The sequence below is a fragment of the Pseudovibrio ascidiaceicola genome (assembly GCF_900114245.1).
Lineage (GTDB): Bacteria > Pseudomonadota > Alphaproteobacteria > Rhizobiales > Stappiaceae > Pseudovibrio > Pseudovibrio ascidiaceicola.
The window spans coordinates 114,499-229,841 of the sequence record NZ_FOSK01000002.1; the positions used below are offsets into that span (position 1 = coordinate 114,499).

Annotated in this window: 107 protein-coding genes and 2 pseudogenes (2 of these 109 only partly in view); 51 read left to right on the top strand and 58 right to left on the bottom strand. The window is 52.0% G+C overall.

Translation table 11 applies throughout. From position 1 onward, the window contains the following. Positions 1-154, top strand: the 3' portion of a protein-coding gene (locus BM231_RS04765; protein ID WP_063295637.1) for a DUF6460 domain-containing protein. 119 nt of this gene lie to the left of the window's left edge; only the last 154 of its 273 coding nucleotides appear in the window; its start codon lies beyond the left edge, outside the window; the stop codon is at positions 152-154. A gap of 26 nt (positions 155-180) precedes the next feature. Here BM231_RS04765 and BM231_RS04770 read toward each other — a convergent pair whose 3' ends face one another. Together BM231_RS04770 and BM231_RS04775 are read right to left on the bottom strand one after the other, a co-directional pair. After that, positions 181-744 carry a TetR/AcrR family transcriptional regulator gene (locus tag BM231_RS04770; protein ID WP_063295636.1) on the bottom strand — a complete coding sequence of 188 codons (564 nt, stop codon included), beginning with the start codon at positions 742-744 and terminating at the stop codon, positions 181-183. A 157-nt stretch (positions 745-901) separates the two neighbouring features. Next, positions 902-1,741, bottom strand: coding sequence for a histone deacetylase family protein (locus BM231_RS04775; protein WP_093517840.1), 840 nt, complete (start codon positions 1,739-1,741; stop codon positions 902-904). A gap of 282 nt (positions 1,742-2,023) precedes the next feature. On the opposite strand from BM231_RS04775, the gene BM231_RS04780 reads away from it, so the two are divergent. Then, positions 2,024-3,355: an MATE family efflux transporter gene (locus BM231_RS04780; RefSeq protein WP_093517196.1), complete on the top strand. Its 1,332-nt coding sequence runs from the start codon at positions 2,024-2,026 to the stop codon at positions 3,353-3,355. Between the two features lie 73 nt (positions 3,356-3,428). Here the strand turns inward: BM231_RS04780 and BM231_RS04785 are convergent, their stop codons facing one another. The 4 genes from BM231_RS04785 to BM231_RS04800 form a co-directional block, all read right to left on the bottom strand. Continuing rightward, a complete protein-coding gene (locus BM231_RS04785) occupies positions 3,429-4,466 on the bottom strand; it encodes a zinc-dependent alcohol dehydrogenase family protein (protein ID WP_093517197.1) in 1,038 nt (345 codons plus the stop codon). Between the two features lie 136 nt (positions 4,467-4,602). Beyond that, positions 4,603-5,202 (bottom strand): NAD(P)H:quinone oxidoreductase, encoded by a 600-nt coding sequence (gene wrbA / locus BM231_RS04790; RefSeq protein WP_093517198.1) that lies wholly within the window; start codon positions 5,200-5,202, stop codon positions 4,603-4,605. Positions 5,203-5,416: 214 nt separating this feature from the next. Continuing rightward, the gene (locus tag BM231_RS04795) at positions 5,417-6,523 is read right to left on the bottom strand and encodes a quinone-dependent dihydroorotate dehydrogenase (protein WP_093517199.1); all 1,107 of its coding nucleotides are present in this window, start codon (positions 6,521-6,523) and stop codon (positions 5,417-5,419) included. Continuing rightward, a complete protein-coding gene (locus BM231_RS04800) occupies positions 6,524-6,865 on the bottom strand; it encodes a DUF952 domain-containing protein (protein ID WP_093517201.1) in 342 nt (113 codons plus the stop codon). A 212-nt stretch (positions 6,866-7,077) separates the two neighbouring features. Here BM231_RS04800 and BM231_RS04805 point away from each other — a divergent pair, with 212 nt between their 5' ends. Genes BM231_RS04805 through BM231_RS04815 form a run of 3 tightly spaced genes read left to right on the top strand, consistent with a single transcriptional unit; the run spans position 7,078 to position 9,843 of the window. Next, the gene (locus tag BM231_RS04805; protein WP_093517203.1) at positions 7,078-7,722 is read left to right on the top strand and encodes a S24 family peptidase; all 645 of its coding nucleotides are present in this window, start codon (positions 7,078-7,080) and stop codon (positions 7,720-7,722) included. A gap of 15 nt (positions 7,723-7,737) precedes the next feature. After that, the gene (locus tag BM231_RS04810; RefSeq protein ID WP_093517205.1) at positions 7,738-8,634 is read left to right on the top strand and encodes a thermonuclease family protein; all 897 of its coding nucleotides are present in this window, start codon (positions 7,738-7,740) and stop codon (positions 8,632-8,634) included. A 36-nt stretch (positions 8,635-8,670) separates the two neighbouring features. Further along, positions 8,671-9,843, top strand: coding sequence for a calcium:cation antiporter (locus BM231_RS04815; protein WP_093517207.1), 1,173 nt, complete (start codon positions 8,671-8,673; stop codon positions 9,841-9,843). On the opposite strand, the gene BM231_RS04820 is transcribed toward BM231_RS04815, so the two are convergent. Both BM231_RS04820 and BM231_RS04825 read right to left on the bottom strand, forming a co-directional pair. Beyond that, positions 9,781-10,557, bottom strand: coding sequence for an SGNH/GDSL hydrolase family protein (locus tag BM231_RS04820; protein WP_093517209.1), 777 nt, complete (start codon positions 10,555-10,557; stop codon positions 9,781-9,783). The genes BM231_RS04815 and BM231_RS04820 overlap by 63 nt on opposite strands. Positions 10,558-10,592: 35 nt before the next feature. Then, the gene (locus BM231_RS04825) at positions 10,593-12,254 is read right to left on the bottom strand and encodes a lysine--tRNA ligase (protein WP_093517211.1); all 1,662 of its coding nucleotides are present in this window, start codon (positions 12,252-12,254) and stop codon (positions 10,593-10,595) included. A 266-nt stretch (positions 12,255-12,520) separates the two neighbouring features. Here BM231_RS04825 and BM231_RS04830 point away from each other — a divergent pair, with 266 nt between their 5' ends. Then, positions 12,521-12,934, top strand: coding sequence for a tellurite resistance TerB family protein (locus BM231_RS04830; protein ID WP_063310090.1), 414 nt, complete (start codon positions 12,521-12,523; stop codon positions 12,932-12,934). 78 nt (positions 12,935-13,012) lie between these two features. Here the strand turns inward: BM231_RS04830 and apaG are convergent, their stop codons facing one another. From apaG to BM231_RS04850, 4 genes are all read right to left on the bottom strand, one after another. Further along, the gene (gene apaG, locus BM231_RS04835; RefSeq protein WP_057465027.1) at positions 13,013-13,405 is read right to left on the bottom strand and encodes a Co2+/Mg2+ efflux protein ApaG; all 393 of its coding nucleotides are present in this window, start codon (positions 13,403-13,405) and stop codon (positions 13,013-13,015) included. Between the two features lie 108 nt (positions 13,406-13,513). Next, positions 13,514-14,140: a CDP-alcohol phosphatidyltransferase family protein gene (locus tag BM231_RS04840; RefSeq protein WP_093517213.1), complete on the bottom strand. Its 627-nt coding sequence runs from the start codon at positions 14,138-14,140 to the stop codon at positions 13,514-13,516. Between the two features lie 172 nt (positions 14,141-14,312). Continuing rightward, positions 14,313-15,113 carry an ion transporter gene (locus BM231_RS04845; protein WP_093517215.1) on the bottom strand — a complete coding sequence of 267 codons (801 nt, stop codon included), beginning with the start codon at positions 15,111-15,113 and terminating at the stop codon, positions 14,313-14,315. A 532-nt stretch (positions 15,114-15,645) separates the two neighbouring features. Beyond that, positions 15,646-16,464, bottom strand: a complete 819-nt coding sequence (locus BM231_RS04850) for an ion transporter (RefSeq protein WP_093517217.1) — start codon at positions 16,462-16,464, stop codon at positions 15,646-15,648. Positions 16,465-16,729: 265 nt separating this feature from the next. Between BM231_RS04850 and BM231_RS04855 the strand changes: the two genes are divergently transcribed. Further along, positions 16,730-17,173, top strand: a complete 444-nt coding sequence (locus BM231_RS04855; RefSeq protein ID WP_093517219.1) for a DUF1810 domain-containing protein — start codon at positions 16,730-16,732, stop codon at positions 17,171-17,173. 13 nt (positions 17,174-17,186) lie between these two features. Here BM231_RS04855 and BM231_RS04860 read toward each other — a convergent pair whose 3' ends face one another. Then, positions 17,187-19,121: a glycosyltransferase gene (locus tag BM231_RS04860; RefSeq protein WP_208860092.1), complete on the bottom strand. Its 1,935-nt coding sequence runs from the start codon at positions 19,119-19,121 to the stop codon at positions 17,187-17,189. Between the two features lie 361 nt (positions 19,122-19,482). Between BM231_RS04860 and BM231_RS04865 the strand changes: the two genes are divergently transcribed. Then, the gene (locus tag BM231_RS04865) at positions 19,483-20,355 is read left to right on the top strand and encodes a transporter substrate-binding domain-containing protein (RefSeq protein ID WP_093517221.1); all 873 of its coding nucleotides are present in this window, start codon (positions 19,483-19,485) and stop codon (positions 20,353-20,355) included. 3 nt (positions 20,356-20,358) lie between these two features. Here BM231_RS04865 and BM231_RS04870 read toward each other — a convergent pair whose 3' ends face one another. Then, positions 20,359-21,201, bottom strand: a complete 843-nt coding sequence (locus BM231_RS04870; RefSeq protein WP_093517223.1) for a sterol desaturase family protein — start codon at positions 21,199-21,201, stop codon at positions 20,359-20,361. 132 nt (positions 21,202-21,333) lie between these two features. Between BM231_RS04870 and BM231_RS04875 the strand changes: the two genes are divergently transcribed. Both BM231_RS04875 and BM231_RS04880 read left to right on the top strand, forming a co-directional pair. Next, positions 21,334-21,984: an alpha/beta family hydrolase gene (locus BM231_RS04875; protein WP_093517225.1), complete on the top strand. Its 651-nt coding sequence runs from the start codon at positions 21,334-21,336 to the stop codon at positions 21,982-21,984. A 66-nt stretch (positions 21,985-22,050) separates the two neighbouring features. Next, the gene (locus tag BM231_RS04880) at positions 22,051-23,400 is read left to right on the top strand and encodes an anti-phage deoxyguanosine triphosphatase (protein WP_093517227.1); all 1,350 of its coding nucleotides are present in this window, start codon (positions 22,051-22,053) and stop codon (positions 23,398-23,400) included. Between the two features lie 208 nt (positions 23,401-23,608). On the opposite strand, the gene BM231_RS04885 is transcribed toward BM231_RS04880, so the two are convergent. Genes BM231_RS04885 through BM231_RS04895 form a run of 3 tightly spaced genes read right to left on the bottom strand, consistent with a single transcriptional unit; the run spans position 23,609 to position 26,742 of the window. Then, positions 23,609-24,595 carry an Hsp33 family molecular chaperone gene (locus tag BM231_RS04885; protein ID WP_093517229.1) on the bottom strand — a complete coding sequence of 329 codons (987 nt, stop codon included), beginning with the start codon at positions 24,593-24,595 and terminating at the stop codon, positions 23,609-23,611. 9 nt (positions 24,596-24,604) lie between these two features. After that, positions 24,605-25,543, bottom strand: coding sequence for an ornithine carbamoyltransferase (argF, locus tag BM231_RS04890; RefSeq protein ID WP_093517231.1), 939 nt, complete (start codon positions 25,541-25,543; stop codon positions 24,605-24,607). Further along, entirely contained in the window at positions 25,540-26,742 is a 1,203-nt protein-coding gene (locus tag BM231_RS04895) for an aspartate aminotransferase family protein (protein ID WP_093517233.1), read from the bottom strand. Before BM231_RS04895 ends, argF begins: the two co-directional genes overlap by 4 nt. Positions 26,743-27,544: 802 nt before the next feature. Between BM231_RS04895 and BM231_RS04900 the strand changes: the two genes are divergently transcribed. After that, positions 27,545-28,105, top strand: coding sequence for a GcrA family cell cycle regulator (locus BM231_RS04900; protein ID WP_093517235.1), 561 nt, complete (start codon positions 27,545-27,547; stop codon positions 28,103-28,105). A gap of 147 nt (positions 28,106-28,252) precedes the next feature. On the opposite strand, the gene phoB is transcribed toward BM231_RS04900, so the two are convergent. From phoB to BM231_RS04935, 8 genes and pseudogenes are all read right to left on the bottom strand, one after another. Beyond that, positions 28,253-28,948 (bottom strand): phosphate regulon transcriptional regulator PhoB, encoded by a 696-nt coding sequence (gene phoB / locus BM231_RS04905; protein WP_093517246.1) that lies wholly within the window; start codon positions 28,946-28,948, stop codon positions 28,253-28,255. A 73-nt stretch (positions 28,949-29,021) separates the two neighbouring features. Then, positions 29,022-29,726 carry a phosphate signaling complex protein PhoU gene (gene phoU, locus BM231_RS04910; RefSeq protein WP_093517248.1) on the bottom strand — a complete coding sequence of 235 codons (705 nt, stop codon included), beginning with the start codon at positions 29,724-29,726 and terminating at the stop codon, positions 29,022-29,024. A gap of 36 nt (positions 29,727-29,762) precedes the next feature. Continuing rightward, entirely contained in the window at positions 29,763-30,557 is a 795-nt protein-coding gene (pstB, locus tag BM231_RS04915; protein ID WP_425287810.1) for a phosphate ABC transporter ATP-binding protein PstB, read from the bottom strand. 61 nt (positions 30,558-30,618) lie between these two features. Then, positions 30,619-31,329, bottom strand: a pseudogene (pstA, locus tag BM231_RS27525) (phosphate ABC transporter permease PstA); the annotation flags it as partial. Between the two features lie 630 nt (positions 31,330-31,959). Then, positions 31,960-32,466 (bottom strand): annotated as a pseudogene (locus BM231_RS27530) (DUF3333 domain-containing protein); the annotation flags it as partial. Further along, positions 32,459-33,847 carry a phosphate ABC transporter permease subunit PstC gene (gene pstC, locus BM231_RS04925; protein ID WP_063309971.1) on the bottom strand — a complete coding sequence of 463 codons (1,389 nt, stop codon included), beginning with the start codon at positions 33,845-33,847 and terminating at the stop codon, positions 32,459-32,461. The pseudogene BM231_RS27530 and the gene pstC, both read right to left, overlap by 8 nt. An 89-nt stretch (positions 33,848-33,936) precedes the next feature. Continuing rightward, positions 33,937-34,956 (bottom strand): PstS family phosphate ABC transporter substrate-binding protein, encoded by a 1,020-nt coding sequence (locus BM231_RS04930; RefSeq protein WP_063295610.1) that lies wholly within the window; start codon positions 34,954-34,956, stop codon positions 33,937-33,939. A gap of 165 nt (positions 34,957-35,121) precedes the next feature. After that, entirely contained in the window at positions 35,122-36,489 is a 1,368-nt protein-coding gene (locus tag BM231_RS04935) for an ATP-binding protein (protein ID WP_093517252.1), read from the bottom strand. 488 nt (positions 36,490-36,977) lie between these two features. Here BM231_RS04935 and BM231_RS04940 point away from each other — a divergent pair, with 488 nt between their 5' ends. Beyond that, a complete protein-coding gene (locus BM231_RS04940) occupies positions 36,978-37,559 on the top strand; it encodes a tetratricopeptide repeat protein (protein ID WP_093517254.1) in 582 nt (193 codons plus the stop codon). A 24-nt stretch (positions 37,560-37,583) separates the two neighbouring features. On the opposite strand, the gene BM231_RS04945 is transcribed toward BM231_RS04940, so the two are convergent. From BM231_RS04945 to BM231_RS04990, 10 genes are all read right to left on the bottom strand, one after another. Further along, positions 37,584-38,300 carry a hypothetical protein gene (locus BM231_RS04945; RefSeq protein ID WP_093517256.1) on the bottom strand — a complete coding sequence of 239 codons (717 nt, stop codon included), beginning with the start codon at positions 38,298-38,300 and terminating at the stop codon, positions 37,584-37,586. Between the two features lie 59 nt (positions 38,301-38,359). Continuing rightward, positions 38,360-38,848 (bottom strand): SRPBCC family protein, encoded by a 489-nt coding sequence (locus tag BM231_RS04950; RefSeq protein WP_063302364.1) that lies wholly within the window; start codon positions 38,846-38,848, stop codon positions 38,360-38,362. A gap of 18 nt (positions 38,849-38,866) precedes the next feature. Beyond that, complete coding sequence (locus BM231_RS04955; protein ID WP_093517258.1) at positions 38,867-39,706, bottom strand: ABC transporter permease; 840 nt, start codon at positions 39,704-39,706, stop codon at positions 38,867-38,869. After that, positions 39,703-40,989: an ABC transporter permease gene (locus BM231_RS04960; protein ID WP_208860093.1), complete on the bottom strand. Its 1,287-nt coding sequence runs from the start codon at positions 40,987-40,989 to the stop codon at positions 39,703-39,705. Before BM231_RS04960 ends, BM231_RS04955 begins: the two co-directional genes overlap by 4 nt. Beyond that, the gene (locus tag BM231_RS04965) at positions 40,982-42,067 is read right to left on the bottom strand and encodes an ABC transporter ATP-binding protein (RefSeq protein WP_093517260.1); all 1,086 of its coding nucleotides are present in this window, start codon (positions 42,065-42,067) and stop codon (positions 40,982-40,984) included. The genes BM231_RS04960 and BM231_RS04965 overlap by 8 nt, the downstream gene beginning before the upstream one ends. A 175-nt stretch (positions 42,068-42,242) precedes the next feature. After that, positions 42,243-43,370, bottom strand: coding sequence for an extracellular solute-binding protein (locus BM231_RS04970; RefSeq protein ID WP_093517262.1), 1,128 nt, complete (start codon positions 43,368-43,370; stop codon positions 42,243-42,245). A 303-nt stretch (positions 43,371-43,673) separates the two neighbouring features. Then, entirely contained in the window at positions 43,674-44,615 is a 942-nt protein-coding gene (locus BM231_RS04975; protein WP_093517264.1) for a metal ABC transporter permease, read from the bottom strand. Further along, positions 44,615-45,850, bottom strand: a complete 1,236-nt coding sequence (locus BM231_RS04980; protein ID WP_093517266.1) for a metal ABC transporter permease — start codon at positions 45,848-45,850, stop codon at positions 44,615-44,617. The genes BM231_RS04975 and BM231_RS04980 overlap by 1 nt, the downstream gene beginning before the upstream one ends. A 9-nt stretch (positions 45,851-45,859) precedes the next feature. Then, the gene (locus BM231_RS04985) at positions 45,860-46,684 is read right to left on the bottom strand and encodes a metal ABC transporter ATP-binding protein (protein WP_093517268.1); all 825 of its coding nucleotides are present in this window, start codon (positions 46,682-46,684) and stop codon (positions 45,860-45,862) included. Position 46,685: 1 nt separating this feature from the next. Beyond that, complete coding sequence (locus BM231_RS04990) at positions 46,686-47,654, bottom strand: metal ABC transporter solute-binding protein, Zn/Mn family (RefSeq protein ID WP_093517270.1); 969 nt, start codon at positions 47,652-47,654, stop codon at positions 46,686-46,688. A 340-nt stretch (positions 47,655-47,994) separates the two neighbouring features. Here BM231_RS04990 and BM231_RS04995 point away from each other — a divergent pair, with 340 nt between their 5' ends. Both BM231_RS04995 and BM231_RS05000 read left to right on the top strand, forming a co-directional pair. Further along, positions 47,995-48,912, top strand: coding sequence for an MBL fold metallo-hydrolase (locus BM231_RS04995; protein WP_093517272.1), 918 nt, complete (start codon positions 47,995-47,997; stop codon positions 48,910-48,912). A 62-nt stretch (positions 48,913-48,974) separates the two neighbouring features. After that, positions 48,975-50,168, top strand: coding sequence for a MalY/PatB family protein (locus BM231_RS05000; protein WP_093517274.1), 1,194 nt, complete (start codon positions 48,975-48,977; stop codon positions 50,166-50,168). Between the two features lie 306 nt (positions 50,169-50,474). On the opposite strand, the gene BM231_RS05010 is transcribed toward BM231_RS05000, so the two are convergent. Further along, positions 50,475-51,410 (bottom strand): DUF1499 domain-containing protein, encoded by a 936-nt coding sequence (locus tag BM231_RS05010; protein ID WP_093517278.1) that lies wholly within the window; start codon positions 51,408-51,410, stop codon positions 50,475-50,477. A 193-nt stretch (positions 51,411-51,603) separates the two neighbouring features. Further along, positions 51,604-52,329 (bottom strand): HAD family hydrolase, encoded by a 726-nt coding sequence (locus tag BM231_RS05015; RefSeq protein ID WP_208860094.1) that lies wholly within the window; start codon positions 52,327-52,329, stop codon positions 51,604-51,606. Positions 52,330-52,897: 568 nt separating this feature from the next. On the opposite strand from BM231_RS05015, the gene BM231_RS27035 reads away from it, so the two are divergent. Beyond that, positions 52,898-53,068 (top strand): hypothetical protein, encoded by a 171-nt coding sequence (locus tag BM231_RS27035; protein WP_167550269.1) that lies wholly within the window; start codon positions 52,898-52,900, stop codon positions 53,066-53,068. A 370-nt stretch (positions 53,069-53,438) separates the two neighbouring features. Here BM231_RS27035 and pdxH read toward each other — a convergent pair whose 3' ends face one another. Continuing rightward, positions 53,439-54,065, bottom strand: a complete 627-nt coding sequence (gene pdxH / locus BM231_RS05025; RefSeq protein WP_370446587.1) for a pyridoxamine 5'-phosphate oxidase — start codon at positions 54,063-54,065, stop codon at positions 53,439-53,441. 99 nt (positions 54,066-54,164) lie between these two features. On the opposite strand from pdxH, the gene BM231_RS05030 reads away from it, so the two are divergent. Next, complete coding sequence (locus BM231_RS05030) at positions 54,165-54,653, top strand: RT0821/Lpp0805 family surface protein (RefSeq protein ID WP_093517295.1); 489 nt, start codon at positions 54,165-54,167, stop codon at positions 54,651-54,653. A 170-nt stretch (positions 54,654-54,823) separates the two neighbouring features. Then, entirely contained in the window at positions 54,824-55,813 is a 990-nt protein-coding gene (locus BM231_RS05035) for a DnaJ C-terminal domain-containing protein (RefSeq protein WP_093517297.1), read from the top strand. A gap of 188 nt (positions 55,814-56,001) precedes the next feature. Here the strand turns inward: BM231_RS05035 and BM231_RS05040 are convergent, their stop codons facing one another. The 3 genes from BM231_RS05040 to BM231_RS05050 form a co-directional block, all read right to left on the bottom strand. Next, the gene (locus BM231_RS05040) at positions 56,002-56,868 is read right to left on the bottom strand and encodes an SDR family oxidoreductase (protein WP_093517299.1); all 867 of its coding nucleotides are present in this window, start codon (positions 56,866-56,868) and stop codon (positions 56,002-56,004) included. A gap of 55 nt (positions 56,869-56,923) precedes the next feature. After that, the gene (locus BM231_RS05045; protein WP_093517301.1) at positions 56,924-57,661 is read right to left on the bottom strand and encodes a crotonase/enoyl-CoA hydratase family protein; all 738 of its coding nucleotides are present in this window, start codon (positions 57,659-57,661) and stop codon (positions 56,924-56,926) included. Between the two features lie 71 nt (positions 57,662-57,732). Further along, positions 57,733-59,511 carry an acyl-CoA dehydrogenase gene (locus BM231_RS05050; RefSeq protein ID WP_093517303.1) on the bottom strand — a complete coding sequence of 593 codons (1,779 nt, stop codon included), beginning with the start codon at positions 59,509-59,511 and terminating at the stop codon, positions 57,733-57,735. 321 nt (positions 59,512-59,832) lie between these two features. Between BM231_RS05050 and BM231_RS05055 the strand changes: the two genes are divergently transcribed. The 10 genes from BM231_RS05055 to BM231_RS05095 all read left to right on the top strand — a co-directional run bounded on the left by BM231_RS05055 (position 59,833) and on the right by BM231_RS05095 (position 69,479). Further along, positions 59,833-60,834, top strand: coding sequence for an L-threonylcarbamoyladenylate synthase (locus BM231_RS05055; protein WP_093517304.1), 1,002 nt, complete (start codon positions 59,833-59,835; stop codon positions 60,832-60,834). A 629-nt stretch (positions 60,835-61,463) separates the two neighbouring features. After that, on the top strand, positions 61,464-62,384 hold the full coding sequence (locus BM231_RS05060; protein WP_093517306.1) for a histone deacetylase family protein: 921 nt from the start codon (positions 61,464-61,466) through the stop codon (positions 62,382-62,384). A gap of 37 nt (positions 62,385-62,421) precedes the next feature. Then, positions 62,422-62,676 (top strand): exodeoxyribonuclease VII small subunit, encoded by a 255-nt coding sequence (locus BM231_RS05065; RefSeq protein ID WP_208860096.1) that lies wholly within the window; start codon positions 62,422-62,424, stop codon positions 62,674-62,676. A 777-nt stretch (positions 62,677-63,453) separates the two neighbouring features. Further along, complete coding sequence (gene dxs / locus BM231_RS05070; protein WP_093517308.1) at positions 63,454-65,355, top strand: 1-deoxy-D-xylulose-5-phosphate synthase; 1,902 nt, start codon at positions 63,454-63,456, stop codon at positions 65,353-65,355. A 128-nt stretch (positions 65,356-65,483) separates the two neighbouring features. Continuing rightward, positions 65,484-66,869, top strand: coding sequence for an MFS transporter (locus BM231_RS05075; RefSeq protein ID WP_093517310.1), 1,386 nt, complete (start codon positions 65,484-65,486; stop codon positions 66,867-66,869). A 38-nt stretch (positions 66,870-66,907) separates the two neighbouring features. Continuing rightward, the gene (locus tag BM231_RS26830) at positions 66,908-67,321 is read left to right on the top strand and encodes a hypothetical protein (protein ID WP_139226332.1); all 414 of its coding nucleotides are present in this window, start codon (positions 66,908-66,910) and stop codon (positions 67,319-67,321) included. Positions 67,322-67,408: 87 nt separating this feature from the next. Continuing rightward, positions 67,409-67,882, top strand: coding sequence for a copper chaperone PCu(A)C (locus tag BM231_RS05085; RefSeq protein WP_244527141.1), 474 nt, complete (start codon positions 67,409-67,411; stop codon positions 67,880-67,882). A 29-nt stretch (positions 67,883-67,911) separates the two neighbouring features. Beyond that, complete coding sequence (locus tag BM231_RS05090; protein ID WP_063293796.1) at positions 67,912-68,517, top strand: SCO family protein; 606 nt, start codon at positions 67,912-67,914, stop codon at positions 68,515-68,517. 47 nt (positions 68,518-68,564) lie between these two features. After that, a complete protein-coding gene (locus BM231_RS27040) occupies positions 68,565-68,711 on the top strand; it encodes a hypothetical protein (protein ID WP_167550264.1) in 147 nt (48 codons plus the stop codon). Positions 68,712-68,744: 33 nt separating this feature from the next. Beyond that, positions 68,745-69,479, top strand: a complete 735-nt coding sequence (locus tag BM231_RS05095; protein WP_093517316.1) for a TlyA family RNA methyltransferase — start codon at positions 68,745-68,747, stop codon at positions 69,477-69,479. Positions 69,480-69,555: 76 nt separating this feature from the next. Here the strand turns inward: BM231_RS05095 and BM231_RS05100 are convergent, their stop codons facing one another. After that, positions 69,556-71,622 carry a methyl-accepting chemotaxis protein gene (locus BM231_RS05100; protein WP_093517318.1) on the bottom strand — a complete coding sequence of 689 codons (2,067 nt, stop codon included), beginning with the start codon at positions 71,620-71,622 and terminating at the stop codon, positions 69,556-69,558. Between the two features lie 357 nt (positions 71,623-71,979). On the opposite strand from BM231_RS05100, the gene BM231_RS05105 reads away from it, so the two are divergent. The 3 genes from BM231_RS05105 to BM231_RS05115 all read left to right on the top strand — a co-directional run bounded on the left by BM231_RS05105 (position 71,980) and on the right by BM231_RS05115 (position 74,065). After that, positions 71,980-73,245 carry a class I SAM-dependent RNA methyltransferase gene (locus BM231_RS05105; protein WP_093517320.1) on the top strand — a complete coding sequence of 422 codons (1,266 nt, stop codon included), beginning with the start codon at positions 71,980-71,982 and terminating at the stop codon, positions 73,243-73,245. 140 nt (positions 73,246-73,385) lie between these two features. After that, positions 73,386-73,721, top strand: a complete 336-nt coding sequence (locus tag BM231_RS05110; RefSeq protein WP_208860097.1) for a hypothetical protein — start codon at positions 73,386-73,388, stop codon at positions 73,719-73,721. 53 nt (positions 73,722-73,774) lie between these two features. Then, positions 73,775-74,065: a DUF1330 domain-containing protein gene (locus BM231_RS05115; RefSeq protein WP_093517322.1), complete on the top strand. Its 291-nt coding sequence runs from the start codon at positions 73,775-73,777 to the stop codon at positions 74,063-74,065. Positions 74,066-74,086: 21 nt separating this feature from the next. Here BM231_RS05115 and BM231_RS05120 read toward each other — a convergent pair whose 3' ends face one another. The 7 genes from BM231_RS05120 to fabI form a co-directional block, all read right to left on the bottom strand. After that, positions 74,087-74,824, bottom strand: a complete 738-nt coding sequence (locus BM231_RS05120) for a class I SAM-dependent methyltransferase (protein ID WP_063295560.1) — start codon at positions 74,822-74,824, stop codon at positions 74,087-74,089. A gap of 158 nt (positions 74,825-74,982) precedes the next feature. After that, the gene (locus BM231_RS05125) at positions 74,983-75,528 is read right to left on the bottom strand and encodes a hypothetical protein (RefSeq protein WP_208860098.1); all 546 of its coding nucleotides are present in this window, start codon (positions 75,526-75,528) and stop codon (positions 74,983-74,985) included. A 39-nt stretch (positions 75,529-75,567) separates the two neighbouring features. Then, entirely contained in the window at positions 75,568-76,887 is a 1,320-nt protein-coding gene (ribB, locus tag BM231_RS05130; protein ID WP_093517324.1) for a 3,4-dihydroxy-2-butanone-4-phosphate synthase, read from the bottom strand. A gap of 1,017 nt (positions 76,888-77,904) precedes the next feature. Beyond that, on the bottom strand, positions 77,905-78,996 hold the full coding sequence (gene aroC / locus BM231_RS05135; RefSeq protein ID WP_093517326.1) for a chorismate synthase: 1,092 nt from the start codon (positions 78,994-78,996) through the stop codon (positions 77,905-77,907). A gap of 356 nt (positions 78,997-79,352) precedes the next feature. Then, positions 79,353-80,672 (bottom strand): enoyl ACP reductase FabMG family protein, encoded by a 1,320-nt coding sequence (locus BM231_RS05140; RefSeq protein ID WP_093517328.1) that lies wholly within the window; start codon positions 80,670-80,672, stop codon positions 79,353-79,355. 348 nt (positions 80,673-81,020) lie between these two features. Beyond that, complete coding sequence (locus tag BM231_RS05145; protein WP_093517330.1) at positions 81,021-81,647, bottom strand: histidine phosphatase family protein; 627 nt, start codon at positions 81,645-81,647, stop codon at positions 81,021-81,023. Between the two features lie 198 nt (positions 81,648-81,845). Then, positions 81,846-82,658 (bottom strand): enoyl-ACP reductase FabI, encoded by an 813-nt coding sequence (fabI, locus tag BM231_RS05150; RefSeq protein WP_057464882.1) that lies wholly within the window; start codon positions 82,656-82,658, stop codon positions 81,846-81,848. 174 nt (positions 82,659-82,832) lie between these two features. Here fabI and BM231_RS05155 point away from each other — a divergent pair, with 174 nt between their 5' ends. Beyond that, the gene (locus tag BM231_RS05155; RefSeq protein ID WP_093517332.1) at positions 82,833-84,245 is read left to right on the top strand and encodes an FAD-binding oxidoreductase; all 1,413 of its coding nucleotides are present in this window, start codon (positions 82,833-82,835) and stop codon (positions 84,243-84,245) included. 6 nt (positions 84,246-84,251) lie between these two features. On the opposite strand, the gene fabG is transcribed toward BM231_RS05155, so the two are convergent. Both fabG and BM231_RS05165 read right to left on the bottom strand, forming a co-directional pair. Then, positions 84,252-85,022 (bottom strand): 3-oxoacyl-ACP reductase FabG, encoded by a 771-nt coding sequence (gene fabG, locus BM231_RS05160; protein WP_093517334.1) that lies wholly within the window; start codon positions 85,020-85,022, stop codon positions 84,252-84,254. 51 nt (positions 85,023-85,073) lie between these two features. Continuing rightward, a complete protein-coding gene (locus BM231_RS05165) occupies positions 85,074-85,841 on the bottom strand; it encodes an SOS response-associated peptidase (protein WP_093517336.1) in 768 nt (255 codons plus the stop codon). 86 nt (positions 85,842-85,927) lie between these two features. Between BM231_RS05165 and BM231_RS05170 the strand changes: the two genes are divergently transcribed. The 4 genes from BM231_RS05170 to BM231_RS05185 all read left to right on the top strand — a co-directional run bounded on the left by BM231_RS05170 (position 85,928) and on the right by BM231_RS05185 (position 88,098). After that, the gene (locus BM231_RS05170) at positions 85,928-86,437 is read left to right on the top strand and encodes a hypothetical protein (protein WP_093517338.1); all 510 of its coding nucleotides are present in this window, start codon (positions 85,928-85,930) and stop codon (positions 86,435-86,437) included. Further along, a complete protein-coding gene (locus tag BM231_RS05175) occupies positions 86,434-86,847 on the top strand; it encodes an NUDIX hydrolase (protein ID WP_093517340.1) in 414 nt (137 codons plus the stop codon). The genes BM231_RS05170 and BM231_RS05175 overlap by 4 nt, the downstream gene beginning before the upstream one ends. A gap of 232 nt (positions 86,848-87,079) precedes the next feature. Further along, positions 87,080-87,559, top strand: coding sequence for a TIGR02301 family protein (locus BM231_RS05180; protein WP_063298855.1), 480 nt, complete (start codon positions 87,080-87,082; stop codon positions 87,557-87,559). A 263-nt stretch (positions 87,560-87,822) separates the two neighbouring features. Then, positions 87,823-88,098 carry a hypothetical protein gene (locus BM231_RS05185; RefSeq protein ID WP_014284380.1) on the top strand — a complete coding sequence of 92 codons (276 nt, stop codon included), beginning with the start codon at positions 87,823-87,825 and terminating at the stop codon, positions 88,096-88,098. A 107-nt stretch (positions 88,099-88,205) separates the two neighbouring features. Here the strand turns inward: BM231_RS05185 and BM231_RS05190 are convergent, their stop codons facing one another. Next, positions 88,206-88,838: a LysE family translocator gene (locus BM231_RS05190; protein WP_208860099.1), complete on the bottom strand. Its 633-nt coding sequence runs from the start codon at positions 88,836-88,838 to the stop codon at positions 88,206-88,208. 170 nt (positions 88,839-89,008) lie between these two features. On the opposite strand from BM231_RS05190, the gene BM231_RS05195 reads away from it, so the two are divergent. Then, positions 89,009-89,674: a hypothetical protein gene (locus BM231_RS05195; RefSeq protein WP_208860100.1), complete on the top strand. Its 666-nt coding sequence runs from the start codon at positions 89,009-89,011 to the stop codon at positions 89,672-89,674. 65 nt (positions 89,675-89,739) lie between these two features. Here the strand turns inward: BM231_RS05195 and BM231_RS05200 are convergent, their stop codons facing one another. Continuing rightward, complete coding sequence (locus BM231_RS05200; protein ID WP_093517342.1) at positions 89,740-90,480, bottom strand: class I SAM-dependent methyltransferase; 741 nt, start codon at positions 90,478-90,480, stop codon at positions 89,740-89,742. Between the two features lie 28 nt (positions 90,481-90,508). Beyond that, the gene (locus BM231_RS05205) at positions 90,509-91,771 is read right to left on the bottom strand and encodes a BtaA family protein (protein WP_093517344.1); all 1,263 of its coding nucleotides are present in this window, start codon (positions 91,769-91,771) and stop codon (positions 90,509-90,511) included. A 322-nt stretch (positions 91,772-92,093) separates the two neighbouring features. Between BM231_RS05205 and ygfZ the strand changes: the two genes are divergently transcribed. From ygfZ to BM231_RS05230, 5 genes are all read left to right on the top strand, one after another. Further along, complete coding sequence (ygfZ, locus tag BM231_RS05210; RefSeq protein WP_093517346.1) at positions 92,094-92,936, top strand: CAF17-like 4Fe-4S cluster assembly/insertion protein YgfZ; 843 nt, start codon at positions 92,094-92,096, stop codon at positions 92,934-92,936. Positions 92,937-93,087: 151 nt separating this feature from the next. Then, positions 93,088-93,729: a YfbR-like 5'-deoxynucleotidase gene (locus tag BM231_RS05215; protein WP_093517348.1), complete on the top strand. Its 642-nt coding sequence runs from the start codon at positions 93,088-93,090 to the stop codon at positions 93,727-93,729. Further along, complete coding sequence (locus BM231_RS05220; RefSeq protein WP_093517349.1) at positions 93,729-94,253, top strand: tyrosine phosphatase family protein; 525 nt, start codon at positions 93,729-93,731, stop codon at positions 94,251-94,253. Before BM231_RS05215 ends, BM231_RS05220 begins: the two co-directional genes overlap by 1 nt. Positions 94,254-94,273: 20 nt before the next feature. Next, positions 94,274-95,299, top strand: a complete 1,026-nt coding sequence (locus BM231_RS05225; protein ID WP_093517845.1) for an NUDIX hydrolase — start codon at positions 94,274-94,276, stop codon at positions 95,297-95,299. Positions 95,300-95,807: 508 nt separating this feature from the next. Then, positions 95,808-96,965 carry a cell wall hydrolase gene (locus BM231_RS05230; protein ID WP_093517350.1) on the top strand — a complete coding sequence of 386 codons (1,158 nt, stop codon included), beginning with the start codon at positions 95,808-95,810 and terminating at the stop codon, positions 96,963-96,965. Between the two features lie 115 nt (positions 96,966-97,080). Here the strand turns inward: BM231_RS05230 and acuI are convergent, their stop codons facing one another. Together acuI and BM231_RS05240 are read right to left on the bottom strand one after the other, a co-directional pair. Further along, the gene (gene acuI / locus BM231_RS05235) at positions 97,081-98,100 is read right to left on the bottom strand and encodes an acrylyl-CoA reductase (NADPH) (protein WP_093517351.1); all 1,020 of its coding nucleotides are present in this window, start codon (positions 98,098-98,100) and stop codon (positions 97,081-97,083) included. Positions 98,101-98,207: 107 nt separating this feature from the next. After that, positions 98,208-99,470 carry an MFS transporter gene (locus BM231_RS05240; RefSeq protein WP_093517353.1) on the bottom strand — a complete coding sequence of 421 codons (1,263 nt, stop codon included), beginning with the start codon at positions 99,468-99,470 and terminating at the stop codon, positions 98,208-98,210. 319 nt (positions 99,471-99,789) lie between these two features. Here BM231_RS05240 and BM231_RS05245 point away from each other — a divergent pair, with 319 nt between their 5' ends. The 4 genes from BM231_RS05245 (at position 99,790) to nadC (ending at position 104,503) form a co-directional block, all read left to right on the top strand. Next, on the top strand, positions 99,790-100,482 hold the full coding sequence (locus BM231_RS05245; protein ID WP_093517355.1) for a hypothetical protein: 693 nt from the start codon (positions 99,790-99,792) through the stop codon (positions 100,480-100,482). Positions 100,483-100,794: 312 nt separating this feature from the next. Beyond that, positions 100,795-101,898 carry a quinolinate synthase NadA gene (gene nadA / locus BM231_RS05250; RefSeq protein ID WP_093517357.1) on the top strand — a complete coding sequence of 368 codons (1,104 nt, stop codon included), beginning with the start codon at positions 100,795-100,797 and terminating at the stop codon, positions 101,896-101,898. Positions 101,899-102,005: 107 nt separating this feature from the next. Further along, positions 102,006-103,640, top strand: a complete 1,635-nt coding sequence (locus tag BM231_RS05255) for an L-aspartate oxidase (RefSeq protein WP_093517359.1) — start codon at positions 102,006-102,008, stop codon at positions 103,638-103,640. Next, a complete protein-coding gene (gene nadC, locus BM231_RS05260) occupies positions 103,637-104,503 on the top strand; it encodes a carboxylating nicotinate-nucleotide diphosphorylase (protein ID WP_093517361.1) in 867 nt (288 codons plus the stop codon). The genes BM231_RS05255 and nadC overlap by 4 nt, the downstream gene beginning before the upstream one ends. An 85-nt stretch (positions 104,504-104,588) precedes the next feature. Here nadC and BM231_RS05265 read toward each other — a convergent pair whose 3' ends face one another. Continuing rightward, entirely contained in the window at positions 104,589-106,268 is a 1,680-nt protein-coding gene (locus BM231_RS05265) for an electron transfer flavoprotein-ubiquinone oxidoreductase (protein ID WP_093517363.1), read from the bottom strand. 390 nt (positions 106,269-106,658) lie between these two features. On the opposite strand from BM231_RS05265, the gene BM231_RS05270 reads away from it, so the two are divergent. The 3 genes from BM231_RS05270 (at position 106,659) to BM231_RS05280 (ending at position 108,989) form a co-directional block, all read left to right on the top strand. After that, positions 106,659-107,660 (top strand): uracil-DNA glycosylase, encoded by a 1,002-nt coding sequence (locus BM231_RS05270; protein ID WP_208860102.1) that lies wholly within the window; start codon positions 106,659-106,661, stop codon positions 107,658-107,660. 195 nt (positions 107,661-107,855) lie between these two features. Then, a complete protein-coding gene (locus BM231_RS05275) occupies positions 107,856-108,716 on the top strand; it encodes a S49 family peptidase (RefSeq protein ID WP_093517846.1) in 861 nt (286 codons plus the stop codon). 72 nt (positions 108,717-108,788) lie between these two features. Beyond that, positions 108,789-108,989 carry a hypothetical protein gene (locus BM231_RS05280; protein WP_208860103.1) on the top strand — a complete coding sequence of 67 codons (201 nt, stop codon included), beginning with the start codon at positions 108,789-108,791 and terminating at the stop codon, positions 108,987-108,989. Between the two features lie 86 nt (positions 108,990-109,075). Here the strand turns inward: BM231_RS05280 and BM231_RS05285 are convergent, their stop codons facing one another. Then, positions 109,076-110,701, bottom strand: coding sequence for an FAD-binding protein (locus tag BM231_RS05285; RefSeq protein ID WP_093517367.1), 1,626 nt, complete (start codon positions 110,699-110,701; stop codon positions 109,076-109,078). Positions 110,702-110,992: 291 nt separating this feature from the next. Between BM231_RS05285 and BM231_RS05290 the strand changes: the two genes are divergently transcribed. The 3 genes from BM231_RS05290 to glyS form a co-directional block, all read left to right on the top strand. Next, positions 110,993-111,949, top strand: coding sequence for a glycine--tRNA ligase subunit alpha (locus tag BM231_RS05290; RefSeq protein WP_063309923.1), 957 nt, complete (start codon positions 110,993-110,995; stop codon positions 111,947-111,949). A 249-nt stretch (positions 111,950-112,198) separates the two neighbouring features. Beyond that, positions 112,199-114,475, top strand: coding sequence for a beta-glucosidase (locus tag BM231_RS05295; protein WP_093517368.1), 2,277 nt, complete (start codon positions 112,199-112,201; stop codon positions 114,473-114,475). A 205-nt stretch (positions 114,476-114,680) separates the two neighbouring features. Further along, positions 114,681-115,343 carry the beginning of a glycine--tRNA ligase subunit beta gene (gene glyS / locus BM231_RS05300; protein ID WP_093517369.1) on the top strand. The gene runs 1,575 nt beyond the window's last position, so 663 of the gene's 2,238 nt are visible here — the first part of the coding sequence; the start codon lies at positions 114,681-114,683; its stop codon lies beyond the right edge, outside the window.

The window sequence follows — 115,343 nt, forward strand, 5'->3', positions numbered from 1 at the left end:
GAGCCTGATCTATTCCGTGCAGGACTTCTTTGTCAGAATCTGGAATATGGGCTTCTCAGCGATTGAACGCTTTGGCTCCTACTTCTTCCTTGGAGCCATCGTCGTCGTGCCGTTGTGGTTCATTACTCGCCTTATGAACTGGCGCGGGCGTTAACCGCGCCTGCTCCGGCAGGGAAACCATTACTGCATACAGATGTTGTGTATGTTGGTTGACAAGTTGTCGAAGATCTCCGGATCTTCGCTTGTGTTGCCAATCAAAACGGCGACTTCCAGTGCTGCTAGCACGAAATCGGATTTCACCAGCGCTTCTTCAGAGGACCAGCTGCCACTGTATTCCAGCAGGTCTGCCAACCAGACACGGTTGCGGCGAGCGAAAGTCGCAGCAAGTTCCTGAAGTTCATCCGGCAGTTCTTCGTCCTTATCGCCCAGCACCGCTGAGAGGAACAGTTCGCCACCATCTGCCATACCTGCCTGGAAGGCGGCAATGTATGTATCCAGCGCTCTGCGGAAGTGAAGGGTTTGCGTGGAAGGGTCACCCAGGATCTGCAGGAAGCGGTCGATGTACCTTTGCAGCACGGCATGCTCTACCCCCTTATTGGAAGAGAACATTTTCGAGATATCCTGCTCGCTTGTTCCAGTACTGCTGGCAAGCTGATCGACATCCAAGCCCAACAGCCCGCTTTCCCGGATCATGTAATCCGCAGTATCCAGTACAACGCTTCTATTGGTGACCACAACACCCATACGTGTCTCCTAGCCTTCCGAGGCATTTTATTTGCACTTTACGGAGGGGATACTGCGCATTTTTCATAAAATGGCAAGACACATTTACTTATTCAGTTCTTAAAGGTGGAATATTATATTTTACTAAAATTTTATATAAATAGGACTTGTTTTTGAATCATAAGTACTTCGCTGCCACTTGATACAGATTAGAATGCCGGTTAACCAATAGTCTAAGATTATACGAATAACCACCTCCCAGCACACCTGCAAGTGGAAGTCCCTCATTTCTTACCAGTTTAAAGACCAGTTCTTCTCGTTTTCTCAGTCCCTCATCAGAGAGAGCAAGGCGCCCTAAGCGGTCATCATGATGAGGGTCAACACCCGCATTGAAGAACACCAGATCGGCTTTGAAGGTGTTGAGAACCTGCTTGAGCGTGTCCTCCAGGATCTCAAGATATTCGTCATCCTCCATGCCATCAATCAGAGGCACATCCAGTGTGGAGGCTTTCTTTCGGACGGGATAGTTCTTTTCTGAATGGAGGGAGAGTGTGAAGACACTGGTGTCATGTGCGAAGATATCAGCCGTCCCATCTCCCTGATGGACATCCAGATCAATAATGAGCACGCGGCGTGCCATGCGCATGGCCTGTACCGCCCTCACCGCGACGGCTACATCGTTGAACACGCAAAACCCCGCTCCTTGCGCGATACGGGCGTGATGCGACCCACCGGCAGTGTTGCAAGCGACACCATGTTCCAGAGCCAACATTGCCGTGAGCAAAGACCCTCCTGTTGCGCATTGCGCTCGGAAGGAAACGCTTTGGGTCATGGGAAAGCCGATTTCACGAGCGATGGCGTGGGGAACGTTGCAGCTGAGGACCTGATCTACATAGTCTTTTGCGTGCACCCGCAGCAGGTCTTTTCTGGAGATTGGCTCTGGCTCATGGAAATCATAAAGAGCACCGTCTGGATCGGTTTGTTTCAACCACTGAGCCAGTTCAGCATACTTGCGCATTGGGAACCGATGATTTTCGGGAATGTCTGCCGTGTAGGCTGGATGGTGCACGATTGGGAGCTTCACAAGGGCAGTACCTTCTCTGAAATCACTTTGGCTTTGTCGTTTCCTGATCCGAAAACTGGTTCCCATGTTTGGGAGGTACACTCTTATCTATAGCAGGTCTGCGCAATATGGTATGGACAAACGAAGAACAAACCAATATGCCAATGATACTTTGATTATCCAATCCATTTTGAGCTGCTTGCTGGTGCTGCACTCGTTCGTTTGAAGGTCTCCTGCGTGTCTACAAGTTTCAAGGTGACGAACCGCTCTTTCCTTGCGCTCGCCGTTCCTATGACACTGGCGTATATCTCTACTCCATTGCTGGGGTTAGTTGATACTGCTGTGATTGGACAGCTGCATGATGCGGCCCTTTTGGGTGGGTTGGCTGTTGGCACGATCCTTTTTGATGTGATTGGCGCTTTCTTCTATTTCTTACGCGCAGGAACGACAGGCCTTGCTGCTCAGGCTCTTGGTGCCAACAATGGCAATGAACTGCGTGCAGTGCTCGCCCGTGCCCTTCTGCTGGGTATCATTGGCGGCATTGTCGTCATCTTTTTACAGTGGCCGCTTCTAAGGTTTGGCTTACCTATTATTGGCGGGACGGATGCGGTACAGGAAGCCGCGGCCACATACTTTGCGATCCGTGCGTTCTCAGCACCGTTTGTACTCGCCAACTATTCCATTCTTGGCTGGTACCTGGGCCTCAGCAAAGCTGGTATCGGACTGCTCATTCAAACCTTCCTGAATGTCATCAATATGGTGCTTTCTGTTGTGTTTGTGCTCGTGTTTGACTGGGGTATTCCCGGTGTCGCCGTGGCAACCTTTATTGCCGAGATGCTTACATTTGGCCTCGGCCTTTTTCTAATCAAGCGCGAACTCCGCGGTGCACGCCTGCCTTCATTTTCTCAGATCATCATTTGGGAGAAACTGAAGCCGATGCTGGCACTGAACCGGGACATCATGATCCGGTCCATGGTGATGCTATTTGCTTTCGGCTTCTTTACCTCTCGCAGTGCTGCTCAGGGAGAAGTGGTGCTTGCCGCCAATGCTGTGCTTGAGAAGTTCATTCTGATCGCAGCCTTCTTTCTGGATGGCACGGCATCAGCTGCAGAACAGGTGATTGGGCAAGCAATCGGAGCCAAACAGCGGACTGCCTTCCGCAAAGCACTGCGGCTGTCCATCGGCTGGGGCTTTGGGCTTTCCTTTGGTGCGGCAGTCGTGTTGTGGGTGGCTGGCGGACCAGTTATTGACCTGCTGACAACGCATACAGAGGTGCGAGAAACAGCGCGTACCTATATGATCTGGGCTGTACTGACGCCGATCATTGGCACGTTGGCCTTCCAGATGGATGGCGTATTTATTGGCGCGACATGGTCTCAGGACATGCGGAACTCTGTTGTGGTCTCCACCATTCTATTTCTTGCCAGCTATTACCTGCTTTATCCGCTCTACGGAAACCACGGCCTGTGGTTCTCATTGCTGGTGTTTTTCGGGGCGCGTGGTTTGACCCTTAGTTATCTCTGTGTGGTTCGCGAACGTCAGTATTTTGGTGCTCTCCAAAAAGCATAATTTCAGGACTTCCTCTGCTGAAGAAAGCTTGTCTTGCCCGATATGCATACCCGGGCAAGACGCAAGTCACATGCTAAGCAATGTCGATGGTGACTTTGCCCATGTGCTGTGCCTGATCCATGTAAGCATAGGCCTCATTGATCTGGGACATGGAGAAGGATTTGTCTATGAGCGGTTTGATCTGGTGCTTGGAGACAAACGCACACAGGTTCTCAAAATAAGCGCGGGAGCCGACCAGAACACCTGACAGCGAGGAGTTGTTTAGAACCAGCTGACTGATGTTCTCAGGGGCGTGAGCCCAACCTGTCAGAACGCCTACCTGCGTGATCAAGCCATGAGCGGCTACGGCACGTATGGATCGCTCCAGTGTTTCCTTACCGCCAAGGTCCAGAACCACATCAGCGCCATGCCCATCTGTCAGTTTTCTCAGTTCGACATCCCAATCTGGTGTTGTTTTGTAGTTGATGGTTATGTCCGCTCCCATCTCCTTTGCTTTCTCCAGCTTTTCATCAGAGGAGCTGATGAGAGCAACACGGGCGCCAAACGCTTTGGCGAGTTGTAGAGCAAAGATTGCAACACCGCCTGTACCTTGTATCAGGACAGTGTCGTCTGGCCGCAACGTACGATGTTGCTCAAAAAGGGCGTGCCATGCTGTGACACCAGCACAAGGGAGTGTTGCCGCGTCCTGAAAACTCATATGATCTGGTACGCGTACAAGAGTGTCCTGATGAAACTTCGCTTGCTCTCTTAAGACACCCGGCTGTTCAGCTGAGCTGAGTGCAGATGAGAGGGCATGTGGCTGGAAAGGCCCCTCCAGCCAATCCTGAAAGAAAGTCGGCATGACACGGTCTCCAACAGACCACTTTGTAACCTGCTCACCCACTGCGATAACTTCCCCTGCCCCATCGGACAAAGGCACAAGATCCGCAGGCATTTCGCCGTACAGGCCCTTTCGGATCATCTGATCCCGCGCATTCAAGCTTGCTGCCTGCAGGGCGATCTTTACCTCAAACGGGCCAAGTGCTTCAGATAGGAATTTATGAGGAGTAAATGTACTGGCGTTTAAAACGATACCCTGATGATGAGTATCTGCGTGATTGAGGGTGGTCATTGAATTAACTCTTATCGGAAAATGTATGGGGCTGGCCTTATCGGCCTTGAGCACTATGAGTTACGGGTGTGCCTGCTCCCATCAAGGGATCAGCAAAATTGCATCTCGTTGACGTAAACAGGCGCACAGGTAGGATTTAGCTGGCGAGCTTGCTTGCAATTGTTGCAACATGGCGCCCTTGATCACGGGCCAGCTTCAACTCCACTTCGCTTGGCTGGCGAGAGCCATCCGAGCCAGCAAGGGTGCTGGCGCCATATGGGGAGCCACCGCGCACTTCAGTGATCTTGGCCAGTTCCTGGCTTGAATATGGAAGTCCGACAATCATCATTCCATGGTGTGCCAAGGTCGACCAGAAGCTGGTGATGGTTGTCTCGTTACCACCGCCTGTTCCGGTGGATGTAAACACCGAGCCAACTTTGCCAATCAGCTTACCACCAACCCACAACCCTCCGGTTTGATCCAGAAAATTACGCATCTGCGATGCCATATTACCAAAGCGAGTGGGGGTTCCAAAGATGATGGCATCATAGTCTGCCAGCTCACCCGGCTGCGCTATTGGTGCTTTTTGATCCAGCTTGAAGTGACCGTTTACAGCAACCTCTTCAGGCACAAGTTCCGGCACGCGTTTCACGACCACAGTCGTTCCGGCGACGTCTTCAGCCCCCTCACGGATGGCCTCTGCCATTGTTTCGATGTGGCCGTAGCTTGAATAATATAAAACGAGAACTTTGGTCATGGGTCTTCCTTCGTGTTGTTCTTACAGCGAAGGTAGAGCACCATGGAGAATGAACAATATTACAATATATAGATTGTCTGTTCATTAAATATTGACAGTCAAAGGAGATTTTATACCGCTCTGAGGGAAGGCAAATGTCTTTGACTGGCGTTTTCACACAGAAAGGGCCGAACTTCGCCGAAGCCCGGCCCCCTTTACCGATATGAATGCGCCTTTAGCTCTCCAACGATTTATCTGCCCAGATGTCATTGTCGATGCCGACAAGTTCCTGCAAGTTGGCAACACCGCGTGCGGCGACCAGACGCGACAGATGATGATTGATCTTCTTCACCAGCGTTTGCCCCTCATAGACCATGCCGGAATAAAGCTGGATCTGGTTTGCACCTGCGAAGATCTTTGCAGCTGCTTTTTCTGGTGTGTCCACACCGCCTACTCCAAAGAGCGGTAGTTCGGGGCCAACTGCGCGTCGGGTTTTCGCCAAAGCGATGGTGCTGCGCTCAAACAGAGGTGCGCCTGACAGGCCACCTGCTTCCTTGGCCTGCTTCTGATCCTTCAGCGTGGATGGGCGGACGATGGTGGTGTTGGAGACAATCATGCCATCGACTTTGCTGGTCAGGACGACTTCTGCGATTTCCTTGAGCGCCTCATCGGTCACATCTGGTGCGATCTTGAGCATGACGGGCACCTTACGGCCCAGACGGTCTTCCTGCTCGTTACGCGCTTCCATGATGGCTGTGAGCAAATGTCCCAGCGCATCCTTTTCCTGCAGATCTCGCAAGCCCGGTGTGTTGGGAGAGGAAATGTTGGCCGTCAGATAGTCCGCCAGTTCTGCAAAGCGCTTTATGCCCAGAACATAATCCGCAACACGGTCTTCTGAGAGCTTGTTTGCGCCAACGTTGATACCAAGCACTCCTGGTGTGCGGCCTGCTTTGCGGATGCGCTCGTAGACGACATCGTGGCCGTCATTGTTGAAGCCATAGCGATTGATCACAGCACGGTCTGCACTCAGGCGGAAATTCCTAGGCTTTGGATTACCTTCCTGCGGCAACGGTGTAACGGTTCCCACTTCAACATGCCCGAATCCAAGTTTCATCAGTGGGGTAATTGCTTCAGCGTTCTTATCAAAGCCTGCTGCCATACCCACCGGATTTTTGAAGGTGAGAACGCCCCACTTGTATTCTAAGGCCTTGTCCTCGATCTGGCCGAATGTTGGCGCCAGACCTGAGGCCAGCATCTTGATGGTTGCGTTGTGGGAGGTCTCTGGGTCCAGACAATGCAGTGCCCGGATACCGACTTTGTTTATGAGGTTTTCAATCGACATTTACAGCTCCGGAAACTCGTGATTGCCATTTGCATCCAAGGACAGAGATTTGACCCATACAGCTTTGGAGGCAGGAAACTTACCATAGAGATGCGGAAAGAGCGTTCCGCCCCGGGAGGCTTCCCACTTCATCTGATCTTCAGGGAAATCTTCGCTTTCGACGGCAATCAGCAGTAAGTCAGTTTGTCCCGCAAAATACAGAGCTGCTGTTTCTTTCACGGTCTCGGCGCTGGAAAAGTGGATGTAACCATCGGCCAGATCGATCGGTGCACCCGCAAAGAAACCGGCTGCTTCAGCTTCTTGCCAAAGCGCCTTGGGGGCGATCTTGAATATGAGGGACATGGGACTTGCCTTTCAGGAGAGACGTCTACTCAACTGAAGTCATGCTCTTACATCCACAAATCAGTGACTGGCAACCCCTCTCTTTCGTCTAGAGCTTGCAATAGGATTTTATTCACCACATACAAGATTTCTTTGAGATGTGGGTGCAGTTAGCTTTTTTAGTCATATCTGCGTTCGTTTCAGGTAACGCCGTTGCTGCTGCTGGAGGACATATGCTGGATCACGAACACCTTTGGGCTGCGCTTGATAAGCTGGCCGAGCTGCACCAATTGACGCCTTCAGGACTGGCGCGCAGGGCTGGGCTAGATCCGACCTCTTTCAATCCTTCCAAACGGTTCGCTGCAGATGGCCGCCCTCGTTGGCCTTCCACGGAGTCGCTCGCCAAAGTGCTGGAAGTCACCCAGATGCCTTTCTCGGACTTTGCCGCTTTGCTGCAAGATAAAGCAGAGATCTCAAGTACACATTTCAGGTCTTTTCCAGCTTATCTGTGCACGAGTGATGAGTTACGGGAGGTTGATCCGCAGCAGCTTACCGATTTTCAGTTGGATAAATTCTGCGATAGCTTCATTTTTCCCAGTTCTCAGAGTGAGAAATTCTTCGCGCTTGAAGTTTCGAGTAATAGTTTTGAACCATACTACCGGGAAGGACAAATTCTAATCGTCTCTCCCGAGGCTTCATTGCGGCGTCATGATCATGTTTTGATAGCAACTAAATCCGGAGATCTTCATTGCGGTGCTTTGCAGCGGCAAACAAACGAGCGCATTGAATTTCGGCGGGACACCCCTGACGATAAGCCAAGGGTGGTTCAAGTTGCAGACCTGATCTGGACAGCAAGGGTTTCATGGGTGAGCCAATAAGCAAACAGGGCGCTTATGCGGATTACCAAGACCACGAGTATTCTTTTTGGAGCTTTGCTTCTTGGCGCCGGGTATTATGCGCTTACAGGATACAATGCAGCGACGGCCCTGCGTGGGAATGCGCGCACACTGTACCGCCCTTCCTCGTTTCCTGTTGAGCATAAGCCGACAGCAGAAGAGAAACAGCTGGAACTGGCCGCTCTTGAAGCTGCCCGCGTTGCTGTTGAGGCGAAGATCCCCAAAACGCCGCCCAAGCATCCTGAAACGCTCCGCAATGTTGGCGGCAACCGAACGCCGCCTCCACCCGTCACAACACCGCTCCAGCGTGTTGCACACGTCAAAGAGGCACGCAGGTCAAACCAGCCTCCGCCGAAAGAACTGGTGTTGTACCGCCCAGTTGCCGTTGATGGGGCAACGCTAAGTGATAAAAAGAAGAGAATTTCTCTTCATCACATTCAACCTGTACCGCTCAGCACAACATGCCCCAGTGAAGATGGTGAAAGATGGCCATGCGGTATCAGAGCACGGACGGCTTTGCGTGCTTTCATCCGTCAGAAACGTGTCACTTGTTCGGATATGAAATCTGTGCAAACAGATGAATATGCTGCTTCCTGCAGTGTGGGCAAACATGATCTTGCCACTTGGCTGGTTGAAAACGGTTGGGCAAAGGCAGAACGCGATGCTCCAGATTCACTAAAACAGATCGCGGCACGGGCGCGTCGCTCCGAACAGGGCATCTGGCGTTCCAAGCTGGTTCAGCTGAGCGAGGATGAAACCGCAACATTGGTGAACTCCTGGGAGGAGCTGGATGATGACAGCACCTCAACCACGCCGCTGGTGATGGAAGGTGAGCCTGCAATAATCTGGCGTCCACGCAACAGCGCGACTGCGGAGACGTCTGCCACAGAATAATTCATTTTTTACAGGGCCTTGGAGAAGAAAAACATAATGTCAGGGTTTTGGAATACACTTAAACGAGAGGCCTGCTTTCTTGCAGGTGCTGCAACCACAGCCTTCTTCTTTCTGGCTGGGGCGGATCTGTTACTGCCCACCTCCGGTCTCCTTGTGCAGATGTTCTGCTTTATCTGGCTCTTCGGTGTCATGCTGTGGTGCGCCTTTGGTGTGGTGCGCCATGCAGACTGTCTGGCCGTCATTCTGGGAGAGCCCTACGGAACGCTGATCCTAACGCTCTCAGTAATCGGCATTGAGGTCTCCCTGATCGTTTCTATTATGCTGACAGGTGGGACAAACGAGCCTCTGGCACGGGATACGATGCTGGCGGTGCTCAATATCGTGCTGAATGGCATGGTGGGCATCAGTTTGCTATTGGGAGGGCTCAAGTACGGAGAACAGCCTTTCAACACTCAGGGCGCTCGTTCATTCCTTTCAGTCCTTATTCCCCTTGCTACATTCTCTCTGATCCTTCCCCGCTATACGACTTCAACCGCTGACCCTTCCCTTTCCACGGGACAGCAGATCTCGTTTGCGGTGATGATTAGTCTGCTCTATGCGATCTTCCTGGCGACTCAAAGCATCCGGCATAAGTCCTTCTTCATTCAGCCCAAACCACACTCTGGTGTGGCTTTGTCCTTCCTGATGGCGAAGGATGAGGCGGAAGACGACAAACACGCCCACGACGATGATGACCACCATCATGATCTGGAGATCTATTCAACAGGCTATCACGCCGCATTCCTGCTCCTGACCATGCTACCGATCGTGCTGCTTTCCAAGAAGTTCGCGGTGCTGGTGGACTTTGGTATCGCAAGTTTCCATATGCCAGCTGCGTTTGGTGGTGTTCTTGTTGCGCTTCTGGTTCTGACACCTGAGGGGTTGGGCAGCTTTAGAGCAGCGTTGTCGAATAGGCTTCAGCGCTCTGTTAATATCTGCCTTGGATCAGCTCTGGCGACCATCGGTTTGACAGTCCCGGCTGTTTTGATTGCAGCCGGGATCTTTGACATTCATATTGTGCTGGGTGTGAAGGATACGGACATGATCCTCCTCCTCCTGACACTCATACTGAGTATGATCACCTTTACAGGTACCCGAACGAACGCCCTACAGGGCGCCGTCCATCTGGTCTTGTTTATCTTCTACTTCATTTTGATCTTCCAGCCCTAGCAGGTTGCCCTGCACCAGCTCGCTGACCACATGATCCACCCAGTGCTGATTACCAATCGGCTCTGCGTGGATCCCATCCTCACAAAAACCTTCTGCCGTTATTCCCGGCGTTACAGAAATGGCAATAGCGCCACGCTCATGGCACAGCTGCGTGCCAACACGATTGATCATCTGGCGGCGAGGTTCCAAAACAGCACCCAGCGCCCACGAAAGCGCAGGCACGTTCATTGGTGACATGAGGTTGGACCAGTAAATCCGTGCATGAGGGTACTTGGTACGCAAAGCATAAATCAGCTCGCCAAACCCTTTCTTCCACGCCTTGCCAGAGCGAAAGTTCTTCAGGTCGTTAAAACCGATACTGATGTAAATGTGTGTGTAGTCGGCGTGCGGCAGATTGGGTACGACCACATCGCGGATCTGGCTGGAGGTTGCAGAATTACTGCCAGCAGCCCGCCATTTAACAGGCTGTCCGGTTACCTCTGCAATTTTGTGGGCCATCTTGCAGGTTAAACCGTTTGTCGTGTGGTCCAACCCCACTCCGGCAACGGAGGAGTCGCCAATAACAAGCAGATTGATCGCCTGGCCCTGACCGGAAACCGCACCAAATTGCGGACCAGGTGCTGGTGACAGCCTTAGTGAATTTGCACGAGCACGTAGGCCTTCGAAAATGTAGACCGGTAAAAGTGCCCAAGTTAGCCAGCTAGGAAAAGACATAAAAAAAAGCCCCCTCGTTTGAGGGGGCTAATTCATCACGCTGCAAGCTCTCCTGCAAGTGCTTTTGCAATCAAACTACGAGTTTCCGGAATACCGTAGAGGGCGATGAAGGATCCGAAGCGCGGTCCCTTCTCTTGTCCCAGAAGTACCTGATAAATCGCAGAAAAGAAGATCTGCGCAACACCAGGACGCCCATCAGGACCCGGCTTTGCAGTGTTCTGATAACGTTCAATATTACGACCAATGTCGTAAATTGCGTTCTGGATATCGCCGCCGTCAGTCTCTGCAGGCAGGCCAGCAAGCACTTCATCCAGCTTGGTGAGCATTTCTGTCTCAACTTCATCCGGTGCTTTAAACTTCTTCGTTGGTTTCACAAAGTCGTCGTAATAGCGAATTGCGTAGCCGACCAGCTCATCCAGCATCTTATGCGTTGCAGCAGAAGAGCCCGGTGCGTAGCGAGAGATAAACGCCCACAGGACGTCCTTGTTCTCTGCGTTGGATGCAGACACTAGGTTGAGCAGCATCGCGAAGGAGATCGGCATTTCTTCTTTTGGCGGTGTACCGTAGTGAATGTGCCAGACCGGGTTCATCAGCTTCTGCGCTGCATCCATGTTGTCGAACTTGGACAGGAAGGTGCAGTACTCGTCAACCGCTTTCGGGATGACGTCAAAATACAGCTTCTTCGCAGTTTTCGGCTTCTGGAAGTTGAACAGGGACAGGCTTTCCTGATTGGCGTACTGGAGCCACTCTTCCATCGTCAGGCCGTTGCCTTTGGACTTGGAGATTTTCTGGCCTTTGTCGTCCAGGAAGAGCTCGTAGTTGAAGCCTTCCGGAGCAGGACCGCCCAGAGCCTTACAGATCTTGCCAGACAGGTTCACGCTGTCGATCAGATCTTTACCAGCCATTTCATAGTCGATGCCCAGCGCGTACCAACGCAGCGCCCAGTCAGCTTTCCACTGACATTTGACGTTGCCGCCTGTCACTGGCACTTCAATACGCTCTGCAGTCTCAGGGTCAATGTAGGTCACAGTGCCTTTTTCGACATTGCGGTCGACCATTGGCACCTGCAGCACGATACCTGTGCGCGGGCAGACTGGAAGAAATGGAGAGTATGTGGCCTGACGCTCTTCACCCAGAGTTGGAAGAATGATCGCCATGATCTTATCGTAGACTTCCAGCATGCGCAGGAGCGCTTTATCAAACACACCGGACTTGTAGTAGTCGGTGGAGGAGACAAAGTCGTACTCGAAGCCGAACTTATCCAGAAACGCCATGAGCTTTGCGTTGTTGGCTGCTGCAAAACTTGGGTATTCGTTGGAAAATGGATCCGGCACGCTGGTCAGTGGCTTGCCAAGAAATGACGCCATCATCTCCTGATTAGGCACGTTGGTTGGCACTTTGCGGAAGCCGTCCATATCATCTGAAAAGCAGATCAGCTTGGTCGGGATCTTGTCTTCTGTCAGCACACGAAAAGCGGTGCGCACCATGGTAGTGCGTGCAACTTCGCCAAAGGTGCCCATGTGAGGCAGACCAGATGGACCATAGCCGGTCTCGAATAAGACCGGCCCGGTCTTGGGTTTCTTCTCCAACCGTTTGACCAGTTTGCGTGCTTCTTCAAACGGCCAGGCTTTAGATGCCTGTGCCGCCTCGATAAGTTCTGGGCTGAGATCGAGTTGAGGCAAACTGTTCATAGACATGGATTTTGAGATCCGTATTTGGAGATTAAATTGTAACTGAGTTTCGCTTTCCTCAGCAGGATTTAATGCCGGAAAGCTGCGCGAACTTATGTAAAACTAGCGCCCGCGTCAATGACAGTTCTCGGGTTTTCGGCTCTACCCCCTTGTATGAGGCCGGAAGCCCCCTTACCTTTGCAATCATTAGCCGCCGCCAGATCATTTGGCAGAGCGAAAAACTAAAGCAAACCAAGAGGCAAAGCTTTTCGCTTTGGGGAGATATGGGTACAATAGACAGATTACTGAGCGTAGAAGAAGCCCTCATTCATGTGATGGTGATGGTTTCCGCCGCAGATAGCGCAATGAGCGATGCTGAGCTTCGCCAGCTTGGCGATATTGTGGGCATTCTCCCTGTCTTCAAAGATTTTGACGACAATAACCTGATCAAGATTACCCAGCAGTGCGCTGAGCGTCTTTCTGGCGAAAACGGCATGAACACAACGCTGGCGCTTGTGGCAGAGTCTTTGCCAACCAAATTGCATGACACGGCTTATGCTCTTGGTGTTGAAATTGCTGCGGCTGATTTGCGAGTTAGCCCTGAAGAAGTGCGTATGTTGCAGTTGCTGCGCGACCACCTGAAGCTGGACAAGCTGACGATCGCAGCGATTGAGCGCGGCGCACAGGCCCGTTTCCGCACGCAATAACTCAGTTCAATCTGATTGGCGGGCAGCGCGACTGCCCGCAATCCTGCTCTTTGCGCTGCAAGACATTGTCTGCAGCTGTTAATGCACAGTCTTGACCATATCCGGCAGATCCAGCGAGAAGGCTGGTATCTTCACCGCGAAGGACTCGCCCTTTTCAGTTTGCATGCGGTAGTTGCCCGTCATGATGCCTGAAGGGGTATTGAGTGGACAGCCCGACGTGTACTGAAACGACCCACCGGGTTCGATGACTGGCTCCTCACCAACCACACCTGCCCCGTTGACTTCCTGCGTGTTGCCGTTGGCGTCGATAATATGCCAGTGGCGAGAGCGCAGTTGGATGGTATCAGAACTCAGGTTCTCAATTGAGACCGTATAGGCCCAGAAGAACTGCTCATCTTCGGGAGTGGACTCCTCAGCAAGATAATACGGTTCGACAGTGATCTGTATATTTCGGGTAACGGCACGATACATAGCACAACCCATTTCTAAGGAAAATTCCACTGCAAATACAACAGCAGTACGCATCCTATTTTTAATAAGTCTAGCCTTTTCACCCCGATCTTCGCAAGAGCGGCGATCTCACACCGAAGGATCTGGGTGGTTCAAAACCATATGCCGAACCATAAAAACGCGAGAAATGGCCGAAAGTGTGCAGATCGCAGCAAAAGTCCACGCAACCCATGAGAAGTAAGTGGGGAACAAGCAAAATGCGACGAAGACACCAATGGTTTCAAAGCCTTCAGCAAGCCCTCCCAGATAATAGAAGGATTTCTTGCCACGTAGTGAGGTTTGCATGCCCAACTTCTGTGCTAGTGTTGCGAATGCAAGGAAAGTGGAACCGTTAATGTAAAAGCTGAAAAGTAGGGCTGCCGCGGCCAGAGCATTCTGCTCAGGAGCGACAAATGCAAAGGCCAGTGGAATTGCACCATAAAAGATGAAGTCGAATGTGATGTCGTAAAACCCGCCGAGATGCGTGGAACCGACCGCTCTGGCGATGGCTCCGTCCAACCCGTCTGCGAAGCGATTGAGCAAGATAAACAGCAAGGCTGTGTTAAATTGCCCAGCGGCCACCGCTGCCCCCGCCGCAAGGCCAAATCCAAGGCCGACCAAGGTCACCGCATTTGCAGTAATTCCCAGATCTGCCAGCGCTTTTCCCATTCTATTGAGAGGTGGGTCTATATAGCCGCGGAGTTTTGCATCAAACATATCGTATCCTATCAGATATGCTTTTCGTCTTAGGGCTTTTTTTCCAAGGTGCCTATAACAGCCCGCTCGCAATCCACACGCGCGGTGATCAAGATTACTTCATCAGAACTTGATCATAAGCTGAAGAGCTGGCGTATTGATCAACAACCTAAGTAATTTTGCTGAAACAGCTCTAATCGCGGGCTTTTCGTTGCCTCTCCAGTTCATCCATTAGGTCAAGTTTCAGCTCTTTTAGTTCTTTCAAGACAACCTTGGTCTCTTCATGCACGTTGATACGATCTTGCTCAATATCCTTATCGTGCTCCTGCTGCATTGCTGCAACGATTATACCGATAAACAAATTTAGAACGGTGAAGGCGGTGCACAAGATGAAGGGAATGAAGAACAACCAAGCATTTGGGAACACCTCCATGACTGGCCTCACGATCCCCATACTCCAGCTTTCCAGAGTCATGATCTGGAACAGCGAGTATGCAGATGCTCCAATTGAGCCGAACCATTCAGGAAACACCAAGCCGTACAGGCGTGTGGCCATAACGGAGAAGACGTAAAAGACGAGCGCCATCAGCAGGACGATTGAGCCCATGCCTGGAAGTGCGAGGATCAGTCCGCCAATAACGCTTCGCAACGAGGGAACGACCGAAATGAGCCTCAGAATTCTCAGGATCCTGAGGGACCGCAGAATGGTTGCCGGACCAGTTGCCGGGATGACTGCAATCGTAATGATGAAGAAATCGAAGAGATTCCACGGTCCCCGAAAGAACCCCGGACCAAACGCGATGATACGCAGTGTCAGCTCAACAACAAAAATCACCAGGATCGCTTCATCAAGAAAGCGCAGAATATGACCGTATTGGGCAATAAGCATCTGGCTTGTATCCAAGCCAAGGACAATAGCGTTCAACGCGATTATACTTATGATTGTGAATTCCCACTGACGACTTTCAATGATGGATCGCAACTTCGCCCGCATTTCGACACTTGACCTCACACTTCGAATTTGGGCCCACCCTAAGTAATTATCTGACGTTTTCAAGTTGAAAGGGGGCAACAAAATAGTGACTGGTATAGATGAAGAAATCACCAAGAACTTACGGTAGTAAAATCAAAACAATACCACCAAATTTAACTTATAGTTTTCATAGGCTTGACCATTTCCACAAGAGCTAACATAAACTTGTGCTAATTTTGTCAAAATCGCGGCTATCGCTTTCAAGTAGAGCAGGAATCTAAGATTAACACCCCTCAAATACGCCCAGCTCAGAGCTGGCATTTGCGGTGTTTCTCTTCCCTCACGCCGCTTCGGTACATGACCAACTTTACTAAAAGCACTGACAGTCGCTCAAAAAAACTCTGCCTATCTGTGTCACAATACAACCTTAGCTAATCAAGGGGCGCGCTACTCAAAGAAGATCAAAGAGGTTTCTTAAAGGTCAGCACACCAGTTTTGTGCTGGTGTGCTGTCGCGCTCGCAAGGGTCGCCATCCACACTCTGAGAATGCTGTCTAGGTCAATTCTGGTGTTTTCTTATGAGAAGCCTTACGGTTTCGTCTCAGCTTCGCAACATCTTGCCGTAAAGTCCTGAGCTCTTTCATAATCGCATTTGCTTCCATTCGCACATAATGGTGATGCTCTTCCACATCCCTCTCATGTTCTTCCTCCATTGCTGCAACAATGACACCGATGAACAAGTTCAGCACTGTTAGTGCGGTGGTCAGGATGAACGGTATGAAGAACAACCAGGCATTTGGATAGACATCCATGACGGGGCGGACAATTGCGTCGCTCCACCCCTCCAATGTCATGATTTGAAACAGAGAATAAGCGGAGGCTCCGATTGTTCCAAACCATTCAGGAAAAGTCTCACCATAGAGCTGCGTCGCCATAACGGAGAACACATAGTACACCAGAGAGAGAAGCAACATGATTGAGCCCATCCCTGGCAATGCTAGAACCAGCCCTCCGATCACGCGCCTCAGCGATGGGACAACTGAGATGAGACGTAGAACACGAAGGATTCTTAGTGACCGCAGTATGGCTGCAGGGCCGGTGGCTGGAATAAGCGCAATGCTTACGATAAAGAAATCGAAGAGATTCCAAGCTCCTTTGAAAAAGCGTAAGCCATATGCAAACACGCGAAGGGAGATCTCAATCACGTATATGCCCACTACGATGTCATCCAATGTGCGGAGTATTGGGCCGTAATGTTGTTGAACAGTCTGGCTGGTTTCCACCCCTAAAGTTATCGCATTTAGGGAGATGATAGATATGATTGTGTATTCCCAAGCCTTACTTTCGATGATCGCACGAAGTTTTTCTCGCATCGTCCATGTACCGAGACATTACGTTAGGGAATGGCAATTAAAACTCCGAAACCGGCTGTTTTTATGTTTCTGCAATAACCAACTCAGAAAAACACCAGGAAAGAGAACAGTTCATTATGCTTGGGTCTAAAAATATACTTCACTCTTAGACAACTCCAGATTTCCACCAGGATTTTTGTATCTGTCGTGCGAGTTTGAGAACCAATATGAAAGACTGGTCGGCGGAAAGTAACCGCAACGATGACGACTTGAGGGCGAGTATCAAATGGTAAAAACGACGAAGGATGACATAACCCGGTTTGTCATCGCCCAGGACCCAGTATTTTCAGAAGTGGTACAGGAGCTCTCACAAGGCCAGAAAACTTCGCACTGGATCTGGTTCATCTTTCCTCAATTACGTGAACTGGGTCGTTCTTCAACCGCACATTTCTTTGGCATTGCCGATCTTGAAGAAGCTCAGCGATACCTTGCTTATCCTCTCTTGGCCTCGCGGCTGCGTGGATGCAGTGGGTTACTGCTCAAGTACACTGACCTCACTTCCAAGCAAATCCTTGGTGAAATCGACAGTTTGAAAGTACGCAGCTGTGCAACGCTCTTTGCATATGCTGCAGATGATCCAACAGTGTTTCATCAGCTGCTTGAGCAATTCTATCAGGGGCAGCCGTGCGAACTCACCGTGGATGCTCTCAAGATGCCATGGAAGACCTAGTATCTCGGCAGTCCTATAAGCTCTGAGCACTCTTCACTTTACCCCTCTGACGCACAATACCGTGTTCCGTCTTTCGCCAGTAATGCGGTTTTATCGCGAACTCGATGAGGGCTTTGTAAGAGGCGATGCACCCAAGAACCCAATAGAGTGGGATACTTGCAATCTCCCAGGTTCGAGGGCGAAAGCCGCGCTTTGCACTGCCTTGTAAGACCGTGACAACAGAGCCGCCAAGACCAAAGAGGAAACAGAACATGGCATAGATGCTGAAAGCATCAAATGCTTGTATTCCGGTGCTGTAATAATTCAGAGCAAGCTTTCCAAACATCCAAACTGTCCATGGCGCAGCCCATAGACACAGCATGCCGCCAAAGAATGTTAGGAGCAGCAAGGCAAAGTTTTTCAGGCCGAGCTGCTTGTAAGCCAACCTTGGATTGCGCAGATGAACGGCCAGCGTTTGTATCCATCCTTTATGCCAGCGAGTACGTTGGTGTAGCCAGGCTTTGAGCGTAAGCGGCGCTTCTTCAAAAGTGGAGCTGTTTAGCGTGTGTGTCTTAAATCCTTGCCGCGCAAATCTGACTGCCAGATCTGCATCTTCTGTCACGTTGAATGGATCCCAACCGCCAACTTTCCGCAATGCGCTGACACGGAAGTGGTTGGATGTCCCTCCCAGAGGCAGCAGAAGGTTTTTGCGAGACAGAAATGGCAGGAAGACATCGAAGAGTGCCGCATATTCAAAAGCGAACTGACGAACCAACCAACTTTCCTCAGCGTGATCGATGGACAATGCAGCCTGCAAGCAAGCAACATCTTGGCCCTCGAGAGCGAACTGGCAGATGGCTTTTTTCAGTTGCTGTGGCTCAGGCCTGTCCTCTGCGTCAAAAACCGTTACGAACTCACCTTTTGTCGCCGCAAGGCCAACGGAAAGCGCACGAGGTTTGGTCTGCGGTTTTCCGGGAGGTAGGATGATCATCCGCATCGACTTCTTCAGCAGTTTGCGGAGGTTTTTCTGTGTCAGCTCATCATCTTGTTCGACCAGAAAGATCACATCGAGCGCATCTTTCGGGTAATCCAACGCATCCAGCCCATCAACCAATTGGCGGCAGATTGCTGACTCTTTGTAAAGTGGGACAAGCACGGTGTAGTGCGGCCACTTTTCCAGCTTTGGCACAGTGAATTCTTGCCGGTCAGAATAGGTGAAAAAGGATGCAAGGCGCAGCAACCCAGTGACACCGAGTGATAAAGTCAGCAGAATAAGGAGGCCCCAGAACAATGCATCAAACGCGAAGCCAAGTGCTCCCAGAAAGATGATTGGAGAGACTGTCAGCAGCTTTCGCTGTGAAGGCAAAAAGCGATACACTGCCGACATTGAAACATCGTCTTGTGCCAATGCGTTGGCGCTGGCCGTCGTTACCGTCAACGCCTTTTGGTACTCCGGTGTCACCAGTACAATCTTGCTCGTGGCTTCATCGAAATAGCCTAGAGCTCGCTCAAAAGCCTCAAGCTGGTGCCCAAGTGGTGCTGCTGCGAAGACGACCTTTTGATTGAGGTCCAGTGCCGGAACAAACAAAATCCCTTCAGTCTCGAATGGTTTTAGCTTTTTATCAATTGGCGCAATAGCTGACAGGCTGCCATCAGACGCATAGCGGACATTCATTTTGCCGGAAATACCCCAGTAGAACACTGAGGCATCGAGAAATCCTTGTTCAATCAGATAATTGCTGGTGCATCTGTCTTCCGCCGTCATTCTGGACTTTGCGAAATCAATCAAGGCCTCGGAGCAATTGCATTGCAGCAGGACTTCCTGTTCCAACGCGTTTTTCAGACGCACAAATTCTGGAACATATTGGCCTTTGAGCGAAGGCTTGGAGATATTTTTGATAAGAGGTCCAGCACGTTCATGAGGCGTAGGATCATCGATGGATTGCTCTAGGGGAGTAATCGCTGTCATGCGGCTTCGCAGGGCTTGTCCTGCTTCAACCGAGCGTGCGCTTTCAATACAACCAATCGAAAGAGATAACGAACGTAGAGTATTGGCCTGTCGTACTGAGAAAGGCAGCCCATTACCAACTGATATCTCGGAGTATTCCTGACAGCCCTTTGATACCCCGGCCCTCGTTAATCTAGGAGGCTGATCTTCAGTTACGGGCCTTCCCCTTACGCAGACATTCACTTAGTATCTCCTTGAGAATTTCCCGTTAGGCTTACGCTCTGTTGCAAACTGGATTGGATAGCTTTTGCGTTTCCCCATATTCTTCATATTGCTGATTTTATGTAGTGCCCAGCCGCTCATTTTCGCGGCGTCAAATGCTATGGCACAGAATGCAAATAGCTCAGATACCTGGGAGATTTCCCAGAGCTCTCCATTGTTGGGAGGGGGAAACAGTGGCTCTGAAATTGGAGTAAGGTCCCGATCTGGCTCCTCTTCGGTAACCATCCCTTTGTTCTCTGGCGGGCAGTCCGGTCTTGCAACAACCGGTAAAGCGCCGGAGCGGATACGCTTTATTGCAGCAGATAACTTTCCGCCCTTCATTTTTCGCGATAGTGAAGAGCGTTTGATGGGTTACAACGTGGATCTTGCCCGCGAGATCTGCCAGAGCCTTAAGGCCGCTTGTAGCCTGAAGATCATTCCATTTAACCACTTGGCCAATACGGTGTTTAATGGTGAGGCCGACGCTGTCATTGCCGGAGTGAGCATGACACCGGATACTCTTGAGAAACTGTCATTTTCTCAGATTTACATGCGTTTTCCGGGGCGCTTTGTTGTTGGCAGGAACAGTACGCTGGAACCTCTGCCAGAAACTCTGGGCGGAAAGCGCATTGCAGTTGTCGAAGGGTCGCGTCATGAAGCGTTTTTGGAACGGTTCTTTACGGACGCAATTGCTGTTCCATTTGAAAATGAAGAGCTTGCCCGAAATGCCTTGTCAAAGTCAGCTGTAGACGCCTTGTTTGGCGATGGAATGAGGCTGTCATTCTGGCTGGATACACGCACTGCAGACGGATGCTGCAAGTTTGCAGGAGGGCCGTGGCTGGATCCGAGTTACTTCAGCGGCGGATTGGCGATTGCAACAAAGGCAGGCAATACCAAGATGTTGAATGCAATCAATCTTGGTCTTACCCGCCTTCAATCCAACGGTCGTCTCGGGGAACTCTATCTCAGATATTTCCCCCGCGGTTTCTTCTGATCATCACACTTTAGGTGTGCCGTCTTTGTTGACGCGACTGGAAAGCCAACCTTGCACATGTGCTAAAGCCTTGAAGGGTAACATCAATGCCCAACCGAGCTGGCGTGGTTCTTTGCCCTGAAACTCGCTTAGACCGAAGGTGATGTTCTCCTGACCGCCTTTGGGATCATTCACATAAGTGGAGAACAACCTGTCCCACCAAGGGAAGTTGAAGCCATAGTTACTATCGGTTTCGATGGGTCGGGTGGAATGGTGGATACGGTGCATGTCCGGAGTCACGATCATCCAACGTAGGATACGGTCTGCTCTGTCAGAGAGTTTGATATTTGCGTGATTAAACATGGCGGCTGCGTTGAGGACAACTTCAAAAATCACCACAGAGAGAACGGGTGCGCCGAGCAGTGCGACGACGATCACCTTCCAAAGCATAGAGACGGCAATCTCCAGCGGATGGAAGCGCAGAGCTGTTGTCACATCAAAGCGTGGATCAGTGTGATGAACCTTATGCAAATGCCATAGAAACGGGACTTTGTGACTGGCTACATGCATGGCCCAAACCGCAAAATCGAGCGCGAAGAAGGCAATGACACCTGCTATAACTGGGTCGATCGCCAGCCAGTTGGCCAGGCCGAACCCTTCTACCTGTGCCCAGTAAGCTGTTGATACTGCAGCAAAAGGCAAGGCGAACCGTAGCATCAGAGTGTTGATTATTGACAGGAGAAGGTTGGTTGACCATCGCCTTGGTCGCTCCTGGCTCTCTGAACGCCTTGGGATGAAGATTTCCAAGAATGCGAACACTAAGAATGCGCCCGCAAATATTCCCAGGCGAATGACGCCTTCTTCCATGATGAATTCCGTTCGATTAGCGCGTATTTCCTACGCATTTATATTAGCTAATTTGAATATGGGTCTTATTGAAGACGGGGACAAGTAAATTTCCTGTCACTTTTGTCGTGAAAGAGGCGCTAAAATAGCCTCATGACTGAGATTTTATGGACACGTCCTGAAGGTGAGTGCCATGGCACTCTTGTGTTGGCTCATGGTGCGGGTGCGCCGATGGATGCCAACTTTATGAACCGGTTTGCGGAAGCTGCGGCTGCGAATGGCATTGCTGTTGCGCGGTTTGAATTTGCTTACATGGCAAAACGCCGGGAGACAGGCAAGAAGGCTCCTCCTCCGCGTGCAGACAAACTCATTGGCGAATTTCAGAGCGCTGTGCAGGATATTCTTGAACAAACTCAAGGCTCTGCCCTGATTGGCGGCAAGTCCATGGGTGGGCGTGTTGCAGCGATGCTGGCGGGTGGAGATAGCCTGCCGAAGCGCATTGCTGGTGTTGTTTGTCTTGGGTATCCGTTTCATACAGAAGCGAAGAAAGAGCTGGCGGACTGGCGGCTCGAGCCGTTGCAGAAATCCACTCGTCCTATTCTGATTACACAAGGTGACCGGGATCAGATGGGGCATCAGGCTGAGGTGGAAGCTGTTGATTTACCTGAGTTTGTTCGGCTTTTCTGGCTGGAGGATGGAAACCACGATCTTGCCCCGCGCGGTGCTTCTCCCGCGACCTGGAAAGGCAATATTGAACAATCTGCGAAAGAGACCGCAGAGTTCTTTAAGTCGCTGATTTCCTAATATTTTTTGCCCTGCACTTTATTGTGCGGGGCTTTTTTTTGCTCAATTTATTGCGGAGTTTTTGAAGTGAGTGATGTTGTTTGGACTGCGCGTCAAAGTGGATGGGTTCCCAAGTCAGATGATGCACGGACGCCCTATGACGTTGATTATGCCCGCATCGTTCATTCTCACGCATTCCGCCGCCTGCAGGGGAAAACCCAAATCCTAAATCTGGGCGACAGCGACTTTTATCGCACCCGCCTGACCCATACACTGGAAGTTGCGCAGATCGCATCGGGCATCACGCGTCAGTTTCGGGCGTTCTTCAAGGATCATCCGGCCTACGACTACATTCCCGAAGAAAGCCTCGTAAAAACAATCAGCTATTGTCATGATATCGGGCACCCGCCTTTTGGGCATGGGGGTGAAGTTGCGCTGAATTACTGTATGCGCGATACCGGCGGGTATGAGGGCAACGGCCAAACCCTGCGCATTGTTTCCCGGTTGGAGAAGATGTCGGCCAAACATGGGGCTGATCTGACGCGGCGGGCATTACTGGGTATGATGAAGTATCCGGTGGCCTTTTCCCGGGTCCATAATCCAGAGTTATCCCCGCGGCTTAACCCCAATACCTCTGCAGTGAGCCTGATTGATCGCAAGCGTTCTGCCCCGCCCAAATGCTTCATGGATGGGGAACAAGAGATTGTCGATTGGGTGCTGGAACCACTCTCTGAGCGGGACCGCTCGCTGTTCTGCAGTTTTGAATCCAAGGACGGCAAGCACGGAAAATCCCGTTTTAAATCATGGGATTGCTCCATCATGGATCTGGCTGATGACGTTGCTTATGGGGTCCATGATTTTGAAGATGCAATTGCTTTAGGGCTGGTTCGGGAAGAGCAGTTCCGGGAGGATATCTCAGCAGAGGTTTGCGCGGCATTCTTGGATGATCTGATTGAGAGCAATCCGGAGAAGTATACCGGCAATGCCTACGAGCAGATGATTGCCGGGCTGTTTGGCAATGCCAATCGGCGAAAGCAGTTCATCGGTAAGCTGGTTCACTTCTTTATCGTGGCTGCTCAGATCAAGATAAGCGAGGTCTTCAGCGAGCCGCTTTTGAAGTACAAAGCGGTGCTGCCAGAAGGTCATAATAAGGTGCTTGAAGCCCTGAAAAGCTTTGTGTTTGAACGTGTTATTCAAGCACCAAATGTGCAGCATCTTGAGTTTAAAGGACAAACCATGGTGGTGGCTGTCTTTGAAACCTTGATGAGCGAGCCCAAAGCCTTCTTGCCGGAAGAGGTTTATGCTGACTTCGAACAAACTGAAGAAGGTTCACGGATCGTCTGTGATTACGTGGCAAGCATGACGGATATGATGCTTCTTAAAACCTATGATCGGTTGTTCAGCCCGCGCATGGGGTCAATCTTTGATCGCGTCTAGCTGTAATTCTTATTCAATATCAATGAGTTAAAGAAAAACGCTGCCAGAGATTTTCTGACAGCGTTTTTTTGTGCGTTGGTTTGCGTTTTTTACGCTTTTCCTGAACTGTTGTGTCAGGCAGCATTCATGCTCATTCACACTGCCTGCCATCACTTTTGTCTGAGCGAATTCTTGTCGCTTGATTGAATCCAATCAAGCGGAACGCGCTTTAGTCCTCGAACACTTTGTTCGCGTCCAGCTCATAATCTTTGGAGCAGAAGTCGCACTTGATGTGGACGGTTCCTTCCGCCTTCATCTCAGTTTTATCTGCCTCAGAAAAGTTCTGCATCATGGCGGTGATCTTTTCTTCCGAGCAGGTGCATTTATCTGCCATCAGCTGCGGGGAGAAGACGGATGCACCACGTTCGTGGAACAAGCGGTACAGAAGACCTTCGACAGTCAGGCTTGGATCGATGAGCTCATCATCTTTTACGGTCTCGACCAGCGAGCGCGCTTCGACCCATGCGTCGTCTTCGTCAATCTCGTGCGCTTCATGTCCTTCCGGTGCATCGCCCGGATGGATGTCAGCCTGTTTGAGGCGATCCAGAGACTGAGGCAGGAACTGAACCATGATGCCGCCAGCAGCCCAGGAGTGATCAGCCCCACCCTCTTCTGCTTTGGTCAGCACTTCAGCCACACCGAGGCGGACGAAAGTCGGGATCTGCTCTGACTTCTGGAAGTATTCGTGAGCAGCCTCTTCCAAGGTGGTGCCATTCAGGACCACGATACCCTGGTAGCGGCTGGTGTGCGCGCCCTGATCAATGGTGAAAGCCAGATGTCCTTTGCCGAGCAGATGATCTGGTTTGAACCCATCTTTGGCTGCGACTTCGGCGACCTTGTCTTCGTTGAACTGCGCCATTGCACGCAGCCCGTCAGGCGCGTTGAAATCAACAACGAGCGTGGAGACTGCACCGTCGGTCTGGGCTTGCAAGGTCAGGCGACCTTCGAACTTGAGGGTACTGCCAAGCATGGCTGTCAGGACAATTGCCTCTGACAGCAGCTTGTTGACTGGCGCAGGGTACTTGTGCCGCGCCAGCATAGAGTTCAGCACCGGCCCCATATTGATAACCCGACCGCGAACGTCCAGTGCTTCAACAGCAAATGGAACGACAGCGTCAACGCCAGCGGCGGTCGGTTGAGCAGGTGTATTTGTCATTTTACTTTTTTATCCTTCAGGCAAAGCACCCATGCACCACGCCATAATGCCTTTTTGGGCGTGGAGTCGGTTTTCTGCCTCGTCGAATACCACAGAATGCGGGCCGTCGATCACCTCATTTGTCACTTCTTCCCCACGATGCGCAGGCAGGCAGTGCATAAACAAAGATGAATCGTTGGCTTCGCTCATCAAGCGTTCATTGACCTGATAAGGAGCCAGCAGGTTATGACGCGTTTGTGCTTCGTCATCGCCCATGGACACCCAGCAATCGGTGATAACACAATCACTGTTTTTCACAGCAGCAAACGGGTCGTCTGTTACTGAGAGTTCAGCACCGGATGTATAGGCCTTTTCGATCCATTCAAGAGGTACTGTCAGTTCATTTGGTGCGGCGACGTTAATTTTGAAGTCAAATTTCGCTGCCGCTTCGATCCAAGAGTAAAGAACGTTGTTGCTGTCGCCCACCCAGGAAACGGTTTTACCCTTAATGCTTCCGCGGTGTTCTTCGAATGTCATGATGTCGGCCATGATCTGACAAGGATGCGAAACCTTGGTCAGGCCGTTGATGACGGGAACACTAGCATATTCTGCCAGTTCTCTCACAGCATCATGGTCCAGCATGCGGATCATGATCATGTCCACAAAGCGAGACAGAACACGGGCGGTATCAGGAATGGACTCGCCGCGGCCAAGCTGCATCTCAGCGCCTGTCAGCATCAGGGTTTCGCCGCCAAGTTCCCGCATGCCTACATCAAAGGAGATGCGGGTTCTGGTGGATGGCTGTTCAAAGACCATGGCGAGCACTTTGCCTGCCAGAGGGCCCTGCCCGCGATGAACACCATTGCGGGTGGCTTTGATCTGATTGGAGACCTTCATAATCTGGCGAAGGTCATCGCCTGAAAAATCGCTGATATCGAGAAAGTGCTGTGGTTTTGTCATAGTGGTCATTTGGCAGTCTCGGCAGTTTTCAGCTCGGTTTCCATGTCCGCAGCAGCGGCTTCAATCTTTTCAACGAGCAGGTCAATTTCTTCAGCGGTAATGGTCATTGGCGGCATAATGCGGAGCACGTTGTCTCCGGCACCAACCGGCAGCAGGCCGTTGTTGCGCATGTGGGCCAGCACCTGTGTGTTTGGCACTTTGCATTTCAAGCCAAGCATCAGGCCTTCGCCGCGCACCAGCTCAAACACATCGCTGTGTTGATCAACAGCGCAGGCCAGCTTTTGCTTCAGCTGCAAGCCTTTTTCCTGAACAGCTTCCAGGAAGCCTGGTTCCAGAACCGTTTCCAGAACAGCATTGCCAACAGCCATTGCCAGCGGGTTACCGCCAAAAGTGGTGCCGTGAACGCCAGGAACCATGCCACTGGCCGCTTCATTGGTTGCGAGGAACGCACCCATTGGGAAGCCACCACCGATGCCTTTTGCAATTGCCATCAGATCCGGTGCAACGCCTGCCCATTCATGGGCAAAGAGTTTGCCGGTTCTGCCAACACCTGTCTGGATCTCATCGTAGATCAGCAACAAGTCATTCTCATCACAGATGTCACGCAGGCCTTTCAGGAAGGCCGGATCCATGCTGCGGATACCGCCTTCGCCCTGAACAGGCTCCAGCATGATCGCTGCAGTTTCTGGTCCAACGGTCTTTTTGACTGCATCCAGATCACCAACCGGCACCTGATCGAAACCTTCTGGCGCAGGGCCGAAGCCTTCGAGGTACTTTTGCTGACCACCAGCGGCGAGCGCTGCCATGGTTCTGCCGTGGAACGCATTTTCAAAGGTGATGATGCGGTTCTTTTCCGGGTTGCCCTTGGCAAAGTGGTAACGCCGCGCAGCCTTCATGGCCCCTTCTGTTGCTTCCGTACCAGAGTTGGTAAAGAACACAACATCAGCGAAGGTGTTGTCTGTCAGCAGCTTTGCAAGCTTCTCACCTTCAGGAATTGTATAGAGATTGGTGACGTGCCAAAGCTTTTCAGCCTGAGATTTGAGCGCCTCAACGAGTTTTGGGTGTGCATGACCCAAGCCGGAGACGGCAATACCTGAAGCACAATCCATGTATCGTCGACCATCAGCCGCAATCAGCCAGACACCTTCCCCACGCTCGAACGCGAGGTCTGAGCGTGCATAAGTCTGCATTAGCGACGAAGTCGTCATTTCTTACTCCTCATGGATTGAGCTCTTTCGATCTGCTCAAAAATCTTGGTTGCTACAAAAACAAAAAACGCCGTGTGGCGTTTTGAAACTAAGAGAAGCGACATATAAACCGCGTTCCCTCAGGGCAGTCAATAACACGTATTGCCAGCAATACCTTACTCCTGTTCAGGAATTGGCTGCCAGCCTTGTGTGTCTCCCTCTGGTGCAGCTCAAACGGGCTGCTACCGGAAGAAGCATGCATTGTGGCATTTTTAGAGGATGGAGTAGAGATTAAATCCCCTGCTCTATGACCAGTTTTTTTCCACGGTTCTTAAGGTTTATTCAATACACCTCTAGCGTGTACTACGGCATATGAGAGAGGAGTGCGCTTAGTTCTTGTCCTATGCAATTTGTAGTTTACTAGTGTTTTTTACTAGTTGTTTTTCAGTGGTAAATATATGTATTAAATATCAACGGGGTAACGCTATCAGCTCTTACTTTGTGTTGGAAAGAATGCGGTGGAACTTGGTTTAACAAACAGCTCCTATTCTTTAGATTGATAATCTTCTCCCACCACAAGAAGGCTGTTATAGGTAAGTAGTAGTACGGCAATTCTGGGGAAAACCAGAGTCTTCCCCACCTCAATTCTTTGAGGTTATTGCTCGTAGGAACGCCGATATAGTACTGTGTGATAAGAGTTATACACTATCTCGTAGTTACTGAACGCTGCAAGCACACACGCTCAGGTAAGCGGCACTTTCGGATGCGTCCGAACTGAGCGAATGCTGTTTTGCGCGCCACTGAAGGAAGACGGGGCCCTTTAATGAGCTGGACAGCAGAACGTGTAGAGTTACTAACCAAACTTTGGGCAGACGGGTTAAGCGCCAGTCAAATCGCGGGGGAACTTGGCAATGTGACCCGTAATGCGGTGATTGGTAAGGTTCATCGCCTTGGTCTTTCAGGTCGTGCTAAGTCGGGAGGCGGTGCAACCAAGACGAGAAAGGCACCTGCCCCAGCGGCAAGAGTCGTCACCTCAACCAAACCAACAGTGGCTGAAGCGATTGCAGCTGTTGCGCCTACCCCAAGTCCCCGACAAGTTCAGCCAACGATAGCAGGCGCCAACGCCCTTAAAGTTGAACCGATTGAAGCTATCCAGCCAGAAATTTCTCCAGTACCGTCCTCAGATCTCTTTATTCCGGTTTCAGAGCGCGCTTCTATCCTGACATTGAATGAGCGTACCTGTAAGTGGCCGATTGGTGATCCGAGTTCTGACGACTTCTATTTCTGTGGTCGCCAGTCAGATGCAGGCACACCTTATTGCGCGCATCACCGCAGCATTGCTTATCAGCCTGTCAGTGACCGCCGCAATCGCCGCGCGAGCTAGAACAGACTGACAGAATGAGTTTTGAGCCGGGTCCAGTACCCGGCTTTTTGCTGCGCGGTCGAGCGTCTTGCTGCTGATGCAAGGCAGACTGCAAATCCCAAAAGCCGCAGGTAGGCGGCTTTGGATTTCCTTTTTTGCCTTAAACACTTAACCTATAGCGAACTGGTCGTTGAAGGCGTATCCGGCGCCGCGGACCGTGCGGATTGGGTCTTTCATGCGGCCTTTATTGATGGCTTTGCGCAGGCGGCCTACATGGACATCCACGGTGCGCTCATCAACGTAAACATCATGGCCCCAGACACCATCCAACAGCTGCTCACGGGAGTAAACGCGGCCCGGTGCACTCATGAGGAATTCCAGCAGGCGATATTCCGTAGGACCGAGGTGGATTTCGCGGCCTGTTCTACGCACGCGGTGGGTTTCGCGGTCGAGCTCGATGTCGCCAGACTTGAGCATTGTGGAGACAACTTCTGGCAATGCACGGCGGAAGATCGCACGAACGCGGGCCATAAGTTCTGGAACGGAGAATGGTTTGACGACGTAATCGTCAGCACCGGTCGCCAGACCGCGGATGCGCTCTGACTCTTCGCCGCGCGCGGTGAGCATGATAATCGGCATGCGCTCGGTTTCAGAACGTGCCCGCAAGCGACGGCAGAGCTCGATGCCGGAGAGGCCCGGAAGCATCCAGTCCAGCAAGAGCAGGTCCGGCTGACTTTCCTGCAGCAGGACTTCCGCCTCATCTCCTCTTGCGCACACGTCAACGGTATAGCCCTCGGCTTCAAGGTTATAGCGCAGCAGCAGGCTTAGCGGTTCTTCGTCTTCTACAATCAGTATCTTAGGCATATTAAAGTGCTCTCTTTGCACCTTCTCTTATAAAGCAATTGCGTGTGTTCTGCTCGTTATAAGTGAACACGCTTTACACGGTTGTACTCTGTGCTAATTCGTCCGTCTTTGGACGGTCAGCTGGAAGCTGATTTCCAGAAATCATGTAGTAGATGTTTTCTGCAATATTGGTTGCATGATCACCGATGCGTTCAATATTCTTTGCGCAGAACAACAAGTGCGCACACATGGTGATGGAGCGCGGGTCTTCCATCATGTAGGTGAGCAGCTGGCGGAACAGGCTGGTGTAAAGCGCATCCACTTCGTCATCGCGGACATGTACGCGCTGGACAACCTCAAGATCGCCAGAGGTGTAGGCATCCAGAACGGCTTTGAGCTGCTCCAGCGCCAGATCAGACATGTGCTCAACGCCCACAGCGAGCTGTTTGTTGTTGAACTCAGATTCAATCGCCAGTGTTCGCTTGCCGATGTTCTTTGCCATGTCACCGACGCGCTCCAGATCGTTGGAAATGCGCATGGCGGCGATGATGTCGCGCAAGTCGCTTGCCATTGGCTGGCGGCGTGCAATCACGGAGATGCACAGCTCTTCCAGCTCGGCCTGCATGTTGTCCAGGCGCTGATCGGCAGCGATGGTACGTGTTGCCAGCTCACGGTCCTGTCTGAGCAGTGCGGTGACAGCGTCATGAACGAGGGTTTCTGCCAATCCGCCCATTTCAACGACACGTCCGGCCAGTTCTTTCAGCTCTTCATTGAATGAAGAGACGATATGATCTTTCATCGGAAGGTCTCCTTAAGACACCCTGTTTTTCTATTTTTAACCGAAACGGCCAGTGATGTAATCCTGCGTGCGCTGGTCTTTTGGGTTGGTGAAGATGTCGTTGGTCAACCCCTCCTCCACCAGATTACCCAGATGAAAGAACGCGGTGCGCTGGGAAACACGGGCTGCCTGTTGCATGGAGTGCGTGACGATGACGATGGTGTAGTTCTGGCGCAGTTCGTCGATCAGCTCTTCCACTTTCGCGGTGGCAATCGGGTCCAGTGCAGAACATGGCTCATCCATCAGGATCACTTCCGGAGACACTGCGATCGCGCGCGCGATGCACAAGCGCTGCTGCTGGCCACCGGAAAGGCCTGTGCCCGGTTCATCCAGACGGTCTTTGACTTCTTCAAAAAGACCTGCACGTTGCAGGGAACTTGCGACAATATCTTCCAGATCTGACTTGCCTTGTGCCAGACCGTGGATGCGTGGGCCGTAAGCCACGTTCTCGAAGATGGATTTTGGGAACGGGTTGGGCTTTTGGAACACCATGCCAACGCGAGCACGCAGCTCCACCACATCAATGCGCGGGTCGTAGACATCGTCATTGTCGAGGAGAATGTCTCCTTGCACGCGGCAAATGTCGATGGTGTCGTTCATGCGGTTCAGGCAGCGCAGGAAGGTGGACTTGCCGCAACCGGACGGGCCGATCAGCGCCGTCACCTGATTTTTGCGCACATCCAGATCCACACCATGAAGGGCCTGCTTGTCGCCGTAAAACACTTTTACATCACGGCCACGCATTTTAAGCGTTTCGCCTTCAGCTGAAACAGCTGGAGGGGCGCTCATCATTGTATTCATTGCACTCTCGGTGTCTGTGGTCATTTCCAATGCCATGATCTTGCCTTTCAAATCACCAGCGGCGCTCAAAACGTTTACGAAGGACGATTGCGATTGCATTCATCGAGATCAGGAAGCCGAGCAGCACCATGATCGCGGCAGAGGTTTTCTGCTGGAAGGCTGGTTCGGGGAAGTCTGCCCACATAAAGATCTGAACTGGCAGCACTGTAGAGGGATCAACCGGGCTTGCCGGGATGTCTACAATGAAGGCCACCATACCGATCATGAGAAGCGGTGCGGTTTCGCCCAGTGCCTGTGCCATGCCGATGATGGTTCCGGTCAGGATGCCTGGCATTGCCAGTGGCAGCACATGGTGGAACACGGCCTGCAAGCGGGACGCCCCGACGCCGAGTGCGGCTTCGCGGATGCTTGGCGGCACGGCCTGAAGCGCTGCGCGGGAGGCGATGATAATGGTCGGCAGGGTCATGAGCGCCAGCACCATACCACCGACAACCGGCGCGGATCGCGGCAATCCGAAGACGTTGAGGAACACTGCCAGACCAAGCAGACCGAAGACGATCGATGGCACGGCTGCCAGGTTGTTGATGTTCACCTCAATCAGGTGTGTCCAGCGGTTCTTTGGTGCAAACTCTTCCAGATAAATCGCGGCAGACACACCAATTGGGAACGAGAGAGACAGGGTGACGAGCATGGTCCAGAAGGAGCCAACGGCTGCGCCCCAGATGCCTGCCATCTCCGGTTCACGGCTTGCGCCGGACTTGAAGAAGATGGAGTTCCACTCGTTTGCAACAGTGCCTTTGGAGACCAGATAGTCGGTGTAAGCGATCTCTTTATCTGAAAACTTGCGGAAAGATTCTGGTGTTTCCAGCTCTTCAATGCCCCACTGGCCAGCAGGCACGGCAGCATCCGTAGACAGCGGAATAAAGGCTGTACCGGTGACGCTGGTTGGTGTCACCTTCTCCGCTTTAATGGTTCCGCCGTTCACCTCGACAAAGAAACTTGGCATGTTGGCGTTGAGTGTGCCGCCAGTCCCAATGTTAGCAAGATGGCCCTGTAGAGTAACCAGTTCAGCTTTTTGCTTTTCCAGCGCACTGATAATCTTGACCAGAGCGGCTTTGTTGCCTTCAACCTCAGAGGTCAGGCGCTGCGCAACGAGAGGATCTTTCTCATTGGCCAAGCGGATCTCTAAGCCTGAGATCTTCGTATTTACGCTGATTTGTGAACGACCACGCGCTTCGATCTTGCCTGTCAGCAACTCGATCTCGCGGTCATAATAGGTCTTCAACGCTGCAAGGATCTGGTCAAACTCAGGTTTCTCCGCGGTAATGGTCACCTGACCTTCCGTGCCAGAAACCGTTGCTGCGCTTGAGGTGGCGATCTCGGTTTTCTTCGTGATCAAGCCTTTGACATAAAGGTCAGCAAAGTCGGAGAGCGGGATCGCAACCGGGCCAGTCCCACCCAGCATGGATGGATCGGCTATTGCTTGCTTTTGCAGCGTAACATTAGCACCGGAGGATACCAGAGAGTAGAGCACACGGCGGTTTTTACGGTCAGATGCGAATGGCAGCTCTGCCTTCAGACCGTCGCGAATGATCTTGTTGTAGCTTGCGCCAGCCGGGTTGGCCGGATCGACTTTTTCCGCGCTTAGATTGAGCGGCACGCTTACGTAGTTGTAAGTGAAGGCTGGCAAGCCTGAGCCGACAATTGTGAAGAGCAGCAGAACCAGAAATGTTGCGGCCAGTGCGATGGCACCCATGCCGTAGGCTTTGAAACGCGCTTCCATGCTGTAGCGCTTTTTCAGGCGCTTGCGAGCTTCGTCTGTCGTATGGACGCCGGAAGGAATGCCTTTGACACGCCCGCCAATGGCAGATCCGGCAGTGTCCTGAGCGATATCAATCATACTGTTCCCTATATTTCTTCACGACGCGCAGAGCGAAGATGTTCAGAGCAAGTGTGATGCAGAAGAGGAGAAGACCGAGCGCAAATGCTGCGAGTGTTTTCGCGCTGTCGAATTCCTGGTCACCGACCAGCAAGGTGACGATTTGCACGGTCACGGTTGTTACAGCTTCCAGCGGGTTTACCGTTATGTTTGCGGCAAGCCCTGCAGCCATCACTACGATCATGGTTTCACCAATGGCGCGGGAGATGGCGAGGATCAGAGCGGACACGATGCCCGGAAGAGCGGCTGGCAGAACAACCCGGCGGATTGTTTCCGACTTGGTTGCGCCAAGACCGGCAGAGCCATCGCGCAGTGACTGTGGCACCGCGTTGATCACGTCGTCAGAAAGGGAGGAGACGAACGGAATGATCATAATGCCCATGACAAGGCCAGCGGCCAGTGCAGATTCTGAACTGACTGACAGGCCGATGCTTTCGCCCCAGCCACGGATAAAGGGTGCCACAGTCAGCGCTGCGAAGAAGCCGTAGACCACTGTTGGAATACCGGCCAGAATTTCCAGAACTGGCTTTGCAATGGCGCGCACTGGCGTGCTTGCATAATCGGAGAGGTAAATTGCGGAGAGCAGACCAACAGGTGCGGCCACGAAAATAGCAATTGCTGTGATCAGCATGGTGCCAACCAGAAGCGGGATTGCACCGAAGATTTCAGTATTGGCTTCGCCGTGCTCGGCCCCTGCCCCTTCAAAGGCGCTTTGCGGGCTCCAGTGAGTTCCGAAGACGAAGTCCAGAATTGGGATCTGGCGGAAGAACATCAAGCTTTCAAAGATAAGCGAGAGAACGATGCCAATGGTGGTGAAGATCGCAACAGCGGAGCACAGGATCAGCAATCCCATGACGGTGCGCTCTACAAAATGACGGGCTCGCATTGCCGGTGTGATGGTGCGATTGCCGTACCACAGACCACCAGCAACCAGGGCGATGATCAGTGTTGTTTTCAAAAAGAAGGATGTTTGCGCGAGCGAGCTGAACACCTCTGCCGCCTGCTCTTTGCCAGCATCTGAGAAGGCCACAATGCCGCCGAATGCGATGGCGCGCGCGTCCCGCAGAAATGCCTGAAGTTCTGCTTTGGACAGCCCTTCGACAATCTCGGCCTTTGCACTGATCACCATTGTATCAAGCAAGCGCGGCTCAACAACTGCCCATGCAATCAAAAGGACAAATGCTGGAAGAGCGGCCAGAATGGCCAGGTATCCACCATGGTAGCTTGGACGGGAATGCAGTGCAGAGAGCTGATGACCAGCAACCTGCATCGCCCGGAAACGCCCGTAGACATTCGCGGTTACGAAGACCAGTAGAAGAAGGGCAGCGTAAGTCCAGAACATTTGTTGTTTCGCCTTATCTGGCTTTAATTTTTGGAGGATGCAGGAAAGCGGTCAGCTGGACATGCTGACCGCTCTCTTAGCGTTTGCAATTAGAATGCAAGTGGTGTCAGCGCTGATGCAGATTTGGAAACTGCTGCACGGTCAGCAGCTGGCATCGGGATCAGACCTTTGTCAGCCAGGTAACCTTCGTCACCCCAAGTGTCTTCATTGGTGAACTCACCAAGGTATTCAGCGATACCTGGGATTACGCCAACGTGCTCTTTCTTGATGTAGAAGTACAAAGAGCGGGACACTGGGTAGTCGCCTGCAGCAATTGCATCAAATGTTGGTGCAACGCCTGCGATGTTTGCGCCCTGGATCTTGTCAGCGTTCTGATCAAGGAAGGAGAAACCGAAGATGCCGAGTGCATTCGGGTTCGCATCAAGCTTCTGAACGATCAGGTTGTCGTTCTCACCAGCTTCGATATACGCGCCATCTTCACGGACTTCATGACACGCTTTTTTCTTCAGACCGAGGTCAGCAGCACCTGGCACCATTTTACAGCCGCCCTGCATTGCCAACTCGGCAAATGCGTCACGGGTACCGGAAGTTGGTGGAGGGCCAAGCACTTCGATCTTCGAGTTAGGAAGGGAAGGATCGATGTCGGACCAGGTCTGGTATGGGTTTGCAACCAGTTTGCCATCGACCGGAACTTCTTTCGCAAGAGCGAGGAAGATCTGAGCCAGTGTCAGGTCTAGCTGAGTGCCAGCCTTGGAGTTCGCAAGAACGATGCCGTCGAAACCAACGGTAACTTCTACTGGAGTTACGCCAGCCTCATTACACTTCACCAGCTCCTTGCCTTTCATGCGGCGGGAAGCATTGGTGATGTCAGGAGTGTTTTCGCCAACGCCTTCACAGAAGAGCTTGATGCCGCCGCCTGAACCAGTGGATTCAACAACTGGTGTTTTGAAGTTTGTCTTCTGACCAAACTGCTCAGCAACTGCTGTCGCAAATGGGAAAACAGTGGAAGAACCAACGATCTGGATCTGGTCACGAGCCTGTGCGGAACCAGCAGCAATGGTACCTGCGAGAGCGAGCGCTGCAACGCTTGCGAATGCCTTGATTTTCACCTGAAGTCTCCTGGGAGTCTTGGTTTTAAAAAACTGTTTAACTACGTTCACCTCACAGCGCCCCGGCTGCGAGCTGGCTGTAACCTAGCGTTTGGCTGTGATGGTTATATGAACGTTGCGTATCAGTTTTATGACATTACAAGCATTTGATTTTATTATATTATTTTAATCGAGTTCATTTTCGTCATAAATAACAGCGCCGGGTATGAACACACGGAAGCAAGCACCTTCATCCGGTTTACTCTCAATTTCCAGGCGAGCTCTGTGCCTTGTCAGAATGTGTTTTACGATGGCCAGACCAAGGCCTGTTCCCTTCATCTGACGGGAGGTGACAACGTCAACCCGATAGAAACGCTCGGTTAACCGCGGCAAGTGCTCAGGATCAATGCCCGGACCGAAGTCGCGGACCTCTGCAATCCAGTGTGGTGTCTCAGTAGAATCGGGGTCCAGACGGCAAGTGACATCGACTCGCCCTCCGCTGGAACCGTATTTCAGCGCGTTTTCGATGAGATTGCTGAAAACCTGAACGAGTTCGTCCTTCTCGCCGCGAATCTCGGCAGGTTCCTCAGACACATTCACATTCACCTCAACACCCGATTCTTTCGCAACCGGGAGCAGTGTTTCCACGGAGTGGCGCATGATCAAGCTGAGATCCACGAGGGTTTCCGGCTGAACGTGCACCTTCATCTCAATGCGGGACAGAGACAGAAGATCGTCAATGAGGCGGCGCATGCGCTCTGCCTGATCCAGCATGATGCCGAGGAACTGGTCCTGCGCTTTGGGATCGCCCTTGGCTGGGCCTTGCAGGGTCTCAATGAAGCCTGTCAGTGATGCCAGTGGTGTGCGCAGCTCGTGGGAAGCATTGGCGACAAAGTCGGCCCGCATCCGCTCCAGACGGCGCGCTTCGGTCAGGTCGCGAATGACGACGAGGATAAGGCCTGGGCGTCCGCGTGGGACGGCGAGGTTTCCGCTGGAGACGGACCAGAGCGGCGCGATGTGCGCTTCCAGCCAGAGTTCCATCGGCACTTTCTCGGTCCAGTCGATGACTTCTGTAGAGCCGCCATTGGAGACACGGTCCAGTGCTTCCAGCAGGGATGGTGCACGGATGCGGAAGGACAGAGGATCGCCAACCGCAATGGTGCCAAAGCGACGCTGTGCGGCGAGGTTCACGTATTGGGTGGTGCCGCGGTAGTCGACGACGAAGCATGGGTCCGGCAGTGCGTTGACGGCGGATTTCATGCCGCGGTCGACGATCTCGCTGGCTTCCTTGCGGCTGACACCGCTTGGTGCTTTGACTTTGGTGCGGCTTTTCATGCCGCCGCCGATGACCAGAACAAAAATGAGAGCGTAGGCGAAGAACGAGGCCCAGACGGGTACGTCAAAAGCTATGGAGAAGAGAGCGAAAATGCCGGCAGATGCCAGAAGAATCCAGCGCACATCAACGGGTTTGCGATAAACCGCCCGCCGGTTGAGACCCAGTCTCAACGGCTCCTGCTTTACGTGCTTTTCTTCCTTGTCGGTATCCAGGGACATACGTGCCACTCTCTAAACGCCGCTGTGCGTTTACGTTGTTTTTCTTTCAAGACTGGCCGAGAATTTAACAGGACCAGCATGACATTCTCGCGACGACGGCACTTCATTTTTTCAGTTTCCCCAACAGGGAGACATCCAAAGACGTAGCGAAACCAAGGATCTTGGAGGGCCTGCGCCTGTGGGCAAACTATTTTCATCCACTTAGATCATATCGACGAGTTGCTGCGGTTATATATTTAGCAGGTTTAACAAATCAAGCAGAAGAGAAGCTGAGGAATAATAATTAATCGGCAAACCTTCTTTCGCGCTAGTGCAGACGTCATGCAACTATCATGTTTTGCGTTTAGTGCTCAATTGAAGTGAAGTGTCACCCCTCTCTTACCTTTGGTAATTGTATTTAAATGGCCTGCGCCTTTAAATAGGTCTTGCGAGCGGGTTGCAGCTTCTATGATGGGACCGCGTTTGTGGGGCGTAACGAAGGGCGAACGATGGAAGAGATTCTCGAAAAGCTAGAAGCTGCTATTGCGCGGGAGGATTGGGCGGAAGCGGAGACCTACATTCTTCTCATGCTGGAAGAGGACGAGACCAATCCAAGCCTCTGGTACAACCTTGGCCTTGTACGCCGTCGAGCGGGCAATAATTTGCAGGCCCTTGAGAATTTCGAGAAGACGCTGGAATTCAACCCGCAACACAAAGGGGCGATGTTTGAGCGGGCTGCAGTCTGTCTGGACATGGAAGATTTCACCGCAGCGCTCAATGACTTTGCTGAGTTCACCGCAGCCTACCCTGATGACAGTGATGGGTTGTTGAACCTTGCCCGCATCGCGCTTCACATGGAGGTTCCAGACTTGGCCCTGCAGGCCTTCCAGAAGCGGGCTGAGTTGGAGAATGATGCTGAGAATGTTCTTGGCGCGGCAGAAGCCATGCAGATGCAGGGCAATGATGAAGGCATCGACATGTTGCGCCGGTTGTTTGCCAACAATCCGCCTGTGAGGCCTGAATTGCTGAAAATTATGAGCCAAGGATCATTCGGGCGCGTGCCGTTGAACTCTAAGGCAATACTTCCTTAGAGCAGCGCTTGCCTCACCTGCCTTCTAAGCCTCAACGGAGCGTTTGGCGCGGACAGATTTGCGGTAGTGGCCCGGTTCTGCCTGCAGTTTACCTTGTGTATCCAGGTGGGTTTCGAACTCAGCTTCATCCATCGGAGCGCAATCTAACTCCAACGCCTCACGCTTAAATGGGAAGGCCTGCGCGATCGGCGTGCCTGCTTTTAGCGTGCCTTCGAACTTTGGGTCTTTCCAAAGCGCTGGAAAATGAACAAAGCCACCTTTGAAGCGATCACAATCCACCACGCCCGCGAGTGTCCTGAACGGCAGTTCTTCGCGGTTAAGTGGATGAGTGAAGAGCAGCGAGATGCCTTCAGGGGCTTCGATACTCCAGAAGTTGTTGAGCTTGATGATGAAATCGCCCGGGTTCGTGCCCAGTGGTGCACCGGTTGCCTGTTCTGGCACATGCAGGCCGATGGGTGATCGGGTTTGCTGTGCTTTTGGTGAGACTGGCTTCGGCCAGTGCCATGAGAACTCGCCGTCTTTCATGGTCACATCACAGGGCAACTTGAATAGGATACCCGTTGAGAAGCCGTCAATGATCGGCGGGCAGTGCTTGAGCGTGCGTACCTGCTCGCTGCCCAGCAACTCGCTTTCGACCGTTGACGGGATGTCTTTCAACCAGTCGGGCAAAGATGCCTTTGCTTCTACAGGCTCTGGGATATGTCCATGTAGTTCTGGCAGGCAACGAAACTTGAGCTTCATGAAGGCTCCTAAATGCGGCTCTTGATCCGAAAACCGGCGTTCGCTTGTCAGCGATGCGTCTAGATTTTCACGATGGCAGTTTTCAGCTTGTTCAGGCAGTAGGCCCATCCGGCGCTGGAGTTCATGGCACGCAGGTATTCCCGCCAGCCGTCTCCGTAGCGCTCAAAATGACTATGCACCAGTTTAAGCTGCGCTCCACCCTCAACATCTGAAAACTGAATTGTGACGATGCCAGCTTTTTGCGGGTCTTCAATCAAAAGGCGTTTGGGAGAGATCTGCCAGGCGAGGACAATCTTGCTGCCCTCCTCCAGCTCCTGAATGGTACCCCAATGCAAGCGCCTGCCGTCTTCCACATCCTCAAAGCATGAACCACCGACCAGAGGCTCGATGCCGAGCACGCCCTCATGTGCGAACCTGTACTCTGCGGGCCACCAGGCATCGATTTTCTCCAGAAAACATGCGTAGGCGCTTTGAGCTGATGCAGGCAGAAGCACCTCTGCCTTGCATAGTGAAAATTGCTCCAAGACGCCCATTTCGCCTGATGTCATCGCATCCCCCAATTACACTCAGCCGCGTCCCTTCCTGCGGCGAGCCATCACGTAGACTGTAGCAGCAATTATCGTAATTGCTACAAAGAGAACACCGATGACATTGATGACAGGGGATATACCAAAACGCATGCGTGCGCCAATCTCCGTGACCAGTGTCCAGCTTGGGCCAATGGCAAAGAAGGTGGTGTTGTAGTTTTCAATGGACTGCAGGAACGCGATTGCAGCGGCTGTGAGAATGGTTGGCATGAGGAATGGAAGCGTGATCTTGCGGAACACAAAGAAGGAGGATGCCCCCAGATCCAGCGCCGCCTCTTCCTGCACAATATCCTGCCGTTGCAGGCGTGCCATGAACATGAGCATGCAGTAGGACGCAATAAAGCTGGACTGCGCGATGGTTGCGGTCAGCAAGCCACCTTCCACCCCGAAGGCATCGCGCCAGAAGATGAGCGTGGTTGCCCCCAGCACGATACCCGGTGTGAGCATGGGTGACACCAGCACGGTGTAAAGGAATGTGGTGGCCTGAGATTGCAACCGCGTGAGCAACAAAGCCCCCGCCAATCCAAGAGGGATTGAGATGACAATGACGCCCAGCGCGATGATTAGCGAATGCCACAGCCCGTCAATGAAACGTTGATCCTCTGGCAGAGCGCGGAACCAGTCCAACGTGAAGCCTTGCCAGTCGATGACAGAGGGTGTTGGTGACGCGTTGAAGGCTGCAATCACCATGAAGATCATGGGCAGGAACATGTAGGCGAAAAAGATCACCAGATAGCCATTGAGGATGGCAGCGGCCCAATCAATGGGAGATTTAACCTGTTCTTTCATGGCGCCGTTTTCGAGTGTTGTTGATGTCATTTCGCGATGTCCCGAATGCCGACGCGGAAGACCCACATGTTAAACAGAATAAAGATGATACAGGCCACCAGAAGCGCCAGCGAGTATGCGGCGCCCTGGTTCCAGCTGTCTGCCTCAAAGAAACGGCGGTAGATCACCTGAGAGAACCAATCGGGGTGCAGGCCACGGCCCACAGCACTTGGAACGGCAATAGAACCTGCAGAGAGCATGAAGGTCATGATAGCACCAACGGCGATACCGGGTTTGGCGTGCGGGAGAACCACGCGCCAGTGAATACGCCATGTGGACGCGCCCAGATCCTTTGCTGCTTCGATCTGGTTTTTGTCGAGCGTATCGACCGTGTTGTAGATCGGGAAAACCATGAAGAGCACGTAGGCGTAGACCATCACAGTAAACACGGCACCATTGGAGGCAACAAAGCGGAAGCCTTCTCCCGCTTCCATATTGATGATGCCCAGCAAGTCCAGCAGACCGTTGAGGACGCCTTGCTTTTCCAGGATCATGATCCACGAGAAGATGCGCAGCAGCTCATTGATTGCGTAGGGGATCAACAGCCCAAGCATCAGAATTGCGAGCTTATTTCGGTTCGTGGTCATCGCAACTGCGTAGGCCACCGGGTAACACATCGCAAACGCCAGAATGGTGACGCACAGCGCGTAGATGATGGTGGCGAGGAAGATCTGAAAATGCACCGAACTCATCATGGTGAAGTTCTTGAGCGAATAAGAGGTATCCAAACCGACAGCGTCTGTGGTGGATTTCTCAGTTGCTTCCAGTGTTGCAATTCGGGCTTCCAACTCGCCCTTATTCGCCAGTAACGGAGCTTCTTCGGCCTCAATTTCGGCAAGGCTGCGACTAACCGCGCTTGTGTTGCCTGCTGATGGTGCGCCAAACGGATTCAGGCCTGATGTATCGTTTGCTTCCGGTACTGACGGCGTTCCAAATGGATTGAGGCCAGTGGTATCATCGGAGGGTGCGGGGGTGGCAAACGGGTTGAGTGCGGAGGCACTGTCTTGCTGGGGAGCAGTGGACGTGCCAGCGATCAGGTCTTCTTTTTCGGCCTGAAGCTCCACCAATCTGGTGTTGATCTGGAACACATCTTCATAGGCGCGATCAATTTCCAAGGCCAGCGTTGCAGCGGCTCCGCCCCTGTCTTCATAGGTGAAGGCGCGGTCGATCATGGACATTTGCGGCAGTATAATCAGCACCACAATCCAGATCGCAGCCAAGCCTATAAAGAGGGAGGTCAGGCCTTTGCCATAACTCTTGATCAGACTATTCACTGGCCAGCTCTCCCGGACGCATCACAACAGCATCCTGAGCAGCAAACCAGAGCTTCTGGTCTGCGCCCAAAGGCTGATGGGTTTGCTCAACATTGGTCACGTGGATTGCAACGGGTTGGTCCCCTGCCCGCATATGGAGGTTCACAAAAGGACCTTCCATATCGCGGCGCTCCAGAATGGCTGTGAGGCCGTTTTGCTGGCCTTGCTTTGCTTCAAGGGACATTCGCTCAGGACGCACGAAGAGGATGGCTTCCTCTCCCTCGTTCAAGCCGTGTGCGTTCTGGCCAAAGAGCTTGCCTTGCGATGTTTCCAAAATTGCGAAGTCACCCTCTTTGCCGACAACCTTGCCTTTAAAGATGTTCTGCTCTCCCACAAAGCTCGCCACAAATGGCGTTTTTGGGTGTGCGTAGATCTCGTCAGAGGTGGCAACCTGCTCCACCACGCCTTTGTTCATGACCGCAACACGGTCTGACATGGTCAGCGCTTCGCCCTGATCGTGCGTGATGTAAATGAAGGTCACGCCGGTCTTGCGCTGCAGGTCTTTCAGCTCTGCTCGCATGTGCTGGCGGAGTTTGAGGTCGAGTGCGGAGAGCGGCTCATCGAGCAGGAGCACGGAGGGCTCAACTGCAAGGGCGCGGGCAATGGCCACGCGCTGGCGCTGTCCGCCTGATAATGCTGTTGGCAGTTTGTCGCCCTGACCATCCAACGCGACCAGAGACAAAAGCTCCTGCGCCTTTTCCAGCCGGGTCTTCTTTGCGATGCCGCGTGCTTCCAGACCGAAGGCAATGTTGTCTCGTACGCTCATGAGCGGAAACAGCGCAAGGTTCTGGAAGATCAGGGCAGTTGGTCGGGCGTTTGCACGGATGCCGGACATGTCTTTCTCGCCAATCACAACACGGCCCTGAGAGGGGGTGAGGAAGCCGGAGATCATGCGCAAAATGGTTGTTTTGCCACAACCAGACGGGCCGAGGATGGAGAAAAACTCACCAGCGTTGATTTTCAGGTCAGTGGGCTGAACGGCGACGAAATCGCCAAATCTCATGGAGAGGTTTTCAAGAATTACATCATTGCCGTGCATGAAGTGCCTATTGCTTCGCTTCAATCTTTTAAAGATTGGAAATCTGGGTTTTCTGCGTGCCTGACACTTTGACCAGTGCACAGTCCTTGCTCACAAGGTGCGCAGTCTTGCTGCTGCATTTCTTAGGAGCGGATGTGCAAAGCGCGGCTGATGCCGCGCTTTGCTGCCAACGTCGTTATGCGTTGGTGATCTTATCAACGTATTCCTGACGCAGTGGGGCGAACCACGGCGTATCTGCCGGGTACCACCACAGGTTCGCCAGCGTGTCGTTGTTATAAATTTCCAGGAACTGCTTCTTGTAGGTTTCGCCTGCATGGTTTGCAGCGCCCACAACAGCGGAGTTGTAGCCGGTGTTTGAGCTGAACATGCCAGCCATTTCTGGATCAAGCATCGCATTGATGAAGGCGTAAGCCTGCTCCGTGTTGGCCGCACCACTTGGAATGCCCATGGAATCCATCCAGGTCATGCCACCTTCTTTTGGCATGCGGTATTTCCACTTAGCATCTTCACGGCTGAGCAGCAGGCCGGTTGTGTCCCATGTCTGGCCGATAGACGCGCCAGCCTGTTTGAAGGCGTTTGTTGCTTCGGTTGCGTTGTTCCAGAATGCAGCAATGTTTGCTTTGCGCTCAATGATGAACTTGGCCACTTCGTCCCAAACGCGGCGGGCGTCTTCTTCAGTTTTGTAGACGTCGAGCATACGGTCAGATTTCACTTTGCCGATTGCATCGAGGTATAGGCCGGTGCCGATCAAAGCAGACTTTTGACGGAAAGCCGCCTTGCCTTTTGCTTCTGGCGCCCAGAGAGAACCGAAGGACACTTCCTCGTTAGAAAGCGGGAACACGGTGCTGTCGAATGTGATTGCTTCTGTGCCCCAGTCGAATGGCAGCAGCATGCGCTTGCCGCGGTAGGTGCCGCCCAGCTTTACGCTGTCGCGCAGCATGGAAGGCACAACAGCATCCACCTTGAGCTTGCTTTCATCGAGAGGAGCCAGCAGGTCATCCGGGTAGTAGTTGGCGCCGTTGGTGATGGATGGGAAGATCACGTCAAAGCCCTTGCCGCCAGCTGCTTTCAGCTTCTGCTCAGCTTCATCGTTGGAGCCAAAAGTGGACAGGTTGATCTTAATACCTGTGTCACCTTCAAACTTCTTGATCATGTTGTCCTGAACGTAATCACCCCACGCGAAAACATTCACCTGACCAGAAGATGCCAGCGCATCAGAGGCCTTCAAAATTGCAGGAGCAGCAATAGCAGCAGCGGAGGCTGCGGCAGTGCCTTTTATAACTGAACGACGAGAGATAGACATTTACGGGCCCTCAAGAGACAAAGAATTCTTAATAGCAACCAAGGCGCGATACTTAGATTCGGCACCTCTCCGGTTCCATCACCTAGGCAGCTAACTGCAACCTGTGACAGACCCATGACAATTTACGTATATTAACTTATGGAGCGTAGCTCATTATTAGCGGGCTAGGCAATATTGTATTTATATTTCTATATGTTGACCTGAAAACTCTAGGTAATTTCAATCTGTTATTTATTTGGCAAACTAAAAAAGGGAGCACCTTTTCAGGTACTCCCTTTCAATTGTCGAGGCCTACAGGCTCTATCAGACGCTTGCGTGCGCTCTTTGCCGACGACGGCGCATAACGACGCCGTAGTGCGGAGCAAACAACATGGCAAGCACCTGCTGCAGACCAGCGACAACAGCAATCATACCGGCTGCGGACACGGAGAACTCGTAGCCCAGCAGGCCTGGACCGAACGCTGCCAGCAGGTAGCCGAACAGGCCGGCGGACAGAGATGCGATGCCGGAGATGAAGAGCTGGGCTTTCAGATTATCTGTCAACATACGCGCCGTTGCTGCCGGGCAGATGAACATGGCAATCACGAGGATAGATCCTACAGCTGTAAATGCAGCAACAGCAGCGATTGCCACCATAACAATGAGTGAAAGGCCGAGCCATTTAGGCGAGAAGCCAAGGCTTGCGGAGAGCAGCGGATCAAAGCTGGAGATCTTCAGTTCTTTGAAGAACAGCACGATGAACACAATCACCAGCATGTTAACAACAAACAGCTGCTTGATGCTTTCCGGCAAGGTCATGAGCACCTGCCAGTTCCACAGATCTGAGAGGGAATAGGCATCCAGCCAGATTGCACTTTCCAGATTACCGTAGAGTGCGTGTTCCACGTCCAGATGCACGCCAGCAGTCCCGGTTTGCTCCAGAATGACAACGCCTGCTGCGAACATGGTGGTGAACACCACACCCATGGCAGCCCCCGGCTCCACATTGCCGATGCGGCGGATAAGTTCAATCAGGAGAACTGCGAAGATGGCTGCTCCCCCTGCCCCGAGCATCATGGCCCAGGAGCTGGTCTCATGAGTGAACAGGAAGCCGATCACGATGCCGGGCAGAACCACGTGGGAAATCGCATCGCCCATGAGCGCCTGTTTGCGCAGAACGAGGAAGTTGCCAAGAAGACCACAGGCGAGCGCTGCCAAAGATCCGAGAAGAATGCTTGGGAGGTCAAATTGCAGGAAAATATCCATCAGGCTGCTCCTCCACGGCTTGTTTCATCGCCCCGTACAACATGCGGGCTCAGTTCCTGTTCCAGGACTCTGACCGTATCAGCGGGCAGAACTTCTCCGATTGGCTTTAGCGACCAGTCTGCCAGTGCATGGGACTCTTCGGGATGCATTTCACGGTAGAGATTCCAGAGCTTCTGGTCCCGCTCAATGAGACGTGCTTCTGACTGGCCTTTGACCGTTGGCTGACCATCGCCCCCCATGAACCCGCCGCGGCGGAGGATGGAGCGGGTGAGCGGTTCGAGCACTGGTTCATCGTGTGCGATGGCAAGCAAGCCCTGTCGCAAGTGCACGATGCGCTGAAAACGGTAATGCTTGAGTGCCGCTGCCAGAATGCCTCTGACAGGTGAGATCAGCAGGGAAACTACAAAGAAACTGAAGAGCACCAGCACGATTAAACCGCCTGTTGGCATATTGGGTGCGCTGGCTGAGAGAGCAGCTCCGATGTAGCTTCCCGAGGCGCCAATACCTGCTGCAATGGCAACCAGCACCGGTACGCGGTCTGTCCAGAAACGGGCAGCCACAGGAGGGATGATTGCCAAAGCAATGATGAGAACGAGGCCTACTGTCTTAAGGCCAATCACCACAATACCCAGCAAAAGCAGGAGGAGTGTGCGGTCCAGCCAGCGAACGTTGTAGCCACAGGCCGCTGCAAAGCTTTCGTCGAAGCAAAGCAGTGAGAATTCTTTCATGCGCAGCACGACAGCAAGGCCAACGAGTGCTGCTGCCACTGCAATGGTCAGCGCTTCAGACTTGAGCATGCCAGAGGTCGCGCCAAGCAGAAAGCCTTCCAGACCAGCCTGCCCCGCAATGGACATGGACTGGATGATCGTCAGCAGTACCATACCCACGGCAAAAAAGGTGGAGAGTACGGTGCCGATGGCGGCATCTTCTGTCAGGCGGGTGTGGGTTTTGATCCAGTCCACAGCAAGAACACCGAGGCCAGCCGACAAGGCTGCACCAAACAGGAGCACTGGCAGCGAGCGGCCTGAGTCAAAGTAGACCTGTGCGATGATGAAGGCGAGTGCCACACCGGGAAGTGTTGCGTGGCTGACTGCATCGGAAATCAGTGTCCGCTTTCTGAGCAAAACAAAGACACCGATGGCACCACTGGCCGCACCCAGAAGGGCTGCGCCAATGCAAACCAGCGCTGTGTTGTAGCCTGCGGACAGAGTAAGGGCGGCAAAGAACTGTTCCATGACGTCGCCTTACGCGCTTGAGGCTTCAGAGAGGCCATCCAGCTGAGTGCTGGCGAGGCGTCCACCATACGCTTTTTGCAGGTTCTCAGCAGTGAAAGTTGTTTCTACCGGACCGTCTGCCACGTGCTGCCCATTGAGCAGCAGGATGTGGGAGTAATAATCACGCACGGTTTCAAGGTCGTGATGCACCACAAGAACAGTCTTGCCATCTGCTACCAGTTGGCGGAGCACGGCTACGATTGCTTTTTCTGTTGCAGCATCCACGCCAGCGAACGGTTCGTCCATGAGATAGACTTCAGAATCCTGCGCCAGGGCTCTTGCAAGGAACACGCGCTGCTGCTGACCACCGGAAAGCTGACCAATCTGACGGTTTGCAAAGTCCTGCATTCCCACGGATTTCAAACAATCCATCGCCTTCTGGCGGTGTTTACGGGATGGCCAGCGGAACCAGCCGATTTGGCCGTAAAGGCCCATCAACACAACATCAATGGCCGTTGCCGGAAAGTCCCAATCCACGGCAGAACGCTGCGGAACGTAGGCGATACGCTTCAGTGACTTTTCGATTGGCGCACCAAACACTTTGGTGTCGCCAGAGAGTTTCGGGATCAGGCCAAGAGCGGCTTTCAGGAATGTCGACTTACCAGCCCCATTCGGGCCGATGATGGCTGTCAGGCAGCCTTTGGGTGCGGAGTACGACACTCCCCACAGCACAGGTTTGTGGTGGTAAGCGACTGTCATGCCCTGCACGGTGAACGGCAGGTCCTGCGGGCTCACAGTTTTTGAGGTGTCAGTGTCGTGCAGCAAGTGCAGACCGGAGGAACTTCTATCATGCATCTTAGTGACCTGCTCCAAGTTTACCCTGCATACCCTGAGCCGGTGCTTCGCCGCCCAGAGCGCGTGTAATCGTGGTCATGTTGTGGTCAATCATACCGATATACGTTCCTTCATAGGTATTGGACTGGCCCATCGCATCTGAGAACAGCTCACCGCCCACTTCAACTTTGTGGCCTTTGGCAGCTGCACCTTCGACCAGCGCACGCACGTTGCGCTCTGATACTGACGATTCAACAAACACGGCTGTGACTTTGCGATCCACAAGAAGATCAACCAGTGCCTCGATCCGCTGCAAACCAGCTTCTGAGTTGGTGGAGATGCCCTGAATGCCAACCACTTCCAGATTGAAGTCGCGACCAAGATAGGTGAAGGCATCATGTGCGGTTACGAGGACACGGTGCTCCTGCGGTACGGTCTGGAGGATCTTGTCGCCATATTTTGCAAGCTCCTGCACCTGCGCCAGATAGGCTTTTGCGTTGCTGCGATATTCCTGCTCATTTTCAGGGTCCATCGAGACGAAGGCCTCAGTCACACCATCGATCGCACCTTGCCACAGGGTCGGGCTCATCCAGACGTGCGGGTCATAGCGACCGGTGTACGCGGTTGACCCTTCAAGTTTGGCAGGGTCGATAGCTTCACCGATGAAGAAGACGGGCTTGCGTTCTTGCAACTTCAGCAGCAGATCTTCCATCTGCGCTTCCAGAAACAAGCCATTTGCGAAAATTGCATCTGCGCGGCCCAGCTTCACCACATCGGAGCGGGTCTGACGGTAGGAGTGCGGATCAATGCCCGTTCCCATCAGCGCTTCTACAGTCACATTGTCTCCGCCAACGGCGCGCACAGCGTCAGCAACCATGCCAACTGTGGCAACTGCATTGATCGGAGTTTTTGCAAGTGCTGCTGACAGGCTGGAGAAGCCTGCGAAAACCATCACTGTCACTGCCAACACAGCAGCTTTGAAGTAGCGCATAAAATCCAACTTTCTAAAACGACTTGAGCAAACTTTCCGGCTCTTCATCTTTCGCAGTTCTCCGATCTGGCCGCTTTGTCATTGGCCAATATCTTCGTCCTGAGCTCTTTAAATAAAGATACCATCAGAATTTCTGCGGGCATCCTGTTTCTTCCTGCAGTCTAGTTGCAACTCATTCTTAATTGCAATATAAAAATGAAGCTTTCTGAAAATTGGTGTTTTGAGCCCTTTGTCATGATCTTAGGGACGTGAGCAGAAAGTCGACCATCAATCAGGCCTAGTTGCCATTGCCTCTTATTTGCCAAAGGCTTATTTATGGAGGTAATGGGAGAGACCTGACATGAGTAAGATGGACTTCAATCGCGAATTTGATGCACGACACGGTGAGCTTGTTGCGATCACCGATGAGCTGTCGCGCGTGACCTGCAATAACCCGAGTGCCCTAACGTTTGCAGGAACTAACACTTTCCTTGTTGGTAAAAACGAGGTTGTTGTCATCGATCCGGGCCCGATGGATCTGGAGCATCTGGACGCGTTGATGAAGGCCATTGATGGCCGACCGGTGAAAGCTATTCTAGTCAGCCACACCCATGTGGATCACTCCCCTCTTGCAGGCCCTTTGAAGGAAAAGACAGGCGCTCCCGTGATGGGGTGCGGGCCTCACAAACGAGCTGTTTCGTTTGCAGACATGGCGGAGACGCCCATGGATGCGAGCTCTCAAAAGGACTTTGCGCCGGATGAAGAGCTGGAAGATGGTGCCAAAATCTCTGTTGATGGTGTGACAATTGAAGTGGTTGCCACGCCGGGACACACAGAGAATCACCTGTCTTTCGCCCTTCCTGAGCAAGGTGTGATGCTGCCGGGTGATCATGTGATGGCCTGGTCCACGACCATTGTGGCGCCTCCAGACGGCTCCATGAACGCCTACATGAAGTCGCTGGACAAGCTCATAGCGCGCAGTGAAACTCGCTATTTCCCGTCCCATGGCGGCGAAGTGAACAACCCGAAGGTCTTTCTTCCTCAGTTGAAGCAGCACCGCCAGATGCGCTCCGATGCTATCCTTGAACGTTTGCACGCTGGGGATGATGACGTCATGACCATGGTGAAAGCCATTTACACGGATGTGGGCCCAAAGCTTCATGGCGCAGCGGCGCTCAATGTTCTTGCACAACTGGATGATCTCATCGCGCAAGGGGTTGTCTTGTGCAATGGTAAGGTTACACTCTCCGCAAAATTCACGTTGCGTGAGCTGACTTAGCTCAGCTTACACACTGTCAGGACACCCCAGAGAAACCGATCTCTCCAACATTTAGAGACGTAATGACCAGTATTTTTGACCAGAAGATCGATCGCAAAAACACTCATTCCCTGAAATGGGATGAGATGGAAAGTCGCTATGGCATCAGTCCTGATGACGGTTTGCCGATGTGGGTTGCTGATATGGACTTCCGCCCGCCACAAGCCGTGAATGACATGGTTGCCCGCGCTGCGGAGCACGGGATCAACGGCTACTACGGCAATGATGCGCCTTATAAAGAGGCCGTCATTTCCTGGATGAAGCGTCGTCACCAGTTCGATGTATCTGCAGACTGGATCACCACAGTACCGGGAGTTGTGGCTGGTTACTCCATGGCTATTCAGGCGTTTTCTGAGGAAGGCGATGGCGTCCTGGTGTTCTCACCAGTTTACCACGCGTTTGGCCGCGCCGTGCGCGACAACAACCGCCGCCTTGTTGAGAGCCAGCTGATTGAGCGTGATGGCGCTTATTACATGGACTTTGACAATCTGGCCAATCAGATTGATGAACGCACCAAGATCCTGCTGCTGTGTAGCCCTCACAACCCGGGTGGTCGTGTTTGGACTGCAGAGGAGCTGACCCGCATTTGCGAGTTCTGCCTTGAGCACAACATCCTGATCATCTCTGATGAGATCCACCACGACCTTATTCTGGATGGCTCCAAGCATGTGGTGACCTCGACCTTATCTGAGGCGATTGCAGAGCAGACGATTACATTCACATCTGCTTCCAAGACCTTCAATCTGGCTGGATTTGCGACGGCTGCGTGCATCATCAGCAACAAAGAGCTACGTGATAAAATCCGCAAGGTCTTTACAGCTTGCGGAGTTCACGCCACCCCGCTTGGCTCACAGGCCACGACTGAGGCTTACAACCATGGCGATGAGTGGCTCTCTGAGGCTTGCGACTACATCGCGGCCAATCAGGAGCTGCTGATTGAAGGGCTGGAAGCTGCAATCCCCGGCGCAAAGGTGATGCGCATGGCGAGCACTTATTTGCAGTGGGTCGACTTTAAAGAGGTAGACCTGCCGTTTGATGAGATCGTGACGCGTATCCAGAAGCAGGCCAAGGTCGCCGTTAACATCGGCAGCACATTTGGAAAAGGCGGAGAAACGTTCCTGCGATTCAATCTGGCCTGTCCAAAATCAACTGTTGAAGAGGCTATCAAACGTTTGGAAGATGTTTTTGCAGATCTTCGCATCCAAGCAAACGCCTGATTTCAAAGCAATATTTTGAGTTATCAAAGATACGCCCGTTTCTGGGCGTATTTTTTTGTGAGGTCGTGACAATTATCACACACATATGCTATTAAATGAGTCATATTGAATTCATAGAGTTCAACGGCTTCCCCGGCTTCAGAACTCTCAAGAGTTTCGCGATAGCCTTAAAGCGGTACTCGTTGTTCACGCAAGCTTTCATAACCAGTGCTTCCCCGGCGCTGGTTATGTCGTTTCTGGGTCTGCTTTTATCTCAAGACCACACACCCCAAAACAACAGCTGATCTTATGAGAGATACTCGCGATTTATTGCGCAGGCTTTTGTGATGGGATTGGTGCGGCCCCACGCTCTTTCAACATGGATGCAATTGAAGGTGGTAGCTCTAACGGGGCTTCCAGCAGCGGCACGCTCTCCGAAATTTTTAGCGGAGATGGCTGCTCGGCCTCATCCTGCAGGACCAGCTCCGGCTCTTCAACCCGTGCTGTGATGCCGTAGTTTTGCAAGAGCACTTTATCTAGGCTTGCGAGAAACCCTCTGATACGGCGGGCATTGGTGCCAAAATCATGACTGCCGAAGCGGGACGCAGAACGGATGTCCAGAAGTGTGCCTACTCTATCGGGCTGAATGCGAATGGCGACATCATCCTTCAACGAGAAGTATGGCATGCGTGCTTCCATAAGCAGATAGGTGGGCTCATCCGGGAAACCCGCAGGCAGTTCATAAACCACCTTCCACCCCATGCTGGAAGCCACGTTGGAAACCGCATTATGCAGTTCAGGAGGAGGCAGACGGAACCGGCGCGGGACGATGTCAGGATAGCTGGCCTTTTGCATGAGCTGCTTGTCCTGCTCAATTTCATCGTCAATGCGATCTCCGGCGATTAGCGCAGGTGGCTCGTCCATATCTGTTGAGACATCGTTGAGCGGCGGGAACAGGTAGAGCCCCAGTGTCGCGATGAAAAGCGGGGCGAGGACGATGGCCCCATAGAACGTGCCCAGAAAGCTGTTGCCAAACCCTTTGCCACCATTATTCCAAAGATCAACCACAGCCATGGCGGCCAGCACAATCGCGGCGGCCCCCATGAAAAAGCCGATCACAAACAGAACGAGCAGCACCTCTGTGTTGAACAACTCGAAGTAATGGCCTGCAACGGAGAGAATAAGAAACGGAATCGCAATTGCGCCGATACGACGACTGCGCAAGGCAGTGCGGGAATGTCTTAAGGGCAATTGCAGGGTCATTCTATCCCACTCTCTTCAATCTGCAGCTCAGAGTTCAACGTAACCATTCGGCATGAAGGTTACAGCTCTTTACGTTACGATACCAGATACTAGCAGTTCAGAATTACCGAGGGTTGAATACTGCTATTATTTTCGCGCAGATTTTGAGAGAGGGGAATTGCGACAGATGAACCGCCGCATTCGCAGCATTTTATTAAGCAGCAGCGCCCTCGCCTGTCGCCTTCAGGCCAACCAGGTTCACAAGATCAGTCAGGCTGTCGAGGAGGTGATCACAGTGATCCTTCAGCTCTTCAGCGGTCAAAGCGCCGGTTGTTACGCCAACGCGCACCATGCCTGCGTTTTGGGCTGCATGCATGTCGTGAAGGCTGTCACCCACCATTGCGATGTGCTGAGGCTCAATACCTGTGTGTTCTGCAAATCCGAAGAGCTGGCCCGGCTCTGGCTTTTCGCCATGCCCACTGTCGTAGCCCACAACGAATGTGAAGTAGTCGAGAATACCAAGGCGCTTGAGCTGGGCTATGGCACTTGCTTCTGTACCATTCGTTGCCAGACCTATCGGCAAACCAGCAGCTGCCAGGGCTTTGATAGATGATGCTGTGTCATCAAATGCTGCAACGCAATCTGCAGCGTGATCCAGAATAAGGTCTTCGATGCGATCCAGGAACGCGCGATTGAACTCAACACCAAGATGGTTGGCCCACGGCTCACTATAACCGCTTGGCGGATTGGTCAGAATAGGGCTGCCCGGTTCGCAGGCACAGCTGGCGTAATCAAACTTCACGAGACGACCCAGTTCAGTAGCCAGCTTTAGATTTCCATCTGCCAAATCCATCAGAACATGTTGGAGCACCGTGCCCCATGTCCTATTGAAATCAATGAGAGTTCCATCGCGATCAAACAGTACGGCGCGCACGTTCATTGTCATTTTCCTTCAGCGCATTGGACGGCTTATATGGGAGACCGTCTTCGGGAGATTACCCGAGCAAAATAGTTCTTATGCAAGCGGCTCAATCTACGCACTTATACAGGGTATTACGAGCACCAATCACTATGAGCGATGCTAATCAATCGGCCACAAGCTTCTTGGCACACTAAATACACAGTTTTTTGTCAGTTTCGCAGTCAGGGAAATCGCGGCCAAATGTCACTCAAAATAGCCTGATACATTAATGGTTTAGTCGCGATAATTTTAACTAGCTCACAACCTGAGATCCTATCCTTTTGTATAATAATAATAATTTCCGGAAAGCCTGCTGAGCAATTAGTTAACGTCATGTTTCATGCATTCAAATTGCTGAGTTTATTGGGAAATTCCCCCCTCGAAATTAGATTGGCTTTTTTAGTTTTTTTGGCGCTAACATATTCATGCCCGATTTGAGTATCACTCCTGCATATGAGCTGACGCTTATATCGGGCTATCCGGCTACTCATTCCGGATAAGCATCGCGATTTCTGCAACACAACTTGTCCCAAGGGGACGGACTAAAATGGCCTTCGGAACGACTGAGCAACAAAAGAAAAACGCTAAACCTGATCTGGACAAACTTTATCGTCCAGTGGGCATTCAGGCTGTCAATGCTGCAAACTGCTGTAACGGTAAGCAGAAAGAGGCATATCAGCCTAAGGTTCAGGAAGAATACCCTCTTCCGACTGACTGATGCGTCAGGGGCTACAAATCAAAAATTCCAGCTTGTTTTTCAAGAACCGAATTGCTTGATTATGTATTCCAATCACATTGATGACTGCTTCAATGCTTAAGCCACATCTTATTTGGACATGGCTTTGCAGAAACTTGATGGTCTGAACGGACATCTGGTTATCTGAATAAAGAAGGCGACCCGCAGGATTGCGAGCCGCCTTATTTTTATGCCTGCCCCGTAGAAGCATCAACCGTTACGTCTTCTGCGTAACGATCCCGCAGCCCTGCCCCATAGCTATATGTGCTTTATATAGCTGCTCATGATCTGGTGCTGATAAATGACGAAGCGCACCACGTTTGAGATGCGCTCAGCCTTCATCTGAAATGCATTATGGATACAGACGCACTTTATCCCATTGATCTTCTGCGCTATCTCTTTTGAAGACAAATCTGTCATGCAGACGGAAGGCACGGTCGTGCCAGAATTCGATTTCCAATGGTTCCAAAATGCAGCCGCTCCAATATTCGGGGCGCGGAATGTCACCAACAGCGTACTTGGCAGCGTATTTGGCAACTTCTTTCTCAAGCGCGAAGCGGCTTTCCAATGGCCGGGATTGCTTGGACGCCCAGGCGCCAATGCGGCTTTTTCGTGGCCGTGAGTTATAGTATTCGTCGGCCTGGTCTTCAGTTACGTGGATAACGTTGCCACGTACCCGGACTTGTCTGCGCAAGCTTTTCCAGTGGAAACACAAAGCAACCTTAGGGTGAGCAAGAATTTCACGGCCTTTTGTGCTTTCAAAGTTTGTATAAAACACAAAACCCTGTGGACTGTAACCTTTAAGGAGTAACATCCGTACATTGGGCATGCCATTCTCATCTACAGTCGCGACTGACATGGCATTAGGATCATTAGGCTCGTTCTTTTCTGCAAGTGCAAGCCATTCACCAAATAGTTGAAAAGGAACCTCTACGCTTTCGGAGTAACTATTTGTAAACTTTTCTTCCAGATTTTGGATGTCACCATTCATAGTTAATAGTCCCTTTAGGATCCTCACACTGTGGATGAACCGGAATTCGTTAAAACAACGGATTCAACCTGAGGCTCTAGTAGTAATATGGCAGTTTTGTATAGCAAGAAAACCCGTTTACGCCAGTCGTGTTTTGTCTCGGCTGCGCTCTTGCTGACACTTCCTGCCTGCACTCAGATGTCCATATCCGTGAACAACAGTGAGTATCAAGAACCTCTGAACCTGACAGAGACAGTTGATACCAAGCAAAAGGTCGCGGATAGCGAGATTCATCGCACCGACCGTACGGTTATTACGAATACCATTGAGGAAGCTCTGAACGAGAGTGGGCAAGCCAAAAACCGGTTTGCACCTATGGCCTGGACTAACCCCGTCAGCGGCAACAGTGGGACGATCACCTCTCTCATGTCCGTTGATAAAACAGAAAGCATTGCGGGTTGCACCGATTTTGTGACCAGCGCAAACACTGTTGGCGGCGTCAGAGCCTATCAGGGACGCAGCTGCCCAGATACCAATCACAAAATGAAGATTGTCCAGCTTGCTCCGTTTCAGGCAGATGCAACTGCCACTGAATAACTCCCTCTCGCTACAGTTTCGCAAACGCGATGTAGCCTAATAGACTAAAACTACTGAAATACTCACGTCTGATTAGCTAAGTTCGGCTGCGGCTGCTTGCACCTCATCGAACTCAAGGTTATGTAATGGGTGAGTTATAAACTGCCCTTATTTCAATTTGATGGATGACGATGAGAGATCCCTATTCTGTTCTTGGTGTTAGCAAAAATGCCAGCGAGGCAGAGATCAAGAAAGCGTTTCGCAAACTGGCCAAGCAATTCCACCCGGACCAGAATGCAGACAATCCAAAGGCTAAGGAGCGCTTTTCTGAAGCGAACCAAGCCTATGAAATTTTGGGCGACAAAGACAAGCGCGGACAGTTTGACCGCGGTGAGATAGACGCGGAAGGCAAACCGAAGTTTTATGGCGGCCCAGGTGGTGGCGGCGGCTTCGAAGGTTTCCGCAACTCAGGACGTCGTGGTGGCTTCCGGTTTGAGCAAGGCTTTGGCGATGGTCACGGCGGCGCAGGTGGTCCTCAGGATGCTGGCGGCTTCGACGATATCCTCAATGATATTCTTGGTGGCTTTGGCGGTGGTAAACGCCGCAGCGCAGGTGGTGGTGAATCTCATTTCCATGCTGGCCCTACCAAGGGCGCTGATGCCAATCTGATTGCACGTGTCACACTTGAAGACCTCGCGCACCATGGCAAGGTTCAGGTGAAATTGCCAAGCGGCAAGACCGTGAACGTGAAAATTCCAGCAGGTACGCAGAGCGGCGATAAAATCCGCTTGAAGGGGCAAGGTTTTGCTTCTGCGAAGAGTGGTCAGGCTGGTGATGCTCTGGTGGAAGTCCGCATTTCCACACACAAGCTTTTCAAAGTGGATGGAGAGGATGTTCGAGTAGATGTTCCCCTCACCCTTTATGAAGCCGTTCTTGGCGGTAAGGTGCGCATTCCAACTCTTGGCGGCGCAGTGAACCTGACAATTCCTGCCAATACCAGCAGCGGTAAAACCATGCGCCTGAAAGGCAAGGGCCTGCCGAAAAAAGAAGGTGGCCACGGCGATCTTCTTGTTGGGCTTGAGATTGTCTTGCCGGAACAGACCGATGAAGAGCTTGAAAAGCTGATGCGCGTCTGGAAAGAAGTGAAGCCGTATACAGCCCGCGGTCCCGAGTTCGACTGATCATTACCTAAAGCAGTTCGCATTTAAGTTGAAGCATCTGAACTGCTTTAGCCTTTGTTTTGCGTATCTTTATCCGAAAACCGGCTCCCACTTTTCGGCGATACGCTATAGGATAAAGGCGGGTTACCCCGCCTTTTATTTTGCCACGCTTTGAAATTCTCAGAAGCAGAGTGCCTCAGCGATCAAAGCTAAGCTTCGATTGCAGCCAGGCTGACTGGCGCTACGCTGTCATCGGGAACAAAGAAATCTGGCTGCAGATTCACTTTCGGATTCACGCGGTACTTGTCAAAATCGGTCATACCGTTTTCCGCAAGCAACGTGTCGTCAATGAAGAAGTTGCCTGTGGTGTCTGCTGCCGGTTTTGCGAAGACCAGATGTGCCGCATCTGCCAGAATGTCTGGTGTCCGGCTTGCCTGAACCATCATATCCCCACCAAGCAGATTCTGAACGGCCGCCGTTGCAATGGTTGTGCGCGGCCAAAGGGCGTTTACAGCAATCTTCTTAGAGCGCAGCTCTCCGGCAAGTCCCAATACAACAAGGCTCATGCCGTACTTGGCAATGGAGTACGGTGTGTGGTTCTTAAACCACTTCTCCTGCATATCCAACGGTGGAGAAAGCATCATGATATGCGGGTTTTCGGCTTCTTTCAGATACGGGATCGCCAGTTTTGAGCAAAGCAAAGTACCGCGCGTGTTGATCTGGTGCATCAGGTCAAAGCGCTTCATGTCGATTTTCTGAACCGGTGTCAGGTTGATCGCACTGGCATTGTTGACCACAATATCAATGCCGCCGAACTTCTCAGCAGCTGCCTTCATTGCATTGTCGACGCTCTCTTCACTGCGCACATCAACCACGAGCGGGAGCGCCTGGCCTCCGGCATCCTCAACCTCTTTGGCCGCTGTGTAGATCGTTCCTTCCAGCTTCGGATGCGGTTCTGCCGTTTTTGCAGCGATCACAATGTTCGCGCCATCTTGTGCTGCCCGCTTGCCAATCGCCAGACCAATTCCACGAGATGCACCGGTAATGAACAGTGTTTTACCCTTCAGACTTCCCATGTTTCCCCCAAATTCCTGAAGTAAGATGCGGCGATAAACACCGCATCTGAACGAGTTAAGCTTTGCTCATGAACTTCATGAAGGCTTCGCGAGCCTCATCAGATTTAAGCAGCTCAGCAAAGAGACCGATTTCCTCAAAAATGCGCTTTTCAAGCGGCTCACGCTTGCCACGCAGCAGCTCTCTGGAAATGCGCAGGGCGTTTTGAGGCTTGGACGCTACCTTCTGCGCTATTGCAAGCACGCGGCCCTCAAGCTCATCAGGGGATACCACGTGATTTACGAAGCCCGCTTCCTTAGCCATCTCGGCAGTGAAGCTCTCACCCAGGGCCAACATTTCGAACGCTTTGTGGTAACCCATTGTCTCTGGACCAATCAACGTTGAGCCTGCTTCAGGAATGATGCCGAGATCGGTGAACGGTGTTTTGAAGAGCGCATTTTCCGTAGCAAACACCATATCGAAGTGGAACAGCATGGTGGTGCCCACGCCGATAGCGGGACCATCGATACCCGCGATAACAGGTCTGGATGGCTCATGGAGTGCACCGAGGAATTTGCCTACGCCGCCAGCTTCCAAGCCTTCGCCTGACATTGCGGCCTTAAGGAAGTCTGCAATATCATTGCCTGCGGTGAAAACACCCGGACGGCCAAGCATGACATGGCAGCGGATGCTTTCATCTTCTGTCTTCAGCGCGTCTGCCATATCCATGTACATGGCTTGTGTCAGTGCATTTTTCTTTTCTACGCGATCCATGCGGATGATCTGGACTGCGCCGTCCCGTTCAATACTGATCATGTGTCCCTCCCAAACTGATTGGTGAGGCCAGTTCCGCCTCACCCTTTAAATACGGTTGACTGCCTCTTGGATCAGGCAAGTTCAGCAGCATCGAATGCAAGGATTGCTTCAGCTGCACGTGTTACGTCGTCTTTCAACGGAGCGCTCTCACCCAAAACAGTTTCTGCAAAACTGCGCGCCATCAGGTAGCGCGGCTTCTTCAACGTCTCCGGCGCATCCTTGGATGCCATTGCGCCTTTTGCCAGCAAGCCTGCGCCCAGCGTGATACCTGCCAGACGCAGGTATGGCGTCGCACCTGCAAGCGCTTCAGGAACCTTCCCATCGGCCTGTGCCGCCAACATCCATTCGGTGGCGGTTTCCAGATCAGCAACGGCTGCATCAAGCTTGGTGCCAAGATCACCCAGCTCACCGGTGTTGTCGGCGTTCACACTCGCTGCGATCTCTTTGATTTCGGAGATGAGGCTACGCACCTGATCGCCACCGGACATTGGCAGTTTACGCATCACCAGATCGATGGACTGGATACCGTTGGTGCCCTCATAAATTGGAGCGATGCGTGCATCACGGAGATGTTGGGCTGCGCCGGTTTCTTCAATGAAGCCCATACCACCGTGAATCTGGATACCAAGCGAGGCGACATCCACCCCAAAGTCGGTGGAGAGTGCTTTTGCGATTGGTGTGAGCAGGCCAGCACGCTCTGCCCAGAACTTCTTCTGGTCCGCATCTGGCGCGACTTTCGCCATGTCCAGTGCGTGCGCGCAGGCGTAACAGATTGCGCGGGCAACCTGTGTCTGTGACTTCATTGAAAGAAGGGTACGTTTAATATCCGGGTGAACCGCGATCGGATCCATACCATCGGTCTTTGACCCAACGCCGCGGCCCTGTTTGCGGTCCAATGAGAATGCCAGGGATTCCTGGAAGGCACGCTCTGCGATGCCGAGGCCCTGCACACCTACTGCGAGGCGGGCGTTGTTCATCATGGTGAACATGCAGGCTAAGCCTCTGTTTTCCTCACCGATGAGCCACCCAACGGCACCGCCCTTATCGCCAAAGGACATGGTGCAGGTTGGAGAGCCGTGGATGCCGAGCTTGTGCTCCACACCTGCTACGGTCACGTCATTCTTTTCGCCAAGACTGCCATCGTCGTTGACGAAATACTTCGGCACTGCAAACAGCGAAATACCACGCGTGCCAGCTGGCGCGTCCGGTAAACGTGCCAGCACCAGGTGGACCACGTTCTCCGTCATGTCGTGGTCACCATAGGTGATGAAGATCTTCTGGCCAGAGATTTTGTAGGACCCGTCTCCCACAGGCTCTGCCTTGGCACGCAGGGCGTTCAGGTCTGAGCCTGCTTGTGGCTCAGTCAGGTTCATTGTGCCTGTCCACTCGCCACTGGTGAGCTTTTCGAGGTACTTGGCTTTGAGTTCCGGGGAACCATGCTTCTCGATGGCCTCTACAGCGCCTGTGGTGAGTGTAGGGCACAGGGTGAAGGCCATGCTGCCTGCGTTCCACATCTCAAATACAGCAACATGGAGCATATTTGGAAGGCCCTGCCCTCCATACTCCGGGTCGCCCGTCAAAGCACTCCAACCACCCTGACGCCAACTAGTGTAGGTCTCTTTCCAGCCCGGAGAGGTTTTGACGCTTCCATCGATCAACTGTGCCGGATTTTCATCTCCAACCCTGTTGAGAGGTGCGATCTCTTCCTCTGCAAACTTTGCGGCCTCGCCCAGAATAGCTTCGATCAAATCGTCTGAAAGCTCTTCTTGTCCCGGCTGCGCCTGAAGCTGTCCTAAACCTGCTACTTCTTTCAGCGTAAATACAATTTCACTCAGTGGTGCACGATACATTTTGTTTTCCTCCCCTTCTAAAGCCGCCTGCCTTCCATATAGGGCCAGTAAACTGCCTTAGAGATGTATTTATGCGTAGTCCTTGCCGACAGCTGGCGGCCACTCCTCGGAAATACACGTATGTTCGTGCATACTCTCATCCGAAAACCGACGCTCACTTCTCGGGAATACGCTATAGCGACTTGACGAATTGGCTTTTGCCCATCAAAAGGCCGCTACAGAATTTTTCCTGTTTGGGACAGTAGTGTGATTAACCTATACGTCAAGCGTCCCTTAGAGGCAGGTAGCCCCCTACATTCGTCTTAGTAAGAAAGAAAAGGTATGAAACTCTGGCGCTTAAACCCATCTGACACCCAGTTGGAAGACACGCAAATTTTCCAGGATATTTGCGGTGCGCTGAGCGATGGCAAACTCGTCGCGATACCTACTGAGACGGTGTATGGACTGGCAGCAGATGCAACCAACGGCAAAGCCTGTGCTGGTATATATGAGGCGAAAGGGCGTCCAAGTTTCAACCCCTTAATTTCTCATATAGATAGTCTGGAAGCTGCACAAACCCACGCTTTTTTTGATGAGCGCGCGCTCAAACTCGCCGAGGCTTTCTGGCCGGGTCCGTTGACTCTTGTGTTGCCAAAGCGACCAACCAGCCCGGTCTCAGACCTTGCAGTGGCAGGTCTTGAAACAATTGCGCTTCGAGTACCTCGTTCAGAGGTGATGCGGGCATTGTGCAAGCATACGGGACGCCCTCTGGCCGCACCTTCGGCCAACCTTTCTGGCCGGATCAGCGGCACGACGGCAGAAGATGTTATCAACGATCTTAAAGATCACTTGTCTTACCTCATCGATTCCGGGGCGACCTCTGTTGGGGTTGAATCAACAATCGTTTCGCTTGTGGGAGACCGCCCAACACTTCTGCGACCTGGTGGCCTTGCCCGTGAAGATATTGAAGCTGTGCTTGGTGAAACACTGGTGCGGGCAGGAACAGACGACAGCGCCCCGATGGCGCCGGGAATGCTGACATCCCACTACGCCCCCAACTCTCACATTCGCCTGAATGCAGAGGATGTGGCTGAAGGGGAAGCGTTGATTACCTTCGGTGCTGACCTGCCCGAAGGCTCAGATAAAGCTGCCAAGCTGGTTCCACTCAGCGACTCAAAAGATCTGACCGAGGCTGCTGCGCGTTTGTTTACAGCACTCCGTCAGGCCGATCTTGGAGAAAACGGAAAAATAGCAGTCATGCCAATCCCTCATCATGGACTGGGCGAAGCTATTAATGACCGCCTTGCCCGCGCTGCCGCTCCCCGCGATTCAAGACTCTCTTGAGTACTGAAAAAAGGTAGCGCTTTACCTTCTTCTTGGTATTTGCCCAAGCCCTCTCCGCTGCAAGCCGTTGAGAGCACAGGATAACTCCCCCTGAATACTTTGGGTTTATTGTATTATTTATTGTATTTATGCAACACCATAAGAATAGGTGTTAACCTTTTCTCTTTCCACTCAGTATGAATTCAAGGAGAGGGCGAATAATCAGCGTGCAAATTTAAAGAATTGGCCCAATATTACAGTCATGTATTTCTTAGAGATGCAGCGGACCTCCCCCACGAGCAACACAGATTGCTCGCACCTTTATCCGGGGTTGCGTGTTATACACGCACTCCGGATTTTTCTTGTCTTACTCACGGACAGTGAGGCATTCCACGCAGGCATAACCACGGAGATTTATAGGCACCTCATCCCAATTACCGAGATGAACTGGAGGGGTGTACAATTGACAGATTGCTCAGCAATGTGGACTTGTATATGTAATTCGCCCAATTTTTCACAGGATTGGATTTAGGTGCCATCACACTAGAGCAAGTGTGCCCACTTCGCGCTCTAACTGCTTTACCGGAGCGAGCTCTAAAACTGGCTGTGTACCTGATTTCATTTTTAACGGGTTCAATATCTTGAGTACTTTGCTGCTGCACCATCAGGCTTTTTTAAATCATCTTACTCCGCTTGGTCATCCAGAACGCCCCGACCGCTTGCGGGCTATTGATCGTATGCTTGAGAACGAAAGGTTCTTCATGCTGGATCGCGATATCGCACCATTTGGAACGTTTCAGGATATTGCCCGGGTCCACAGCTCTGACTACATCAATTCCATCCACAACATGAACCCCGAAGAAGGGCTCATCGACTTTGCACCAGACACCAACCTGTCTCCTGGAAGCTGGGAAGCGGCGATGCGAGCTGTCGGCGGCTCTACACGCTGTGTAGATGAGGTGATGAGTAAGCGCGTTTCCAACGCCTTTGCAGCTTGCAGACCTCCAGGACATCACGCAGAATCCGCTCTTACCTCTGGCTTCTGCCTGTTTAACAACGCCGCGATTGCTGCCCGCTATGCGCAAGACGTTTATGGGCTGGAACGTGTGGCGATCATGGATTTTGACGTTCACCACGGCAATGGCACACAGGAAATCTTCTGGAACGATCCAACTGTGATGTACACCTCCACTCACCAAATGCCGCTGTTTCCGGGCACAGGTGCAGTGAATGAGACAGGTGAGCATAACAACATTGTCAACGCGCCACTCACAGCAGGCGATGATGGAACCCAGTTCCGTGAAGCCCTTGATTACGCGATCTTACCGCGTATCCGTGACTTCTCACCAGATCTGATCATTATCTCCGCGGGCTTTGATGCTCATGAGCGGGATCCACTTGGTGGACTGCGTCTCACAGAGCTGGACTTTGCGTGGGCAACTCGCAAGCTCATCGAAATTGCAGATGATTGCTGTCAGGGACGTGTCGTTTCGCTTTTAGAAGGTGGGTATGATCTAGAAGGTCTTGCGCGATCAGCCGCCGCTCATGTAATGACATTGATGGATTACTAATTGGGAGTGCACCTACTCCCGACTGAGCGAGGACAGTTTGGTGACAGAAGAAGCAGCCGGTTCCATTGAAAACCTTTCCTTTGAGCAAGCACTAGCTGAGCTGGAAACCATTGTTCGCAATCTGGAGCAAGGTAACGTGCCTCTGGAAAAGAGCATCGAGCTTTATGCACGCGGTGAAGCCTTGCGTGAAAAATGCGATGGACTGCTTAAAGCTGCAGAAGAGAAGGTAGAGAAAATCCAGATGAACACATCTGGAAACGCGGTTGGTACAGAAGCGCTGGACGACCAATAAATTCAGCTTATATGGAATTGAAATTCTAGTTTAATTCCAGCAACTAGAATTTTCGATCTAGTACACGCGTTCATTTTTCAACAGACCCCGCCTTGAGCGGGGTTTTTATTTGCGCCTGAATCATCAAGAACATCGCTTTACTTAAGTGATAAAAATTTCGTGATAATTTATTATTTAGCCTACTAAATAAAATTGGACAAAAACTACTGAGCACATAACACACCTGTTATTCTATTGAGCCGATAAGTTTTAATTGGAACAATACTTAACCGGAGATATTTCACAAAATATTATTTCAAGACGGAGAATACAAAGCACTGGATAGATCGTATAACCGACCGGACGGTCTAGTTTAAATCGACAAGTATTCTTCATTTATCGCCAGATATTGGTATAGGCAAAAAAAAGGGGGCTACGAAAACCGTAGCCCCAAGTCGATCACTGTGCACGTGGCCCCATCGACCACACATTCGACATAGGACGTTTCGTCGCAGATTGCATCACCCCATGGGGTGACAAAAGCGCAATTAATACTAGCAAATGAAAAAAAATACGTTCTCATCCCCTATTGACACAGGTTTTGAGGAGGCATCCCTACAAAAGGACCTAGCATAAACGATCAATTATTCATGACAGGCAATTGCACAGTGGGCAGGCTTGCTATAATCGTGTTCAACTACGGAAGACAGTCGTTTCGGCCATAAATTGGAACATATGCCATGGTCGGGTCGTTCTGTGTTAAGCTGCCAAATAGTCAAAAGACTTAAGAAGACCCAGATGTCCCTGCTAGATCAAATTCAAAACCCATCTGATCTCAAGAAGGTCCCCGAGGACCGCCTTCAACAAGTTGCTGAAGAGCTTCGAGAGGAGATGGTTGATGCTGTTTCTGTTACAGGAGGGCATTTAGGAGCTGGATTAGGTGTTGTTGAACTCACCGTTGCGCTCCACCATGTCTTCGATACGCCCAAAGATCGGTTGATCTGGGATGTAGGACACCAGTGTTACCCGCACAAAATTCTGACTGACCGCAAAGAGCGTATTCGCACACTGCGTCAGGATGGCGGCCTGAGTGGCTTCACAAAGCGCTCTGAGAGTGATTACGACCCATTTGGCGCCGGGCACTCTTCCACTTCTATTTCAGCTGGCCTTGGCATGGCTGTGGCCCGCGACCTTGCCGGCGGCGATAACAATGTGATTGCTGTAATTGGTGATGGTGCCATGTCTGCTGGCATGGCTTATGAAGCGATGAACAATGCGGGCGCGCTGAACTCCCGCCTGATTGTTATTTTGAACGACAATGACATGTCGATCGCTCCACCCGTTGGCGCCCTTTCCGCGAGCCTTGCACGTCTTGTTTCCGGCAAGACTTATAAGGGCTTCCGCGAGGCAGCCAAACAGGTCGCGAGCGCACTACCAAAACCACTGCAGGAAAAAGCAGCGCAGGCAGAAGAGTTTGCCCGCAGCTTCTTTACCGGCGGCACACTGTTTGAAGAGCTTGGTTTCTATTATGTTGGCCCTGTTGATGGGCACAATCTGGATCACCTTCTGCCAGTCCTAAAGAACGTCCGGGATGCCAAAGAAGGCCCGATCCTCGTTCACGTGGTGACCCAGAAGGGTAAAGGCTATCTGCCTGCCGAAAATGCAAGCAACAAATATCACGCTGTTGCCAAGTTTGATGTTGTGACAGGTGAGCAGTCTAAGCCGAAACCGAATGCACCTGCCTACACTCGCGTTTTCGCCAATGCACTAATTGAAGAAGCGAACAAAGACGAGAAGATCGTTGGCATCACAGCTGCTATGCCGGACGGAACTGGTCTGGATGTATTTGAGAAAGTTCATCCAACCCGCATGTTCGATGTGGGCATTGCTGAACAGCATGCTGTGACGTTCGCCGCCGGCCTTGCCTCTGAGGGTTTCAAGCCGTTCTGTGCGATTTACTCAACTTTCCTCCAGCGTGGCTACGATCAGCTCGTCCATGATGTTGCAATCCAGAAGCTGCCTGTGCGCTTCCCGATTGACCGCGCTGGTCTGGTTGGTGCGGATGGCGCAACGCATGCTGGTTCATTTGATACTACGTTCCTCTCCTGTTTGCCGGGCATGGTAATCATGTCACCTGGTGATGAAGCAGAGCTGGTTCACATGGTTTCCACCGCTGCGGCTTATGATGAAGGCCCGATCGCCTTCCGTTATCCACGCGGTGAAGGCATTGGCATTGATCTGCCGGAAGTCGGCATGCCTCTGGAGATCGGCAAAGGTCGTATCATAAAAGAAGGTTCCCGCGTTGCTCTGGTTTCATTGGGCGGTCGTTTGCAGGAAGCCTTGAGGGCTGCCGATACGCTTGATGCAGCGGGTCTTTCAACAACGGTTGCTGATGCGCGCTTTGCCAAACCGCTTGATACAGAGATGATCGGGCGCCTTGCCAAAGAACACGATGTCTTAATCACCATCGAAGAAGGCTCTATTGGCGGCTTCGGAAGCCAGGTGCTTCAGTTCCTCTCTGACAACGGCTTGCTTGATGGGTCTCTTAAAGTTCGCAGTATGATCCTGCCGGACGTTTTTCAGGACCACGCGAAGCCAGAGACCATGTACAAAGATGCCGGACTAGATGCATCAGGGATTGTACACCGGGTCTTTGAAACCCTTGGTAAAGCAGAGGATTTGCCGTTAAGGCTGGTGTAGAACATTGTATTTGTGTTCATAACTCATCAAAAAATTAAATGAGGGGCAGCTTTCGCTGCTCTCCTTATTTTCTTTTTGCATATGATATGTAGTGTGACTCCAGTTTTACATCGTTGGCTGGTACGCGCATGATACTGCTGCTCGCAACCTTTGCGTCCTTGATGCTGTCCACCGCCCTGATTCTTGCAGGGCATGGACTTTCTTCGACGCTTATCCCTCTCAAAGCTGATTTGGCCGGATTTGGAGACCTCCAGATTGGTCTGATCTCGTCCAGTTTTTACATTGGCTTTGTGATTGGGTGTCTGTTTGGTCCGTTTCTTATTCTGCGGGCCGGTCATATCCGTGCATTTGCTGCACTGGTGTCTTTGATGTCTGGTGCCGCGCTACTCCACCCTATTCTGGTGGACCCTTTGGCGTGGGCACTTTTCCGCATCATTACTGGTGTGTGTTTTGCTGGCATCGTTTTGGTTGTCGAAAGCTGGTTGAATGACCGGGCAACCAATGAGAACCGCGGCACCGTCATGTCGCTTTACATCATTTGCTATCTGGGTGCGACCATGGGTGGCCAGCTGATGATTGTGGGCTTTGACGTTAGTACCTTTGTGCCATTTGCAATTGCGTCAATTTTTGTCAGCGTTGCGGTGGTTCCCGTTGTGCTTACCAAGGCAGTACAGCCAGCTCCAATTACGCTGGTACGGTTCCGCCCAATCAACCTCTATCAGACCTCAGCTGTGGCGCTGATTGGTTGTTTGCTGATTGGTCTTGCTAACAGTTCCATGTGGGCGCTGGCTCCGCTATACGCCAAGCAGATCGGCTACAGCACCAACGAAGCAGCGTATTTTGCTGCGGCCATCGTTCTAGGTGGTGCGATTACACAGTGGCCGATTGGTCGTCTGTCTGACCGCGTTGACCGTCGTATCATTATTTTGCTCTTGGGCTTTGGTGCGGCAGCGGCAGCTCTGGTCCTCTTTACACTTGAGAGTGGAAACTTCTGGACTACGTTCACCGTATTCCTGATCCTGGGCATGGCCAGTCAGCCGACATACGCGATTGTTGCTGCCCACGCCTTCGATTATGTGGAAGCAGAAGACTATGTTGAGACATCTTCCGGCGTTCTGATGTCGAACGGAATCGGGTCGATGATCGGACCCACAGTTGCAGCAGGTCTGATGTTCAGTATCGGGCCTGAAGGGCTTTTCATATGGGTGGCTCTCGTTGAAGTGGCTCTTGCGCTCTTTGTTGTCAGTCGCCTCGTTATTCGCCCTGCAGACGAAGACCTGGAGAAGACAGACTTCGAATATGGTGCAACATCCAACATGGGTGCCGTGCTTACGCCTGATCCGCTAGATATCGAAGATCCTTACGTTATTCCGCCTGAGGAGTTCCCTGCCTATGAACAGGATGAGGGCATGGCATCAGAAGAAGTTGGTGATTTGCCAAATCGCAATGATGAGGATGAGAATCCGCCTACAACTGATGAGACTCAGGATAATTCCAGATTCCCTTCTGGCTGAGTGTAGACACACTCAGCGGAAGCAACTAAGAAAGACCCATGGTCAAGCCGAGTAATACATTACATGTACTCAGAAGCGAGCGGCATCCGCTCGTCTTGCTTGCTGGCGTTGCGATGCTGGCCCGAGTACTGTTGCTTGTCCTGAGTTTTTCCAGCGCAGCTGTTGATCCGTCGGCTGCTGCGCTCTTGCAATTGTGTGCCCCTTCAGGCGGCTCGCATATTGCAAAAATCGAAGGCTCCACTCATACCGAAAATCCGCTGGGAATAGGCTGCGATTGCACGTACATGTGCCCGCATACGTCCAAACAGGCGACTTATTTTTCGATAGAGCCCGAGAACTGGCAGAGTCCTACCCTTGTGGTTGCCGGTTCTCTCTCCCTTGATAGTGCTCTCGTAAATGACAGAAGCCTCCGCGGTCATAATTTCCTCATCCGAGCTCCTCCAGTCGCTTAAGTTTTTCTTCTTGATCAACAAAACCTGATTTGACTGATCTCTTCTACCTGAGTTTACAGGTAGGGAGCTATTCCTTGGATGGATATTATGAAAACACGTGCTCTTCTTGTTGCAGCAGCTCTTGTTGCGTTCACCGGTTCTGCTGCTCTTGCGGACAGCATTCAGCATGGCGACCTGACCATCAAAGACGCATGGTCCCGTGCTACTCCACCAAAAGCTAAAGGTGCAGGCGCATTTGTGTCCATCACCAACAACGGCAGTGAAGATGCGCACCTGACTGGCGCAGTTTCTGGCTATGCCAAGCGTACAGAAATTCACGAAATGGCTGTGAATGATGGCGTAATGAAAATGCGTAAGCTGGAAGACGGTGTTGTTATTCCTGCTGGCAAGACTCTTGAGCTGAAGCCTGGCAGCTACCACGTCATGTTCATGGGTCTGAAACAGCCATTCAAGATGGGTGAAGAACTCAAAGTTACTCTGGAATTCGAAAAAGCCGGTCCAGTTGAAGTGACATTCCCAGTTATGAAAATGGGTGCAAAATCCGGTAAAATGCACCACTAACCAATTGAAATGTGCACGGGTGGATTAAGATGAACGTTGCGAAAACAATTCGATATGGAGCGTGGGCTGCAGTCGCATTGCTCGTTGCCGCAGTTTCTGCTGTAACAGTGATGAAATTTGTGAAAGAGGATGTCCCGCAGGCTGCCACAGTGCAGATCGGAGGCCCGTTTGAGCTGGTTGATGGCAAGGGACAAGTCTTTACTGACAAGAACCTCGATGGCAAACCAACTCTGATGTTCTTCGGCTTCACATACTGTCCTGATGTGTGCCCAACAACCCTCTCTGATATGCAGGGATGGATTGATAATCTGGGCCCGAAGGCAGATGATCTGAACTTCGTTTTCGTCAGCGTTGATCCTGAACGCGATACACCAGACGTTATTGCAGATTATGTTGCTGCGTTTGGCTCTCACGTCGTTCCACTGACAGGCTCCGTCGACCAGGTTAAAAAAGTCGTCAAAGACTACCGCGTTTATGCGAGAAAAGTGCCTTTGGAAGACGGTGATTACACCATGGACCACACCGCAGCGGTTTACATGCTGAACGGTGATTTGGATTTCGTGGGAACCATCAGCTATCAGGAACCTGAAGAAACAGCGCTTCCAAAAATCAGAAAGTTGCTTGGTAGCTCATAAAAGTTTAGGGTGTCTGAGAATTCAGGCACCCTTTTTTGGATGAAGACATGAAAGATCATGCAGCTCTTTATGCTGGCACAGCCGTCGTTGGACTTCTGCTGATCTCAGCCACCGCATTCCTTTGGATGCGCTATGGCAATTTGCTTTTCTCAGACAAACTGTTAAATGCACTGGCTGGTTGCTTCGGCCTTTAGGCTAAGCTTTTAATCATCCCAGTCAGGTGACATATGCGGCTTGATCAATTCCTCGTCGAACATGGCTATTTTGAAAAGCGGGCCCGTGCTCGTGATGCAATTTTGCGCAACACAGTCATGATAGACGGTACGCCTGCAAAAAAGCCTTCGCAGAAGATAGCGGGCAAACCTGACATCTCTATCGATGATCCGGCCTCTGACTATGTCTCCCGCGCTGCATTAAAGCTCATCAAAGGCCTGGAGCATTTTTACCTCGCCCCTGCTGGGAAGATCTGCCTTGATATTGGCGCCTCGACTGGAGGCTTCACGCAGGTTCTGCTGGAACATGGTGCTCAGATTGTCCATGCCATTGATGTTGGACATGGTCAGTTGGCGGATAAGATCTCCAACAACCCACGGGTTGTCCGTAAAGACGGACTGAATGCCCGTGAGTTGACGCTTGAACATCTAGAAGGCCAGCATCCGGAGTTTCTGGTTTCGGACGTAAGCTTTATCTCTCTGAAGCTTGCCTTACCACCAGCTCTTGAGCTGGCTGCTGATGGTGCTGTAGGCGTCTTCCTCGTCAAGCCACAATTTGAAGCTGGACGTGAGCGGATTGGGAAAGGTGGTCTTGTTGCTCCTGAGATTGCAGAGGAGATCTCTGTTGAGCTGCAAGAGTGGATGAATGCCCAACCGGGTTGGTCCGTCCTTGGCATCACTTCCTCGCCGATCAAAGGTGGTGACGGAAATGCTGAGTATCTGATGGCCTGCCAAAAGACACCATCATAGTTATCGTGAAGCCCTCTCCCGAGGCATAGAAGTACTCAGGAGAGGGTATTCCAGTGCTTCTTTAAAGTGCTCGCAATTATGCGCGTAGCTGAGACACGAAGCCTTCCACGCGTTCTTTGAGCTCTTCAGCAAGATCAGTCAGATCCACTGAGGCCTTTTTTACGCTCAACGCGGAATCGCTGGTATCCTCTGCCGCTTTGCCTATGTCATTTACGCTGGCGAAGACTTCCTTGGTTCCGTTGGATGCAAGCTCGGCACTTCTGGCAATCTCACTGGTTGCCACGCCCTGCTCTTCAACTGCAGCAGCAATATTGGAGGCTACTTCGTCAAGTTCGCTGATGGTTTTGGAAATGCCCGCGATCTCATCAACAGCTCCTTGCGTTGCTTCCTGAACGCCGCTGATCTGTTCAGCAATGCTTTGGGTTGCCCGCCCTGTTTGATTAGCCAGATCCTTCACTTCATTAGCAACTACGGCAAACCCTTTGCCAGATTCCCCAGCTCGGGCCGCTTCAATAGTGGCATTCAAGGCAAGAAGGTTGGTCTGATCGGCAATGGCATTGATGATATCAATCACTTCGCCAATTTTCAGCACGGCTTCGGAAAGACCGCGCACGGTGATGTTGGTTTGCTCGGACTTAGAGACTGCCACTGCAACCGTTCTTGAGGCCAGATCAACCTGCATCCCAATTTCGCGAATGGATGCTGTCAGCTCCTCCGCTGCAGAACTAACGGTTTGTACGTTAACAGAGGTCGCCTCTGCAGCACTTGCCCCAGCTTGTGCACGAGACTGCGCTCTCGTTGCAGCAGGCTCAAGCACCTCGGCATATGACTTCATGCCTGTGGCTGCGGATGAAACAGTCTGCACGACGGTGCCCACGCTCTTTTCAAAGTCAGAGACAATCTTCGTCCGCGTGGCCTTCTCTTCTGCTCTGCGCTTACTTTCCTGCTCTTTCTTGTCTGCCTCCATCTCCTTTACTTTGATGGCATTGTCTTTGAACACCCGTACAGCGGTGATCATGTCCGAGATCTCATCTTGCTGGCGGCGCTCTGAGATATCGACATTCAGATTTCCTGAGGCCAACTCACCCATAACCCTGGTCAGAGAAGAAATTGGCTTGCTCAATGAACTGGCAAATATCCATGCACCTAAAGCTGCAAAGAGTGCGAGTATCACACCCAAGACAGAGACAAGCGAGAACATCTGATTGGATGCTTCAAGGATCTTACTGCGTGGGATCGTAATCACCAGCAGCCATGGCTCTTCGGTTTTTGCGATGCTGATTGGAACACCAACCTGCAGCATCTCAACATTACCGACCTGCGTGTTGGGCAGAATGCGGGTTTTTCCGGAGTTTAACGGCTCAAGAATTGCTTTTGAAAAACCAGCTGAACCAGCAGCTTTGGAGACAAGCTGGCTATCTGGATTGGAGACAATTGTTCCTGAAGAGCTGATCAGCGTGAGATAGCCTTCCTCATAGGGATGCATGCCATTCAATCGCTCCTGTATGTCAGAGAGAGCAATGTCTACACCGGCAACACCGTCTCTGGCTCCAAAGCCATCCACCGGTACAACAAGAGATGTGATTAGGGTATCCACGCCACCAACAGAGTAGGTGTAGGGCTCCAGAATGATCTCTTCACCACTTCTTTGTGCAAGCAAGTAGTAGTCACCTGCCCCATCCTTTTCATAATCGACAAGTGCTTCCCGGCCAATCTGTCCACCCGAGCGGAACCAGTACGGGATAAATCTTCCGGTCTGGTCATGATATGGCTTATTGGCCCAATCCTGATCCTTGCCATCAAATGCATCAGGTTCCCAAGCCGCCCAACTGCCAATCAGTTGTTCATTGCTCTTGAGGACGCTTTTGAGGATCTCAGCAGAAGCGTCCCGATTAGCATCCCCACTTTTCCTGAGTGCATCTAATGCATTGGCTGTGTTTCGCGCGACGGCAAAAGATTGATCCAACTCAGCTTTGACGACGGCTGCACTTTCCTTGGCGATTTCGTTAGAAAGCCCGATTGCTTGTTCTTCAATAACTCCTGCCCCAATGAACAAGACAGATCCCGATGAGGCAACCATCGACACCAGCGCAATCACGACAACCCAAAATGTCAATTTCCCTTTTAATTTCAAAGACGCCATTGAAAACTCCTACAGAACATCGCCGATTATTTTTGGGAAAGTTGCAGCCATAGAATGTATACCCACACGCATGCAACCAGCACATTACGTTGGGAAATCGATCAAATAGACAAACAAAAAGTTTATTTCAGAGAACATTTTAAATAGATCGACAAAATCTCATCTGAAACTCAGTATAAAGTGGCGCTGAGTACGCCTATACAGCAATTTTCCACATTACCTTTGCGTCACAGAGGATTACTTCCCCTAGATCAGATCGAAGACTAAACATCGCCGCCCATTCTCCCTCAAACAGAATGCCGGACTTCGCGAGATCAAGCATTGCATGTCTCAGTGCAGCGCTGTAAACGCTGTGCCATGTCTAAGAAGCCTGAAGCCACTGTAGAAACCCTCCGTATTGCACGCCTTGCCCATAAAGGTGATGGTGTTGCTGAGACCGATGCCGGACAGATCTTTGTTCCCTATACACTTGAAGGCGAGCTTGTCAGCGCCCAGGTGCAAGGAACACGTGCGGAACTTAACGAGATCATTGAGCCGAGCCCGCATCGCATCGCGTCCGTGTGCAAGCATTTCAGCACATGTGGCGGCTGCTCTTTGCAGCATATGGATGAGCCTTCCTACAAGGACTTCAAGCGGCAACAAGTGATTGACGCGCTTGCCTCCCGTGGCATTGAAACGCCAGTGGAAGATGTGGTGGTTTGCGGCAAGGGCAGTCGCCGCCGTGCTGTGTTTGCAGCTGTAAAAGCAGGCCATAAAGTGCTGTTTGGCTATCACACAGCTAAATCCAACCGACTTGTAGACATTGAAGAATGCCCTGTGATTGCGCCTGAGCTCATGAAAGCTGTGCCCGGACTTCGCAAGCTTGCTGGCGAAATTTTGCCGCGTAAGGGCGAACTGAAGTTCACCGTGACGACAACACAGAGCGGCCTTGATGTTGCTATTGGTGGGTTGGGTAAAAACAAAGACAAACATTACCTTGAACTGTCACAGGGTGCTGTTGAGAATGACTTTGCACGCCTGACTGTTGATGGTGAGACAATTATTGAGATCCGTCCTCCTTTACTGGACATGAGCGGCGTCGCTGTTCCAATCCCTTCCGGTGGGTTTATTCAGGCAGCCTTGAGCGCCGAAAAAACCATGGGCGATCTTCTTTCAGAGGGTTTGAGCGGCTGCAAGCGTGTAGCTGATCTGTTCTGCGGTGCAGGCACGCTGACCTTCAATATCGGACAGTTTGCCAATGTGCATGCGGTGGAAGGCGAAGCAACGTCACTGAAAGCACTTGATCTTGGATTGCGCCGTGCCAAGGGCCTTAAGAAAGTCACCACTGAACGCCGTGATCTGTTCCGCCGACCAATTGTTGCTAAAGAGCTTGATAACTTTGGCAAAGGTTTTGATGGTGTGGTGTTTGATCCGCCGCGTGCTGGTGCTCTTGCCCAAGCACAGGAACTTGCAAAATCTCCAGTCAAGAAGATCGTTGCTGTTTCCTGCAGCCCTGCCAGTTTTGCTCGTGACATTCGAGAGTTGCTGGACGGTGGCTATCAGATCAAACGCGTTGTGCCGATTGACCAGTTTCTCTATTCCCCTCATGTTGAAGTGGTTGCTCTGCTGGAACGCGGCGCATAAGCGGTGATTATGCAGGCGGCAAGTTGCGAGTAATTTGCCGCCTTCCCTAAACTTTCGATATTTGCCCTAAGTTTGAAAGCCCGTGTTACGGAAGCTTCACGCCCCTTGTGTATACTTAACTAAGTTTGTGACGCGCACAGGTGGTCGAGCCATTGATCAAGGGCCTTTCAGTTTTTGCCGCTATCATTTGCATCGTACTGGGCCTGCTCACGGTCTGGACCCCTATTCCAACGGGCGTACCGCTGTTGGCGCTGGGGACAGTCCTGCTGATTGCCACAAGCCGCAGGTTTGCAAAATTCGTACGGCGGCACAGGAAAAACTTCACCTGGCTCAATCAGGCTCTGCATTGGATTGAAGTGCGATCCAGTGGTCGTTTCAAGAAGATCATCCGCCGGACCCGCCCACGTTATTTCAAGCGGCAAAGAGGCAAAGGGCAGCCTTCCCCTAAAGATAACGGCACTAAGTCTGCCGCGTAATTTCCCAAGACAACCAAATCAGGTAGGTTCTTTTCCAATTACAGGAGAAGTATATGCCAGCTTACGTCATTGTTGATACAAAAATTGAAGATCCCATCGCCTATGAGGATTACAAGGCCCAGGCTCGCCCGATTGCTGAGAGCTTCGGCGGCATCTACAGGGCACGTGGCGGTGATATGGATGTGGTTGAGAGTGATTTATGGACACCACACCGTCTCGTCATCGTGGAGTTTCCAAACATGGAAAAAGCGCAGGCGTTTTTGAACTGTCCGGAGTATGCCCCTGTTGCCAAAATCCGTCATGGTGCTGCTAAGTGTAGCCTGACGATTATTGATGGGGTGTAAGTTCTGGGAGCCTGAGGAGCGTTAGGTGCTCAGGCCACCGCTGACGATAATGAAAGGTGCAGCATCATTCAGGTTGAGTGCTGACCAGTCTCCATAGGAAGCTGTTGCGCGCAGGCCAACGGCTTCCAACAGGTCGCGGATATGATCGCGATGCACGAAGCGGCGCATGTTGTTTCTAGAGTAATGCTGACCGTCGCTGTCATAGTGGGTTTGCATGGACACGAGACCGTTTTTGTCTGGCCCGGCTGTATCCTGCCACAGCGACACTCTTTGCCCTTCAACCGAGCGGACCAAAAGAGGTTTGCCTTTCTGGCCCCACTTCTCCCATGGGCGTGCTTTCGGGTTTTCCATACCGAAGGCGAATTTGCCATTTGGTTTCAGATGAGCAGCGATGGTTTGGAGAACGAGGATCTGATCCGTGTTGGTTGCAAAGGCCTGGAAAGCATTACCAGTAATGATAATGCGGTCGAATTTCTGATTGAGGTGCACCGTTCGGGCATCTGCTTCCAACCACGTTACCGTCTCAGACCGTTTTACGGCTTGTGCGATTTTCTTCGGATTTCGGTCGACGCCAACAGTGTCTACGCCTTGTCTGGAAAGCGCGTTGGACAGTGCACCTGTGCCGCAGGCAATTTGCAAAACGCTTCCACCTGGCGTGCAAGCAAAGTTGAAAAGATAATCATCATCTGCCCCCCAATCTTTATCCAGACTGGTAAAGCTGCATGTGTTTCCCTTTGTCTCCGTGCGGTTCAGCTGCATGATAATTGCCTTCCGGGTCCTGTCCTTCCTAATAAAAGTTAGGTTAAGAGTGTTAACGTCTTGTAACAGGATAAGCGGATTTGCGGCCAAACAAAGAATTCTGAGGTATTTAATCTGCTCAATGATTGTTTATAGATCAGTGTTGCAGAGAAACATCATTACCCACGCCAGAACTGCCTAGTTCTTTGCAACAGGATCTCAGGATCACACGCAAGGAGATGTAAATCCACTTCAAGTACTGGTGCGTTCGACTTGGCTTTTTTCAAGCGCCAATTCTTTCGCATGGCCAAACGCGGTAAAGACTGAGGCTCTCGCTTTACGAGGCAGTCCTCTATGGGGCCCTTGAGTTTGATATGCAGCTGGTTGAACTCCATGGTGCGGACAGCTGTTTTGTAGAGGGAAAGATCTGCAATTGCTGACCAACGCAGAACACCAAGTCTCTCCAGATATAGCCCGGTTTCATTGGCTGCAATTTGAGGGCGTTTGTCGATGAAGGGGTAATGCCACTGAACACTGAGGAAAACAGGCAGGGATGCCAATGCAGGGATCAGTGAACCGCTCACAATGCCTGTACCAAGAAGAGCTGCCCCAAGCAGCAGGCTGCCGTAAACGACCGGCTCGCCTGTCCCTTTGCGATAGCCCAGTGTGAATGGTTCAGCCGAGCTTTGCTCTTCCTGCCATGGATCAAGATCAAACTGAGACATGCCCCCGCCACTTTCCATATTGCGCCGGGGGCTCATTCGTTAGTCCGCCGGTGTTTCCGTTGCTTCAACTTTCAAGCCAAAGCCTTCAAGGCCAACATAGTGGCGCTCACGCGATGCAATAACCCGGATGGAGTTGGCTCCCAGATCTTTCAGGATCTGCGCACCGAGACCAACTTCGCGCCAGTCTTCAGACCGGCCCTGAGCGGAATCGTGCTGCTCATGCTCAGCAGCTTCCAGGTTATCACGATGACGGTTGGACTTGCTTGCAACGCCTACCGCACCTTCACGCAGGTAAACAATAATGCCTCGGCCTCGTTCCGCAAAGTCTTCCATGATTGCTTCCAGAGGTTTGGTTTGCCCAAACACATCATCCAGAACGTTTTCCAGATGAAGTCTGACCGGAATATCCTGACCATCGCGCACGTCGCCGTAAACCAGCGCCAAGTGGCCAACATTGTCGAACGGAGTAGAATACACGATGGCGCGCGCTTTGCCTGCTGTGGTCTCTACGTCGAATTCATCGATACGGCTTACGAGGTTTTCATGACGCTGACGCCATGCAATGAGATCCGCGACTGAAACCATTTTTAGGTTATGCTCACGGGCGAAAGCTTCAACCTGCTCACCGCGCTTTACAGTACCATCGTCATTCACCAGCTCGCTGATGACGCCGACTTCTGGCAGGCCAGTCAGCTTACATAGGTCGACTGCTGCTTCTGTATGGCCAGAGCGCATGAGGACGCCGCCCTCTTTTGCCACCAAGGGGAAGATGTGACCCGGACGAACGAAGTCAGCTGCGCCAGCATTTGGGTTAGCAAGGCCGCGAACAGTTGCACAGCGCTGCTCAGCGGAGATGCCTGTTGTCAGGCCCGGCGCATAGTCCACGGAGACGGTGAACGCAGTTGCCAGTGGAGCGTCGTTGTTGGCGACCATCGGCTCAAGGTGCAGGCGCTTTGCTTCTTTGAGCGTCATCGGAGCACAGACGATCCCAGAGGTGTGGCGAATGATGAATGCCATTTGCTCAGGGGTGATCATGTTGGCTGCTACGATGAGATCGCCTTCGTTTTCTCGATCATCATCATCAGTTACAACAACCATCTCGCCGTTTTCGAAGGCGCGCAGGGCTTCGGCTACTCTTGTTTGAGACACGACGTACTCCTTGTTTTCTTTTAGTCCGAGAAAATCGTTGGGGGTCACCTGATGGCCCGTCGCTTCAGCGATTTTCTGGGCCATTTCTCGAGAAATCCATGCGCTTGGGTCGTTGCACAGAGCCGTTACAGATGCAGGAGACAAACCAGCGCGGCGTGCAAAGGCACTCCTGCTTTCACCAGCGTCTTCCAACCATTCAGTCAAGCGCATAATCCTAGCCCCTTGGCTATGTAATTTTCAGTGATACTGAAATCGCGCTTTTGCCGCTGGAAATCAAGAGGCAAACTGAAAAAAGCTTACCGCTTTCTACCTAGGTCGTATCTGTTCCTGATCTTGAGGTGAATAAACGGTTTGCGGCTTTGCGCGAACGCGCTCGGTTATAACTAACTGCCCTGCCTCGGCCCCGTATTTTAGGAGAGCAAGCACTGAAATCACCGCATGGCATCCCATGCAGTGTTGGACCAGAGTTCCCGAAGGTCGGGATGAGCAAGGCGGCAGGCAATACCTGCGCTATTTATTAGTAATGAGTCTTCGGCATTGGCTACACGCCTTGCCCGGGCTTTCTTTGGATGAACAACGTCGCCTCTTTTGCCTATAAGGCACGATAGTCAGTTTCCTGAAAAGACAGTGGCTTACCCAGTCAGGTTTCCCTAGCCAGACAGTTCCTCCGTCTTTGATAGACACTTTCGCAAAAGCAGGTTTTACTGCCGGTGCTCGTGTATCTATCACCGCGTGATACCCTATAGTCCTGGGCCCTTCCCCTCAAACCATGCGGTCACGTTTGAAGTTCGGTTCACCGGACCTCTGAAAGGTGCGTTACGTCTTCCAGAAGCCCCGCCCAACCTACGACAAACTGACGGTCGCTCCGCCAGCAGCCCGTTACGTAGGCATGCGCTTAGTATGGGCATGGTTTTGAACCAGGGGGATAAGTTTTTTGGAATGCATCCAGAGCTTGAAGGCAGGCCAATATAAAGAAACGCCTCATCCAACAGAAGCGTGCTCCAGTTGGATGAAAATAAAGTATCACTTTGAGGACTGGTGCGTTTTGGACACTTCCTCCGGCAAACATGACCTTGCTCGTGTTAGTCAGTGCAATTACCAGCAAAGCCCTTTTTTTGGGGGTGATACTTTATTTTCATCCTAAAGCTTCCCTTCCAAACAACAAAAAAGGCGCCGGTTTTGCCAGCGCCTTTTCAATAAGAATGAAATTAGAGGTTGAGCGGCCTTTTATCGTTCGCCGCACTGGCCTCTGTCACGCAGGACATGGTCAGCCAGAACACAGGCCATCATGGCTTCTCCAACCGGAACTGCGCGGATGCCAACGCAAGGGTCGTGACGACCTTTGGTCATCACGTCGACCTCTTCCCCGCTGCGGGTGATGGATTTGCGTGGTGTCAGGATGGAAGAGGTTGGCTTTACAGCAAAGCGAACCACGACCGGCGCACCGGAAGAGATACCGCCCAGCACGCCACCTGCCTGATTGGACAGGAAGTCAGGCTTGCCATCTTCGCCCATACGCATTTCGTCGGCGTTCTCTTCACCAGTCAAACATGCAGCTTCAAAACCGTTGCCGATCTCAACACCCTTCACAGCGTTGATGGACATCATGGCTGATGCGAGGTCCTGATCCAGCTTGCCGTAAAGCGGGGCACCGAGACCCACTGGCACATGTTCTGCGACGACTTCAATCACGGCCCCAATTGAAGAACCGTCCTTGCGGATCCCATCGAGGTATTCTTCGAAGAACTTGGCAGCTTCCGCATCCGGGCAGAAGAATGGATTGTTGCCCACTTCGTTCCAATCCCAGTTGTCGCGATTGATCTTATGCGGGCCCATCTGGACCAGTGCGCCGCGGATCAGGATGTTTGGAATGACTTTGCGCGCCAAACCACCAGCAGCTACGCGGGATGCTGTTTCGCGTGCTGATGAACGTCCACCGCCACGATAGTCGCGGATACCGTATTTGGCATCGTAGGCGTAATCTGCGTGGCCCGGACGGTAGCGTTCTTTAATTTCGGAGTAATCCTTGGAGCGCTGATCAGTGTTCTCGATCATCAGGGAGATGGGCGTACCGGTCGTACGTTGTACGCCGTCTTCATCCACCATCACACCAGAGAGAATTTTGACCTGATCCGGTTCACGGCGCTGGGTGGTAAACTTGTTTTGCCCCGGCTTGCGCTGGTCCAGATACACCTGAATCTCTTCTGCTGTGATTGGAAGCAGAGGCGGACAACCATCGACGACGCAGCCAAGCGCTGGTCCGTGGCTTTCGCCCCATGTTGTTACGCGAAACAGATGACCAAAGGTGTTGTGGGACATGTTCTAGCAGTTCACTTTTAGAGCATGAGCACGCCCTGTTCGGCTGACTCTCTTCAATCAACCAGAACGCGCTCTGAGAATTACAGTGGTTTTAGGTGGGTTCCGACGGCAGGTCAATTGAGAGCCTTGCAGCACTTGCGTAATTTTCCCGAATGAACGAACTGGATTTTGGCCTATTTCCAGATCTACGACTAAAAATGAAGGATCGCAGGGGGTGCAAAGCGCATTCAGGCACCGGCAAGTTTAGCGCACGAGCAATATTTCATACAAAAAGCCCGAGTAGCGTGGTGGTCACGTACCCGGGCTTTTCTTATTCATTCAAACTTTTCAGTCAGGATGTCAGCCTTGGATAAAGCTTAAGCGTTGTTTTCCTGAATAAGTCGTTTTGCGACCAGATCATGGTCGAGCCACAGAACCGGGCCTTCTGGCTGGCTGGCTTCGCCAAACATGAGCATGCCAGTTGCTGCAACAACGTGCTGGCTAAGCTCGTCGCTGACCAGAACATTGCGTTCATTATGCAGATCTACGATTTCCTGCGAGGTGCCAACGGTTTTGTCTACCTGCTCCGCTGAGTTTGGCATTGGCCAAGCTTCAAAGTTGTAGAACGGCTGCATCGCCTCACTGGTCTGATAGTCAGATACCTTTTGCAGAACGTCATCGAGAGATGCTTCCGGCTTGAGCATGCCCTGACACTTCTGCCAGAGTGCATCCACCCATGCGCCACCGCCTTCTTTCTTGAAGGCTTGCAGCAGTGGCAAGAGAGACAGCTCGATGCCTGCAAACACGTCTGAAGAGTTGGTGCGGATTTCAGGGCAGTTGAACACTGTTGCCTTCACGCCGTCTTTCCACGCGCTTTCAGCAAAGTTCTCCAGAGCCATTTTAGCGTAGCCCTGCGTGTAGTTTGTGTAAGTCTGCCAGCGATACTCATCCTCAATCAGGATGCGGGTGCCGTGATACCCATAGGCGGTGTAGCGCACTTCGCCGCCAGCTGCTTCCACGCGATCGCGGAGCGTCTTACTGGCTTCCAGCAGGTAACCGAAGCTGTTTGCGGTTACTTCCTCGAAGTTTTGCAGGATCAGCTTGCCCAGATCACTCTCGATAAGAGATTGGGATGGCATGTAGCGTGCGCCGCGGCCTTTGTAGATGCGGTTCGCGATTGCCATAAACACTTTTGCACGCGGAATACCGCCTGCCATTGTGTGAGCGAAGAAGACATTCTTACCCGCAGGGATCATGGTATCCAGCTGTTCCATGACCTGAGAAAGAGCGCCTTTGAAACGGTTGGAGCCAAGATCGCGGCAGATCTCAACATGATCCCAGTCGAGCTTGTGATCCTGCCAATCTTTAATGGTCATTTCGTTGACCAGATCAGTTGGCGTCGCAGTACCTTCCGGCGCATCCAACTCAAAACCCGCACGCAGAGGCACGTTGATGATTTTGCCACCCAGATTGGCTTCTGCTTCAGAAAGCTCTTCTGGTGTCAGTGCGCGTGGCTTGTTGTTTTCATCCGGACGACCGACAGTAATGCCGATCACTGTCATCCCGGCTGCCTTTGCCTGATCGATCAAGCCAGTCGCATATCCGCGACCAAAAAGTTCGCCGAAGAGTACGAAGACATCGCCCTCTCCAAAAACGGTATTGCTGCTGATTGCCTTGAGTGGTCGAGACGTCTTCATCAAGATCTTCCAAAAAGTTTAAGAGTTTCGAGATTTCATAGGTGAGCGTTCTGCTCTTGTTGCCTGAAAATAACGAGTTACAACTGATTTAGGTAGCCTGTTTAGCTGGTCTTTATGCAGATTGTAGCAAAGCATTCCAAAATGTCGTGGACTGCCTTTGCTATGGTATTCACTTTATGTGTCACAGTTTATCGCTGACGCAAAAACCTGATCAATTTAACGACCAAGAAATGCGTTGTAAGCCCCCAATCTTAAAGGCTTGGTACAGCGCTGGACGTGAGAGCACGCATTGGTACATCCATTGATCGGAAGGACCCGCGTGTCTCCGTATTCTTTTGGATCTGAACTTTAAATCCACGCCTCAGAGCCATCGCGCCAAAGAAGGAACTGGTCTTGTGGCGTCTCAAGATCCGGGATTTCAGCTGGTGCATACCCGCAGAGCAGGCCGCGCAACACACGCATCACCACGCCATGTGCAACGATGATCATGGGATCCTTTTGCTCTGACATCCATTCGAAGATGCGATCAGAAACCATTTTGTAGCTTTCCCCTTCGGGATGTACATAGCCCCATTTATCTTCGCGCCGCATGCGAACGACTTCAGGACGCTCGACCATCATTTCAGGAACGGTCATTCCCTCCACATTGCCGAATGTGATTTCACGAAGGCGCTCATCGACTTTGTAATCGTGCGGATCCAGTCCCATTTCCTTGCGCAGAATTTCCATGGTCTCCCGCGCGCGGATCATGGGTGAGCTGACAAAGATGAAATCATCTGCTGTCTTGCCAAGGTCTGGGAGGAAGTCCTTCATCACCATACCGTTGCGCCGGGCCTGTTTGCGACCGGTGTCGTTGAGCGGAATATCCTGACCGCCCTGCATGCGCCCTTCCAGGTTCCAGTCTGTTTGTCCGTGACGGACATACAAAAGCGGAGTTGGTGTGGTTTTCGCAAGGGGCATCAACGAGCCAGTCATTCCATGGGCCTTCTTCGTAAGATTAGTCGGCAACCGATTTGTAGCGGCTTCTTACGAGGTACATGTGTCATTCCTCGTTAGAAAACAACAGTTATGCACACATTCTTGATTTAAGTCATACGTGCCTTTACCGGCACCTTTCACGTAAAAAAGGCGCCCCGAGGAGCGCCTTTTCTCAAACTTAAAAGCTTAGCTCACTTAGACGACGGAGATATCCGGTGCGTCTACTGCCTTCATGCCAACCACATGATAGCCGCTGTCCACATGGTGGGTTTCACCGGTGACAGAGCGGGACAGGTCGGATGTGAGGTAGAGAGCGGAATTTCCAACATCATTGATGGTTACGGTTTCACGCAGTGGTGCGTTGTACTCGTTCCATTTGAGGATGTAACGGAAATCGCCGATGCCAGCTGCTGCCAGTGTTTTGATTGGGCCTGCAGAAATCGCGTTTACACGGATCTTCTTAGGACCAAGATCAACCGCCAGGTATTTGACGCTTGCTTCCAATGCAGCCTTTGCAACGCCCATGACGTTGTAGTTAGGCATAACCTTCTCAGCACCGTAGTAGGTGAGAGTTACGATGGAACCACCTTCGGTCATCAGCTTTTCTGCACGGCGGGCAACGGATGCCAGCGAGTAGCAGGAAATCTGCATTGTCTTTGCAAAGTTGTCTGCGCTGGTATCCAGATAACGGCCAGTCAGTTCTTCTTTGTCAGAGAAAGCGATCGCATGAATGACGAAGTCGATCTTGCCCCATTTTTGCTCCAGAACTTCAAATGCTGCATCAATGCTTGCTTCGTTCGTAACGTCACAATCACCTACAACAAGTGCGTCGAGCTTTTCTGCTAATGGTTCAACACGCTTCTTCAGCGCTTCACCCTGATAGGTGAGTGCGATTTCAGCTCCGGCATCGTGTAGTGCTGTTGCAATACCCCAAGCGATGGACCGATTGTTGGCCAGTCCCATGATGAGACCACGTTTGCCGGCCATCAATCCTTGCGCTTCTGCCATGTTTTTCTCCTGAGTGAATATCACTTAATCTAGTGAACAGCCCCAAATTGCTATGGCACACTGTTCATTTGGCTTCAAGCCGTCGAAAAAAGTCCAATCAGACATGGACGTGTTCTTGCGCTCCCATTATCTGATAGTTAGAGCCAGATCAACTTCCAACACTGCGACGGAAACATGACTATTCCAAATTTGGTGAACGCGTTTCAAAAGATTATCGGGGACGCAAATGTGCTTGTCAGTGACCATGACAAGGCCCCATTTCTTGTTGAGTGGAGAGACAAATTTCGAGGCGCCACACCTATGGTGCTGCGGCCCGGTTCCACATCAGAAGTTGCAGAGTGCGTGAAGCTTGCGGCTCAGCATGGTCTCACTGTGGTTCCACAGGGTGGCAACACGGGTTTGGTCGGGGGTCAAATTCCCAATCCAGACGGTAGCGAAATCGTGCTATCCCTTTCTAGATTAAATAAAATTCGCCACATCGACCCTGAAGGTTATACGATGGTAGCAGATGCAGGCGTCACACTGCAGGCTGTTCATGATGCGGCTGAAAAGCATGATCGATTATTCCCTTTGACGCTCGCTTCGCAAGGTTCCTGTGAGATTGGTGGCAACATTGCAACCAACGCCGGAGGCACTGCCGTCCTGTCCTACGGGAACACCCGGGACCTTGTTCTCGGGCTCGAAGTTGTGCTCGCAAATGGTGAGGTTTGGGAGGGGCTTCGGACCCTGCGCAAAGACAATACCGGTTACGATTTGAAACAAATATTTATCGGCTCAGAGGGCACTTTGGGGATCATTACGGGTGCCAGCCTCAAATTATACCCAGCTCCGGCGTCGGTAGAGGTGGCTTTGGTCGCGCTAGATTCGCCCGCTAAGGCACTTTCACTGTTTTCATTGGCAAAAAGCCATGCCGGGAACATGCTTACCGGATTTGAGTTGATGCCGCAGACCGGCATGCAGTTCATTTGTGAGCATATGGAACAATCACGCAATCCGTTTGAAGAACAGCATCCGTGGTATGTGCTCATCGAGATTTCGGCGGGTACGAAAGACATCGACCTTGCCAGCCTGACAGAGACCATCTTCACTGAGGCGTTTGAGGCTGATCTGCTGCGTGACGGATTGCTGGCGCAAAGCAAAGCGCAGGCTGCTGATTTCTGGCGGTTGCGTCATGGGCTCTCAGAGGCGCAGAAGTTTGAGGGCGGATCCATCAAACACGATGTCTCTGTGCCTGTTGCAAAGGTGCCTGAGTTTCTTGAGGAAGCGATCGCAGCGGTTAAAGAAGCCGTGCCGGGATGTCGTCCGGTTCCGTTTGGACATATGGGCGACGGCAACATCCATTTTAACATCACCCAGCCGAAGGGTGCTGATAAAGCCGAGTACCTTGCCAAGTGGGATGATGTGAATCGGATCGTGCATGGGATCGTTGCCAGCTACAACGGCTCAATCTCCGCAGAACATGGCATCGGCATCCTGAAGCGAGATTTGCTTGCAGAAGTGAAGAGCGCCACAGAGATGAACATGATGCGCGCTATTAAAGACGCACTCGACCCGACCAACATGTTCAATCCGGGCCGCGTTCTTTAGACAGTCCTAGTCAGGTGCTTCCAGTCCTTCCGGGAGCACCTGTCCTCCATCAACGACAATTTGCTGCCCAGTGATGTAACCTGCTTCTTCGCTGGCAAGGAAAAGCACAGCGCTTGCTACGTCTTGTGGCGCACCCAATCGGCCAAGCGGAATCGTTTGCCCCATCTTCTTCAGATACGCATCACCGAGGTCATCCAGCGCTTCTGTCCTGATATTGCCGGGCAGAACCGAATTCACTGTGATCTTGTGAGGGGCCAACTCCAAGGCGGCTGTTCGCATGAAACCCAGTTGCCCTGCTTTGGACGCTGCATAATGAGACCAGCCAGCATCCCCGGTAATCGGGCCAGTAATTGACGAGGTGAGGATAATCCGCCCCTGCCCGGCTTCTTTCATATGCGGGAGGGCTGCCTTTACGCAGTAGAAGGAGGAACGCAAGTTTGTATCAAGCACATGATCCCACTGCTCGGGCTCCATCTCCTCAATCGTCTGTTTTGGGAAGATGCCTGCGTTGGCACATATGATATCCAGCCCGTTTTCGTTTGCCGTTTCATCGACAATGGCCTTGACTGCTTGCCACTGGGTGACATCACACTGAAGGAACTGCCCTGCCCCACCTGCCAGAGCGATTTCCTCTACAGCGTTGGCGCCTGCTTCTTCTCCACGAGCAGCGATGGTGACAAAGGCACCTGCACGGGCAAAAGCCAGCGAGATGCCCAAGCCGATACCTTGGGAGCCACCCGTAACAATGACAGATTTCCCTTTAAGCGACGCCAACATCGTTGATCCCTCATAGTCTCTTGGTGTTGGCCTGAGTATGTTGTGCAGAGGCTAAAACAAGTCTAACTGCCCGTTGTTTCCTGAAGAGCCACCTGCAACCTTCTTTTGGGGTTTTGGCTTGGCTGGTGTTTTGAGTGGCTTAGGAGGAGTTGGAATGACCTCCCGCTCCCATAAAGACGGGTCATCATTGGTCACGCTGTTCACACGCGTTGAGATCGGTGTTGCAATTAACAGCCCATCATCCACAGGTTGCAGCAATTTAACTGCGTCCCGTGACATCACAGTTCCGTTACTCAACCAGTCATTGAAATGCTCTGGAGGGATGATTGCGGGCATGCGATGATGCACTGGCTTCACCGTCCCATTGGCCTCAACCGTGATTACAGCAGCGGTATCAATGTCTCCACCATCAGGATGGGAGTAAGTTTCCCACAGGCCTGCGAAGGCAAGAAGGCGTCCATCGGCTGGCGCGATCCAATAGGGCTGCTTTGCCGCACCCTTGCGTTGCCACTCGTAAAAACCATTTGCAGGTATCAAGCATCTACGGTGACGAACGGCTGCACGAAACGAGGGTTTCTCTTCTAAAGTTTCGGCTCTGGCATTGAGCAAAAGCGTGAAACTTGCTGGGTCTTTGACCCATGATGGGACCAAGCCCCATCGTGCTAACCCAAAGTGGCGCCCACCATTTTCGTGTTTTACGAGTGCAATTGGCTGAGTCGGTGCTATGTTGTATCTCGGTGGAAAATTCGGCTGTTCGGCATAATCAAACAACGCTTTGACTTCTTCCGGAGACGCTGACAGGCTATATCTACCACACATGCAGATTACTCTGTTTGCATTTTAGTAAAATTGCAACCAATCGAGAGATAGGTTCCGCGCGACAGATAGGAAGCTGGGAGGCTGCAATGGATATGTACTGCGATAAAATCGGCGTAGGAGAACTTTCTCCTGAGCTTTTGACGCATGCAAACATCAATCCATCCACGGGCCTTGCAACTGACTATCTCAATCATTTCAATGAGGTTGTTATGCTTCTTGAAATGCTTCCTGATATTCCCGATTGCGCAGAAGATGTTCTGGCCTGGGAACCGGCTGACTATATCACACATTTCAGTGCCTCTAAGTTCTCAGCAAAAGAATTGGCTATTCGCGCATACGGAGCTGTTGATTTGCCGCTTAGGACTGCACTGGAAAAGTGTATTGGTGAAGTTGATCAGGAAGTTATCTCCTTACAAAAAATGCTTGGCTCTGCTGAAGTAACAGGTGAACTGCTGCAAATCGTTCAGGATAAAGCCGTTACCGTCATTCGACCGCTGCTTTCACAAGCAGGGTCGATCATCCATGGGCATCTGCCGGATGAGACAATCAGCACTGAGGAAAGCACTCAAGCGGATGTTGACGCCCTGTTCTCATGAGCAAAATAATTATTCCGGAATACATTGAGGCAACCAGCGTTGCCTGTGTGCAGAACAACAAAGTTCTGCTTGTAAAGCGAGCCCAATCGCCCTCCAAAGGCCTCTGGAGTTTCCCCGGCGGTAAGGTTCTTCCCAGTGAAAACCTTAAGGATGCCGCGCAAAGAGAATTTAAAGAAGAAACATCCTTGTGCGCATCAGACCTGAAGGAATGGACGGTGTCCTATCCTTCTGCGGAAGATTGCAAGGTGCAATATCGCATTCATGTCTTTAGCTGTACCCAGGTCACTGGTGAGGAAGAAGCCCGCTCTGATGCCGCTGAACTTGGCTGGTACACTTGGGAAGAATCCATGAACCTGCCTCTTGCACCCGGCATGCAGCAGCACATTTTGAACCTTCTAAGATGTAGTTAGAGCAGATCGCGCGCACTTGCATTCGCGCATCAAGCTCTCACTCTTTAACTTCTACGCGTATTCTTATCCGAAAACCGAAACTACTTTTCGGGAATACGCTTAAGCATCTGTCCAGCAGCTAGCTGTGCAACAAGGGAAAACCGGAAATCCCCAAGGTTCCATAGTGGACAGAGTGCCGGGAGACGGCCATCCTTAGAGAATCTGAAGCAACCAGCATGCTGTGGGATCTAGCTTGACTGATATTGCAAGACTTAAAGGTTGGACACGTATCTTTGCGAAACCTGCTTGGCCGACGGGCCGAGGGATTTGCCTTGGTCTGATGCTTTTGAGTGTTGCTGCGGCCCCTGCTGCATTTGCTCAAAGCTCCCCGCAATCTCCGGGCCAACCCGTTCAGCCAGAGTTAAAAGAACCTCCCTACGAGCAACAACTTATCCGCCTCTCAGAGATTCTTGGTGCCCTTCATTATTTGCGCCCGCTTTGCGGTCATGATGAAGCGGACGAATGGCGCCAGCGCATGTACTCCTTGTTGGGTGCAGAAGTGCAGAACGAGCTGAGACGCAGGCGTCTTGTGGAGCGGTTTAATCAGAGCTATCGGGGGTTCGCTTCGGTCTATCAAACCTGCACTCCAGCGGCTGTTGAGGCCTCTCGCAGATTCGCCGATGAAGGTGTAATTATCACCCAAGAAGTAACGGGCAAGTACAGCCGCGATTGATAGAAAAGCCGGTTGTAATCGTTTTCCACAGACAATTATTGCGTGTTTTTTGGATAACTCGGCTTCGCCACAAATATTAACCATAACTTACAGAAGCTCTGGACGAGTTTACCAAAACATCAGTGAGTCGGTTGTTCCTGCCGTTTTGCGTGTTAACTTCCGTTTAACAGATAAGGCATGCGACGCTTCATTTGTTTTCGTTTGCCCGTTACATGTAACGGCAAATAACAAGAAGCAGCACATAGAGGGACATGAGAGCCAGCATGATCAAGGACGACGCTATCGCCGGCGAATTCACAGAAGAGATCGATGCATCTGATGCAGACATCCGCCGACTGGCTCTGAGCTTCATTCAGGAAGCTTGGGAGGATGGTCTTTCCCACGGCATCGACAGTACAGCTCTTGCGCATGCTGCGCTGTTCTCTGCAATGATGGATCTGGTTTCTCTTTATGGAGAAGAAGCTGTTTCCAAATTTGCGCAGGAACTGCCACAGCGCGTTGAGCGTGGTGACTACTCTTTGGAACGTCGTCTGCACTAATTTCAGCACAGCTGTTTTTTCAAAGAGCCCCGATTGATCGGGGCTTTTTTGATTCTAGCTCGGTGTTTTAGAGCACGTCACGTTCATTTACATTCGCGGAACATACTCTAGAAAATCAAATCACTTGCGACCTTGCCAAGGATGAGCGCTGCAAAAAGCAGTAGGATGATGCCTGCCCCATGGTTGATGGTGGAAAGCCAGTTGTCATTCATGCGATTTCGCAGCTTGGACACCAGCGCCGACAGGCAAGCCCACCACAAAAGTGCACCAGTCAACACGCCCAGCACGAGCGCCAAAGCACCGACATAGTCCCCCTTCTCGGGCGCATGCTCTCCCAGCGAGCCGAAAATTGCGATAAAGCCCAGGATCGCGCCTGGATTGGTCACTGTCATGGCGAAAGAGACAATCATACCGCGCCAGATCGTTGGACCACCGTCGCTCCCCCCTTTCAGGTGCGGATGAGAGCGGAACACAACAATACCGAAGATGATTAGAAGAAGACCACCTATGGTCTGGATATAGAATTCATGCCGTTCAACGAACTCTGATATTGCTGTCACGCCGAAAGCAGCAGCGGTTGCAAATACACCGTCGGCCAGGACTGCCCCAAAGCCAGCAATGAGGCCCGGAAGGAAGCCGTAATGCACTGCCCTTCTGATTGCCAACACGTTTACAGGGCCAATCGGTGCAGACGTTACGAGCCCGATAATCATACCTGTAATGAAGAGTTCAATATTCAACGCTTTAATCCAAACTTCCCAACTACGCAGAAGACCTGTCAGATCTTCCTATAAATTCTCTAAAGGCCCTTTAGCTTGTGCATAGGTTAGGGTCCGTTTCTTCCTTGATTCCTCACAAGCCCTTAAACTAGAAGCAAAGCACAAGCCCTACGTCCGTTTCGGAGCACTTCATGTATTTTCGCCTACTCATCATAGGGTTACTTTGCACTACAGCTCCGGCTATGGCTGCAACACAGGCTATCAAGACCGAAACGATTCGCATTCAACGCCCCAAGGCTGAGCAATTTCCTCTGCTTGATGAAGGTTTCAACAGAGATACCAGCGGTGAAGATGCTTTGGACAGTGAGTTTGCGGAGGAACCTCCGTTGCCAAAGCTGGACGTCTTTTATGACGATACAGAATTGCCGGAGGCTGTCAGAGCAACTCGCGCGACACTGATCAAGATTGCTCGTAGCGGCGATGTTGCTGCGCTGGCGCCTTTGTTTGCCAAGCAAGAGCAACCACCGGAACTCTCGTTCACACCTGTACGCGATCCGGTCAGCTTTCTGAAAGACAGCTCTGGTGATGGTGAAGGGCACGAGATCCTCGCAATCCTACTGGACATTGTGACAGCCGGATATGTGCGGCTCAACGAGGGAACAGAAGAAGAGACTTATATCTGGCCTTACTTTGCCCGTTACCCTTTGCATGACCTGTCCCCGTCTCAAAAGGTTGAGATGTACCAGATCGTCACTGCTGCAGATTACTTTGAAATGCTGGATTATGGTGCATGGACCTTCTATCGCCTTGGCATTTCCAAGGATGGGGATGTGCGAAGCTTTATTGCCGGAGACTAAACCGTCTTCGATGACCGGTTGATGAAAGCCCATCAAAAGTTCTGGTGGGCTTTTCGTTTGATGCCTTATCCAGCCTTGCGGATTTCGCGGTGACTTTCGTTCTCCGCTTTCAGCAGGTCCATTTGCTCCGGCTTTTCCATGAAACGAGTGTAGAAGCTGCTGTCGAGTTCCGCGTAATAAGCATATCCGCGATAGAGTGGCAGAAAACGCATTTTGGCGCGTTTGTCCTGCGCGATATCATGAAGGACATCCTTGAGGTTTTCACGCGGTAAGACGTGGAACCTGCCGAGCCACTTTTTGAGCATCAGCTTGAACAGGCCGGGCAGTCTTTCCTGCTGGCCAAAGTCCACGACTGAGAGCTGACCGCCTTTCGCCAGAAGCTTTGTGCCATTGCGCAGGGCTTCTTCCCATGGCGGGATCATAGAGACGCAGTAGGACAGGAAAACACGGTCGAAGGTGTCGATGCCGAACTTCTCGAACGGATCAAAGCTTGTGGCGTCACCCTGAGCCAGATGGATCCGGTGAGACAGGTCCGCTTTGTGTATGTTGGCCTCTGCGGTTTTCAGCATTTCTTCGGAGATATCGACGCCAAAGAACTGGCAGGTTGGGTAAGCCCTTGCGGCTTCAATCAAGTTGCGGCCAGTTCCGCAGCCGAGCTCCAGAACCGTGCTGCCGCGCGGTGCTGCCAAATGCTTGATCAAATGATCCCGCCCAAGAAGGTAATGCTTTCTGGTCAGATCATAAAAATGCCGTTGGTTCTTATAGATTTTATCCATCAGTGAGGCTGAGGACTTTACATTCGCCATTTCACTTCCCTCACATGCTTATTCTTGTTCAGTTATAGATGTAGAGGTGGAAACCACCGTAGATGGAGGAGCGGTCCAGCTTGTTGAGGCGTGCGCTTTCAGCCGCCTCATAGGTCCACTGCCCCAGTATTTCGTTATTGACCCGCCCCGGCAGAATGCTTGGCTCGCCAGCCGTTCTGAAGATGACGCGCGCTCCTTGTCGTGCCGTTCGGGATATTCCTGCCCATAGATCGTTCAGCTGCCTGTCTGTCATCCAATCCTGCGCATCCAGCAGGACGTAAGCATCAAGGCTATTTGCATCCTGATTATCCAGATGCTCTGTGAAAGACCGATTAACAACGCGCACATGGGAGGTTCTTTTACGAATTTCCAGGAAGTGTTGCGGCTTCAGATAGGGTGGCAAAGGGCCAGAAAGTCCGGTTCCACTGTGTGTTTGAGAGGGTGCATATCCACGGGTGAAGGCTTGCCAGGCGAAGTAATTGTCTTCCATTGGAAAGTCGCAGGCCAGCTTTTCAAGGCGTTGTTTGAGAACGCCTGCCATGTTGCCACCGCCTTCTGCTGCGAGGCTCTCATACTGCGCTGGTGGGATGCCGAGGCCATAGAGCGACATCTTCTTGGAGGTTACCCAGCGGATCAGACGCTTATCAAAGAGTGGTGCCAGGACTTTGTCGAAATATGACCGTTGTTCATTCAGATCACGTGCTTCTGCCATTTTGCTCAGGTCAACGCCGTAGATCTTTGCGATGAAGTGACCAAACCCGATGAAGTAGCCAAGCATGCCGTGGTGGTAGACGTCTCGGGAGAACAACGTGATGCGCTTGCGGCCCCACGCTGTCATGTCTCGCCCTTCCCAGTAAGCCATGGTTTCCGGATCAATGGCGGGCTTCAAGTACTTCTCGTAGGCGGCAATATTTGCTTTCTCATCAGCCTCACCGAAGAACCGGTAGAACATCTCATAGTCCGGGAACTCTTCCAATGCCGTCAGTTTCAGGCGATTCAAGGCCACATGCGCGCGGTTGAGATCAACCGCCGTAATCTCTTGCGGGTCTGCGGTGAGATAAGACATGACATTGCAGCCACCGGAGGCGATTGTCACCATTTTGGAATCTGGCTTGAGTTGCAGTGCCTGCATATCCACCTCTGGATCCTCCCAGATCTGCGGATAAACCAGCCCCTTAAATGCGAAGGTGAACAGGCGCTCCAGCACGCCTTCCATGGAGATCAGTTTTGAACGATGTACTGCACGATCCAAACGTTTCTTTGACTGCCTGATAGTTGATGTCACGTGCATCTCCAGAATCAAGAACTGAAATCAATCGAGAGAAAGAGTTAGTTCACGCACACGACAGTTTTGCGACGTCGAAACATCGATGCTATTTGCAGAATGACCTCAGAAAAGCGGTAATACTGGATTGTGCTGGTAAACAACTCAGTGCACTTTCATTTCTATTTATCTGCCTCATCTTTCGTAATTTTTGATCCCCTCAGAGGCTATAAAATGCGGGTGCAGTGTTCCAGCTTCACCCACAGAAACTATTCTTTTTCCGTGGTGTGCGCATAGCTGATGGGTTATGAAACACTCTTGTTGTTTTATTCATTGGAAGGACGGACCCATGGCATCACAACGTACCATTCTCACTTCACGTCGGCTCGTGAAGGTTTTTGGCGAAGATGCCAAGGAGTTTCTGCAAAATCTCGTCAGCTGTGACATTAGCGAGATTGATGCGATATCCAGCAGCTTCGGCGCCCTTCTCACGCCTCAGGGCAAGATCCTCTGGGACTTCATTGTGTTTGCAGATGAAAGCACGGGTGGTTTCCTGATTGATGTGAGCACTGATGAACTCGATGCGTTTGCCAAGCGTCTTGGCTTCTACAAGCTTCGCGCCAAGGTGACTGTGGAACCCGCAGATGAGACCATGCATGTGATCGCAGAATGGGGAGATGATTTGCCAGCGGACAAACCGCGCGATCCTCGCCATGCTGACATGGGTGTTCGTTATATCGGCTCTGGATCAGTGGAAGAGACAGCCTCGCAAGCTGATTATCATGCGCACCGTATCCAGCTTGGCATTCCGCAAAGCGGGCTGGACTTTCAGCTGGCAGACGTGTTTCCGCACGATACAGATATGGACAATCTCAACGGAGTGGCTTTCTCCAAGGGTTGCTTTATCGGGCAAGAGGTTGTTTCCCGCATGAAGCACCGTGGAACAGCCCGTAAGCGTATCATCAAAGTTTCCGCAGACAGTGCACTGCCTGCCGCCGGTAGTGATGTTCTGGCTGGAGAGAAGAGCGTTGGTACATTGGGATCCTCCCAAGGCAACAACGGATTGGCATTGCTGCGACTGGACAGAGTGAAAACTGCTATGGATGCAGGCATGATACTGACCAGTGAAGGCGTTACGCTCACCCCTTCCATTCAAGAGTGGGCAAGTTTCAACTGGCCTTCATCTAATTAAGAGATATTGCTATAGCAGTTCGCATTTAAGTTGGAACAGATGAACGGCTTTAGCCTTTGTTTTTGCGTATCTTTATCCGAAAATAGGTTTCCACTTTTCGGAGATACACTGTAGAAACCACTGTAACCTTGACGACTGGCTTGATTGACTAATGTGCGCAGAGCTTTCTTCATCTTCCCCACGTGCCTGGCAGCGGATGCTTTCTGGCAGAAGACTTAATCTTCTCGATCCGTCTCCGTTGGATGTGGAACTCTCTGATATTGCGCACGGCCTTGCACGTGTTGCACGGTGGAATGGGCAGACGATTGGAGATCATGCGTTCTCAGTTGCTCAACACTGTGTGGTGGTGGAAGAGATTGCGCTGATGCTCAAGCCTGATCTTGATATTCAATGGCGTATGGCAATCTTGCTACATGACGCGCCTGAATACGTGATCGGGGATATGATCTCGCCGTTCAAGAACGTGATGGGTGGCACTTACAAGGCCGTTGAAGAGCGGCTACACCATGCCATTCACGGAGCGTTTAATCTGCCACCTGACTTACCAGTCAGCATTGCCAAGCTTGCCAAGAAGGCCGACATTATCAGTGCTTATCTGGAAGCGATCCATCTGGCGGGCTTCAGCAAGGCAGAGGCTGACAAGATTTTTGGAAAGCCTGCAAAAGTTACAGCCGAGCAACTGGACGCTTTGGCGGCAAGCATTGAGCCGCTGCCAACCAAGGATGCACAAGAGGCCTTTCTGGCACGGTTTGCTGAGCTTAATGAAGCGCGCAAGATTGTTGGAGGCCGCTGATGTTGCATGTCTGTCCACTTTCCAAGCTGGAAGACACGTTGACCACAGCAAGCCCGAGCCATGTGCTCTCTCTCGTTTCTCCGGGAACAGAGGTGATCTTACCTGCTGAGATAAAACCTGATCACCATCTGGTGCTGGAATTCAATGACATTGCCGAGCCCCGCGAAGGCCTGCTTGCGCCCAATAGGGCACATGTGGAGCAATTGCTGGAGTTTTCCTGTGGGGCTGCACGGGAAGGCTGCTTGCTGGTCCATTGCTGGGCTGGTGTCAGCCGGTCAACAGCTGCTGCCTACATCATCACGTGTGCGACCATGCCGGATACGGATGAACGTGCGCTGGCCCAACATTTGCGCAAGGTTTCTCCTGTAGCCACACCCAATCCGCTGCTTATCTCTTTGGCAGACACTCTTTTGCAGCGAAATGGGCGCATGATACAATCTATCATCGAGCTTGGTCGCGGTGCAGAAACCTTTGAGGGCAACCAGTTCTCACTTGATCCTGCCGCACTTGTTGAACTTGTATGACGGATACGGAGCAAACCTGGATGAGCAATGCAGTGGAAACAGGAAGTGCAGCCCAACGCGGTGCTGACATGGAGCCTGTTCAGCTTGGCATTGGTCTGAATGCTGTCATTGTTTCAGTTAAGGACAAAGTCCCCTTTGTTCTGACAGTTCCGCAAAAAGTACCTGATGAATTGTCCGGCCTGCCCTCTGGCCCGTTTGATCCGCGTGTGCACCGCACCTTTGAGCTGGGCTTGCGTGCGTTTGTTGAAGAGCAGACTGCCCTTCATATTGGCCATGTGGAACAGCTTTATACCTTTGGTGATCGTGACAGATATTCTCTGGCGAGGGTTGGGGAGCCGCATATGGTTTCTGTCGGCTATCTGGCCTTGACCCGTCAAACACCAGAATCTGAACGACTGCTTGCCAGACAAGGTGCCCGTTGGCGTCCGTGGTATGACTTTTTTCCTTGGGAAGATTGGCGTGGTGGCCAACCAAAGATGCTGGAAGAAATCATACATCCCAGCATGGAGACCTTCACCAAGGCGCCGGATGACGATGCCAAAACCTACCATGAACTCAGCCGGAAAGATCGCTACCAGCTCGCCTTTGGCGTCGGCTCCTTGAAATGGGATGAGGAACGCGTTTTAGACCGTTACGAGTTGCTTTATGGCTCCGGTCTTATGCGTGAGGCCTTGCGCGATAAACAACCAACTGCACTGGAACGCGGGACCTTGCCAGACCTTGGCGAGGGACTTGCCCACGATCACCGCCGTATTCTGGCAACAGCTCTCTCCCGGCTGCGGGCAAAACTGAAGTATCGGCCTGTTGTTTTCGAATTGATGCCACCTGAGTTTACCCTGACCGATCTACAGCAGACAGTTGAGGCTATTTCTGGTCGTCATATTCATAAGCAGAACTTCCGCCGTTTGGTGGAAACAGGACAGCTGGTTGAACAGACAGGTAGAACCTCAACCGCGACGGGCGGACGACCAGCGGCCCTTTACCGGTTCAGAAGAGACATTTTAAAGGAGCGTCCTGCCCCGGGATTGCGCGTTAGCCTGCTCTGATTCACATTTTCGCCTTAAATGACGTAAGGTTATCTACAATTTTTTTGAGTTTTTTCTCGGCAAAAATTCATAGGAAAAACGGAGTTGTGGATTTAACAGGGAGCCTTATGGTTAATCTTGTTAAGATTTTGATTGTGTTGATATCCTACAGCCGCACCAAGATATCACAGGTGTCATTTCCTGCATGACGCCTTTTGTTTCCTATGATTTTTGGCCAACTGAAAAATCCACCCAGACATGAAATAGCCCTAGTTTTTTGGTGAGTACCGTCCCTGCATATTAACCATATGCTGACTGTCAGCGGCGTGAACTGTGGCAGAATAACTGGGGTTTTGGCGGGCTTAACTTTATATCAAGGTTAAAAGCGAAAAATGCACTCATCCGGAAAATTGACGGGTGGGAGTGTTTTATCGGGCTTCTTCATCCTGTCGATCTCAGAGTTTGGGGTTCCCTTTAGAGGGACTGAGAGACGCTGAGTTTTGGGGCGTTGATTTGGAGTAGATTGCGTATGTCGGGCCATGGGATGAAGAAGAATGCAGGACGCCGTGCTGTCCTCATGTACTTTAAGTACCCTATTCTAGCTGCAGGGCTTGCAGTTGGAACCTTTGCTGCGTCTCCAGTTGCGTTGCAGGATATTCCGGCACTGACCGGAAACCTCGACGAGGAAATGCCGCGCTGGATGCAATCTGTCTCCTCGCGAGACAGCCAGAAATTCGCAAAGTACTTCGTACCTCCTGAGAAGAAAGCTCCACAACGCCATGCGGTGAACCGCACCGGCAAGAGTGACATGCTCGTCACTACTCTGCCGAGCCGTGTTGTGGCCTTCATCCAGAATGCAGGCAAACCGAAGAGCTCCGACCGATTTGTTTCCCAGCTGCCGCAAATGGCTTTCAACGGCCATTACGGCGGAGATGCGCTGGCTGGACTTGCCGACAACAATGGGCAGGCCGACACTTCGCCACTTGGCAAGGCAGCGCGCCGTGCAGCACTGGCAGCTCGCAAACAGATTGCGCAGAAGACAGTTAAGCCAGCTACGCTTTCCATCGCCAAGCAAAACGAAATTGCTTTGGCAACCGCCTATGCTCCAGCAACACCGCAGACCAACAAAGCACCGTTTGATGCGCTGCTGAGCAAGCCTAAAGTTTCGATTACGCCTTCCGGCAAGCCAACTCTTTCAGACAAGGAGCTGGCCTCCACTTCAGAGACCAATCCGCACTGGTGGTACATGCGCCAGTTGCCAAGTTCTGTGAAGAAATCCAAGAAGGAAATGCGCTGTCTGGCTGAGGCGATCTATTTTGAGGCGCGCAGTGAACCACGTGACGGGCAGATAGCCGTTGCGCAGGTTGTTCTCAACCGTCTGAAGAACCCAGCTTATCCGAATACGGTGTGTGGTGTGGTTTATCAGAACAAGGGCATGAAGAACGCCTGCCAGTTCTCCTTTGCGTGTGATGGTATTCCTGAGCGTGTGACTGAGGCTGGTCCATGGGCCAAAGCGAAGAAGATCGCGCAGCAAATCGTAAAGGGTGAAGTGAGCATTCCGGCTGTTGATGCCTCAACTCATTACCATGCAACTTATGTTCACCCGAACTGGGCACCGACCATGCAGCGTAAGAAGCGTATTGGCAAGCACATCTTCTACAAGACCTATCGAGGTGGCTGGAGCTAATCCGCAACCTCATATGTGAGAGAATTTTGGTGGCCTGACCGCTCCAATATTTAACCCCGCACCAGCGATTGGCTGATGCGGGGTTTCTTTTTGTCTAAACCTGCTTGTTGTGGCGTTACTCGACTTCCACGATTGTGCGTCCGCGCACCTGCCCTTTTAGAAGCTTGGCGGCACGTTCTTCGACATCTGCCAGTTTGATGGTCTCTGACAGGGTGTCCAGCTTGGCAAGGTCAAGATCTTGCACAAGACGGCGATAAGCCTGTTCGCGAAGAGCCATTGGCGCCATTACAGAATCCACGCCGAGCAGAGCAACACCGCGTAGGATGAACGGCATGACGGATGCTGGAATATCCATGCCTTGTGCCAGACCACACGCCGCGACAGCGCCGCCGTAGTTGGTCTGCGCCAGCAGGTTTGCGAGTGTATGACTGCCCGCAACATCAACCGCGCCAGCCCAGCGTTCTTTGCCAAGTGGCTTGCCCTTTTCGACTAGCTCAGCCCGATCGAGCACTTCTGTTGCACCGAGGCCTTTGAGGAAGTCAGCTTCCTCGGTGCGCCCTGTGAAGGCGATGGTCTCAAAGCCGAGTTTGGAGAGCAGGCTGATTGCAACTGATCCAACACCGCCGGATGCACCAGAGACCGCAATCGGACCGTGATCCGGTGTCAGGCCGTATTTCTCCAGCGCCATCACACAGAGCATGGCTGTGTAACCTGCGGTGCCAATGGCGGCAGCACGGGCGGCTGAGATTTCTTCCGGGCGATGCAGAAGGCATTCAGACTTCAAGCGGGCGACTTGCGCGTAGGCGCCGGTGTGAACTTCACCAACACCGTAGCCGTTGAGGAGAACCTGATCGCCCGGTTTGAAGCGGTCGCTTTCGCTGGTGAGCACTTCGCCAACCACATCGATACCCGGCACCATGGGAAATTTACGGGTGATGCCCGGTGCGCCTGCCAGGGCCAACCCATCCTTGTAATTGATGGTGGTGTGCGTGACCTTGACCGTCACATCTCCTGCAGAGAGCTGATCAACGGTCACCTTGTTCCATTTGGCAGGCAGTGGCTTGCGGCCGCTTTCATCTGCTTCAATCCAGAGGGCATCAAACTCGCTCATGGCCAATCCTTCTCGCCAATTCATGTTGCATGAAAGCTGGCAGAAGGAGGGCCATAAGGCAAGAAAATAACGCTAGGCAATATTCCGGTGTAACACACTGACAAACCTAGCTAGTTCACCCAATAGGCGTCTTACGCAGGCTTAGCGACCAGACGCCCTGCTGTGGCAGACTGTTCACGGATTGGCCAGTGCACTATGGCCGCGAAAATGCCAAGTGCGATTCCGAGCCACCAGATGGCATCGTAGTTGCCGCTGCGCTCATAGAGCACACCGCCCAGATACACTCCCAGGAAGGACCCGATCTGGTGAGAGAAGAACACGATGCCGAACAGCGTTCCCATGTAACGCGGGCCAAACATCACAGCGACCAGCCCTGATGTTGGCGGCACGGTGGAGAGCCACAGGATGCCCATGGTGGCCGCGAAGATCAGTGTCGACATCTCTGAGATTGGCAGTGTGATGTAGAGCGTGATGGCGATGGCGCGGGCCAGATAGATGAAGGAGAGCAGGTATTGTTTTGGGAAGCGAGTTCCCAACACGCCGGAGGACATGGAGCCGACGATGTTGAACAAGCCGATCAATGCCAGCGCCCATGCTCCAACGGAGACATCAAAACCCTGATCCACAATGAAAGTCGGCATGTGTACGGTGATGAAAGCTACATGGAAGCCACAAACGAAGAAGCCGAAGACCAGCAGGATGTAATCTCTGGTTTTGAAGGCCAGACCCAATGTCTGAGACAAGGTCATGTTGTCCTGTGGGTTGGCAGAGTTGCCGGCAGCAGGAGCTGCGGAACGGCCACGCAGGATGTACGCGAACAAGGGGACGATGGCGACGACAGCTGCCATGTAAATCAGTGCACTGGACCAGCCAAAGCTTTCGATCAAGCCAAGGCCCAATGGAGCAAAGAGGAACTGGCCGAAGGAGCTGGCGGCGGTGCCCATGCCAAAGGCGATGCCGTGGTATTTGGGCTGAACAGACCGGGCGAAGGCGGCCAGAACGAGTGAGAAAGACGTGAATGCGACACCCAAGCCGATCAAGACACCAGCAGAGATCTGCAATAGGAGCGGTGTTCCTGACAGGCTCATCAAGTAGAGGCCAGCAGCATAGATGATCGCACCCAATACCAGCGTTCTTCCGGTGCCGTATTTATCTGCCATCATGCCAGCGAAAGGCTGTGCCATGCCCCAAACAAGGTTTTGAAGTGCCAGCGCAAAAGCAAACACATCCCTGCCCCAGCCAAATTCTGAGGACATAGGCGTCAGGAACAAGCCCAGAGTTGCCCGTGGCCCAAACGAGAGAATGCCGATGATACATCCGCTGATAATAATGAGCGGGACATTAGGGCCGCGCCGGACAGAGGATTGGTTCTCGACCTGGGTCGCTTGAGACATGCAATTTCCTTTCCTGCATCCGGCAAAGAGTTTCGACCAGACGCTGGACCAATGGTGTCAGTTTTTCGCTGAGCAGCGGGGAGTAATCAGGTTTAATCTAATTTTCCGTTCTGCAATAATTGAAATTACTTAGGTCATCCATCAGTAATTGGAATGAGTTTTTATCCCTCAGGCATTTTGCTTGAATGCAACCGCAGAGTTGAACACCCTCATATGTGAGAATACTAATATATTTCAAATTGCTAGCGAAACCCGCCGTAACGCTTGACTTTGATTTGGGTCCTGACCTAAATCCCCCATCTACATTTAGGGGCCGACCATGACCTACTCATTTTCTTTCGGAAAAACACTCGCAGCAGGCCTGCTTGCCTTTGCTGTAAGCACACCTTTGGCAGCCTCTGCACAGGATGATGTGCAGAGCCAGGCTGAGCTGACTGCACACGTTGAAAAGCATGCACCTGCCAAAGAGCTTTACATCAAGGACCGTCCAATCCTTGGCTGGAAGATCACTGGTGACACACTGGCTGACCTGCCAGAAGCGATCCGTGGCCCTTTGGGTTCTGTGGACTCCACCAGCTACGATGATGCTTACATCGCAAAGAATGTAGGTTCTGTTGTTGCGCTGCAGATGAGCAAGACCGGTCCTGATTTTTACGTGATCGGCAAAGAGACTTTCGACTCCAAGTACGAGATGGTTGGTCTGGAAGAAGTTGCTGCCAAGAACACCCGCCTTGTGAAGCGTCTGGACATGGCACCGGAAGTGCTGGCGCTGTTTAACGCAAAAGACGCTGGCCTGACCGGCGCGTTGAAGACCGTTCCTGTCGAGATGGTTCGTATGTCTGCGATCGGCTATGCACCAGCTGCTGAGGTCACAATTCAGTCTCCATGGGGTACGCAGACCAAGCCTGCAGATCAGGATGGTTTCCTCGTGTTTGATAGCGGTGAGAACCAGTACTACATGGTCAATCAGGGCGCTGATGGTAACCCATCCAGCTACGTTCCAGCCAAGTAAGAGCCCCTTTTTGCTCTCAACAAATTTGAGCCCGACATTTTCCCAGATGGGTGGAAATGTCGGGCTTTTCTCATTTGTACCCTGCAAATTTAGGAAATTAAGTGATTACTCAGTAAGGCTAAATCGAGCTTAAACGCAGCAATCATATGCATCCGGCAAAAGAATAGGTTGTCGACGCAAGGGAAGAGGTCTATAAAAACTCAAAATGAGCATAAGGGTTGGCATCGGCGTTATGGCCGTGTTTTTTTATAAGCCCCTTATACTCACATTGAGTATAATCCGGTTTCTGACCGGCAGAATAAGGGATAGCGCATGTCCGCCACGACTACAGTCGCTGAAACAGGCAGCCTTGCTGTCAACGACATTACTGCCGGCATTGATGGTGCTGCTGTTCAAAAACGGTACGTGCCTTTGGAGCGTCCAGACCTTGCCTACACGCCTGAGGTCGCGGAAGCGACAGCAGAAGCCTATGAGAAGGTGAAGGACTTCATTCCTGCGATTGAGTGGGCTGCTCTTGCTCCATTGATTTTTGCGATCAACAAGGTGAAGAAAGAGCGCGACGCTGTTATTCTGGCACACAACTACATGACGCCGGATATCTTCCACGGTGTGGCTGATATTGTTGGCGACAGCCTGCAGCTGGCGAAAGAAGCTGCGAAGACTGAATCTCAGGTTATTGTTCAGTGCGGTGTGCACTTCATGGCTGAGACTTCCAAGATCCTGTCTCCGGAAAAAACCGTTTTGATCCCGGATATGGATGCGGGTTGCTCACTTGCAGAATCCATTACAGGTGCAGATGTACGCAAGCTGCGCGAAGCCAATCCGGGCGTTCCGATCATCACCTATGTAAACACCTCCGCTGATGTGAAGGCTGAGTGCGATATTTGTTGCACCTCTTCCAACGCGGTGCAGGTTGTTGAAGCCATGGGCACTGACAAGGTGCTGCTGATCCCTGATCAGTACCTTGCAGCCAACGTCAACAACCAGACTGATGTTGACGTGCTGACCTATGCCGGTTCGTGCGAAGTGCATGAGCGTTTTACGGCGGAAGAGCTGCGCGACTACCGTGCCATTGACCCTGATGTGAAGATCATCGCGCACCCTGAGTGCCCGCCGGAAGTTGTTGCAGAAGCTGACTTTGCTGGTTCAACCTCACATATGATCGACTGGGTGAAGGACAACAGCCCTGAGAAGGTGATGATGATCACCGAATGCTCCATGGCGGACAATGTCGCCTCCTCTACACCGGGCGTCAACTACATCCGCCCATGTAACTTGTGCCCACACATGAAGCGCATCACCCTCACCAAAATTCTGGACTGTTTGCTCGATATGTCTGGTGAAGTGATTGTTGATGAAAGTGTGGCGGATCGCGCTCGCGCCTCCGTAGAACGCATGATCAACTTGAAGAACTAGAGGCTTTCGTGTAGCTGGCATATTGAAAAGTCTTCAGTGCACCCTGCTGCCTTTAACGGCAGCGGGCCTTTTAGATCAGGTCCCCATAGTCTGGAATAATCTCTGAAATGTCTCAGTTCGGTTCTTCTCTCGCCCCTGCTGTTGCCCTGAACGGCGTGGATGATGTTGTTATCTTAGGTGGTGGCCTTGCTGGCCTGTTTTGCGCGCTCAAGCTTGCGCCGCGGCCAGTGACCATTGTTACCAACGCGCCGATTGGCGGTGGCACCTCATCTGCATGGGCACAAGGCGGCATTGCTGCTGCTGTGGCCGAGGGCGACCATCACTCCGCCCATACGCAGGATACGCTGACGGCAGGCGACGGCATTTGCGAAGAAGCCATTGTTGAAGGCATGACACGTGAAGCGTCTGACCGCATTCACGATCTGCTGGGCTATGGCGTGCCCTTTGACAAAGACCTTGCTGGCAAGTTGGCCCTTTCCCGCGAAGCTGCCCACTCCAGCCACCGTGTTGTGCGGGTGCGTGGTGACATGGCTGGTGAAGCCATTATGCAGGCGCTTGTTGATGCGGCCTACAAGACGCCGTCTATCCGCATCATTGAAGGTTATATTGGTTGTCAGCTGATCGCGGAAGGTCGTTATGTTACCGGCATAACGGCTCGTCGTCGTGGCGGGACGCAGCGTATTACCATTCCTGCAAAAGCTGTTGTGCTGGCCTCCGGTGGTGTTGGCCACCTTTACTCGACAACCACCAATCCGGGTGAAGCAAACGGACATGGCCTTGCGATGGCTGCCCGTGCAGGTGCGCTGGTTTCTGACGCCGAGTTTGTTCAGTTCCACCCAACAGCTCTCAATGTTGAGCAGGACCCTGCCCCGCTTGCGAGTGAAGCGATCCGCGGTGATGGTGCAATCCTCGTCAACAATGACGGGCATCGCTTTATGGATGGTATCCATCCTGATCTAGAGCTGGCGCCTCGTGATATTGTTGCGCGCGCAATCCATACAGAAATTGCAGCTGGCCGTGGTGCTTTCCTTGATTGCCGCGAGGCCATTGGGGCGAGTTTCCCAGAGCATTTTACCCGCGTTTACGCAGCTTGCGAAAAGGCTGGCATTGATCCGATCAATGGTCTGATCCCTGTGGCTCCAGCAGCGCACTACCACATGGGCGGTGTCCTGACTGACGCGTCTGGTCGTACCTCTGTCGACAACCTTTGGGCAGCTGGTGAAGTTGCGGCGACGGGTGCGCATGGTGCCAACCGTCTGGCCTCCAACTCTTTGCTTGAAGCTGTTGTGTTTGCAGCTCGCATTGCGGAAGACATTCAGGCCCTCATGCCGCATCACCGCGTGCATCATTGGGCTGAGATTGATGATGTTGATGATCAGGCCTCCACACGCAACCCGCAGGAACGTGCCGTAGTTTCTATGGTTCGCTCCGCCATGTCCCGCCATGTTGGCGTGGTGCGTGATGCGGACGGGCTAACTAGGACACTGGCGCGCTTGCAAAACGCTGAAACGCTGTGCCGCCGAGACTCCATCCTCAACATGGTGATTGCAGCCAAGCTGATTACAGGGTCCGCTCTGCTTCGCGAAGAAAGCCGTGGTGGTCATTTCCGCTCCGACTTCCCGCAGAAGGCGGAGGCTGCCAAGCGTTCCTTTGTGAAACTTGCTCAGATTGAGTCTCTCGCCAAAGAGGCTGCTGCCAGCGATGTTGGCCAAGCGGCTGTTGAAGAGGAAGATATGCTATGAGCCGCCCGTCTTCATTGCCCGAGCTTTCGCTGATCATGGTTGATGATGCCGTCAAAGCTGCTTTGCTTGAGGACTTTGGCCGTGCGGGTGACATCACCTCGCAAGCCACCATTCCGGCTAATGCTGTTGCCACAGGTGTGATTGCGGCTCGTAAGGATGGCGTGCTTGCTGGCATTGATCTGGCTCTTTCCGCATTTCGTCAGGTTGATCCTACTCTCGATGTTAGCGTGCTGGCGCAGGACGGGGATAAGTTGGAGCCGGGTACCATTATCGCCCGCATTCATGGTCCCGCTCGTGCACTGCTGGAAGCGGAACGTGTGGCGCTGAATTTTTTGAGCCATCTTTCGGGCATTGCGAGCGCTACGAACGCATTTCAACGCAAAATTTCACATACCAACGCAAAAGTGGTTTGCACCCGAAAAACCACTCCGGGACTACGCAGTTTTGAGAAGTATGCGGTGCGCTGTGGCGGCGGTATGAACCACCGCTTTGGTCTGGATGATGCGATCCTGATCAAGGACAATCACATCGCCGTTGCAGGCGGAGTTGTTCCCGCGATTGAGAGCGCTCGTGCTTTTGCCGGACACCTTGTGCGCATTGAGGTTGAAGTGGATACACTCGACCAGCTGAAGGAAGCCCTAACGGCCAAACCTGATGTGGTGATGCTGGACAATATGGGCCCTGAGCTATTGAAGCAGGCGGTTGAAATCAACAAGGGTCAAGCTGTACTGGAAGCGTCTGGTACGATTACGCTTTCGACCATTCAGGCGATTGCAGAAGCTGGCGTTGATATCATCTCATCCGGCTGGATCACACACTCCGCGCCAATTCTGGATCTGGGGCTCGATATCGAGATTGGCTAGACCAATTGAGCGTTTGATAAATTGAAATGAGAAAGGCCCGATCTGATGACCGGGCCTTTTTCTTATTCTGATCTTATCCAACAGCTTACATGTTTGGATAGTTCGGGCCGCCTGTGCCTTCCGGAACAGTCCAGGTGATGTTGCCATTCGGGTCTTTGATGTCGCAGGTCTTACAGTGAACGCAGTTCTGAGCGTTGATCTGGAAGCGTGGTGGTTCGCCGTTTTCTTCCACCCACTCATACACACCAGCGGGACAATAACGGTTCGACGGACCAGCGTAGACATCGTGCTCGGAAAGTTTCTGCAAAGTCTCGTCGCGCAGCTTGAGATGGATCGGCTGATCTTCCTCGTGGTTGGTGTTGGAGAGGAAGACAGAGGACAGCTTGTCGAAGGAGATCTTCCCGTCTGGTTTCGGGTAATTGATCTTCTTGCAATCCTTCGCTGGCTTCAGGCTCGCAGCATCGGTTTTGCCATGTTTCATGGTGCCGAAGAAGGAGAAGCCCATCAGCTCGTTGGTCCACATATCCAGGCCGCCGAAGACCATACCCAGCAGGCTGCCAAACTTGGTCTGCAATGGTTTTACATTGCGTACCTTCCAGAGATCTTTACCGATTTCAGAATTGCGCCATGCGCCGTCGAACTGATCCAGCTCTTCGTGTGCTTCACCACGGCCCAGCGAGTCAACAACCATATCCGCTGCCAGAATGCCGGAGAGGACAGCGTTGTGTGAGCCTTTGATGCGCGGTACGTTGACGAAACCAGCGGAACACCCGATGAGAAGACCGCCTGGGAAAGATAGCTTCGGTACGGACTGATATCCCCCTTCGGAGATGGCACGCGCGCCGTATGAAATGCGCTTTCCACCTTCAAAGACGTCCTTCACACCCGCATGAGTTTTGAAACGCTGGAACTCGTCAAACGGAGACATATACGGGTTTTGGTAGTTGAGGTTCACAACAAACCCAACAGCAACCTGATTGTCTTCCAGATGGTAAAGGAAAGAGCCGCCCTGAGTTTTTCCGTCCAGCGGCCAACCCATGGAGTGCTGAACCAGACCCGGTTTATGCTTGGATGGATCTACTTCCCACAGCTCTTTGATGCCAATACCGAATTTCGGATGGTCACTGTCGCGGTCAAGGTCGAACTTGTCTACCAGCGTCTTCGCAAGCGAGCCACGGACACCTTCGGCGATCAACGTGTACTTGCCGAGCAGTGCCATGCCGCGCATGTAGCCATCTTTATGAGACCCATCACGCGCAACGCCCATATCGCCCGTTGCAACACCGATCACCTTGCCTGAATCATCGTAAAGCACTTCAGCAGCTGCGAAGCCTGGATAGATTTCCACGCCGAGCGCTTCTGCTCTTTCTGCAAGCCAGCGACAGACATTGCCCAGAGACACAATGTAATTGCCGTGGTTGTTCATGAGTTTCGGCATCAGGAAGTTTGGCAGACGAAGGGAACCAGCAGGGCCAAGCAGATTAAAATGGTCAACTGTGACAGGTGTCTTGATCGGAGCACTCTCGTCTTCACGCCAGTCAGGAAGCAGGCGATCAATGCCAATTGGATCAATCACAGCGCCAGATAGAATATGAGCGCCAACTTCAGAGCCCTTTTCGAGCACGACGACGGAGATTTCCTCTCCCTTCTCCGCAGCCTGCTGCTTAATCCGAATTGCCGCTGATAGACCTGCAGGACCACCACCTACAATTACAACGTCGAATTCCATGGATTCGCGCTCTGCCAGAGTTTCCCCTTCAGACATAGTATTCTCCCTTTACACTTTATCCACTTCATTTCGCGTCAAATGATGTGGCAGCGCATTATTTTCCAGCACCTCAAGTGTCAAAACTTTATTTAGTCTCTGTGTAATTGAGCGGATACTATAGCGCAATGCGTTTTAAGGTGCATTCCGTCAGGTACCCCAGCAAAAAAACTATCTACACCTTAAGGAATTATTGTAATTTCCCCAAGTTAACGTGAACCACTTTACACTGTTCCCCATTGAGTTAGCTCATTCTCGTTTTTCTATTGGACAGTTGCGCTTTCATAATGAATATAGGGCGGACTGGGCTGCTGCCCATCCATGGTGCATTGCAAAAGAGTTATTCCCTTTTGCCTGTGCTGATCTGTGTGCCACAACTAGTAAATGGCTATGTCTGAAGTTCCTGTCACAAATGCCGCCGAGCTGGAGGCTTATCTGGAGTTTTTAAGCGCTGTCGGCGTCGACTGTGCGTTGGAAGATGCTCCAGTGGACCGCTTTGCGCAAACTCAGAGCCAGATGGAAAAGCAGGTACAGACCCGCCCTGCACCCCAGCAGAACATAGCTCCAGTCAGTTCGTACAGCGCGCCAGAGCCAGCGCCGTCACAGTCCAAAAACCTCAGTGTTTCGCCTGCCGAAATGGCACGGAACCTGCGCGAGAATGGCGTTTCTGCAGACGACAAGCAGAAAGCGAAGCAGATTCTGGAGCGGCAGCGGGCTGCCAAGGAAGCCGCTATTACGACATCTACGCCGACTGCGGCGACAGACGCGAATGCTGTTATTCCGAATGCAGAAACAGTTGGTTCGGCCAGAACCGCAGCGGGCTCAGCGCAATCTCTTGATGAGCTACGGAAGATCCTTGCTGGTTTTGAGGGCTGTAACCTGCGCTTGACCGCAAAGAACCTCGTGTTTGGGGATGGCAGTTCCAAGGCACGCATCATGTTTGTTGGTGAAGCACCGGGGCGTGAAGAGGACATTCAAGGCGTGCCGTTTGTGGGGCGTTCAGGTCATCTGCTGGACCGGATGCTGAAAGCTGCCGGACTTGATCGTTCCATGGTTTACATTGCCAACGTGGTTCCATGGCGTCCACCGGGAAACCGCACCCCTACCCCGCATGAAACTGAGATTTGCCGTCCGTTTATTCAGCGGCAGATTGAGCTGGTTGATCCGGAGATTGTTGTTTTCCTCGGAGCGGCCTCTGCCAAGACGCTCAGCGGTGCCCGTGATGGCATTCGCAAGCTGCGCGGGAAGTGGCTGAGCTATGGCGGCGACGGCGCACAACGCAAGGCGATTGCGACTTATCACCCTGCTTATCTTCTGCGCAGCCCTGCTGAGAAAAGATATGCCTGGCGAGACATGCTCCAGATTCGTGCCGAGCTTGAAACAACCGAGTAATCCCCGCTGTTCTGAATGAGCTCTCTGAGTTCTCAAGGTGTAGATTTGTTATGAGGATCACACTGTTGCGTTTTATTGCGTAAATTGCCATTTCTTTTGGCTAAAGCTCTTCTCTCCTGATGATTGCTGCCTATATTGGATGAAGTTGGTTACCCCAACGACATACAAGTTATCGACGCAAAGGAGAATTTTGAGTTGTTGAACAAGCTGCGCAGCTACCTTCCAGGCAAATTGGGCAAAGTAAGACCTATCGTACCCGTCGTCCGTTTGCATGGTGCTATTGGTGCTGCATCTCCATTGAAATCAGGTTTGAACCTGAGCAGTGTTGAAGACGCGCTAGAAATAGCTTTCAGCTTTAAAGAAGCCCCTGCTGTTGCTTTGTCCATCAACTCACCTGGCGGATCGCCGGTTCAGTCTCATCTCATCTTCAAACGCATTCGTCAGCTGGCTGATGAAAACAACAAGCAAATCCTTGTTTTTGTAGAAGATGTTGCTGCATCTGGCGGCTACATGATTGCACTGGCTGGTGATGACATCATTGTTGATCCATCCTCTATCGTTGGATCCATCGGTGTCGTATCTGCCGGTTTTGGCTTTACGGAGCTTCTGGAAAAAACGGGCGTTCAACGCCGTGTTTATGCCAGCGGAGACAAGAAGGTCACGCTGGACCCGTTCTCACCGGAAGTTAAAGAGGACATTGAGCACCTCAAAACATTGCAGCACGAAATCCATGAGATGTTCATCGACATGGTGAAGAGCCGCCGCGGTGACGTGCTGAGCGATGACAAAAACCTATTTTCCGGCTTGTTCTGGACTGGAGCCAAAGCGCGTGATCTGGGCCTTGTAGATGGTCTTGGCGATCTTCACTCCACGATCCATGAGCGGTACGGCAAAGAAACCAAAGTGAAATTTGTTGGCACCAAAAAGCGCTTTCTTAGCCGCTTTATTCCCGGTGCGAACCTTCAGGGAGGTCTGAGTGAGGCTGCTGGCACATTGCCTGCTGCTACACTTGCTACCCTGGAAGAAAAAAGCCTTTGGGCAAAGTTTGGTCTTTGAGCAATCTCCATAGGATTGCCAAAATTGCCAGAAATAACAATGCTTCACATAAGTGATGGAAGGAAAATGCAGATGACTGAGGTATTAGGAACTGTTGCTTTGATTGCAGGTGGATATGCTCTTTACAAAGCCGTAAAGAAGGAAATCTCCAACATGGCATTCAAGAAACAGCCTGCCTATGCAACTGCTCGCAAGCGTCCGGTTGATCCAGCATATACGCGTCTGGTTGAAGATCCGGCCACTGGCAAATACCGCCCTGTAAGCAACTACTAAGAGCTGTGCTCTAGTTGTTGATTGAAAGATGCCCGCATGACGTTTGGTCTGCGGGCTTGGTGCCGTGATAATTTTGCACGTATTCCTTATTTAACAGGAATTGACTGTGCGCTTGCAAACCAGTTTTGCGGATTCCAATTTGATTTTATTGCCCGCAGGTTTCGATCTGCCGGACCTGTATCGTAATTTTCCAGAAAATAGAGATACATGGCATGATCTATGCCGGGTGAGTTCTCCCCATTTACTCCCAAACATGAATCTGGATAGTTGAAGTAACAACCGTCAACATTATCGTCCGGATCGTTTCTTGGATCAGGAAAACCGCCATACTTGGCGTAAACGTCAGCATACATTTCGTTGATCCAGCCAACATGGGCTTTCTCAAGCTGCTTGTTATCCTGTCCGATTGCCGCATCATTATCCCAATAGGTTTGGTATTGCAGTTTCATGATTGAGCTGCGTTGTGCGATTGGCGTTGCTGTGCTGGAGACTTGGTTTATAGCGCAGCCATAACTGTCGATCTGGCACAGGCTCTGGCTCATGCTGCTCAATGGCACCCCATCGGGAACCTTCTGCAGATGTTCATGGAGCGCGGCGACCATGTCGTCAGTGAAGCCTTTCTTCATGTATGCGGATTTGTATTTTCCAAACTGATTGGGGCCGGAACCATTTGTGTTTTGAACGCCCTCCAGAAACGTGAAACGACGAAGTTGGGCAGTTGCACTCACCGGACTTATAGCTTTTGCAGTGCCGTGCCATGGATGTCCGTTTATGGGGCCCGGGTCGGTTGATAGTCTTGTTATCTCGCCCAGTGTTTTTTTCTGATCCTTGATCCTGTCATTCAAATAAGCCTCATACTCCTGACCTTGGATCCCGAGTGATGGAGCGTCAAAATAATAGGATGCAAAAACCATTTTCCCAGCAGCAAGATGGTTCGCATGGAATATGCCAAAGCTTGGCCACTTGGATTTGTCTCCGTCCTGCCCTTCCTGTGAGAACTGGGTGAAGTTGTCCAGTAGTTGCCTGAGGACAGGTTCTGTGATCAGCAGGTTTCCATTTTCATCCTGCCAATCAAATGAAAACGCGGTGGTGTAAAGATATTGCGGTGCTTTCGGAGTGTTCTGGAAATAGTAGCGGGTGATAATGCCGAAGTTTCCTCCGCCACCGCCACAGACCGCCCAGAACAAATCCGGATGGTTCACAGGAGAGACTTTCTCATAGAGCTCAGGCGTTGGAGCCCCTTGAGGCATAATCACCACATCCACCGCAGACAGATAATCAACCGTCAGTCCAAAAGCGCGGGAAAAGAGACCATACCCTCCCCCAGTGATGTGTCCGCCTAGTCCGACTGAATAGCAGCTGCCCGCTGGAAGTGTGGTATCAAACATGTTGTTGAACATGCGATACATATCCCAGTTTCCAAAGCCGACATCGATGTAATACCCATAGTTTGGATCACTGCCCACACCGCGTAGCCCGGTCAGGTCGATGATGTATTTTGTGCCGATGTTGTAGACGAAGTTCTCGTAGCAATGGCGACCACAGGTGATTTGCAACTCACCTGCTTTTGCTCCAGATGCAATCACCTCTCTCCATGCCGCTGTTACTTCTGCAGCAGAGGCAGGGGCGTAGACTCGTTTCAGGTTTGGCGCATACCAGCGGCGGTCAAATCCTTGACGATCACTCAGAACAGGCAGGCGGGACATCACCATCGGTACGCTCTCCAGCTTTTATGCAGACTACAATGACCCCGCCACTAAATAAGCTTTTTCCCGGGCTCAATATCCTTGATATTGTGGGGTACGAGGCTGAGCCGAAGCGCGACTGCGATTACAGCGCTGACCATGAGAAGAGTATTCCGCCTTACTCCCCGTCTTTTTCACAAAATATCTTTGATTTTTCAGGAATGCTTGACCTTCCCTGTTTGACGTGGCACCTGTGCCCCAACTAGGATTTTGCGCCGTTTCGGTGCAGTACATTTTGGATTTTCAGGAAACACTCCCATGTCTAGTGAAGCCGTTCCGGCACATATGCAGCCGACCAAGTCCTTTCAGGGTCTTCTGATGACCCTCCAGAGATTCTGGGCCGATCAGGGCTGCGTTATCGTGCAGCCTTATGACATGGAAGTCGGCGCGGGTACGTCCCATCCCTCAACAACACTGCGTTCGCTTGGGCCTCGTCCATGGAAAGTGGCGTATGTGCAGCCATCTCGTCGTCCTACCGATGGTCGCTATGGTGAAAACCCAATGCGCTTGCAGCACTACTATCAGTTTCAGGTTATGCTGAAGCCGTCTCCTGAGAACCTTCAGGAACTGTATCTGGCTTCCCTGCGCGCAATTGGCATCGACACAGACATCCACGACATCCGCTTTGTTGAGGATGATTGGGAAAACCCGACACTGGGCGCATGGGGCCTTGGTTGGGAATGCTGGTGTGACGGCATGGAAGTTTCTCAGTTCACCTATTTCCAGCAAGTCGCCGGTTTTGAATGTAAACCTGTTGCAGGTGAGTTGACTTATGGCCTTGAGCGCATTGCCATGTATGTTCAGGGTGTCGACAATGTTTACGACCTGAACTTCAATGGCCTTGAAGGCGACGAGAAGGTTACTTACGGCGATGTGTTCTTGCAGGCCGAGCAGGAATATTCCCGTCATAACTTCGAGCACTCCGATACTGAAATGCTGTTCCGCCACTTTGCAGACCATGAGCGTGAGTGTAAGCGCCTGCTGGTAGCAAGCGCAGAAGCAATGGAGAAAGCTGGTGATGGCCTGCAGAAAGTTGTTATGCCTGCTTATGACCAAGCGCTTAAATGCTCCCACGTGTTCAACCTGCTTGATGCGCGCGGTGTCATTTCCGTAACCGAGCGGCAGAGCTACATTCTGCGTGTGCGTGAACTTTCCAAAGCTTGTGGTGCAGCCTTCCTGCAGACCGAAGCTGGTGGTGTGGGCTACAAAGGCTAGTTGCAGCCTACATGATGCTTTTTAAGTGCCGGGGCAGAAATGCCTCGGCATTTTTTGTTGTTACTCGCTCTGCACTTCGACTCCTTGAAAGATGCCTGCTGATAATCAGTAGGTTTTCAGGACTGCAATCAAACGGATATTTTCAGAAGCGATATCCTGTTTGATTTGCAAATCACTCCCCGGTTGCCAGCTGCCTGCGTATCTATGCGCTGATCCAAATTGGGGTGCATGCGCGGAGTTCCTTGTTCCATGACTGTTGAAAGTACCGAGGCGCACGAAGACGGCAATGCAGCAGCCGTTTCCCTACCTCCACCTGAGATGACTGCTCAATCTTCATCTACGCAAAACCTGAGTGACGAGCAGATTGCCAGCGCGATCGTTTCGCGGTTGAGCCGTGATGACAAACTGGCCATGCGAGACGGAGACCAAGCCTTCTGGCCGGGCGTTCGGGATATGATGAAAAGCGGTTCTCAGTCCGGTCCGTGGGCAGCGGGGGCCTTGCCTGAGCATCATTTACCGGGTGTTCATTACACAGAAGGATCTCGCGGGATTGTGCTGAAGGGCGCCACAACGTTTCCTACAGTGATTGCAAGAGCGGCAACCTTTGACCCTGAGCTGGAAGAGCGGATTGGCGCAATTATTGGATATGAGATGCGCGCTTTTGGCGGAACATTGTTTGGAGGTGTGCCGCTTAACCTGATGCGCCATCCCGCATGGGGACGAGCACAAGAATCCTATGGCGAAGACAGCTTCCTGATCGGAGCAATGGGCTCAGCTCTCGTTCGCGGTGTTCAACAACATGGCATGGCATGCATCAAGAACTTTGCTCTGGCATCCATGGAAAACTCCAAGCTTTCCCTCAATGTTACAGTGGGCCAGCGCGCACTCTATGAGATGTATCTTCCTCACTTCAGGAAGGCGGTTGAGGCAGGTGCGGCGGCTGTCATGACGTCCTACAGTTCCATCAATGGCGAACTTTGCGGACACAACAGAGAGCTGCTGACCCAACTGCTGAAGACAGACTGGGGGTTTAAGGGGTTTGTGCTGAGTGACTTCCTATTCGGCATTCGCAATGCAAAGGAAGCTGCTCTCGCTGGTGTTGATCTGGAGATGCCGTTCCAACTGCACTTTCACCAGCACCTGTCTGAACTGATTGATGATGGAGAGATCACCGAAGCGGCACTGGATGACGCCTGTTACCGGCTCATTCTGCAACAGCTTAAGATACTGAAAAAAGGCAGCTACGAGAAGAAACAGGTTGGCTGCGCTGAGTTTCGATCTGTTGCGCAGGAGGCTGCTGAAAAGTCAACAGTCCTCCTGAAGAATGAAGGTGGTTTTTTACCTCTTAAGGACATTCAAAGCATTGGTGTTATTGGTCGTTTAGCAAGTGTTGCGAACACAGGCGACAAAGGAACGAGTGATACACAGCCGACACATATCACCACACCACTCGCAGGCCTTCGTTCCTACTACAAACACAAGATCGATATCTGGCAGGACAGAGGTCAGAACATCAATCGCGCCCTGCAGATCGCAAAACGAGCCGATGCAGTTGTGCTGGTGGTAGGGAATGACCATAGCCGTGAGGGTGAATGGGTTTCGGCTGATCTGGCAGCGCGCTTTCATGAAGCCTTACCTCAACCAAGAAACCGCGAAGAAGCGAAAATTGCCTCTCAGTTTTTGCGTGCGTTTGGCGGTGCAGGTTCTGCGGGCAAACCTCAGGAGTCCGGGGGAGCTGAAGATGGTTATGGTTCCGGCGACAGGCAGAGTCTTCGCCTACCCCCGCATGATGTTGAACTGATCAAGCAAGTCTGTGCCGCAAATTCCAATTGTGTCGTAGTCGTTATGGGTGGCGGAACTATTTTGATGAATGAATGGCAGGATAAACCTGCTGCCATCTTACTGCATTGGTATCCAGGGATGGAGGGAGGAACTGCACTTGCCCGTATTCTATCCGGCGAAGTCTCTCCCAGTGGCAAGCTGCCGTTTGTCATCCCAAGACGAGAGAGTGACCTACCTGACTTTGATCGCAATGCGCGTAAAGTGATCTATGATCTTTGGCATGGATACAGGAAGCTGGACAAAGATGATGTTACACCGGCGTATCCATTTGGATTTGGTCTGAGCTATTCGCAATTCCATTACTCCGAACTTGTTGTTACCCCGCCGGATGAGCTCATGACCGGCAGCATTGAGGTTCAGTTCTCTATCGCCAATATCGGGCAAGTCGAGGCAGAGGAGGTTTCGCAGGTTTACATTGCTCCTAAGGGGTCTGCCGTAGAGCGTGCCAAACAGGAGTTGAAGGGCTTCCAACGTCTTTGTATTCCAGCTGGTGAAAGCAGGCAGGTGGCTGTCTCGATCCCGATTGAGGAGCTTGCGATATTTGATAGTGAGCGCAACCAGATGGTGGTTGAGCGCATCCTTTACGATGTGGTCGTGGGCAGCTCCAGTCAGGATCCCAACAGCCTGCGACTGGAACTTAACCTGTTTGGCGAACTCAATGAAACTACTGAGGAACCTGCCTAAACGGGCTTAGATTATCTCAGCACTGCAAAGCCTGATGCAAGGCAGCTGTTCACACCCCTGTTGATTGGTTGTGTCCGGCTGATGTTTTTTGCTCAATTACGGTTCCGTACTGCCTATTGGGGGTGACAATGCCCCTGAGTATTGCTAGGCACTATCCACCTTAGAAATTCGCGATTGATTGACCAGTTAAAGGCGTCGTTCACCAATGCCAGATCTTCTCCTCGAACTCTTTAGCGAGGAAATTCCTGCCCGCATGCAGCGTCGTGCGGCTGAGGATTTGAAATCCCTCCTGACCAATGCTCTTGTAGATGCAGGTGTAACCTATGAAGGCGCGAAGGCTTATGCCACTCCCCGCCGCCTGACACTGCACATTGCTGGCTTGCTTGCAGGCTCCAAAGCAACCCGTGAAGAGCGGAAGGGGCCCCGCGTTGGTGCGCCTGAAAAAGCGCTGGCTGGTTTCCTGCGTGGCGCTGGCCTTTCCTCTATTGATGATGCTGAAGTTCAAAATGACCCGAAAAAGGGTGATTTTTACGTCGCTGTAATCGAAAAGCCGGGCCGCAAGACCGAGGATATTGTTGCTGACGTGATGCCAGACATCATTCGCAACTTCCCTTGGCCAAAGTCTCAGCGCTGGGGCACTGGCAGCTTGCGTTGGGTTCGCCCGCTGCACTCAATCGTCTGTACCTTTGGTCCTGAGACCGAAGAGCCAGAAGTTATTCCGTTTGAAATTGATGGCATCAAATCAGGCAGGACCACCTATGGTCACCGCTTTATGGCGCCTGAGGCAATCGAAGTGCGCCGCTTGGAAGACTATATGTCCAAGCTTGAAGCTGCCAAGGTTGTGCTTGATGCGGATCGCCGTAAAGAC

Coding starts and splice junctions, on each gene's coding strand:
- BM231_RS05230 (WP_093517350.1), top strand. CDS start 95,808: ATGTCGGGCCATGGGATGAAGAAGAATGCAGGACGCCGTGCTGTCCTC.
- pstB (WP_425287810.1), bottom strand. CDS start 30,557: ATGATGAGCGCCCCTCCAGCTGTTTCAGCTGAAGGCGAAACGCTTAAA.
- BM231_RS04885 (WP_093517229.1), bottom strand. CDS start 24,595: ATGACAAATACACCTGCTCAACCGACCGCCGCTGGCGTTGACGCTGTC.
- BM231_RS05010 (WP_093517278.1), bottom strand. CDS start 51,410: ATGACCCTGCAATTGCCCTTAAGACATTCCCGCACTGCCTTGCGCAGT.
- BM231_RS04845 (WP_093517215.1), bottom strand. CDS start 15,113: ATGCGGGCGAAGTTGCGATCCATCATTGAAAGTCGTCAGTGGGAATTC.
- BM231_RS05220 (WP_093517349.1), top strand. CDS start 93,729: ATGTTGCATGTCTGTCCACTTTCCAAGCTGGAAGACACGTTGACCACA.
- BM231_RS05290 (WP_063309923.1), top strand. CDS start 110,993: ATGTCTAGTGAAGCCGTTCCGGCACATATGCAGCCGACCAAGTCCTTT.
- argF (WP_093517231.1), bottom strand. CDS start 25,543: ATGACCACTATGACAAAACCACAGCACTTTCTCGATATCAGCGATTTT.
- BM231_RS05255 (WP_093517359.1), top strand. CDS start 102,006: ATGTCTCAGTTCGGTTCTTCTCTCGCCCCTGCTGTTGCCCTGAACGGC.
- BM231_RS05155 (WP_093517332.1), top strand. CDS start 82,833: ATGACTATTCCAAATTTGGTGAACGCGTTTCAAAAGATTATCGGGGAC.
- BM231_RS04840 (WP_093517213.1), bottom strand. CDS start 14,140: ATGTTTGATGCAAAACTCCGCGGCTATATAGACCCACCTCTCAATAGA.
- BM231_RS05195 (WP_208860100.1), top strand. CDS start 89,009: ATGTATTTTCGCCTACTCATCATAGGGTTACTTTGCACTACAGCTCCG.
- apaG (WP_057465027.1), bottom strand. CDS start 13,405: ATGTATCGTGCCGTTACCCGAAATATACAGATCACTGTCGAACCGTAT.
- BM231_RS04825 (WP_093517211.1), bottom strand. CDS start 12,254: ATGTCTATGAACAGTTTGCCTCAACTCGATCTCAGCCCAGAACTTATC.
- BM231_RS04775 (WP_093517840.1), bottom strand. CDS start 1,741: ATGCGCAAGTATGCTGAACTGGCTCAGTGGTTGAAACAAACCGATCCA.
- BM231_RS04865 (WP_093517221.1), top strand. CDS start 19,483: ATGGCACAGAATGCAAATAGCTCAGATACCTGGGAGATTTCCCAGAGC.
- BM231_RS04975 (WP_093517264.1), bottom strand. CDS start 44,615: ATGGATATTTTCCTGCAATTTGACCTCCCAAGCATTCTTCTCGGATCT.
- BM231_RS05095 (WP_093517316.1), top strand. CDS start 68,745: ATGCGGCTTGATCAATTCCTCGTCGAACATGGCTATTTTGAAAAGCGG.
- BM231_RS27035 (WP_167550269.1), top strand. CDS start 52,898: ATGGCCTTCGGAACGACTGAGCAACAAAAGAAAAACGCTAAACCTGAT.
- BM231_RS05085 (WP_244527141.1), top strand. CDS start 67,409: ATGAAAACACGTGCTCTTCTTGTTGCAGCAGCTCTTGTTGCGTTCACC.
- BM231_RS05245 (WP_093517355.1), top strand. CDS start 99,790: ATGACCTACTCATTTTCTTTCGGAAAAACACTCGCAGCAGGCCTGCTT.
- BM231_RS04805 (WP_093517203.1), top strand. CDS start 7,078: ATGCTGGATCACGAACACCTTTGGGCTGCGCTTGATAAGCTGGCCGAG.
- BM231_RS04945 (WP_093517256.1), bottom strand. CDS start 38,300: ATGAAGCTCAAGTTTCGTTGCCTGCCAGAACTACATGGACATATCCCA.
- BM231_RS05040 (WP_093517299.1), bottom strand. CDS start 56,868: ATGGGAAGTCTGAAGGGTAAAACACTGTTCATTACCGGTGCATCTCGT.
- BM231_RS04995 (WP_093517272.1), top strand. CDS start 47,995: ATGAGTAAGATGGACTTCAATCGCGAATTTGATGCACGACACGGTGAG.
- BM231_RS04820 (WP_093517209.1), bottom strand. CDS start 10,557: ATGTCTTTTCCTAGCTGGCTAACTTGGGCACTTTTACCGGTCTACATT.
- BM231_RS04935 (WP_093517252.1), bottom strand. CDS start 36,489: ATGTCCCTGGATACCGACAAGGAAGAAAAGCACGTAAAGCAGGAGCCG.
- BM231_RS04860 (WP_208860092.1), bottom strand. CDS start 19,121: ATGACAGCGATTACTCCCCTAGAGCAATCCATCGATGATCCTACGCCT.
- BM231_RS05280 (WP_208860103.1), top strand. CDS start 108,789: ATGACTGAGGTATTAGGAACTGTTGCTTTGATTGCAGGTGGATATGCT.
- BM231_RS05090 (WP_063293796.1), top strand. CDS start 67,912: ATGAACGTTGCGAAAACAATTCGATATGGAGCGTGGGCTGCAGTCGCA.
- BM231_RS04900 (WP_093517235.1), top strand. CDS start 27,545: ATGAGCTGGACAGCAGAACGTGTAGAGTTACTAACCAAACTTTGGGCA.
- BM231_RS04850 (WP_093517217.1), bottom strand. CDS start 16,464: ATGCGAGAAAAACTTCGTGCGATCATCGAAAGTAAGGCTTGGGAATAC.
- BM231_RS05075 (WP_093517310.1), top strand. CDS start 65,484: ATGATACTGCTGCTCGCAACCTTTGCGTCCTTGATGCTGTCCACCGCC.
- BM231_RS04950 (WP_063302364.1), bottom strand. CDS start 38,848: ATGACATCAGGCGAAATGGGCGTCTTGGAGCAATTTTCACTATGCAAG.
- phoU (WP_093517248.1), bottom strand. CDS start 29,726: ATGAAAGATCATATCGTCTCTTCATTCAATGAAGAGCTGAAAGAACTG.
- nadC (WP_093517361.1), top strand. CDS start 103,637: ATGAGCCGCCCGTCTTCATTGCCCGAGCTTTCGCTGATCATGGTTGAT.
- ribB (WP_093517324.1), bottom strand. CDS start 76,887: ATGCGCTTGACTGAATGGTTGGAAGACGCTGGTGAAAGCAGGAGTGCC.
- BM231_RS04955 (WP_093517258.1), bottom strand. CDS start 39,706: ATGACATCAACAACACTCGAAAACGGCGCCATGAAAGAACAGGTTAAA.
- BM231_RS05265 (WP_093517363.1), bottom strand. CDS start 106,268: ATGTCTGAAGGGGAAACTCTGGCAGAGCGCGAATCCATGGAATTCGAC.
- BM231_RS04970 (WP_093517262.1), bottom strand. CDS start 43,370: ATGTCTATCTCTCGTCGTTCAGTTATAAAAGGCACTGCCGCAGCCTCC.
- BM231_RS04985 (WP_093517268.1), bottom strand. CDS start 46,684: ATGCATGATAGAAGTTCCTCCGGTCTGCACTTGCTGCACGACACTGAC.
- BM231_RS05055 (WP_093517304.1), top strand. CDS start 59,833: ATGAAACTCTGGCGCTTAAACCCATCTGACACCCAGTTGGAAGACACG.
- BM231_RS05145 (WP_093517330.1), bottom strand. CDS start 81,647: ATGACTGGCTCGTTGATGCCCCTTGCGAAAACCACACCAACTCCGCTT.
- BM231_RS05240 (WP_093517353.1), bottom strand. CDS start 99,470: ATGTCTCAAGCGACCCAGGTCGAGAACCAATCCTCTGTCCGGCGCGGC.
- BM231_RS05200 (WP_093517342.1), bottom strand. CDS start 90,480: ATGGCGAATGTAAAGTCCTCAGCCTCACTGATGGATAAAATCTATAAG.
- BM231_RS05225 (WP_093517845.1), top strand. CDS start 94,274: ATGAGCAATGCAGTGGAAACAGGAAGTGCAGCCCAACGCGGTGCTGAC.
- BM231_RS05125 (WP_208860098.1), bottom strand. CDS start 75,528: ATGTCTCAGTTTGATCTTGATCCATGGCAGGAAGAGCAAAGCTCGGCT.
- BM231_RS04855 (WP_093517219.1), top strand. CDS start 16,730: ATGGTAAAAACGACGAAGGATGACATAACCCGGTTTGTCATCGCCCAG.
- BM231_RS05035 (WP_093517297.1), top strand. CDS start 54,824: ATGAGAGATCCCTATTCTGTTCTTGGTGTTAGCAAAAATGCCAGCGAG.
- fabI (WP_057464882.1), bottom strand. CDS start 82,658: ATGGCAGAAGCGCAAGGATTGATGGCCGGCAAACGTGGTCTCATCATG.
- phoB (WP_093517246.1), bottom strand. CDS start 28,948: ATGCCTAAGATACTGATTGTAGAAGACGAAGAACCGCTAAGCCTGCTG.
- BM231_RS05205 (WP_093517344.1), bottom strand. CDS start 91,771: ATGCACGTGACATCAACTATCAGGCAGTCAAAGAAACGTTTGGATCGT.
- BM231_RS05100 (WP_093517318.1), bottom strand. CDS start 71,622: ATGGCGTCTTTGAAATTAAAAGGGAAATTGACATTTTGGGTTGTCGTG.
- BM231_RS04980 (WP_093517266.1), bottom strand. CDS start 45,850: ATGGAACAGTTCTTTGCCGCCCTTACTCTGTCCGCAGGCTACAACACA.
- BM231_RS05170 (WP_093517338.1), top strand. CDS start 85,928: ATGGATATGTACTGCGATAAAATCGGCGTAGGAGAACTTTCTCCTGAG.
- BM231_RS04815 (WP_093517207.1), top strand. CDS start 8,671: ATGTCAGGGTTTTGGAATACACTTAAACGAGAGGCCTGCTTTCTTGCA.
- BM231_RS04770 (WP_063295636.1), bottom strand. CDS start 744: ATGGGTGTTGTGGTCACCAATAGAAGCGTTGTACTGGATACTGCGGAT.
- BM231_RS04895 (WP_093517233.1), bottom strand. CDS start 26,742: ATGACGACTTCGTCGCTAATGCAGACTTATGCACGCTCAGACCTCGCG.
- aroC (WP_093517326.1), bottom strand. CDS start 78,996: ATGTCCCACAACACCTTTGGTCATCTGTTTCGCGTAACAACATGGGGC.
- BM231_RS05000 (WP_093517274.1), top strand. CDS start 48,975: ATGACCAGTATTTTTGACCAGAAGATCGATCGCAAAAACACTCATTCC.
- dxs (WP_093517308.1), top strand. CDS start 63,454: ATGTCCCTGCTAGATCAAATTCAAAACCCATCTGATCTCAAGAAGGTC.
- BM231_RS05015 (WP_208860094.1), bottom strand. CDS start 52,329: ATGAACGTGCGCGCCGTACTGTTTGATCGCGATGGAACTCTCATTGAT.
- BM231_RS05105 (WP_093517320.1), top strand. CDS start 71,980: ATGTCTAAGAAGCCTGAAGCCACTGTAGAAACCCTCCGTATTGCACGC.
- BM231_RS04785 (WP_093517197.1), bottom strand. CDS start 4,466: ATGACCACCCTCAATCACGCAGATACTCATCATCAGGGTATCGTTTTA.
- BM231_RS05045 (WP_093517301.1), bottom strand. CDS start 57,661: ATGATCAGTATTGAACGGGACGGCGCAGTCCAGATCATCCGCATGGAT.
- BM231_RS26830 (WP_139226332.1), top strand. CDS start 66,908: ATGGTCAAGCCGAGTAATACATTACATGTACTCAGAAGCGAGCGGCAT.
- BM231_RS04940 (WP_093517254.1), top strand. CDS start 36,978: ATGGAAGAGATTCTCGAAAAGCTAGAAGCTGCTATTGCGCGGGAGGAT.
- BM231_RS05215 (WP_093517348.1), top strand. CDS start 93,088: ATGTGCGCAGAGCTTTCTTCATCTTCCCCACGTGCCTGGCAGCGGATG.
- BM231_RS04795 (WP_093517199.1), bottom strand. CDS start 6,523: ATGTCGATTGAAAACCTCATAAACAAAGTCGGTATCCGGGCACTGCAT.
- BM231_RS05175 (WP_093517340.1), top strand. CDS start 86,434: ATGAGCAAAATAATTATTCCGGAATACATTGAGGCAACCAGCGTTGCC.
- BM231_RS04990 (WP_093517270.1), bottom strand. CDS start 47,654: ATGCGCTACTTCAAAGCTGCTGTGTTGGCAGTGACAGTGATGGTTTTC.
- BM231_RS05295 (WP_093517368.1), top strand. CDS start 112,199: ATGACTGTTGAAAGTACCGAGGCGCACGAAGACGGCAATGCAGCAGCC.
- pstC (WP_063309971.1), bottom strand. CDS start 33,847: ATGTTCTGGACTTACGCTGCCCTTCTTCTACTGGTCTTCGTAACCGCG.
- BM231_RS05050 (WP_093517303.1), bottom strand. CDS start 59,511: ATGTATCGTGCACCACTGAGTGAAATTGTATTTACGCTGAAAGAAGTA.
- nadA (WP_093517357.1), top strand. CDS start 100,795: ATGTCCGCCACGACTACAGTCGCTGAAACAGGCAGCCTTGCTGTCAAC.
- wrbA (WP_093517198.1), bottom strand. CDS start 5,202: ATGACCAAAGTTCTCGTTTTATATTATTCAAGCTACGGCCACATCGAA.
- BM231_RS04870 (WP_093517223.1), bottom strand. CDS start 21,201: ATGGAAGAAGGCGTCATTCGCCTGGGAATATTTGCGGGCGCATTCTTA.
- acuI (WP_093517351.1), bottom strand. CDS start 98,100: ATGAATTGGCGAGAAGGATTGGCCATGAGCGAGTTTGATGCCCTCTGG.
- BM231_RS05115 (WP_093517322.1), top strand. CDS start 73,775: ATGCCAGCTTACGTCATTGTTGATACAAAAATTGAAGATCCCATCGCC.
- BM231_RS05185 (WP_014284380.1), top strand. CDS start 87,823: ATGATCAAGGACGACGCTATCGCCGGCGAATTCACAGAAGAGATCGAT.
- BM231_RS04965 (WP_093517260.1), bottom strand. CDS start 42,067: ATGCACGGCAATGATGTAATTCTTGAAAACCTCTCCATGAGATTTGGC.
- BM231_RS04800 (WP_093517201.1), bottom strand. CDS start 6,865: ATGTCCCTCATATTCAAGATCGCCCCCAAGGCGCTTTGGCAAGAAGCT.
- BM231_RS04875 (WP_093517225.1), top strand. CDS start 21,334: ATGACTGAGATTTTATGGACACGTCCTGAAGGTGAGTGCCATGGCACT.
- BM231_RS05140 (WP_093517328.1), bottom strand. CDS start 80,672: ATGAAGACGTCTCGACCACTCAAGGCAATCAGCAGCAATACCGTTTTT.
- BM231_RS05030 (WP_093517295.1), top strand. CDS start 54,165: ATGGCAGTTTTGTATAGCAAGAAAACCCGTTTACGCCAGTCGTGTTTT.
- BM231_RS27040 (WP_167550264.1), top strand. CDS start 68,565: ATGAAAGATCATGCAGCTCTTTATGCTGGCACAGCCGTCGTTGGACTT.
- BM231_RS04810 (WP_093517205.1), top strand. CDS start 7,738: ATGCGGATTACCAAGACCACGAGTATTCTTTTTGGAGCTTTGCTTCTT.
- fabG (WP_093517334.1), bottom strand. CDS start 85,022: ATGTTGGCGTCGCTTAAAGGGAAATCTGTCATTGTTACGGGTGGCTCC.
- BM231_RS05270 (WP_208860102.1), top strand. CDS start 106,659: ATGTCTGAAGTTCCTGTCACAAATGCCGCCGAGCTGGAGGCTTATCTG.
- BM231_RS05285 (WP_093517367.1), bottom strand. CDS start 110,701: ATGGTGATGTCCCGCCTGCCTGTTCTGAGTGATCGTCAAGGATTTGAC.
- BM231_RS05165 (WP_093517336.1), bottom strand. CDS start 85,841: ATGTGTGGTAGATATAGCCTGTCAGCGTCTCCGGAAGAAGTCAAAGCG.
- BM231_RS05120 (WP_063295560.1), bottom strand. CDS start 74,824: ATGCAGCTGAACCGCACGGAGACAAAGGGAAACACATGCAGCTTTACC.
- ygfZ (WP_093517346.1), top strand. CDS start 92,094: ATGGCATCACAACGTACCATTCTCACTTCACGTCGGCTCGTGAAGGTT.